Here is a 113,013-nt window from a genome sequence, read left to right as displayed (position 1 = left end):
TCGATGTCTGAGACACCGACCATCCACGATGTGATCATCATCGGTTCCGGCCCGGCCGGGTACACCGCGGCGATCTATGCTGCTCGGGCGCAGCTGGCGCCGCTGGTGTTCGAGGGGACCTCGTTCGGCGGGGCGCTGATGACCACCACCGAGGTGGAGAACTTCCCCGGCTTCCGCAACGGCATCATGGGCCCGGAACTCATGGACGAGATGCGCGAGCAGGCGCTGCGCTTCGGCGCCGACCTGCGCATGGAAGACGTCGAGTCGGTGGCCCTCGACGGCTCGGTCAAGTCCGTCGTCACCGCCGAGGGCGAAACCCATCGGGCACGCGCGGTCATCCTGGCCATGGGTGCCGCCGCCCGCTACCTCAACATCCCCGGCGAGCAGGAACTTCTGGGCCGCGGCGTCAGCTCGTGCGCCACCTGCGACGGCTTCTTCTTCCGCGACCAGGACATCGCGGTGATCGGCGGCGGCGACTCGGCGATGGAGGAAGCCACCTTCTTGACCCGGTTCGCCCGCAGCGTGACCGTGGTCCACCGCCGGGAGGAGTTCCGCGCGTCGAAGATCATGCTCAATCGGGCTCGCGAGAACGACAAGATCCGGTTCCTCACCAATGCGGTGCCGGTCGCCGTCGATGGCGCGGACACCGTGACCGGGCTGCAGGTGCGCGACACCGTGACCGGCGTGGAAACCACCCTGCCGGTGACCGGGGTGTTCGTCGCGATCGGCCACGATCCTCGCTCGGAGATGGTGCGGGACGCGGTGCAGGTCGACGCGGACGGCTACGTGCTGGTGCAGCAGCCGAGCTCGCGCACCTCGTTGCCCGGGGTGTTCGCCGCCGGTGACCTGGTGGACCGTACCTACCGGCAGGCGATCACCGCGGCCGGAACCGGCTGTGTCGCCGCCATCGACGCCGAGCGCTGGCTGGCCGAGGCAGCCGACGCCGCCGACCTGCAGGACCCCGCCACCGAAACCTTGATGGGAGCACCACAGTGACCGACAACCACCACACGGTGACCGTCTCCGACGCCACCTTCGCCACCGACGTGCTGGCCAGCGGAAAGCCGGTGCTGGTCGACTTCTGGGCGACCTGGTGCGGACCTTGCAAGATGGTCGCCCCGGTCCTCGAGGAGATCGCCGCCGAGCAGGCCGATCAGCTCACCGTCGCCAAGCTCGACGTCGACGCGAATCCGGAAACGGCACGGGAATTCAGTGTGGTGTCGATTCCCACGCTGATCCTGTTCAAAGACGGTCAGCCGGTCAAGCGGATCGTCGGCGCCAAGGGCAAGGCCGCCCTGCTGCGCGAGCTCGCAGACATCGGCTGACCCCGATCTGAGCCGTCGGGGATCCCGCCCGGATCCCGCACCTTTCTGGCCTCGCCGTTTTCAATAAATCGGCCAGCATCTGAGACAATGCTGCCTAACCTGCTGGCAACCGTCAGCGACGTTTCCGCTGCCAACAGCGACGACTGGAGGGCTCAGTAATGTCGGGTCGGCATCGCAGCGCAGCCGACGCGCTGCGCCGGGGCGACCGCAGCGGCGCTGTCGTCGAGATCCGCGCAACACTGGCCGCATTGGGCCTGGTGGACAGCCCCGACGCGGACCTGACCACCGGCAAACACGTCGCGCTGGACGTGTTCGACGACGACCTCGACCAGGCGGTACGCGCCTTCCAGCAGCAGCGCGGACTGCTGGTCGACGGCATCATCGGCGAGGCCACCTATCGGGCACTCAAAGAGGCGTCCTACCGGCTGGGTGCACGAATCCTCAATCACCAGTTCGGGGCGCCGATGTACGGCGACGACGTGGCCACGCTGCAGGCCCGCCTGCAGGATCTGGGTTTCTACACCGGCATGGTCGACGGCTACTTCGGTATCCAGACCCACAATGCGCTGATGTCCTATCAGCGCGAATACGGCCTGTACGCAGACGGCATCTGCGGCCCGGAAACGTTGCGCTCCTTGAACTTTTTGGCCTCTCGGGTGACTGGCGGTTCACCGCACGCGATCCGCGAGGAAGAGTTGGTGCGGCGCTCGGGGCCGCGGCTGTCCGGCAAGCGAATCGTCATCGACCCGGGCCGCGGCGGCAGCGACCACGGACTAATCACCCAGACGCCGACGGGTCCGATCAGTGAAGCGGATATCTTGTGGGACTTGGCAAGTCGCTTGGAAGGTCGGATGACCGCCATCGGGATGGAGACGTTCCTGTCCCGTCCCAACGGCCGCAGTCCGTCGGATGCCGAACGGGCAGCCACCGCGAACGCCGTCGGCGCCGACCTGATGATCAGTCTGCGCTGCGCCACCCACGTCAGTCCGGCGGCCAACGGTGTGGCCTCCTTCCACTTCGGCAACTCCCACGGGTCGGTGTCCACCATCGGCCGTAGCCTCGCGGACTTCATTCAGCGAGAAATCGTGGCGCGCACCGGTTTACAGGACTGCCGGGCGCACGGCCGGACGTGGGACCTGCTGCGGCTGACCCGGATGCCCACCGTCGAGGTCGACGTCGGCTACATCACCAGCCCGCGTGACCGCGGGGTGCTGGTCTCGCCCGCGACGCGCGACGCCATCGCCGAGGGGATGCTGGCCGCGGTCAAACGGCTGTACCTGCTGGGCAAGAACGACCGGCCCACCGGCACGTTCACGTTCGCCGAATTACTGGCCCATGAGCTGTCGGTCGAGCGGACCGGCCGGCTCGGCGGCGGTTAGCGGGACCCGACCGCAGCAGAGGCGAGGCTGGGCCGCCGGTTCAACCGCGGCACCTGACCTGGCTGGACACCGATCCCGCCGGGGCGCTGGCCCCGACCGGCGCCTGCAGCTGCGCGGTTTCCAGCAGCCGCTCCAGCGCCGCCTCCACCTCCGCCTTCCAGCCCAGCCCCTTGTCGAGCTCCAGCCGCAGCCGGGGGAAGTACCGGTGCGGCGCCACCACGGTGAACCCGACATCGGTCAAGAAGTCGGCTTCGATGATGCAGTGCTCCACCGTGCAGTCACCGACGGCCTCGAGCACCGGTGCGACATCCGGCGGCACATTGCGTGGATCCAGCAAGTCGCGGACAGCTGCCGTGCGGCCGAATGCCTCCAGGGCGCGGACGCCCCGGCGGATCAGTTCCTCGACCGCTCCGGCGATCAGTTCCCGCGGCAGGCCGTCGGCCATCGGCGCCGGCTCGACCCCGATGGACGTCAACAGCACCGCGTCGGCTGACACCGGTGCCGTCGGGAACCGGTGCGCCCGCGGCACCGCGCGTGGCGGGGCGTACAGCACATAGCCCAGGCACGGCGAATCGTCTGCTCCCCCGGCCGGAGCCGAGGGCGTGGCGACCTGCCCGCAGCATCCCCACTCCAGCATCACCATCGACAGCCAGGCTTCCTTCTCGAACTCCGGATCCGAGAGGTGGTCGTCGCGGCCGAGGGTGGCCGGATCCACTTCCCAGAACACACACCGGCGTGCGTGCTTGGGAAGCTGCTCGAAGCCCTCGAGCCTCAGCGGTGCGATTCGGACAGACACTGAACTCCCGGTCTCAACCCGTGCTGCCACCGACGGCAACCCCTTAAGGATAGGAGCGTTGAGCCGCCGGATGCCACCATCGGCGCCAACCGGCCCCGCGGTACCCCGAAAATACGAAAGTCCTTGCCGTTCAGCATAATTCGTCCGCCACCTTGCCGCCGCACCGCCTTACCGTCACAGTGACGTAATTGCCGTGTGCCATCGGACCTGGCCCGCCACCGGGTTCAATCGGCCGAGGAGCTCATCAGCGCGACGATGCGCTGCAAGTCGTCGACGGACCCGAATTCCACCACGATCTTGCCTTTGCGCTTGCCGAGGCTGACCGTCACGCGGGTGTCGAAGGCGCTCGACAGCCGTTCGGCGACGTCCTGGAGACCGGGCATGTGGATCGGCTTACGGCGCGGCGCCACCGGTGTGGAGGTGTCGCCGCGGTTGGCCAGCGTGACTGCCTCCTCGGTCGCCCGCACCGACAGCCCCTCGGCGACGATCCGGGCCGCCAGCTGCTCCTGCGCCTCCGAACCGCCCTCCAGCGACAACAGGGCACGGGCGTGGCCGGCCGACAACACCCCGGCGGCCACCCTGCGCTGGACGGCGATCGGCAGCCGCAGCAGCCGGATCATGTTGGTCACCAACGGCCGCGACCGGCCGAGGCGGGCCGCGAGTTCATCGTGGGTTACCCCGAACTCGTCGAGCAGCTGTTGGTAGGCCGCCGCCTCTTCCAGCGGATTCAGCTGCACCCGGTGGATGTTCTCCAGCAGGGCGTCGCGCAGCAGATTGTCGTCGTCGGTCTCTCGCACGATCGCCGGGATCGCGTCCAGGCCGGCCTGCTGGGAAGCACGCCAGCGCCGCTCCCCCATCACCAACTGGTAGCGCGCCGCGCCGGGTGCCGCCCCCGGTAGTGCCCGCACCACGATCGGCTGCATCAGCCCGAACTCGCGGATCGAGTGCACCAGTTCGGCCAGCGCCTCGTCGTCGAAGACCTGCCGCGGCTGGCGGGGGTTGGGCTCGATGTCGGCCGGACTGATCTCGCGGTAGACCGCGCCCACTTCAGCGGCCTTCGCCGGGGCGGCCCCGCCTAGGACCACGTCCGCCGCGGCGTCACCCATCCGGGGCCCCATACCGGCGCCGGCGCCCCGGTCGGCCGCGGCGTCCGCCCCGTCAGCGGGGCCGGTGGGGATGAGCGATGCCAGGCCGCGGCCCAAGCCGCCCTTCTTACGCGACGGTCCGGTCATTTGCGTTGTTCCTTCTTGCTGAAAGTGGTTCCTTCTTGCCGACGACGGTCATCAACGCCGTCCCTCGGGGCCATCGGCCAGATCGCGTTCGACGAGTTCCCGGCTGGCGTCCAGATAGCTCATCGCGCCGCGCGAGCCGGGGTCGTAATCGATGATCGTCATGCTGTAGCCGGGTGCTTCCGACACCTTGACGCTGCGGGGGATCACCGTCCGGAGCACCCGGTCGCCGAAGTACCGTCGGACCTCATCCGCGACCTGGTCCGCGAGCTTGGTGCGCCCGTCGTACATCGTCAGCAGCACGGTCGTCACCTCCAGCCGCGGATTGAGATGCGCCTTGACCATCTCGATATTGCGCATCAGCTGGGACACACCCTCCAGGGCGTAGTACTCGCACTGGATCGGGATCATCACCTCCGGCGCCGCGACCAACGCATTCACGGTGAGCAAGCCCAGCGACGGGGGGCAGTCGATGAAGACGTAGTCGAAGTCGGAGTCTTCCAGTTCGCGCAACGCGTTCCGCAGCCGGTTCTCCCGCGCCACCATGCTCACCAGTTCGATCTCGGCGCCGGCCAAGTCGATGGTGGCCGGGATGCAGAACAGTCGCTCGTTGTGGGGACTCTGGCGCAGCGCGGCGTGCACCGGCATCTCCCCGATCAGGACTTCGTATGACGACGGGGTGCCCGATTGGCGGTCGGCGATGCCCAGCGCGGTGCTGGCGTTGCCCTGGGGGTCGAGGTCGATCACCAGGGTCTTGATTCCCTGGACGGCCAGCGCGGCCGCGAGGTTCACGGCGGTCGTCGTCTTGCCGACCCCGCCCTTCTGGTTGGCGACAGTGAACACCCGGCGGCGCTTGGGGCGGGGCAGGCGGTTGTGGGTGTGCAGTACCTGCATGGCGCGTTCGGCGGCAGCGCCGATCGGGGTGTCGTAATCCGGTGATGTTTCACGTGAAACCGGACCGCGCGATGTTTCACGTGAAACCGCGCCGCGCGAGGGACCGGCGTCCCGGGCCGCCGGGCGGCCGGCCGGTGTGCTCATGTTGCTCTCCTGGTGGTCCGTCGCGTCGGTCCCCCCCGGGCTCGGCCGGGCTCCACCCGCCGCGCCGTCACCACGGTCGCGGGCGGAGTTAAATAGTTCACGCCACATCTCACCACCCTTATGTCGTTCGCGCCTAGTCCGATCATCACACGGCGGTGCTCGTCGACCTCGGCCTGCGCGCGCTCGCCCTTCATCGCCAGCATTCGCCCGCCGTTGCGAAGCAGCGGCAGGCTCCACCGGCTGATCTTGTCGAGGCTGGCGACCGCCCGCGAGACGACCGCGTCACGCTCCCCAACGGACTCACGCACCATCCGATCTTCGGCACGGCCCCGCACCACGTCCACGTTCTCCAGGCGCAGTTCGTCGACCACCTCGCGGAGAAAGTCGCTGCGGCGGAGCAACGGCTCCACGAGTACCAGCTGCAGATCCGGCCGGACGATAGCCAAGACGATCCCCGGCAGGCCGGCGCCGCTGCCGATGTCGGCGACCCGCTCGCCCGGCTCGAGCAACTCGGCCACCGCCGCACAGTTGAGCAGGTGGCGCTCCCAGATTCGATCGACTTCCCGCGGACCCAGCAGGCCCCACTCCACACCGGGCCCCGCCAGCAACTCGGCGTAGCGCCTGGCCGTCGGGAACCCCTCGCCGAAGACGTCGGCCGCCGCTGGCGGAGCCGCGGGCGCCGGCGCTCCCCCGACATGTTTCACGTGAAACATTCCTCCGGCTTCCCGGGCGCGCGTGAAGAATTACTCGGATGTAATTCCCGGCGGTACCTACCCGCTAGTCCCGCCGAACGACGACCCGGCGTGACGGCTCCACACCCTGGCTCTCGCTGTGTACGCCTGCGACGGCAGCCACCGCATCGTGGACGATCTTACGTTCGAACGGGCTCATCGGGGCCAGTTCCTCGTCGTCGCCGCTTTCCAGCACCCGCCGAGCGACCTCGTCGCCCAACGCGGTCAGGTCATCGCGGCGCCGCCGGCGCCAGCCGGCGATATCAAGCATCAGCCGGCTGCGCTCGCCGGTCTTCTGGTGCACCGCCAGCCGGGTCAGCTCCTGCAGCGCGTCGAGCACCTCGCCCTTGCGGCCCACCAGCTTGGTGAGGTCGGTCCCGCCGTCGATACTCACGATCGCCCGGCGGCCCTCCACGTCGAGATCGATGTCGCCATCGAAGTCCAACAGGTCCAGCAATTCCTCCAGGTAATCGCCGGCGATCTCTCCCTCGGCCACCAACCGGTCTTCGAGATCAACGGCGGGCGTCGCCGGGGCCGCCCCGCCGTCCTCGGTCTCCGGCTCGCCCGCAGCCTCCACAGCGTTCTGCCCCGTGGTTTCCGCGTCGTTCGTGTCGGTCATGTCAGTCATGTCGTCTCCCTCTGTGCCCGGCTGCTCACGCGCCGGTTGGCTCGGTGGCGGTGCGGTCACCGCTTGCGTTTCTTCGGCTTCGCGCCGGCGCCCGGGCGGCTACCGCGCGCGGCGGGCCGGGCCGGGTTTCGTTTGACCGCATCGGCTTTGGTGGGCTCACCGCCGGCGGCCTCGGTCACGGCATCGGCGGCCGTCGGCTGCTCGGATTCGGTAGCACTGTCGGCATCCGCGGCCGCGGTGCGACCGGCTCGCTTGGGCTTGGCCCCGGGTGCCGGCGCGTTCGCAGCGCGTCGCCGCAGCGCTTCCTCCTTCTTCTGCTCCTCCTCCTTGGCGATCAAGCCGAACACGTAATGCTGCTGGGCGAACGTCCAGATGTTGTTGGAGAACCAGTACAAGATGATGGCCAGCGGCAAGAACGGCCCGCCGACCACCACGCCGAGCGGGAACACGTACAGCGCGAGTTTGTTCATCATCGCGGTCTGCGGGTTCGCGGCCGCTTCCGGGGTCTGTCGTGCGACCGACGCCCGGCTGTTGAAGTAGGTCGCGATGCCGGCCGCGATCATGATCGGCGCGCCCACCGCGATCACCGAGACACGGTTGAACTCGGCGAAGGCGTCCAACCCGGTGCGCTGGATCATCGTCGCACCCAGCGGCGCTCCGAACAGGTTCGCGTCCAGGAAGTTGCCCACGTCGGCGGCGCTGAAGAAGTAGTTGCCCAGCTGCCGGTTCAGGTCCGGTGACAGGCCCAGCTGGCCGATCCCGGAGCTGGTGCGGTTGAACGAGCGCAACACATGGAACAGGCCCAGGAACACCGGCAGCTGCGCCAGCATCGGCAGACAGCCCAAGATCGGGTTGAAGCCGTGCTCCCGCTGCAGCTTCTGCATCTCCATCGCCATCTTCTGGCGATCTTTGCCGTACTTCTTCTGCAACGCCTTGATCTGCGGCTGCAGCTCCTGCATCTGCCGCGTGGTGCGGATCTGCTTGACGAACGGCTTGTAGAGCAGCGCCCGCAACGTGAAGACCAGGAACGTCACCGACAGTGCCCAGGTGAAGAAGTTCGCCGGACCGAGCACCAGGCCAAAAGCCTTGTACCACAACCACATAATCCCCGACACCGGGTAGTACACGTAGTCCATACTCTGGGGATCAAAGGACACTGCGTTCACTCTCCGCTCGGTTGTCCGAGGCGTTCCCGAACGGGCAGCCGCAGCCGGCGCCATCCTGGGACCGCTCCGGTATCGGATCCCAGCCACCTTGATGCCACGGACCACACTTTGCCAGGCGCACCGCTGCCAACCAGCTGCCCCGGATCAGCCCATACTCTCCCAAGGCGTCCACTGCGTACTGGCTGCACGTCGGCATGAAGCGACAACTCGGTAGCCGCAACGGGGAGATCAAGTGCCGGTAGAGCTGGATGACGAAGATCAGTCCGCGGACCGGAGCCGCTGCGACACCGTGCTTCACCGTGCCCCACCCCCCGACCGGTGCACCGCCTGCAACCCGGCACGCAATTGCGTACGGAGTGCCGTCGATTTCGCCCCGCTGCTGGAGGGCAACGCCCGGATCACCAGCCGTTCGCCCGGGTGCAGCTCGCCCAGCATCTCGCGGGCCACATGACGCAACCGGCGGGCCACCCGGTGTCGATCGACGGCGGAGCCCACCGACTTGGCGATGATCAACCCGACCTGCGGGGACGCCTCGGCCACGTCGGGGGTGTCGATCTGCCGGTCGTCGGCCACTCGGCTGTAGACGATGACATCCGGCTGCACCGCTCTGCGGCCCTGCTTGACGGTCGTACCGAAATCAGCCGACCGTCTCATCCGGTAGTGAGACGGGAGCACCGCCGCGCTACCCGTCTCAAGCAGTCAGCGAGCGCCGGCCCTTGCGACGCCGACCCGTGACGATCGCGCGGCCGGCGCGCGTCCGCATCCGCAGGCGAAACCCGTGCACCCGGGCCCGGCGTCGGTTGTTCGGCTGGAAGGTCCGCTTGCCCTTGGCCACGGCACATTCTCCTTGTTGCGTCTTGCGCCGCATCGGCCCGACACACCGGAAGCCCGTTGTGCCTGCCGCACGCGACGCACTCGGTAAGCTCGGTGAACTTCTGCGTCTTGCTGGTAACCGGCGCGGTCTCCGGCCAAGAGCCGGTCGCTGCCGTATCGCCGACGTTCGGGCGACTGTTCGAGGGTACTGACGCAGGTTCGCCGGGTCAAACCCGCCACCGCCTCCCTCCGCAGCGGGCCGCCCAGCCCGTGGCGAGCGGATGAACTGAAGCCCATTATTAACAGTGGTCACACCCGCCACGGACGTCGTGGGTGGGCTCGTTTTCCGCCCGTTCATCTCGCAGAAACGAGTGGTCACCAGCCCGGAAACCTGTTAGCTTGCTTGCCAGCACCGTTTCGCAACTGAAGCGGTCTCGGCCGTAATCGAAGAGCACCAACCGGCCGGCGCTTCAGGTGTCGCCTGACAATCTGGGGTGGCCGTTGCCGAGCAACTGGCCTGGAGGGCTTCAACGGGGTATGCGCATCTCATCCACACCTGTGGATAACTGTGTGGATAGCATGTCACCGCACGGGATCCGTGCACCACGACTTCGAGCCAGGGGGATGGGGCATTGACCGATGACCCCGGGACGGCGTTCCTCACCCTGTGGGACGAGGTCGTTGCGGAACTCAACGGTGAAGCCAACGCGCCCGACGGTGCAGCGCCGCTGCTGACACCCCAGCAGAAGGCCTGGCTCAACCTCGTCCACCCGTTGGCGATCGTCGAGGGCTTCGCGCTGCTCGCGGTGCCCAGCAGCTTCGTCCAGAACGAGATCGAACGACACCTGCGCACCCAGATCACCGCCGCCTTGAGCCGTCGTCTCGGCCACGACATCGAACTCGGCGTCCGCATCGCCCCTGCCCCGGCCGACGACACCACCGCCTCGTCGGGCCCAGATGGTGCTGTCCCATCTCGCGTCAGCGACGATGACGAAGACGACGACACCACCGACGTCGAATACGACTGGCCGAACTACTTCACCGAGCGCCCCAGTGATGATTCGGCCACCGCCGACGGTGCCAGCCTCAACCGGCGCTACACCTTCGACACGTTCGTCATCGGTACCTCCAACCGGTTCGCGCACGCCGCTGCCCTGGCCATCGCCGAGGCGCCCGCGCGTGCCTACAACCCGTTGTTCATCTGGGGTGAGTCCGGTCTGGGCAAGACCCACCTGCTGCACGCGGCCGGCAACTACACCCAGCGGCTGTTTCCCGGGATGCGCGTCAAGTACGTCTCGACCGAAGAGTTCACCAACGACTTCATCAACTCGCTGCGCGACGATCGCAAGGTCGCGTTCAAGCGCAGCTACCGCGACATCGACGTCCTGCTCGTGGACGACATCCAATTCATCGAGGGCAAAGAAGGTATCCAGGAGGAGTTCTTCCATACCTTCAACACGCTGCACAACGCCAACAAGCAGATCGTGATCACCTCCGACCGCGCGCCCAAACAGCTTGCCACCCTGGAAGATCGGCTGCGCACCCGGTTCGAGTGGGGGCTGATCACCGATGTCCAGCCACCCGACCTGGAGACCCGGATCGCGATTCTGCGCAAGAAGGCGCAGATGGAGCGGCTGGACGTTCCCGGAGACGTGCTGGAGCTGATCGCCACCAGCATCGAACGCAACATCCGCGAACTTGAGGGGGCGCTGATCCGCGTCACCGCATTCGCCTCACTGAACAAGACGCCGATCGACCGGGCGCTGGCCGAGATCGTGCTGCGTGACCTGATCGCCGATGCCAGCACCATGCAGATCAGTGCCGCGATCATCATGGCGGTGATCGCCGAGTACTTCGACACCAGCATCGAGGAGCTGCGCGGCCCCGGCAAGACCCGCCCGCTGGCCCAGTCTCGGCAGATCGCCATGTATCTGTGCCGAGAGCTCACCGACCTGTCGCTGCCCAAGATCGGTCAGGCCTTCGGCCGCGACCACACCACCGTGATGTACGCCGAACGCAAGATCCGCGGCGAGATGGCCGAGCGTCGCGAGGTCTTCGATCAGGTCAAGGAGCTGACCACCCGCATCCGGCAGCGCGCCAAGCGCTGAAATCCCCGGGCCGGCCCCCGACTTCCCGGGACTTCTTGCAAAAAACTTCCGACCCATTCGCACCACCCGTTACGGCCGCTGGCTGTGGATACCGCTGCGGACAACCTGTCCACCATCCGGTGACGAACCGGCCGAGGATGCACAGCCGCTGTTCCATCCACAGCCGGCCCGCTGCCGCTCGGCGTGTTACTCACCGTTGGTCCCCAGCCCGATCGCCCTGTTCAGCAGCGACGATGCCGGGTTGTACCCAGCATGCACAGGCCTTACTACTAATACTCAGTTCTCTTCATCGGTTTCCTTTCAAAAACAGCTGTTGGGGATTCGCGCCCAGGCGGCCTGTTCACAACCAGCCACCACCCACCCCGACCGGAACGCCGGGGCAACCACGGGTGTCCTCGATTAACTTTCACGAAGGGCTTCTAGGCTCTACGGTTGGTGACCTACCGCCCTTGCGCTTTTGTCGAGGGCGTTGCACGGCCGCAGGTGGGATGTTCACCGGTCGCCGCGGGGTAGAGCTCGATAACGGGGTGACGAGAGGACGCTATGGACGCGGCGACCACAAACGCGGGTCTGACCGACTTGAGATTCCGCCTGGACCGGGATGACTTCGCGGATGCGGTGGCGTGGGTGGCGAAATCCCTGCCGGCCCGGCCCACCGTGCCGTTGTTGGCCGGCGTGCTGCTGACCGGGTCGGACAACGGTTTGACGGTTTCCGGGTTCGATTACGAGGTCTCCGCAGAGGTCCAACTTGCGGCCGAGATCGCTTCGCCGGGAAGCGTTTTGGTATCCGGACGGCTGCTGTCGGATATCACCAGGGCGCTGCCGGCCAAGCCGGTCGAGGTGCAGGTCGAAGCGACCCGGGTGTCGTTGAGGTGCGGCAACGCCCGGTTCTCGCTGCCGACCATGACCGTCGAGGATTACCCCACGCTGCCGACGTTGCCCGAGGAGACCGGGACGTTGCCCGCGGACCTGTTCGCCGAGGCGATCGGCCAGGTGGCGGTGGCGGCCGGGCGGGATGACACGCTGCCGATGTTGACCGGTATCCGTGTCGAGATTTCGGGAAACACAGTGGTTTTGGCCGCCACGGACCGGTTCCGTCTGGCGGTCCGCGAACTGACCTGGTCGGCGCCACCCGGTACCGAAGCGGCGGTGCTGGTCCCGGCCAAGACGCTCGCCGAAGCGGCCAAGGCCAGCGGTGACGGCACCGAGGTGCATCTGGCCCTGGGTGCGGGCCCGTCGGTGGGCAGCGAGGGTCTGCTGGGCATCAGCAGTGCCGGCAAGCGCAGCACCACCCGCTTGCTGGACGCCGAATTCCCGAAATTCCGCCAGCTGCTGCCCAGCGAACACCTTGCGGTCGCCACCATCGGGGTGGCGGAGCTGACCGAGGCGATCAAGCGTGTCGCCCTGGTCGCCGACCGCGGAGCGCAGGTCCGCATGGAGTTGTCCGAGGGAACGCTGCGGTTGTCCGCCGGCGCGGACGATGTCGGGCGCGCCGAGGAGGACCTGCCGGTCGACTTCGCCGGCGAGCCGCTGACCATCGCCTTCAACCCGACCTATCTGACCGATGGGCTGGGCTCGCTGCACAGTGCGAAGGTCTCGATGGGATTCACCGATCCCAAGAAGCCGGCCGTGCTGCGACCGGCCGGTGACGACGAACCTGCGCTGAGCGGCGCGGGTCCGTTCCCGGCGGTACCGTCGGACTACGTCTACCTGTTGATGCCGGTTCGCCTGCCGGGCTGACCGGCGCGGCCGCCACGACTGGAGGGGTGGTTTCGCGGTGTATGTCCGCCACCTGGGCCTGCGAGATTTCCGGTCCTGGGCGCACGTCGACCTCGAACTGGAGCCGGGCGCGACGGTACTGGTCGGCGCGAACGGGTATGGCAAAACCAATCTTGTTGAAGCGCTGTGGTATTCGGCGACCCTCGGGTCACATCGGGTGGCCACCGACGCCCCACTGATCAGATCCGGCGCCGAGCGCGCAGTGGTGTCGACCATCGTCGTCAACGAAGGTCGCGAGCTGGCGGTGGATCTGGAGATCGCCGCCGGGCGTGCCAACAAGGTCCGGCTCAACCGGGCCCCGGTGCGCCACCCCCGCGAGGTCGTCGGCGTGCTGCGAGCGGTGTTGTTCGCCCCGGAAGACCTGGCGCTGGTGCGAGGGGATCCCGGTGAGCGACGCCGCTACCTCGACGAACTGGCCAGTGTGCGCCGGCCGCGGATCGCCGCGGTGCGTGCCGACTATGACAAGGCGCTGCGTCAGCGCACCGCGCTGCTCAAGAGCGCCTCGGGTGCGCTGCACCGCGGTGACCGGTCGGTGCTGGACACCCTCGACGCCTGGGATGCTCAGTTGGCAGCGCACGGCGCAGAGCTGATGGCCGCCCGGATCGAGCTGGTCGACCAGTTGGCTCCGGAAGTCGAAAAGGCCTATCAACTGCTTGCCCCGGGGACCAGGACCGCAGCGGTTGCCTATCGCCCCAAATTGGAGGTTCCCCCCGAGGCAGCGAGTGCAGGCCCGGCCGAGCTACAAGAGCTGCTGCTGGCGGAACTGGCGCAGCGGCGCCGTGCGGAATTGGAACGCGGTGTGTGTCTGGTCGGTCCCCACCGCGACGAGCTGGAACTGCGACTGGGCGACCGGCCCGTGAAAGGCTTTGCCAGCCACGGGGAATCGTGGTCGATGGCGCTGTCGCTGCGGTTGGCGGCTTATCAACTGCTGCGCAGCGAAGGGGCCGAGCCGGTGTTGCTGCTCGACGACGTGTTCGCTGAGCTGGACACGGCTCGCCGCCGCGCACTCGCCGACGTCGCCGCCGCCGCCGAACAGGTGCTGATCACCGCCGCCGTGGCCGACGACGTGCCGGCGGGCTGGCAGGCCCGCCAGATCCGGATCGCGGTGGCCGAGGACGATACCGGCAGGGTGTCGGAACTGATCGGGGCTGAGTCATGAATGATTCCGAGTTGCCGGAGCTGCAACCACCGGCGCATCTGGCCGGGCTCACCGGCATGGATCTGGTCCGGCGGACATTGGCCGAAGCGCGCGAAGCGGCGCGCAGCCAGGGCAAGGATGTCGGACAGGGGCGCCGGGCGCCGTTACGCCGGCGTGCACCGGGCGGTGGCGGTGGCCGCCGCCGGTGGTCGGGGCCGGGACCGGATGCCCGCGACCCGCAGACCTTGGGCGCTGCCACCCGCGATCTCGCGCAGTCACGCGGCTGGTCGGCGCAGGTCGCCGAGGGTACGGTCCTGGGTCGATGGCGCTCGGTGGTCGGCGAGGACATCGCTTCACACGCGACGCCGACCAGGCTGTCGCAGGGGGTGCTGAGCGTGTCGGCCGAATCGACTGCCTGGGCGACGCAGCTGCGGCTGGTACAGCGTCAGCTGTTGGCCAAGATCGCCGCCGCCGTCGGTGAAGGGGTGGTGACAACGCTGAAGATCACCGGCCCCACCGCGCCCTCGTGGCGTAAGGGACCGCTGCACATTTCGGGCCGCGGGCCGCGCGACACCTACGGATAACCCGGGCCGGCCGATACCCGCCCGGGCCGCGTCTCAGAAGCCCTACGAGCACAAAAATCGCTCTGGCCACCGGCCGGACACATGGTCGACCGCGATATCGGCGCCACGGCGCAACCAGATGGGTGGAAACGCCCTGAGAAAATACCCGCCGCGGCCGCTTCACGGTAGACTGTCCGGGTATCCCCCCGCGCATCCGGTGATGTGGTGCGCCGAATGCTTGCTCTAGACCTTGAGGAGAGCTCCCCGACCGTGGCTGCCCAAAACAAATATGGTGCCGATTCGATCAAGGTTCTCGAAGGCCTCGAAGCCGTCCGCAAACGACCCGGTATGTACATCGGCTCCACGGGTGAACGCGGCCTGCATCACCTGATCTGGGAGGTCGTCGACAACGCCGTCGATGAGGCGATGGCCGGCTACGCCAGCAAGGTCGCGGTGCGCATCCTCGAAGACGGTGGCGTCGAGGTCACCGATGACGGCCGCGGCATCCCGGTGGCCATGCACGCGACCGGAATTCCGACCGTCGACGTCGTGATGACCGTCCTGCACGCCGGCGGGAAGTTCGAAGAGGGCGCCTACAGCGTCTCCGGTGGGCTGCACGGCGTCGGCGTCTCGGTGGTCAACGCGCTGTCGACCCGGCTGGAAGCCGATATCTGCGTCGACGGTCACGAGTGGTTCCAGACCTATGACAAGTCGCTCCCCGGAACGCTGAAGAAGGGCGACAAGACCACGAAGTCCGGCACCACCATCCGGTTCTGGGCGGACCCGGACGTCTTCGAGACCACAAACTACGACTTCGAGACCGTAGCGCGGCGGTTGCAGGAGATGGCGTTCCTCAACAAGGGCCTGACCATCGAGCTCACCGATGAGCGGGTGCGGACCGAAGAAGTCGTCGACGAGGTCGTCAGCGACACCGCCGAAGCGCCGAAGTCCGCCGAGGACAAGGCCGCCGAAGCCGAGGCGCCGCACAAGGTCAAGCACCGCGTCTTCCACTATCCCGGTGGCCTGCGTGACTTCGTCGCGCACATCAACCGCACCAAGACCGCCATCCACCCGACCATCATCGACTTCGACGGCAAGGGAACCGGACACGAAGTCGAGATTGCCATGCAGTGGAACGGCGGCTACTCCGAATCGGTGCATACCTTCGCCAACACCATCAACACCGCCGAGGGTGGCACCCACGAAGAGGGGTTCCGCTCGGCACTGACCAGCGTGGTCAACAAATACGCCAAAGACAAGAAGCTGCTCAAGGACAAGGATCCCAACCTCACCGGGGAGGACATCCGCGAAGGCCTGGCAGCGGTCATCTCGGTCAAGGTGTCCCAGCCGCAGTTCGAGGGCCAGACCAAGACGAAACTGGGCAACACCGAGGTGAAGTCGTTCGTCCAGAAGGTCTGCAATGAGGAGCTCAGCCACTGGTTCGAGGCCAACCCGGCCGAAGCCAAGGTGGTCATCAACAAAGCGGTGTCCTCGGCTCAGGCGCGCGAGGCCGCGCGCAAAGCCCGGGCGTTGGTGCGCCGCAAGAGCGCCACGGATCTGGGCGGGTTGCCCGGCAAGCTGGCCGACTGCCGATCGAACGACCCCACCAAGTGCGAACTGTATGTGGTGGAAGGGGATTCGGCGGGCGGCTCGGCCAAGAGCGGCCGCGACTCGATGTTCCAGGCGATTCTGCCGTTGCGCGGCAAGATCATCAACGTCGAGAAGGCCCGAATCGACCGGGTGCTCAAGAACAACGAAGTCCAGGCGATCATCACCGCGCTGGGCACCGGTATCCACGACGAGTTCGACATCTCCAAACTGCGCTACCACAAGATCGTGCTGATGGCCGACGCCGACGTCGACGGCCAGCACATCGCGACCCTGCTGTTGACGCTGCTGTTCCGGTTCATGCGGCCGCTCATCGAGAACGGCCACGTCTTCTTGGCACAGCCGCCGCTGTACAAACTCAAGTGGCAGCGCGGCTCCGAGCCCGAATTCGCTTACTCCGACCGGGAACGCGACGGCCTGCTCGAGGCGGGCAAGGCCGCCGGCAAGAAGATCAACACCGAAGACGGCATTCAGCGGTACAAGGGCCTGGGTGAGATGGACGCCAAGGAGTTGTGGGAGACCACGATGGATCCGACGGTGCGGGTGCTGCGCCAGGTCACCCTCGACGACGCCGCCGCGGCCGACGAACTCTTCTCGATCCTGATGGGCGAGGACGTCGAGGCTCGGCGCAGCTTTATCACACGCAACGCCAAAGACGTTCGCTTCCTGGACGTTTAGGGATGTGTCGCGATGCCGGCGCCATCCGACCTGCCTGACCGCTGACTGAACGAGGAACAGATGACAGACACCACGCTGCCACCCGGGGACGACTCGGTGGAGCGGATCGAACCGGTCGACATCCAGCAGGAGATGCAGCGCAGCTACATCGACTACGCGATGAGCGTGATCGTGGGCCGTGCGCTGCCCGAGGTCCGCGATGGCCTCAAGCCGGTGCACCGGCGGGTGCTCTACGCGATGTTCGACTCCGGGTTCCGGCCGGATCGCGGCCACGCCAAGTCGGCGCGCTCGGTCGCCGAGACGATGGGTAACTACCACCCGCACGGTGACTCGTCGATCTACGACACCCTGGTGCGGATGGCCCAGCCGTGGTCGCTGCGCTACCCGCTGGTCGACGGCCAGGGCAACTTCGGCTCGCCGGGCAACGACCCGCCGGCCGCGATGCGTTACTGCGTCACCGCGGATGCTGTGGTGCGGTTGCCTTTTGGGCAGGCCGTACGGATCGGTGATGTCGTCGGTGACGCCCGACCCAACTCCGACAACGTCGTTGAGTTGAAGGTCGTGGACCGGCACGGCAACCCGGTGGTCGCCGACCGACTGTTTCACTCCGGTGAGCATCAGACCTACACGGTGCGGACCGCCGAGGGTTACGAAGTAACCGGTACGGCGAACCACCCGTTGTTGTGCCTGGTGGACGTCGCGGGCGTTCCGACCCTGCTGTGGAAGTTGGTCGAGGAAATACGGCCGGGTGATCGCGTTGCGCTGCAACGGACCCCGCCGGCCGAGTTCGGGTCCGCCGACTGGCAGCCGACTATGGAAGCGCTGCTGGCCGGCGCCTTCCTCAGCGAGGGCGTCGTCTCCGAGGGCCGTGCCGGCTTGAACAACCTCGACGCTGATTACTTCGAGATGGTGGTGACGGCCTACGACGCGGTCGTGGGCGGCCCGCGGTATGTATCGCATCGCCCGATCAAGTCGGGGTCGCTGCTGCATGAACTCGATGTCCACGATCTTTCCGACTTGAAGGAGTCACGGCTGGCAGAACTCGTCGGGCAGCGGTCGGCGGGGAAGTCGATACCGGAATGGATCTGGCGTTCGCCGGCGGCTGTCAAGCGGGTGTTCCTGCGGGCGCTATTCGAAGGAGACGGTTCCTGCTCGTCCCTACCGCGTAACGGGATCCAGGTGTCGTACTCCACCCGCAGCCAACCCCTTGCCAAGGACGTGCAGCAGATGCTGCTCGAGTTGGGGGTGATCTCCAAGCGGTACCGGCACGCCAGCGGCGAACACAAGGTTGTCATTACCAACCGCGGGCAGGCTGAGTTGTTCGCGAGCCAGGTCGGCTTCGGCGGCGCCAAACAGCAGAAGCTGGTCGGCATGCTGTCGTCGCTGCCGCCATGCGCCGGTATGGACGATGATCACGTTCCGGGCCTGGGTGCATTCATCCGCACGCAAGGCGGTGGCCGCTGGGTCGACAAGGACTGGCTGAACCGCCACAACATCGACCGGCTCGCTCGATGGCGGCGCGATAGCGCCGAGATCCTTTCGCGTATCGCCGACCCGGACGTCCGCGCGATCGCTTCCGAGCTCACCGACGGGCGGTTCTACTACGCCGAGGTCGCCTCGGTCACCGATGCCGGCGTCCAGCCCGTCTACAGCCTGCGGGTGGACACCGAGGACCACGCCTTCATCACCAACGGGTTCGTCAGCCACAACACCGAGGCTCGCCTGACCCCGCTGGCCATGGAGATGCTGCGCGAAATTGACGAGGAGACAGTCAATTTCGTCCCGAACTACGACGGTCGGGTGCAAGAGCCGACCGTGCTGCCCAGCCGGTTCCCGAACCTGCTGGCCAACGGGTCCGGCGGCATCGCGGTCGGCATGGCGACCAACATCCCGCCGCACAACCTGCGTGAACTGGCCGAAGCGGTGTTCTGGTGCCTGGACAACCACGACGCCGACGAAGAGACCACCCTGGAAGCGGTGATGGAGCGGGTCAAGGGCCCGGACTTCCCCACCTCGGGGCTGATCGTCGGATCGCAAGGCATCGGCGACGCCTACCGGACCGGGCGCGGATCCATCCGGATGCGCGGGGTGGTCGAGATCGAGGAGGATGCCCGCGGGCGGGCACTGCTGGTCATCACCGAACTGCCCTACCAGGTGAACCACGACAACTTCATCACGTCGATCGCCGACCAGGTGCGCGACGGGAAACTCGTCGGTATCGCCAACATCGAGGACCAGAGCAGCGACCGGGTGGGGCTGCGCATCGTCGTCGAGGTCAAGCGCGACGCCGTGGCCAAGGTGGTGCTGAACAACCTCTACAAGCACACCCAGCTGCAGACGAGCTTCGGCGCCAACATGCTCTCGATCGTCGACGGGGTGCCGCGCACGCTGCGACTGGATCAGATGATCCGCCACTACGTCGCCCACCAACTCGACGTGATCGTGCGCCGCACCACCTACCGGCTGCGCAAGGCCAACGAACGCGCGCACATCCTGCGCGGCCTGGTCAAGGCGCTCGACGCCCTCGACGAGGTGATCGCACTGATCCGGGCGTCCGAGACCGTCGACGTGGCACGTCAGGGCCTGATCAGCCTCCTCGACATCGATGAGATCCAGGCGCAAGCGATCCTGGACATGCAGCTGCGGCGGCTGGCCGCGCTGGAGCGCCAGAAGATCATCGACGACCTGGCCAAGATCGAGGCCGAGATCGCCGACCTGGAAGACATCCTCGCCAAGCCCGAACGGCAGCGCGCGATCGTGCAGCAGGAACTCGGCGAGCTCGTCGAAAAGTACGGTGACGACCGTCGTACCCGGATCATCGCCGCCGACGGCGATGTCGCCGACGAGGATCTGATCGCCCGCGAGGACGTCGTCGTCACGATCACCGAAACCGGCTACGCCAAGCGCACCAAGACCGACCTTTACCGCAGCCAGAAGCGCGGCGGCAAGGGCGTGCAGGGCGCCGGGCTCAAGCAGGACGACATCGTGGCGCACTTCTTCGTCTGCTCGACCCACGACTGGATCCTGTTCTTCACCACGCAGGGCCGGGTGTACCGCGCCAAGGCCTACGACCTGCCGGAGGCGCTGCGCACCGCTCGCGGCCAGCACGTCGCCAACCTGTTGGCCTTCCAGCCCGAGGAGCGCATCGCCCAGGTCATCCAGATCAAGAGCTACGAGGACGCGCCGTACCTGGTGCTGGCCACCCGCAACGGCCTGGTCAAGAAGTCCAAGTTGACCGACTTCGATTCGAACCGGTCCGGCGGGATCGTCGCGATCAACCTGCGCGAGGGCGACGAGCTGGTCGGCGCGGTGTTGTGCTCCGCCGAGGATGATCTGCTGCTGGTCTCGGCCAATGGGCAGTCCATCCGGTTCTCGGCGACCGACGAGGCGCTGCGCCCGATGGGCCGAGCCACCTCCGGCGTGCAGGGCATGCGGTTCAACGCCGATGACCGGCTGCTGTCGCTCAATGTGGTCCGCGATGACACCTACCTGCTGGTGGCCACCGCCGGCGGCTACGCCAAGCGAACCGCGATCGAGGAGTACACCGCCCAGGGTCGCGGCGGCAAGGGCATCCTGACCATTCAGTACGATCCCAAGCGGGGCCGGCTGGTCGGGGCGTTGATTGTCGACGATGACAGTGAGCTTTACGCAATCACCTCCGGGGGCGGGGTGATCCGGACCGCGGCGCGGCAGGTTCGCAAGGCCGGGCGCCAGACCAAGGGCGTTCGGTTGATGAACCTGGGTGAGGGCGACACACTGATAGCGATCGCACGAAACGCCGACATAGAAGCGGTCGACGAGGACTCGGATAGCTGAACGACAAAATCCGGACCGCGGGGCGGCTCGGGGAGGTAAGGAGCGTCAGTGAGCGCACCGAATGAGCCGGGGCACCCGGGCAGCGGTCCGGGCCAAGCGGAAGCCGCCGGCAGCGGGCCGGCCGACGCCGCGGGTCAGCGGCCGGTGAGTCGGCCCGGCCGGATCGCCGATACCGGCGAGCCGCCACCGTGGCAGCGCGGCGGGCAGAACCGGCCGCCGGCGGCTGTCAGACCGGCTGATCCGGCCCGACCGGCCGAGCCGGCCCGATCGGCCGAGCCGAACGCGGCGGGCCACTCCCCCGGTGTAGACGAGCGGCTGCGCCGGTTCGTTTCCGGCACCGCAGCCCCGGGTGCGCCGCAGCCGGCCAAACCGGCCAAACCGGCCAAGCCCGCCAAGCAGACCGCCAAGCCGATCCAGCCGCCGGCGGCGCCGGCCGCGCACGCCGCTACCGACGACGCCTACGGCAGCGAGCTGCCGGATCTGTCCGAACCGGCTCAGCGTCGACCCCCCGCCCGGCGCACGCAGGTGTCGGCCGGGCCGCGCGGTCCGGTTCGGGCCAGCATGCAGATCCGGCGGATCGACCCGTGGAGCGCGCTCAAGGTGTCGCTGCTGTTGTCCACGGCGCTGTTCTTCGTCTGGATGATCGCCGTCGCGGTGCTCTACGTCATGCTGGGAGCGATGGGCGTCTGGAGCAAGCTGAACAGCAACGTAGGCGATCTGTTGACGAACAACAGTGCCGCAGAACTGGTTTCGGGTAGTTCGATCTTCGGCGGTGCCGCCTTGATCGGACTGGTCAACGTGGTCGTGCTGACCGCGATGGCCACCCTGGGTGTGGTGATCTACAACTTGAGCACCGACGTCGTCGGCGGCGTCGAGGTGACGCTGGCCGATCGGGACTGACCGGCATTTTGGCCGGGGGGCGTCGGGTGCGGTAATCTCGGCGCTCGGTCGTAGTCGACTACGGGCCTATAGCTCAGGCGGTTAGAGCGCTTCGCTGATAACGAAGAGGTCGGAGGTTCGAGTCCTCCTAGGCCCACGAGTCCCATCCGGGGCCTTAGCTCAGTTGGTAGAGCGCTGCCTTTGCAAGGCAGATGTCAGGAGTTCGAATCTCCTAGGCTCCACAGCGCCGCTTTCAACGGCATCCAGTCACCCGGCAGACGGCGGTGGCCGGGCTGTGCCCGCCGAACACCTACACCTTGGGGTGCGCGTCCACGCTCGGTGGGCGCGGCGAGGGTTCCTCTGGCCGGCTCGAACGGCTGATCGCAACCGCCACAGCACCGCCCACCAGTAGCGCTGCGCCGACCGCCCCGGTGATCACCCAGGACCGGCGGAGCCGGCGTCGGGGCGACCGGCCCTCGAGCACGTCGGGCAGCCCGGAGACCACCTCCTGGGCGGCCGCCAACTCCCGCGCGGCGGCATCGGCGGCGTCGGCCACGTGGTCGGCCAACCGGCTGTCCCGGTAGCGCTGGCGCAGTTGCACCGCGCCACGGTGAACGGCGGCCCCGCCGAGGCCGACAGCGCCGCGTGCCACGTCGACGGGCCCGCCCGCAGTGTGCGCCAGGCCCCGGGTCAGGCGCTCTCGGTGGGTCAGCTGGGTCTCCTTGGACAGACGCATGATCCAACGCTACCCGTGACGCAGCCCACGCCGCCGGGAATGGCACACTGTGATGCCATGACCACCAGCCCTATCGCCACCGCAACCGCCACGATGCACACCAACCGCGGCGACATCAAGATCGCGCTGTTCGGCAACCACGCCCCCAAGACCGTCGCCAACTTCGTCGGCCTGGCGCAGGGGACCAAGGAGTACTCCACCACCAACGCCTCCGGCGGCTCGTCGGGCCCGTTCTACGACGGCGCGGTGTTCCACCGGGTGATCGGCGGCTTCATGATCCAGGGCGGAGACCCGACCGGCACCGGCCGCGGCGGACCCGGGTACAAGTTCGAGGACGAGTTCCACCCCGAGCTGGTGTTCGACAGGCCTTATCTGCTGGCGATGGCCAACGCCGGTCCCGGCACCAACGGCTCGCAGTTCTTCATCACCGTGGGCCAGACCCCGCACCTGAACCGCAAGCACACCATCTTCGGCGAGGTCGTCGATCCGGACTCGCGCGGCGTCGTCGACGCCATCGCCAACACGGCGACCGACCGGGGCGACCGGCCCACCGAGCCGGTGGTGATCGAGTCGGTCACGGTCTCCTAGCGCGGTTGTTCGGACGCTGTCAGGGGCCGGTGTAGCCGGCCGCCGACAGGACAGCGAACACGTCGCGGGGATCGGTGCCCAGATCCCAGCGGGACAGGATGAGCAGATCGTCGTCAGCCGTCTCGATCTCCAGCAGGTGTTGCGTCCGCCCGATCCGCTGGAAGTCGGTGACGCGGACCCGGGTGAGGTCGCCGGGGGTCAGCAGCCGGGTGCGCCACCAGCCGCGCAGGGCCAATCCCTGACCGGTTAGCGCCAGCCGTGGCCGCGACCGCCAGGAGAAACCGGCAAACACCAGCATTCCGATTCCGGCGAGGCCGGCCAGCAGCCGCCCCGGCAAGTCTGTGGCGAGCGTCACAGCACTGATAGCTAACACCGCGCCGGCAAGCGCGCAACCAGCGATTCCGCGGGCGGGCGGCGCCCACTGGGTTTGCTGGCGGCGTTCGTCAGTCAATGCGACCTGCGGTTTTGAGGTTATCTACAGGGGTTGTCCACAATGGGGATGAATCACATCGTTGTGATTGGGCAACCGCTTGGTTACCCAGCTGGCATCGCCGACGACATGACATAACCGAAATCCCAGGCCGGATCGGCTCAACGCCACCGCATGGTGAGCAACAGCCCGGTGATCATGAAAGCAAACGCGATCGCGTAATTCCACGGGCCCAGCTCGGCCATCCAGTTCAGCGCCGCCGGGGTGTCCAACCCGGTGGCGGCCAACTGATACACCATCAGCCACACCAGCCCGAAGAGCATCAGCCCTAGAAACAGCGCGACGAACCAGACGCTCGACGGCCCGCCCTTGACCTTGACCGGGGTGCGGCTCACCGACGAGGGGGTGAAGCTGGTCTTCTTGCGAACCTTCGACTTGGGCATCGGTACCTCGGGACAGTGCGGCGGTGAAGCTGCGAGTATGGGTCGCGTACGAGATTAACCCAGCCGGGCACCCACCCGAGAATTGGAGAGCCGATGAACGGCGCGTCCCCGGGCCGCAGTTCCGCATGGCGGATCGGCGTCCCGCTGGTGTGTCTGTCGGCCGGACTGCTGTTGGCCGCCACCCACGGGGTCTCGGGGGGCAAGGAGATCCGCCGCGGTGACGCGCCCCGCCTGGTCGATTTGGTCCGTGCCACCCAGTCCACGGTCGAAGAGCTCACCGACAACCGGGACACGCTGGCCGAGGCCGTGGGCTCGGTGCACGGCCGGGGCGCCGGTGCGGCGCTGTCAGCGATGCGCAACCGGACCGATCAACTGGCCGAGGCCGCCGGGTTGGGGGCCGTCTACGGGCCCGGCCTGGTGGTGACACTCACCGATGCCCAGCGCGACGCCAACGGTCGCTTCCCCCGAGACGCCTCCCCCGACGACCTCGTGGTCCACCAACAGGACATCTCGGCCGTGCTCAACGCGATGTGGAGCGCCGGCGCGGAAGCCATCCAGATGCAGGATCAGCGGATCACCGCGGAGTCGGCGCCGCGGTGCGTCGGCAACACCCTGCTGCTGGGCGGCCGGACCTACAGCCCGCCCTATGTGATGACGGCGATCGGCGACCCCGACGCGATGCAGGCCGCGTTGGCCGCCGCTCCCCTGGTCACGCTCTACAAGCAGTACGTGATCCGGTTCGGCCTGGGCTACAGCGAGCAGGTCAGCACGGATCTGCAGGTGGTCGAGACGCCGAGACCCGCCCGGATGCGCTACGCCGTCCCGGCCGGCCCGATCGACTACTGAGCCCTGCGGGCCGGCAACGCGACGGTAGCCTGTCAGCGTGCGGATCCTGGTCGTCGACAACTACGACAGCTTTGTGTTCAACCTGGTGCAGTACCTGGGCCAGTTGGGTGTGCAGGCTGCCGTCTGGCGCAACGACGACGCCCGGCTGGCCGGCCCGGCCGCGCGGGACCAGGTGGTGGCCGACTTCGACGGCGTATTGCTGAGCCCCGGACCGGGCACCCCGGAGCGCGCCGGGGCGTCGATCCCGGTGGTCGAGGCGTGCGCCGCGGCCCGGATCCCGGTGCTGGGGGTCTGTCTGGGCCATCAGGCGATCGGTGTCGCGTTCGGCGCCACGGTGGGGCGTGCGCCGGAATTGTTGCACGGCAAGACCAGTACCGTCTTCCACTCCGACACCGGGGTGCTCAAGGGTCTGCCGGACCCGTTCACCGCCACCCGTTACCACTCATTGACGATCCTCCCCGAGACGTTGCCCGCCGCGCTGGAGGTCACCGCCCGCACCCGCGGCGGGGTGATCATGGGGGTGCGGCACACCGGGCTGCCCATCCACGGCGTGCAGTTCCACCCGGAGTCCATCCTCACCGAGGGCGGTCACCGGATGCTGGCCAACTGGCTGGAGGCCTGCGGCTATCCGTGCGACGAGGCGTTGGTGCAGCGGCTGGAGGACGAGGTCGCCGCCACCGTGCAGAGCGCCCGCAGCCCCGCCGGTGGGGCGCAGCCGATCGCAAGCGCGACGTAGTCGGGCGCAGCGGGTCGGCTATTGGCCGAAGCGCAGCGTGATGTTGCCGTCGGTGTTGACGCCCTGGCCGGCCGCGGGACTCTGGTAGACCACCCGGTTGTGGCCGGAGCCGCCGGCGTCGACGTCGGCGCCCTTGATCAACATCCCGGTCCAGCCCAGCGCCCGTAGCTGCGGTTCGGCATCGGTCCAGAACATCCCGGCCAGATCCGGCATGACGAACTGGTTGCCGCGCGACACCTGCAGCTCGATCACGCCGTCGACGGGTGCGGTCTCACCGCTCGGCGGGCTGGTGCCGATCACCACACCGGCCGGGCGCGGACTGTCCACCGCCACCTCGGTGATCTTGGTGAAGCCATAGACGGTCAGGTTCTTCTGCGCGAGCTCCACCGTCTGGCCGGTGACGTCCGGGACGGGTTTGGTGGCCGGGCCGGAGCCCATCACGATCACGATCTCATTGGTGATCGCGGTCGTCTGGTTGGCCGGCGGGTTGGTGCCGACGACCTTGTCCTTGAGTTCGGGTGTGGAAGGCGAGTCGACCTGCTTGAACTTGCCGAAGCCGGCGGCGGTGAGCTTCTTGACCGCGTCGGCGTAGCTCAGCGAGGCCACGTCGGGCACCTGCCGCTGCTCGGGGCCGTAGGACACGTTGACGGTGATCTTGTCGCCCTTGTTCGCCGGGGCGCCGGCGGGCGGCTCGGTGCTGATCACGTGATCGGGCGGCACGTCGGAGTCGGCGCGCTGCTCGGTGCGGGTCTTGAAGCCCTTGTTCTGTAGTTCGGCGATCGCGTCGACCGACGCCCGGCCGCTGACGTCGGGCACCTGAATCTGGTGGGTGCGGCCGCCGAAACTGTTGATCGACACCGTGACGATGACCGTCAGCACCGCCAGCACGATCGCCGCTATCAGCCACCGGCCCACCGAACCCGGCCGCTCCTGGCCGAAGTCGAGTTCCTGGCGCGGCAGCGGATCGGTGTGAGCCCCGGAGCCGGCCCCCGCCCGGGAGGCCAGCATGGAGGCGCGATCGGCCTCGGTGAGCACCCGCGGAGCTTCCGGCTTCTCCCCGTTGTGCACCCGCACCAGGTCGGCGCGCATCTCGGCGGCCGTCTGGTAGCGGTTGTCGGGATTCTTCGCCAGCGCCTTGAGCACCACCGCATCCAGGTCGGCCGATAACCCTGGCTGCCGCTGCGACGGCGGCACCGGATCTTCGCGGACGTGCTGATAGGCGACCGCCACCGGTGAATCACCGATGAAAGGTGCGTCGCCGGTGAGGATTTCGTACAGCACGCAGCCCAGCGAGTACACGTCCGAGCGAGCGTCGACGGGTTCACCGCGGGCCTGCTCGGGCGACAGGTACTGGGCGGTGCCGATCACCGCCGCCGTCTGGGTGACGCTGTTGCCGGCGTCGGCGATCGCGCGGGCGATGCCGAAGTCCATCACCTTCACCGCGTTGTGCTTGTCGATCATGATGTTGGCCGGCTTGACGTCGCGGTGGATGATGCCGTGCTGGTGGCTGAAGTTCAGCGCCTGGCAGGCGTCGGCGATCACCTCGATGGCGCGGATGGGCGGCATCGGGCCGTCGTTCTGCACGATGTCGCGCAGCGTCACACCTTCGACGAGTTCCATCACGATGTAGGGCAGCGGACCGGCCGGGGTGTCGGCTTCCCCGGTGTCGTAGACGGCGACGATCGCCGGGTGGTTCAGCGCGGCGGCATTCTGCGCCTCGCGGCGGAACCGCAGATAAAAGCTCGGGTCGCGGGCCAGGTCGGCACGCAATACTTTGACCGCCACATCGCGGTGCAGCCGGGTGTCGACCGCGCGGTGCACCTCCGACATGCCGCCGAAGCCGAGGATCTCACCGAGTTCATAGCGGTCGGAGAGCCGCTGCGGGGTGGTCATCGTGCAACCTTCGACCAGGTCCAGCCCGAGGAATGCGCGGGCGGAGCCGCCGGTTGCGACTCGACGTTGGACGACTCGACCGGCGGACCGCCGGTGTCGGTGACGGTCGCCGGGGCCAGCGAGCCGCCCGGACTCTTGGCGTTGACCACGATCAGCACCGCGATGATGATCGCCAGCGTGCCCAGCACTCCGGCCGCCCACAGCAGGGCGCGCTGCCCGGCGGTGAAGGTGCGCCGGGGCGCCGGCGGACGGTGGTTACCGGTACCGGTGCGGGCCCGCCGCGCCGCGGTGGCGCGCGCCGACACCGGTGGGGCGACCCGGGTTGCCGCCGTCGACGGGATCGCCGAGGGCGCGGCACGTCCGGCGGGCAGGGATTGGCTCGGCCGCGGCGGCCGCCGGCCGGACCGCACCGCGGCGACCGCATCGGCGAACGGGCCGCCGCTGCGGTAGCGCATGGCGGGGTTCTTGGCCAGCGTGATCTCGATGAGCTCCCGCACGTTGGGTGGCAGTTCGGCCGGCAGCGGCGGGGGCGGCTCCTTGATGTGTTTCATGGCCACGGTCAGCGCGCCGTCGCCGGTGAAGGGGCGGCGCCCGCACAGCACTTCGTAGCCGACGACACCGAGGGAGTACACGTCGCTGGCCGCGGTGGCGTCCTGCCCGAGCGCCTGTTCCGGCGCGATGTATTGGGCGGTGCCCATCACCATGCCGGTCTGGGTGACCGGGGCGGCGTCGACGGCCTTGGCGATACCGAAGTCGGTGATCTTCACCTGGCCGGTGGGCGTGATCATGATGTTGCCGGGCTTGACGTCGCGGTGCACCAGCCCGGAGCTGTGCGCGACCTGTAGTGCCCGACCGGTCTGCTCGAGCATGTCCAGCGCGTGCCGCAGCGACAGCCGCCCGGTGCGCTTGAGCACCGAATTAAGCGGCTCGCCGTTGACCAGCTCCATCACCAAAAACGCGGTGCGGCCTTCGCCGTCCAGGTCGGTCTCGCCGTAGTCGTGCACGCTGGCGATGCCGGGATGGTTGAGCATGGCGGTGTTGCGCGCCTCGGCGCGGAACCGCTCGATGAACTCCGGGTCGGAGGAGAACTCGGGTTTGAGGACCTTGACCGCGACGCGTCGGCCCAGTCGGTTGTCCACGGCTTCCCACACCTGGCCCATGCCGCCGGTGGCGATGAGCCGCTGCAACCGGTAGCGCCCGGCCAGCGCCGCCCCGACCGCCGGACTCATGATCGCCCCTGTAGTGCGGCTTCGATGACGGCGCGCCCGATCGGCGCGGCCACCGCCCCGCCGGTGGCGGCCAAGCGGTCGCCGCCGTCCTCCACGACAACGGCGACGGCCACCTTGGGGGCGCTGGCCGGGGCGAAAGCGATGTACCACGCGTGCGGCGGAGTGTTCCGCGGATCGGTGCCGTGCTCGGCTGTTCCGGTCTTCGACGCGATCTGTACGCCCGGGATGGCCCCCTCCTGCTGGGTCACTTTCTCGGCGTCGATCATCAGTTCAGTTAGCTTAGCCGCGACCTGCGAAGACACCGCACGGCGTTGTTCGCGCGGTTGCGTCGTCGCGATGCCGGCCAGATCCGGCCCTTCCAACCCCGCGACCAGGTAGGGCTGCATCGTCAACCCGCCGTTGGCGATGGTCGCGGCGATCACCGCGTTCTTCAGCGGCGTCACCGCGACATCCTTCTGGCCGATGCTGGTCATCCCCAGCGCGGCGGCGTCGCGGATCGGCCCGATAGTGGACTCGGCCACCTGCAGCGGGATGGGTTCGGGCGTGATGTCGAACCCGAACCCCTGGGCGGTGTTCCGCAGGGCGTCGGAGCCGGTGCGGATACCCAACTGGACGAAGGCGGTGTTGCAGGATCGGGCGAACGCCACCCGCAGCGGCACGGTCTGTTCATTGCCCTCGCAGGTGTTGCCGCCGAAGTTCTCCAGCTTGACGGTGCTGTCGGGCAGGGCGATGCGCGCGGCGTTGGTCAGCTGCTCGTTCTCGCTGATGCCGGCCTGCAGCGCGGCCGCGGTGGTGATCACCTTGAACGTCGACCCGGGTGGGTAGGTCTCGCTGATGGCGCGGTTGGTCAGCGGCGAGTCGGGGTTGTCGCGCAGCCGCTGCCAGGCCTGGCCCTGCTGAACCGAGTCATGCGAGGACAACAGGTTGGGGTCGTAGGACGGTGTGGACACCAGCGCCAGGATCTTGCCGGTGGACGGCTCCAGCGCCACCACGGCTCCTCGGCAGCCGCCGTCGCAGCCGCTGCGCATCGCTTCCCAGCCCGCCTGCTGCACCCGCGGGCGGATGGTGGTCTCGACGGTGCCGCCGCGGGGGCTGCGGCCGGTGAAGAAGTCCGCCAACCGCAGCCCGAACAGCCGCGGGTCTGATCCGTTGAGCACGGTGTCCTCGGCGCGTTCGAGCCCGCTGCTGGAGTAGCGCAGCGAATAGAACCCGGTGATCGGCGCGTACACCTCCGGGTCGGGGTAGACGCGCTGGTATTTGATCCGGCCGCCGGTGGCGATCGAGTAGGCCAGCAGTTGCCCGGAGGCGGTGATCTGGCCCCGCTGGCGGGAGTATTCGTCGAGCAGCACCCGCTGATTTCGCGGGTCGGTGCGCAACCCGTCGGCGGCGAAGACCTGGGTCAGGGTGGCGTTGCCCAACAGCAGCACTATCAGCGCCATCAGGGTCATCGTGACGCGGCGCAGCGAGGTGTTCATACGCGCTCGATCACCGCCGTGCCGGTATCGCCGATCGGGGTGGTGCGCTGCGGCTGGGTGCTCAGCGGGCGACGCGCGGCGTGCGAGACGCGCAGCAGGATCGCCAGTAGCACGTAGTTGGCCAGCAACGACGACCCGCCGTAGGACAGCCACGGCGTGGTCAGCCCGGTCAGCGGAATCAGTTTGGTCACTCCCCCGACCACGATGAACAGCTGGATGCCCAAGGTGGCGGCCAGGCCGGCGGCCAGCAGCTTGCCGAAGCTGTCTCGGACGGCGATTGCGGTCCGCATGCCGCGCACGATCACGATCGTGTACAGGATCAGCACACCGGCGAGCCCGACCAGACCCAGTTCCTCACCGAACGCGGCGATGATGAAGTCCGTCGACGCCGCGGGCACGTATCCGGGCTGACCGTTGCCCAGTCCGGTGCCGAAGATGCCGCCGGTGGCGAAGCTGAACAACGACTGCACCATCTGATAGCCGGCGCCCTCGGGGTCGGCAAAGGGGTCCATCCAGGTCTGTACCCGCACCCGGACATGGCTGAACAGGAAGTACGCCGCGACGCTGCCGGCAGCGAACAACAGCAGCCCGATCACCATCCAGCTGAACCGTCGGGTGGCCAGGTACACCACCACCAGAAACGACGCGTACAACAGCAGCGAGGTGCCGAGGTCCTTTTCGAAAGCCATCACGGCCACGGAGATCACCCAGGCGGCCAGCAGCGGCGCCAGGTCGCGCGGCCGCGGCAGGTTCATGCCCAGGACGTGTTTGCCGGCGCTGGTGAACAGCCGGCGCTTGGAGACCAGCACCGCGGCGAAGAAGATCAGCAGCAAGATCTTGGAGAACTCGGCGGGCTGAATAGAGAAGCCGGGCAAGCGGATCCAGATCTTGGCGCCTTGTCGCTCCGACAGCGAGGCCGGCAACAGGGCGGGGATCACCAGCAGCACCAGGCCGACCACGCCGCAGATGTAGCCGTTGCCGGCGAGCAGGCGGTGGTCTTTGAGCAGCTCGAGCACCAGGGCGAAGACGATGACGGCGACCAGCGTCCACAGCATCTGGGCGCCGGCGCCCGGGCGGCCGTCAGCGGCGTCGGCCCCGACGCCGAGATCGATGCGGTGGATCATCACCAGTCCGAGCCCGTTGAGCAGGGCCACCACCGGCAGCAGCAGCGGATCGGCGTAACGTGCCGAGCGCCGAATGACCAGGTGCGCGAAGCTGAACAGCACCAGAAACGCCGTCCCGTAGCCGACCAGATCCCAGCGCAGCCCCTGTTCGTGGCCGGCCTCGACGATCAGCATCGCCACCGCGATGATCACGGTCGCGAAGCACAGCAGCAGGAATTCGGCGTTGCGTCGATCCGGCAGCGCCGGGATCAGCGTCACCGCGGGCTGCGGCTCTGTGCTTGATGCGCGCCCCCCCTTCTCATCGCTGGGTGCCCCTTGCCGCTGCGCGCCGGGGGGTGCCCCCACGGGATCGTCGCCGGCGCGGCTCATGAGGCCGCCCGGCAGTCGGTCCCCGGTTCTGGCGGGGCCGGCGGCAGGTTGGTCAGCGTCGGCAGGTGCGGCACCCCCGAGGTCGGCGTGCGTTGCGCGGGGCCGGGCCGCGGACCGGTCGGCGCCGGGCCGGGATCCGGTGCGCGCGAGGGCGCCGAACCACCGTCGCCGGTCTTCCCGGTGGCGCTCCGCGACGGACACGGCGGCAACAGCGAGTCCCGGGCCAGGTTGCGCAGCTGGGTGATCGCGTCGTCGAGCGTGCCGGCCGGCAGGCCGTTGCTGACCTGCTGGCGCGCCGGCGGACGCAGATCCTGCAACGTCATCAGCCGGCAGGACAGCTTGTCACCGGATTGGCTGAAGCTGATCTGCACCAGGTCCCCGCGGCTATCGAGGCAACCCAGCAGGTAGGGCTCCTGCAACGGCAGACCGAGAATCGAACCCTGCACACCGCGCATGATCGCCACGGTGTTGCCGTAGGCGGTGACGTAATAGTTGGTGCGGACGATCGCCCGCCCGATCATCAGGGCAGCGGCCAGCAGGATCAGCAGCAGCATCGCGATGACGAATTTGCGGCGCCGGGAGCGTGGCGGCCGCGACAGGGTTTCGATCCGCGGCAGCACCCGTTTGGCGACGGTCTTGCGCGGGGAGATCGCCGATGCCCGGCCGGCGGCGGTGTTGAGGGCGGTCAGGTGATCATCGTCGCTGTCGGAGACCGCCCCGGCCAAGATCGGCTGGGTCTGGCCGTAGTCGACGTCGACGACGTCGGCCACCACCACGGTCACGTTGTCGGGCCCACCGCCGCGCAGCGCCAGCTCGATCAGCCGCAGCGCGCTCTCATTGACGTCGGGGATCTCCAGCGCCTCGTGGATGGTCTCGGTGCTCACCGGATCGCTCAATCCGTCCGAGCACAGCAGGTAGCGGTCGCCGGCCTTGGCCTCGCGCATGGTCAGCGTCGGCTCCACCTCGTGGCCGGTCAACGCCCGCATGATCAGGGAACGCTGCGGATGGCTGTGGGCTTCTTCTGCGGTGATGCGGCCCTCGTCGACCAGGGTCTGAACGAAGGTGTCGTCCTTGGTGATCTGGGTGAGTTCGCCGTCGCGCAGCAGATACCCGCGCGAGTCGCCGATATGGGCCAGCCCCAGCCGGGGGGCCGCGAACAGGATCGCGGTCAAGGTGGTGCCCATGCCCTCGAGCTCGGGATGTTCCTCGACGTATGCCGCGATCGCCGAGTTCCCCTCCTGCACCGCAGCTTCCAGTTTCGCCAGCAGGTCGCCACCCGGCTCGTCGTCGTCGAGGTGGGCCAGCGCGGCGATAACGAGCTGGGAAGCGACCTCACCGGCCGCGTGCCCGCCCATGCCGTCGGCCAGCGCCAGCAGCCGGGCACCGGCGTACACCGAATCCTCGTTGTTGGAGCGCACCAGGCCGCGGTCACTGCGGGCGGCGTAGCGCAGCACCAGGCTCACCGGCGGAGCTCGATCGCGGTCTTGCCGATTCGTATCGGCGTCCCGACGGGAACCCGTACCGCTGTGGTGACCTTCACCCTGTCAAGGTAGGTGCCGTTGGTCGAGCCGAGGTCTTCGACATACCATTCCGATCCTCGTTGAGACAGGCGGGCGTGCCGCGCGGAGGCGTAGTCGTCGTTGATCACCAGGGTGGAGTCGTCGGCGCGGCCGACCAGAACCGGCTGGTCGCTCAGCGCGATCCGGGCCCCGGTGAGGGGCCCCTCCGTCACCACCAGGTGGCGTGCGCCGGCGCGATGCTGCCGCGAGGGCAGCAGCACGCCCCGGATCGACAGGCCGCGGCGAACCATCACCGCACCGGTCGGCGCGTAGATGTCGGTCCGCAATATGCGCAGCACCGACCAGATGAACAGCCACAGCAACGTCAAAAAACCGGCTCGCGTCAGCTGCAGCACCAGTCCCTGCATCCGGCGTCCTCTCCGTCCTTGCGCCGTCCATGTCGTGCTCCCATGGCGGAGCACTTCGGCAAAGTCACGATACTTGGACGTCAGTGACCGTAGGGCAAAGCGGCAGGGCTTTGCCCGTTCCGGGCCGGTTCGGCGTGGCCCTCGGTCGCCGCTAGTGGACCCGAACGATGATTTCGGAGTGACCCAGCCTGATCACGTCGCCGTCGGCCAGCTGCCACTCCTGGACCGGAGCGTTGTTCACTGTGGTGCCGTTGGTGGAGTTCAGGTCAGACAGCAGCGCCACCCGGCCATCCCAGCGAATCTCCAGGTGACGCCGCGACACCCCGGTGTCCGGGAGCCGGAACTGGGCGTCTTGGCCGCGGCCGACCACGTTGGTGCCCTCGTGCAGCTGGTAGGTCCGGCCGCTGCCGTCGTCGAGATGCAGCGTGACCGTGGCCGGAGCCGAGTAGGCGCGCTGGCCGTAGCCGCTGCCCGGAGCGTCGTAGCCACCCGCGGGCTGCTGGCCGTAGTCCTGGCCATAGTCGTAGCCGCCGCCCTGCGCGTCGCCGTAGCCGCCGGGAGCCTGCTGGCCGTAGTCGGGACCGTAGTCATAGCCGCTCGGGGCGCCCTGGGACTCGCCGTAGCGGTAGTCGGGCTGGCCGTATTCCTGGCGGCCGTAGGACGGCGAACCCTGGTCGGGGTAGCCGGGGCCGCCCTGGTCGGGGTAGCCGGGCCGTTGGTCGGGCTGCGCCTCGGGGTATCCGCCGAGCTGGGAGTAGTCGTCGTGGCGGGCCGGGGGGCGCTCGTAGTCGCCGTACCCGGGCTGTCCTCCCCCGCCCGGGTAGCCCGGCGCCGGTGGCTGCTGGTGCTGCGGGTAGCCCGGCTCGTAGCCGGCGGGGGCGCCGTAGCCGCTCGGCGGCCGCTGCTCGTAGGACTGGGGCTCGTAGGACTGCGGGTAGCCAGCCTGGCCGCCGGCGTAGCCGCCCTGCTCCGGGTAGCCGCCCTGCTCGGGGTAGCCGCCCTGCTCGGGGTAGCCACCGTGCTCGGGGTAGCCGCTGTGCTCGGGCCGGCGGGGCGGGGCATAGCCGCCCGGACCGCCCTGGCCGCCCGGACCCTGGTCGGGGTAGCCGCCACCGCGTTGGTCCGGCTGGTACGGCTCGGGTCCCGAGGCATGCTGGCCGCGGGGCTCTTGGCCGCCGCGGGGGTCATCGGCGGGCCGACTGTAGCGCGGGTCGTAATAGTCGTCGCCGGGACGGTCCTGCTGCCCATGGGCGCCGCGGTAGCTCGGGTTATCGGTCATCGGTGGCACTCCTGATTCTGCGAAAAACGCATGATCTGATTGTGGCGGGCGGGGTTTATTGACCGTGTGGCTGGGGCGGGCATCCGGATTGACAGCGCCCCGCGTGCGGACCTGGCCGGTACGCAGACTCGGCGACTGCTCGAACCGGACAACCACATCACCATACGTTTGCCACCCCTGTTCGCCGATGTATCCCGCTAAATGCCGGGCGAAGGCCTTCGACGTCCAATCCTGGTCGGCGCCCACATTCTCGTAGTCGTCCACACCGAGGGTAATGACGTATTCGTTGGGTGCCAAAAGCTGGTTTCCGGCCAATGCCCGCACCCCCGCGGCGGCCTCGCGGCGCAACGCCGCCTCGACCTCCTCGGGGACGACCTCCCCGCCGAAGACCCTGGCCATCGCATCCTCCACGGCGGATTCGAGCTTGCGCTCGATGCGCTGAACCAGCCCGCGCTGGCTGTTCATCCGCTGCCCGCCTCACCCGCCGCCGCCAATTCGTCGCCTATTCAGCCGGGGACGCGTCGCCGCGGCGTGTCGCTGCGCTGCATCCGCCTGGACATGGTATCGACCCGGAGTGTCACCGCGGCACCCTTGTACGGCGGAGAATCGGATAAGAGCAGGTCACGGTGGGGTCACGAGGGTCTGCGCTACGGTGGTCTGCGGGCGCCGAACCGTGTCGAAAGCGCCCTTCGGCAACCGTGATAGGCTCCCTCGGTCGCTCGGGCGAGTGGCGGAATGGCAGACGCGCTGGCTTCAGGTGCCAGTGTCCTTCGGGACGTGGGGGTTCAAGTCCCCCTTCGCCCACACTGTTGATGAGTCGCGTCATAGGTGACACCTGAGTCGCGTCATCGGGTACAGATTGCCCCGGCCTCGGCCGGGGTTTTTCTGTACTCCACACGTGTGGCTGCGCCGGAAGCGTCCCGGCCGTGCCGGTCGAGACCGCCGCCGAAGGGGCGCGGGTCCGATTCGCCGGTTACGACGCCGGCGTCACGCCATCACCCGAACCCTTGATCGAGGCCTTCGCCCGCGGCTCGGCGCGCACCGCCCGCTTGCCGCGCACGAACCCGGTCGCCGAGACCGACGCGGAGAACAGCGCCTCCTCACCCTTGACGAACGGGTGGAATCCGACGCCGGCGCCGCCGCGCTTCTTGACCGGAATATCGGCGGCTTCGGTCACTTTCCAGCCCTTTTCGGACCTCGACAGGATGGCTTCGCCGTTTCCGCAGCTGAGCGGCAGCGCGGCGATGACTTCATCGCCCTCGCCGGCGAGCTTGACCCCGGCCACCCCGTTGCCCGCCGCGCCCTGCGGATTCACCGTGGCCGGGTCGATGCGCAGCACCTTTCCGAGACGGGTCACCAAGGCCAGGTGGTGACCGTCAGCCAGCACACCCGAGCACAGCAGCCCGGTGATGTCCGGCGCGACGGGGATGTCGCGGATCTTGTACGGCAGCCCGGCGCCGGTGGTGAATTTGATCCGCCCGTCAGTCCACACCGCCCACCCCAGGCCTGCGGTGAGCAGTTCGCCGTGGCTGTCGGAGAACACGCCGCGCTCATCGAGGCGCCAGGCGGCGTTGACCTTCCGCTCGCGCGGCCCATCCTCGTCGACGCTGGGCGTCACGGGTGTGGCCTCGGGGTCCAGCACGGTGCGACGGTCGAACTCGGGGCCTTTGAACAGTTTCGCGGTCTCGACCAGCTCCCGGTCGATCACCTTGCGGCGGGCCTCGGGGTTGGCCACCAGCTCGGTCAGCTCGGCGAACTCGGCGTCCAACTTTTCGGCTTCGGCCCGCAGCTCGATGACGTCGAGCTTGGTCAGCCGGCGAAGCTGCAGCGCCAGGACGTAATCGGCCTGCTCGGCATCGATCTCGAACCGCTGCTGTAGCCCCTGGCGGGCCTCGTCGACGGTGTCGGACCCACGGATCACCGCGACCGCGGCGTCGATGTCCAGGTGGATGACCATCAGACCGGCCACCAGGTGGCGGCGCGCGGCGACCTTCTCCAGCCGGTACTCGCTGCGGTGCAGCACCACTGAATCGCGCAGCGATAAGAACGCGCGGATCAGCTCGCGCACCGACCACCAGCGCGGCACCCGGTTCTCGTCGAGTGCCACCAGGCTGGCGGCGAACGTCGACTCCAGCGGGGTCAGGGCCAACAGTTGGTCGCGGATCTGTTCGGCACTGTGTCCGCGTTTGGCGGTGACCACGATCCGAAGCCCGTTGCGCCGGTCGGTCAGATCCGACATGTCGGAGACGCCGGACAGCTCCCCGGACTCGATCAACGACCGAATCCGTTCCTGCACGGTGTTACTCGCCACTCCGGGCGGCAACTCGGTGACGATCACGTCCTTGCCCTCGACCGAAACCGTGCCCCGCACCGTGAACGCGCCGCGGCCGGTGGTCAGGTATTCACGGAGACCGGCCGTGCCGACCACCGTGGCGCCGCACCCCCAGTCCGGCCCGGGGATGAGCTTGACCAGCCTGTCGTCGGTCATATTCGGCGTGGCCAGCAGCGCCCGGCAGGCGGCCATGATCTCGCGCGGGTTGTGGGCGGGGACCTTGGTCGCCCAGCCTTCGGCGATGCCGACAGCACCGTTGCAGAGCAGCACCGGCCACCGTGCCGGCAGCACCGTGGGTTCGGTCCACTCGCCGTCGAACGTGGACATCATCGGCACCGCGTGATCGTCGAGTTCGGCGGTCAGCGCTGCGCCCGGTGCCGACAGCCGCATCTCGGTGTAGCGGTCGGCGGCGGGGATGTCGCCCTGAATGCGCGGGAAGGCACCGTGGCCGTCAATGACTTTCACCCGCTGGAAGTCCGCCGCCAGCAGTGCCGCGGCCCCGTACATCGAGGCGCCACCGTGCGGGTGCAGGTTGCCGGTGACGGCCGAGCAGACCTTCGAGGACTTCTGCGGCTTATTGCCGGGCAGCAGTTTCGAATCGTGCATCTGATAGAGCAGCCGCCGCTGGCCGGGCTTGAGACCGTCGAACGCGGACGGGATGGCGCGGTCGCTGACACTGTAGAGCGCGAACGTCAGCTGGTAGTGGTTCCAGTAGTCATCGGCACTCTGGTCGAGTACCAGGTCGGGGTTCTGCTCGGGAATATCGAGGGTGGCGGTCACGGTGTCTCTCCTAGCGGTCCGCTACGTCAGGTCCAGCGCGGCGGTGTCGACCCGGGCGGCGACATCGGCCATCCAGGTGCGCCGGCCCTCGGGCGGTCCGCCGAACAGCGTGTGGTGCAGCCGGCTCTCACCGTCATCGAGGTGTACCCGAATGACGGTGCGCCGCTGTGGATCCAGCACGGTGTTCCAGAAGTCATCGGCGTCCATCTCGCCGAGGCCCTTGTTGCGCTGCACTTCGATCTTGCGTTTCGAGGAGGCTTTGAGCTGTGCCACCGCGGCGTCGCGTTCGGACTCGTCCTGGCAGTAGATCCGCTGCGTGCCGTCCTTGACGACGAACAGCGGCGGCAGGGTGACGTAGACCATCCCGGCCTCGACGAGCGGGCGATAGAAGTCGAGGAACATCGAGATCAGGCTGGAGTTGATGTTCCCGCCGTCGGGGTCGGCGTCGGAGGCGAACAGGATCCGGTCGTAGCGGCACAGTTCCGGGTCACAGTGGTCGCGCACCCCGCAGCCCAGAATGCGTTCGATCGAATCGAACTCGTCCTTGGCCCGCGCCTTGCTCAAGGCGAAGCCGTAGACGTTGGGCGGCTTGCCCTTGAGCGGGAAGGCAGCCTGGAACGTGGCATCGCGGGCTGCTTTGATCGTGCCGAGCGCCGAATCGCCTTCACACAGGAACAGTTCGGCACCCGATCCGCGGCCGGTTTCCTTGCTGGGCAGCAGTTTCGGTGGCAGCGACAGGTTGGTTCCCAGGCCTTTGGCCTTGGACGCCGCGCGGGATCGGGCCTTGGCGCCCTCGGCGCTGCGCCGGGCCCGGGCCGACTCCAGTGCCAGCTTCGTCCACAGCGTCACGGTGTCGGCGTTGGCGGGGTTGGCCGCCCAGATGGTGACGCTGCGCGCCACATCGGGGGCCATCGCCAGGTTCAGCGACCGCGACGACACCGCGGTCTTGGCTTGGGAGTCCCAGGCCACGTCCGGCGCGCGGGTGTCGACGGCCAGCGCCGTGACGGCGGCGAAATCCTGTGGCTCCGGGCCTTCTTCGCCCTTGGCCAGCCCCAGGTCGCGGATCCGGGAGGCGCGGTCGGCCAGCGCTTCGGTTAGCCCTTTGACCGCGGCGGTCAGGTGCGATCCGCCGCCGGGGGTGCGCACGGTATTGCAGAACGCGGCCACTGTCGCCGGCTCGGCCGGGCCCGCGGTCAACGACCAGCGGAACGGGGTCGGGCCCCGGCCGGTGGTGTACTCGCCGCGGCCCTCCACGACGGCGCGGACCTCGGGGCTGGGAGTGCCCGCGGCGGTGCACATCAGGTCCAGCAGGGTGTCGGTACCCCAGGGGCCGCTGAACGGTGCGGTCAATGCCGGGGGAATCTCCTCGCCGGGCCAGCCTTCGTCGACGACGACCAGGTGCACACCGGGCGACATCCGAGACGAGGCGTGGGCCCGCAGCAGCACCTCGCCGATATCCACGGTCGAATCGGGCACCACGGCCGGGTCGAACAGGATGCGAACGGTGGTGCCGTGTGCGTTGGGCTTGCGGTTGGCAGTGCCGCGCAGCTTCTGGGTGTCGGCGCGGGTGAACGGGGCGTCCGGGTCGAAATCGTCGCCCTCGAACACCCCGGGGTAGCCGCGGCCGAAACTCTGCAGGTAGGTCTTGCCGGCTCGGCGCACCGTGACATCGGTACGTGCGGAGATGAAGACCGCTGCGGCGGCGCCGATTCCGTTCAGACCGGCGCCGGTGCTAGCAGCGTCGGCGTGGACCGAGAATTTGCCGCCGGCCCGCGCGGTGCCCAGGGTTTTGACGATGCCGTTCTTGCCGTTCACCGGGTCGGAGTCGATGGGCAGGCCCCGGCCGTCGTCGGCGACGCTGACCGACCCGTCGGCGTGCAAGGTGATCGTCACGCAGGAGCCGCCGTGGCTGGGATCAGCCACCTCTTCGATGGCGTTGTCCACCAGCTCCCGCATAGCGGTGTTGAGCACGTCCAGGCCGAGGTTGACCGCCGGTCGCAGGCGGGTGTGCTGGACATCGTCGAGCTCGGTGATGTCGGCCGCGGTGTAGCTCACTGCTCGTGTTCTCCATCAGTGCCGGGTGAGGTGCCGCAGGAATGGTAGACGGCGCAGCTGACATCTCAGTGGATTCCGGTCGGCGATTGCAGCAGGCGCTGACCGGCGCTGTGGCCGACCTGGCCGGCTCAGATACCGAGCACGGCTCGCGCCCGAATCATATGGTCGGGGTCGGCGGTCGTCGGGATGAGCCGGAGTTCGTCGAGACCGGCGTCGCGCGCGCCGTTCACGGCGGCCAGCAGCCCGGCTACCTCGCAGTTCAGCGTCCGCGCGGCCGGGGCGCCTAGCGGTTGTCCCGTCCAGCGGGCACCCCAGGCCGGCCCGGCCGCTGACCACGGCGTCCGTTAGACCGCTGAACCCCCGCCGTCGACGTACAGCGTCGATCCGGTCACATAACTGGCGCGCGGCGAGGCCAGAAACAACACCGCCTCGGCGATCTCGGCCGGGTGGGCGGTGCGCTGCAGCGGCAGGGCCGCCGCGACGTCATCGATGAACTCCCCCATTGCCGCGGTGCCCGGTGTTCGCGTGGGTCCGGGCGAAACACTGTTGACGCGGACACCGTTGGCGCCGAACTCCGCTGCCCAGGTGCGTGTCAGCGCTGCCAGCGCAGCTTTGGTGGCGCTGTAGACCGACGTGCCCGGGAATCCCTTGTCGGCGGCGGTGGAGGTGATGTTGATGATGCTGCCCCGACCGCGTTCGACCATGCCCCTTGCCACTTCGGCCACCAGGAAATAGCTGCCGCGCACATTCGTGTCGAACATCTGCTGAAACGAACCGAGGTCTTGCTCGAGTGTCGGCGCGACCGGGAACACCGCGGCGTTGTTGACCAAGATGTCGACCTCGCCGGCCTGCCCGACCAACCGCGTCACTGCGGCCAGATCGCTCAGATCGGCCTGTACGAAGGTCGCCTTGCCGCCGATCTCGGCGACCGCCTGCGCGCCGCGCTCGGCATCGCGACCCGAGATCACCACCGTGGCACCTTCGGCCGCCAGCAGACGTGCTGATTCGAGACCGATGCCGGCAGTGCCGCCGGTGACCACGGCGACCTGATCGAGTAGTTCCATGCATCGGTGCAACGCCCCGGCGAGGAGATTAATCCCGCGTCCCACGATCCGTATTAGTCGACCGCGCAGCTTCGGCTCGGTGACAGCTGCAGTGCGGGCAGCACGTAGCGCCGTAGATGTCGCCGCAGTGAGGCGGGGTCATCGGGATCGATGTGGCTGCCCGGCACGCTGCCCAGGCTGATCATCACCCGGGCGATCCACTCGCTGGCCTCGCCGATGTCGGTGTCGGGATGGATGTCCCCGGCCGCGGCGGCGGCCTCGACGAAGGGGTGCCAGAACGCCGCAAGGTCCGGGACCAGGCCGCGGACGCCCGCCCCGGCGCAGGCGGTGAACTCGTCGGGTTCGGAGGTACGCAGCCGCATCAACAGCGTGCCCGGGTCGTCGTAGGCCCGCCGGCCGATCTGCACCCCGGCCACCAGCTGGTCTTCGAAGCTGGACAGCGTCGACAGCTCGGCGCGGGTTCGCGCCCAGCTGGTCTCGACCAGCCGGATGATCGCCGTGCCCACCAGCGTCGGCTTGTCCGGAAAATTCCGGTACAGCCAGGCCCGCGACACCCCGGCGCGCTCGGCGACGTCGATCATCGTGGTGGCGCGGATGCCCTTGTCGGCCAGCAGCTGCTCGGTCGCGTCCAGCAGCCGGTCGGTTGTCGACGACGCGACTGCCGGCTTTGCGTTCACGGACCACCTCCTGGCCGGCAAGCCTAACAAGACGGTAGACAGATTCGAAGATCTGTGTACTATTGCGACTCATTGCGTAGACACTCCCGCCAAACCTGTCTACTCCCCCGACGCCGGAGGTTCACCCATGCCCGCACCCCGCACCGCGATCATCGGGGCCGGCATCAGCGGGCTGACGGCCGGAAAAATGTTGTCCGACTACGCGGTCGACTACACCTGCTTCGAATCCTCCGACCGGATCGGCGGCAACTGGGCCTTCGGCAACCCCAACGGGCACTCCAGCGCCTACCGGTCGCTGCACATCGACACCTCGAAACATCAGTTGTCCTTCAAGGACTTCCCGATGCCGGCCCACTACCCCGACTTCTTGCACCACACGTTGGTCAAGGAGTACCTGGAGGCCTACGTGGCCGCCTTCGAACTCAGGCGCAACATCGAGTTCGAGACCGAGGTCGTCCACGCGCAGCGGCTGCCCGGCGGCGGCTGGGAGTTGCAGTTGGCCGGGGGTGCGCGCCGCCGCTTCGACCTGCTGGTGGTCGGCAACGGCCACCATTGGGACCCGCGCTACCCGGACTTTCCGGGTGAGTTCAGCGGCGAGACGCTGCACGCGCATCACTACATCGACCCGAAGACGCCGCTGGAGTTCAGCGGCAAGCGCATCCTGGTCGTCGGCCTGGGCAACAGCGCCGCCGACATCGCCGTCGAACTGTCGTCGAAGGCCCTGGACAACGAGCTGACGTTGTCGACGCGCTCCGGCGCCTGGATCGTGCCGAAGTACCTGGCCGGCAAGCCCGCCGACAAGTACTACCGGACCAGCCCGTATCTGCCGTTCTCCTGGCAACGCAAGTTTCTGCAGTGGACCCAGCCGCTGATCGCCGGGCAGCCCGAGGATGTCGGGCTGCCGACGCCCAACCACAAGTTCTTCGAGGCGCACCCCACCCAGTCGGTGGAACTGCCGCTGCGACTCGGCTCCGGTGACGTCATCCCCAAGCCCAATATCAGCCGATTCGACGGCGCCACCGTGCATTTCACCGACGGCACCAGCAGCGACTTCGACATCATCATCTACGCCACCGGCTACAACATCACATTCCCGTTCTTCGATCCGGAGTTCATCAGCGCACCGGACAACCGGATCGACCTGTACAAGCGGATGTTCTATCCCGGCATCGACGACCTGGTGTTCGCCGGCTTCGCCCAGCCCACCCCCACGCTGTTCCCGTTCGTCGAGGCGCAGGCCCGGCTGATCGGCGCCTATGCGGTCGGGCGCTACCGGCCGCCGTCGGTGGCCGAGATGCGCCGGGTGATCGACGCCGACATGCGCAAGTTCACCGGCCATATGCTCGACACCCCGCGCCACACCCAGCAGCTCGACTACTTCCTCTACGAGCACGACCTGCGCACCGCCGAGATCCCGTGCGGCGCAAGGCGGGCCGCCGAACTCGGTGCCCCCCGTTGGGCCGGGGTGACGGCGGGCGAGGAAGGGGTCTCGGCGTGAACCGGATCCGGTTCGACAGTGACGGCACCAGCTGCGTCGGGCAGTTTTTTCCCGCCGCCGGCGACGACGACAGCGCACCGGTCGTGGTCCTCGGGCACGGGTTCGGCGGCACCGTCGACTCCGGTCTGGTTCCCTTCGCGCAGCGGTTGAGTGCGGCCGGATTCGCCGCGCTAGCCTTCGACTACCGCTACTTCGGGGAGTCCGGTGGCCAACCACGGCAACGGATTTCGGTCAAGGAGCAGGTGGCCGACTTCCGCGCCGCGTGTCGGGCCGCGGCACGTCAACCCGGCGTCGATCCGCGGCGGGTCGTGGTGTGGGGCGTCTCGCTGGCCGGTGGCCATGTCTTCGAGGTGGCCGCCACCACGCCCGGTGTGGCCGCCGCCGTCGCGTTGACCCCGTTGGTCAGTGGACCGGCGGCCGCGGTGGCGGCGTTGCCGCACCACCGTCCGGCGACGCTGTTGCGCTCCACGGTGACCGGCTGGCGCAGTGCGCTGGCCCAGCGCCTGGGCCGCGAACCCGCGACGATCCCGCTGGTGGGCCGGCCCGGAGAGCTGGCCACGCTGACCGCCGACGGCTACTACGATGCCTACACCGCGATGGCGGGACCGACCTGGCGCAACGAGGTCGACGCGCAGGTCGGCCTCCAATTGGGCAGCTACCGGCCGGCAGCCAAACACGCCGCGGCGATCACCTGCCCGATGCTGGTGCAGATAGCCGACTTCGACCGGGGCACTCCCCCGCAGGCCGCGGCCAAGGCGGCGTTCACCGCACGCGCCGAAGTGCGCCACTACCCGTGCGACCACTTCGACGTCTTCTCCGGCGGCAACTGGTTCGATCACGTTGTCGAGCACCAGATCGCGTTCTTGACCCGGCACCTGACCGCGCCGACCGCTACCGTCACGGATTAGGAGGGCGGATGGCCGAGACGATGCAACAACTGCTTGCCGAACGCGCGGACGCCGACGGGCCGGCAGTGCTCTACCACGATGCCCATGGGCGGCAGACCCGCTGGAGCTGGCGGCAGTATCTGGATCGGGCGGCCCGCCATGGCGCCGCGGTACTCGCGCGCGCCGACACCGGCCGCCCGATGCACGTCGGCGCCCTATTGGGCAACACCCCCGCGATGCTCACCGCGATCGCCGGCGCCGGGCTCGGCGGCTACGTGCTCTGCGGTGTCAACGACACCCGGCGGGGATCGGCCCTGGCCGGTGACCTTCGCACCGCCGACGTGCAGATCCTGCTCGTCGACGCCGCGCACCGCGGCTTGTTGAACGGGGTGGACCTGACCGGCGTCACCGTCATCGACGTCGACGATCCGGCCTGGGAGCAACAGTGCGCCGGTGCCGGTGAACTGCAACCGCACCGGCAGGCCGAGCCGTTGGACCCGTTCATGCTGATCTTCACCTCCGGCACCAGCGGCGACCCGAAAGCCGTTCTGGTCAGCCACTTCATGGTGCTGGTCGCCGGGCAGCGCCTGACCGAACAGTTCGACCTGGGCGCCGACGACGTCGTCTACCTGTCGATGCCGCTGTTCCACTCGAACGCGATCGCCGCCGGCTTCGGGCCCGCGGTCGCTGCCGGGGCGGCGATGGCACCGGCGAAGTTCTCAGCGTCGCGGTTCCTGGCCGACATCCGCGGCTACGGCGCCACGTATATGAACTACGTCGGCAAGCCGTTCGCCTATCTGCTGGCCCATCCCGAACAGTCCGATGACGCCGACAACCCGCTGCGCGTCGCGTTCGGCAACGAGGCCTCCGAACGCGACATCGCCGAATTCGCCCGCCGGTTCGGCGCCCATGTGGTCGATGCGTTCGGGTCCACCGAGAACGCCGTCACCATCACCCGTGACGAAGGCACCCCGCCCGGGTCGGTGGGCCGCGGCTTTCCCGGCGTGGCCATCTACAAAAGCGATTCGGTGACCGAATGCCCGGCCGCGGTGTTCGACGAGCACGGTGCGCTGACCAACGCCGAGGAGGCGATCGGTGAGCTGGTCAACACCGCCGGTTCGGGGTTCTTCACCGGCTACTACAACAACGCCGAAGCCACCTCCGAGCGGCTGCGTGACGGCATCTACTGGTCGGGCGACTTGGCCTACAAGGATGCCGACGGCTGGATCTACCTGGCCGGGCGCACCGCCGACTGGATGCGGGTCGACGGCGAGAACCTGGCCGCCGCCCCGATCGAGCGCATCCTGATGCGCCACCCCAAGATCAACCAGGCTGCGGTGTACGCGGTGCCCGACGGCAACGTCGGCGACCAGGTGATGGCCGCACTGGTGCTGCGCGATGACACCGATTTGAACCGGGACGAATTCACCGAATTCCTCGCCGCCCAAGAGGACTTGTCGCCCAAGGCGTGGCCGCGCTACGTCCGGATCATGGCGCAACTGCCCGCGACGGCCACCAATAAGGTCCTCAAACGCGTGCTGGTGGCCGAGGGCTGCGATGTCGGCGCGGACCCGTTGTGGGTGCGGCCGGAACGTGAAAACCACTACGGCACAACGGCGGGAGCACACCGATGACACAAGCTGTGGCGCTGATCGTCGGCGGTGCTTCCGGCATCGGGCTGGCCACCGCGCATGTGCTGGCCGGCCGCGGCGACCACGTGGTGATCGCCGATATCAACACCGAGGCGGCGCAGCAGCGGGCCGCCGAACTCGGCGCCGGGGCCAGCGCGGTGACCGCCGACGTGACCGATGAGGACAGCATCGCCGCGGCATTCGCGACCGCGGCACAGCGCGGACCGGTGCGCAGCGTGGTCAGCTGCGCCGGGCTGTCGGTGATCGGCGCCATCCCCGACATCGACCTGGCCGGCTGGCAGACCACCATCGACGTCTGCCTGACCGGCACCATGTTGGTGATCAAGCACGCGGCCCGCACTCTTGCGGACGGCGGCAGCATCGTTGCGGTGTCGTCGCTGAACGGCCGCCAGCCCGGGACCGCGATGGCCGCCTACTGCAGTGCCAAAGCCGGTGTGCTGATGCTGATCCAGGTGGCCGCCTTGGAGTTGGCCGCCCGCGGCATCCGGGTCAACGCCGTCTCCCCCGGCCTGGTCGACACGCCCCTGGTGGCCGGGCTGACCATGGTGCCCGGCCTCACCGACGAATACATCGAGAACACTCCGCTGGGCCGGGCCGGCACCCCGAACGACATCGCCGACGCCGTGGAGTTCTTGACCTCGCAGCGCGCCTCGTGGATCACCGGGTCCGCCTTCGACATCAACGGCGGCGCCCACATGATGCGCTACCCCGACCTGCTCGGCAAGATCCAAGCCCTACAAGAAGGATGACCAGATGCGCAGTGTCGTAATCGATGCCCCCGGATCGGTCCGTGTCGACACCTGCCCCGATCCCGGCCTGCCCGGCGCCGACGGTGCCGTGGTCGCGGTGACGGCGGCCGCGATCTGCGGCTCGGATATGCACATTTATGAGGGCGACTTCCCCGTCGTCGAACCGGTGGCCGTCGGACACGAGGCGATCGGCACCGTCGTCGAGGTCGGCCCCGAGGTGACCTCGGTCAAGGCCGGCGACCGGGTGATGGTGTCCTCGGTCGCCGGGTGCGGGCGTTGCGCCGGCTGCGCCACCCGCGACCCGATCCGATGCCACTCGGGCCCGCTGATCTTCGGGTCGGGCGCACTGGGCGGGGCCCAGTCGGAACTGCTCGCCGTGCCCGGCGCGGACTTTCAGCTCGCCCCCATCCCCGACGGGCTCTGTGATGAGGAAGCCCTGCTGCTCACCGACAACCTCGCCACCGGCTGGGCGGCCGCGTTGCGCGCCGACATCCCGGTGGGCGGCACCGTAGCCGTGATCGGACTGGGAGCGGTGGGCCTGTGTGCGGCACAAAGCGCGCTGTTTCTCGGCGCGGCAACGGTTCTCGGCATCGACCCGGTTCCGCAGCGGCGAGAGCGTGCGGCAGCGATGGGCGCGACACCCGCACCGCCGTCGGCGACGGTCGCGGCGATGGAACACACCGGCGGGCGCGGCGTCGACGCGGTGATCGACGCCGTCGGCTCGGACACCACGCTGGCCGACGCCCTGACCGCGGTGCGAGCCGGAGGCACGGTGTCGGTGGTCGGCGTGCATGACCTGCAGCCCTTTCCCTTCCCCGCGCTGGCCGCCCTGGTGCGCAGCATCACGCTGCGCATGACGACCGCGCCGGTACAGCAGACCTGGCCGCAACTGGTGCCGTTGCTGCAATCCGGCCGGCTGTCGGTGGCCGGCATCTTCACCACCGAGATGCCGTTGGACGCCGCGCCCGACGCCTACCGCGCGGTCGCCGCGCGATCCGGGGATGTGGTGAAAGTGCTGCTCACGCCGTAGCCGATCTACCGGTACCATAAGACTTGCTTGCGGCAATAGCTTCAGGAAGTGAACCCGGCAGCCTTCCGGACGGTGGGCGGGCCGGGTTTCGCGCATTCAGACCCTGACGACATCGATGACCGCCGGTCTAATTCGCTCCCTCCAAAGGCCACCGCGTGCCCAGCACCAAGCGATCGCGTCAGGAATGCTGAGGACGAGGTCGGCGCTGGCCCGGCGATGCGTGTAGGTCACGGTATGCTCGCGGCCGGCGGACCGAAGTACGTTGTAGAGGAACCTCTTATCCCAGCGAATGATGGAATCGTCTTGCTCGATGACGAGCAGTGCCTGCTGATTGGCCGGAAGGCCACGGACGATGCTCAGCAGGCATTCCGCGCGAGCATCTAGATCGTCCGAATAGCGCCTTCCGGCGTCGTAAACAACGGCAGCAACGTTCGACTGGCAGATCAGGTCGGCGATCTTCCTGCGACGGCGATCGCTTTCCTTTGCCATATGTATCCTGCTTTGTCCCGGCAGAACATAGTCGCCGCGGAGCATCTTGCGGATCGCGGCGGCGGCCTCCGGCGTGCAAAAGCTGGCAACGATGACATATCCGCGTTCTTTCGTTTCGTCGACGTGGATGTGAGTAGTGGTCATGCCCCCGGATGTCCTGCGGCCGGCTTAGCCACGGCCGGCCCGGCGGGACCGCAGCCGCACCGGCGGCAGCGGCGGCGCAGGCAGTCGCTCCAGCCGGCCCCGGTAGCCGCTGACCGCACCGAACCGATCGTCGCCGTCCTGCCACCGCCGCCGGTACTCGACCACCTCGTCGTGGCTACGGCCGATGAAGTTCCACCACAGCACCAGCTCCTCGCCGAACGGCACCCCGCCCAGCAGCAGCACCCGGGCGGGGGAGTCGCCGGTGTTGGTCAGCGCCAGTACCGGGCGGCCCGGGCCTTGGTAACCCAGCTCCCCGATCCCCAGCGCCGTCCCGGCCAGCGCAACCGCGCCCCGATCACAGAGCACGCCGTGCTCGAACGCCGGATTGACCTCCAGCGCAAGTTCGCTTCGCGGGTGCAGATCGACTTGGGCGCCCAGCAGCGGAGTGAAGGACGGAACGGGGGAGCGGTGACCGGCCAGTTCCCCGAGGAACACCAGCGCGGTGGCGCCGGGCAGCGCCGTCGGCTCGGGTGCGAAGTGGTGGAAGGCTCGGGTGGTGTGGCGGGCAAAGTCCGGCAGCGCCACCCACAGCTGCACGCCGTGCAGCATCGGCGCGGCGGCGGAGTCCACCGAGACCTCCGAGTGGCAGATACCGGCGCCCGCGGTCATCAGGTTCAACTCGCCCGGGCGCACCAGGGCATGCACGCCGCCGCTGTCGCGGTGCTCGACGCGGCCGTGAAATAGCCACGTCGCGGTCTGCAGTCCGGTGTGCGGATGTGGCGGGACGTCCATGCCCCCGTCGCGGCCGATGTCATGCGGCCCGTAGTGGTCGACGAAGCACCACGCGCCGATCAGCGAGCGTGCCCGCTGCGGCAGGGTGCGGCGAACCAGCATGGCGCGCGGCCCGCCCAGCGGAACCTCCCGCGGCTGTAGCACCTCAATGCCGTCGGCTGGTGCTGCGGCACAGGCGAACTCAGCTGATGTGGTCTCCAGGTTGCTCAACCGCCCACCTCCGTGCCGTGCGCCGAGCCGCGCCGGTGACACTACCGGTCACGCTGCTGAAGGGGAACCGACCCGGTCGCTGGGCAGGTGAAAAACCGTCACGGCCACCGGCAGCTGCCGCCGTTCGTGGTTGGCCAGCAACACCTGGTTATCGGGTAGCTCGCGGGAATTGATGTTGCCGGCGGCGATCTCGCGCAGCACCGCGTGGGCTTGCGCGAGCTCGGCGCGTTTGCGGTACTGACCGCCAGGCAGCTTGACCCCGGCCCACACGCCGTACTCCTCGCCGCGCTCCACCGCCAGCGCGGCGCAGCGACGCTGCTGCGCCAGCGGGCAGCGGCGCAGGCATAGCAGCCGCGCCTCGGTGGCGGACTGCTCATAGGCCCGAGCCTTGGCGGCACCGTCGGTTCCGTCGGCGTCGGGGTAACCGAACCACAGTTCGGGGTTGGCGGAGCAGGGGGGTGCCATCGGGACCTCCTCTTGAAAGCGGATCAGATAACGTAGATAGAAACGTATACAAACGAATAGCGCGGGCGCAAGAGAAGTGGATAAAAACATATATGTAAGTCGTGAAGGCCGAGGCTGTGTACTATCCGGTCATGGTCGGGGCGCAACGGTGAGCCGCGAGTCGGCGGGCGCGGCCATCAGGGCCCTGCGCGAGGCGCGAGACTGGTCGCTGGCGGAACTGGCCGCAGTCACCGGAGTAAGCATCATGGGCTTGAGCTACTTGGAGCGCGGCGCCCGCAAACCACACAAAAGCACAGTTCAGAAGGTGGAGAACGGCCTCGGCCTACCGCCGGGAACCTACTCCCGGCTGCTGGTCGCCGACGATCCCGACGCCGAGCTGGCGCAGTTGCTGGCCGTGCCGCGTACGTCGCCCGCGCGGCCGGCCGGGGCCGTCGTCGTCGACCGTCACAGCGATACCGAAGTCTTGGAGGGATACGCCGAGGCGCAGCTCGAGGCGCTGCGTTCGGTGATCGCGCGGCTTCCGGCGGAAGCATCAGACGAATACGAGACATATATTCTTTCCGTGATCACGCAGTGCGTGAAGGCGGAGATGCTGGCCGCCAACTCCTGGCGGGTGGCGGTCAACGCCGGCGCGGAGCACGCCGCCAACCTCATGGCGCATCTGCGGTCCCTGGAGGCGATTCGGAGCGACCTGCTGCAACGCATGCCCAGCAGCCTTCCCGCCCGGTTCGACGATGCATGCGCACGGTCGGCGCTGCCCGAGCCGGTGATCGCAGCGTTGCTCGGTGTCAGCGCGGATGAGATGTGGGATATCCGCAACAGGGGAGTGATCCCACCGGGCGCGCTGGCCCGGGTCCGCGCATTCGCCGACGGCGCCGCGGATAGGCCCGAGCGAGCCGACGAAGGAGACAAACCGTGAGCGATGGTGATCTGGAACTGCTGAACCGCGCCCACCGACTGTTCGCGGGACGCCCGCAGCCGGTGTCACTGGACGCCCGGCTGGAACGCTATATCGACTTGCTCGAACAAACCGCCGCCCTATCGACCGGCCCCGGGCACGGTCGTTACCGGCAGGCCGTGCTCGCCCAACGGGAGATGCTGTCGCGGAACGCCCGTACCGATGCCGCCGCCACCGCCGTACTCGCCGCCGCGGTTGCCGACCACGCCCGGGCGGGGCAGCAGACCAACGGCGTGGTCGCGGCTGCCCGCACCGACGCGGCCGTCGTCCCCGACACCCCACTGGCACAGCGAGAGGCGATGCGCCGACGAGCGGCGCGATTGCGGGCCCAGCGCGCCCACGTCATGACGGCCCGGCACCGCGCGCAGGCACATCGGCGGCGGCTGCGGCGATTGCGCTATCGCGGCGCGCGCCGCCGGACAGCCGGTCTTGATCGGTTGCGGCTTCCCAACACTCGCGCCGGAGCGGCGGTCCGTGCCGCGTTGTCCAGGCTCGGTAAGCCCTACGTCTGGGGCGCCACCGGCCCGGACCGATTCGACTGTTCGGGGCTGACGCAGTGGGCCTACACCCAGGCCGGAGTGCCACTGTCTCGCACCACCTACACCCAGATCCACGACGGGATTCCGGTGCCGCGCTCCCAGGTCCGGCCCGGCGATCTGGTGTTCCCCAGCAGCGGCCACGTCCAGCTGGCGATCGGCAACAATATGGTGGTCGAGGCGCCACACGCCGGGGCAACGGTCCAGATCAGCCCGCTCGGCGCCAACATCGCGATCCGGCGCCCGGTGCCATGACCGGGCTGTCCCCACCGGGCCGGCAGGTGAATTGTCGGCGCCGCGCGCCATCGGTACAGTCACCGGCCATGGAGCGGTCAGCGGACGAACGCCGGACCGGCGCAACGATGTTGGGCTGAAGGAATGGCGACCCGCGACGAGGTGCTGGATGCGATCCGACGTATCGAAAAGACCGGTGGTGCGGGCGAAGCGACCCGCGCCGCGCAGGCGGCACTGACCCTTCCGCTGCCCCCGGACGGCTATGACCGGGTGCTGCACCGGCTGGCGCCGGCCGATGCAGAGCAGGGCCGCGCCGTGCAGGCCATGAGGATCGCTGAATCGGCGCTGGCGCAACAGTTGTCGGCGACGGCGGAATTCGACCGACAGATCATCGCCGCACTGCGGCACGCGCACAAGACCACCCTGGAGGGCCGTCGGCGCCTCGACAACGTGCAGACCGAGATCGTCGGCGCCGCACAGCACTGGGATCTGAGCTCCGCCGCCGGCGCGCGGGAGTTCCAGCGATTCCTGATCATCAAACTCGGCGAGATCATCGGCGTCGTCGAAGAGGCCAACGACGACGACGCCTCCAAGCAGGAACTGACCGCCGCGTTGACCGCGCTATATTCGGCACCCCCAGCGCAGCGCGAGGATCCCCCACCGGTCGAACGGCATCCGGAACCCGACGGCGGTCCGTCCCCGACACCCGCTGCTCCGAACCCTGCCCAGGCAGCCCCCAGCGTTGCCGAGGACGATTATCTCGATGCGCTGCCGGACGAGGAACCGGAGGACGATTACCGGATCTCCGCTCAGCGGCCGTTAGCGGCACCATCAATGCCGGCGTTCCCAGGTCTCGGGGGCGAGGGCCCCGGATTCGGTGCGATGCCTTCCGCCACGCCGGCCGGGCTGCCGTCGCCCGGAGCGCTGTCGGTGCCCGGCGACGGCGCCGAACCCGTCGCCGACGACGGCCTTCCGGATATGGGGTCACCGGCCGACGACGACACCGACCCGGCCGGGGACGACCGCGACGCTGACCGCGATGACGCCGCAGCGAAGCCCCCGCCCGACGGTCCCGTCACCGTGACACTGCCCGACGGTGCGACCACCACCGTCGCTGATCCCCGGTTGGCCGCCGCAATGCAGGCGGCCGCGCAGGGAACGCCCGTGGCAGAGGCGTTCCGCCGCCAGGGGATTGATATCCCGCCCCCCGGAACACCGGTGCTGTCACCGGTCGACCAGGCACAGCTGCGGCCCGGCGACATCGGGGTGCTCACCGACCGCCATGCCCTGTCGGTCGGGAACGGCAAAGCGCTGCTCGACGGGCAACTCCACCTCGCCGCCAACCTGCGCGGGCCGGGCTTCCTGGGCTGGCAGCATCCGCCGGTGCGCATCGCGGCGCCCACCACGGCCGGCGAACCGGCCCCCACCAGGCCCGCGATGTCGGTTCGGGGCCCGTGAGCTTGAAAATCCGCGTTCCAACCGTCATCGTCGACTAGCCAGGGAGGTACCAGATGCCAGAGAACATCCACGTCGATCAGGGCGTTCTGACCAACGCCGCCGGGAACCACCGGGAAGCGTCGGACTACCTCGCCACCGTCCCGGCATCTCACGAGGGGATCCGGACCACCCTGAGTGCACTCGGGCCGATCTACGGCGACTTCCGTCAGGCGGCCGGCGCCTTGCTCGACGCCCGGAAGAGCTGTTACGACGACCAGTCGAACGAACATGGCGAGATGTCGGACAACCTGAACCGGGCCGTGACAACGTGGAACCAGCATGAAGACGACGCCGCCACGTCCTTCCGGCATCTCACTGACGGGCGCTGATGACTGAGCCGAACCCCGCGTTCGACACCACCCACCCCAGCGGTGATGTGCTGTTCCGGTCTTGCCGCGGCGGCTATCTGCACAGTGTGGCGCTCAGCGAGGCGGCCATGACAGCCGATGCCGACCGGCTGGCGGAGGCCATCGTGCTGGCCGCGGACGTGTCGTATCTCAAGGCCGCGTTGGAGATCCGCGGCGAGATCGTCAGCACGGGCCACTCCCCGTCGGCGGCGGTGCCGACCACCGAGGATCTTCGGGTGGCCACCGAGCGGCTGCTGAACCACCGATTGCACGCCGGCCACCGGGCCGAGGACGGCACCGGACGTTAAACCACCCAGCGGCCGGCGGCGTCGGTCCGCGGCGCGATGTCGGCTGGCGGATCAACGACCATGTCGCCGAAGAGGTTTCGTGCTCGCTCGAGCAGCGCGAGCACTTCGCGGAGCTGCGCTGCACACCCCGTTGCGGGGGACCCGGCGTCGGCCATGGTTTGCACGCTACCGACCTGCTGTGGGGCTGACAATTCACGACGCAACGAGGTTGTTGATGAGCGCCGCGCGGTGTTGCGCGGCGGGTTCGACGCGCGCCAAATTCCGGCAGGGCGGTTGGGCGGGCAACGGTAGGCTTGCGCGGTGGCTATCTTCGGTCGGCGGTCGGCGCGTCAGCGCCTCCGGAACGCGGCTCGGGAAGCACTGGCGATCCCGGCCTTCAGCGCTCCGGTCGACTGTAGTGCTTGGGTACTCGGGGGGCTGTGGCCGGCCGAATTGGCGACGATCACCCCGGAGACGGCCCCGCTCGCCGATTACCTGAGCGCGGATCTGCAGCGCATCGCGAATTCGGCGAACGAGAAACTGCACGCGATCGGTCGATCCGACCTTGTCGGGCAGGCACGACAGACCGCGGAGGCCAGGGTCATCAACGTCGCCCGGGCGTTCGCGGTCCTTCGGGTGGAGTCGACCGTTCGGCAACTTCACAAGGAAGCCCTGGAGTTCGGCACTGAGTACGTCAGCCTGAACGCGGCACCGGTGGCCGCCGAGGCGCCCGAGCGGGTTCCGGCGAAGCCCGAGCAGTCCCGCTCCGCCGAGCCGCCCCGCTCCGCCGAGCCGCCCCGCGACATCGCGGGCAAACGCGGCGGACGGGCACGCCATCGAATGCCCGAGCCGGTCGTCGTGGACGCGCCGACCGACGTGACACCGCCGACCCCGGAAGTGCTGCCGCCCGCACCGCCGCCACCGCCTCCAACTCCACCTCCACCATCGCCGTCAGTTCCCGAGTCCGCTGGGGTGTTCGACACGGTCGAGCCGGAGCGGCCCGCAACTTCGTTTCGGCCCGCTGCGCTGGGCGTCGGCGGTGGCGAGCAGGAATCGTCGAGCATCACCGGGTTCGCGGCGGAACCGGCTGTCCCGGCTGAGCCTGTCGTCGTCTCGCCGGTTGAACCCGGCGTCGTACCGCTGGCCGAGGTGGACGCCGTGACCGCCGCCGTTCCTGCGGCCCCCGAACCGGCCACTGCGGCGCCGTCTCCGGAACCCGTCCCCGCCGAACCCATTCCGGCGACACCCGCTCCGCCGGCGGTAACCGAGTCCAGCGAGCAGCGGTTGCAGCGCCTGCTGGCCTTCGTCGCCCGTCAGGAACCCGGCCTGCGCTGGGCCATCGGCACCTTCGCCGACGGAAGAACGCTTCTGGTCACCGATGTCGCCAACGGCTGGATCCCGTCCGGGATCGAGGTACCGGCCGGGGTGCACCTGCTGGAGCCCGGCCGCCGGAGCGGGACCGCCACCGCGATGCTGGGCGCCCCGGCGGAGTCGGCCTCCTATAGCCCCGGCGACCGACTGGGCTGGGCCAGCGACTTCGGTGCGACGGACGCTTCGGTACAGCCTCGCGAGTTGGAGCCCATCGACGACCTCGGCTGGCAGCTCAGCGAGGCCACGCACTGGCGTGACGGGCTGCCGCGGATGGCCAACACCCTGGCCAAGGCCGGATCCGCCGGAACCGGCGTGCTCGACGCCGAGGTAGACCTGCTCCGGGTTCATCTGGACACGTTGCGTTACCAGTTGCTGGCGCAGTACCCCGACACCGACCTCACGTTGGTGCTGAACTGCATGCTGTTGGCTGCCACCGAAGGCGTCGCGACCGGCGACACGGTATCGGCCAACTACCACTACAGCTGGTTCCGGGCGCTCAGCGCGCCGCCGGCCAGCCAATGGGATCCGCAGGCCTAACGGGCGATGATGAATTGACGCTGCTCACACCGGCTCGACATACTTAGCCAATGTCGGGGCCGGATAGCCGCGCGGAACTCAGCGACAAGGACCTCGTTGAGTCCGTCCTGCGGGATCTGCGTGAGGCCGCCGAGAAATGGGAAGCGCTGGTCGCCGAGGCCGAGAACACCACCTACAGCGTCGATCTCGGAGACGTCCGGGCCGTCGCGAATTCGGACGGCCGACTGCTCGAGCTGACATTGCATCCGTGCGTGGTCAGCGACTACACCTACAGCGAACTGTCGGAGCGGCTCAACGTCGTCTTCACCGCGCTGCGCGAAGAGGCCGAGTCCGACTTCGAGGCCAGATACGGCAGCAGTCACCGCTGAGGCGACCTACCAGCTGATGGCGGCCATCTCGCGCTTGGTGTCGCACACCGCACGCACCGCGGCGTCGATGTCGACGGCGGTGATGGTCTTTAGGTCGTCGATCGTCACCGGGTGACCGGCGCGCTTCTGGGCAGCCACCCGGGTGTCGCGGGCCAATTCGGCTTCCTCGATCACGTTCCGCGCGAACCGGCCGTTGTGCATGATGTTGATGCCGTGCTCGCCGCGCGGACTGAAATAGTTTCTGATGGCGGTCGCCATCTCTAGGAAGCGTTGCCGCGCTTCAGGGTTCAGCTCGGTGGCGCGGCTGGAGCCGTAGCGCTCACCGATCTCGACGATCTCTTCCGGCGAGTAGGACTCGAACCGGATCTTGCGGTTGAAACGGCTCGCCAGGCCGGGGTTGACGGTGAGGAACTCATCGACCTGGTCCTCGTAACCGGCGGCGAGGAAACAGAAGTCGAAGCGGTGTTTCTCCAGCGCGATCAGCAGCTGGTTGACGGCCTCCATGCCGATCATGTCGGGTGTCCCGTCCTGGTGGCGTTCCACGAGTGAATAGAACTCGTCCATGAACAGAATTCCGCCCAAGGCCTTTTCGATCAGCTCATTGGTTTTCGGCCCGGACGAACCGATGTGTTCACCGCAGAAGTCAGAACGCCGCACCTCGGTGATCTCCGGATTGCGGACGATGCCCATTCCCGCGTAGATCTTTCCCAGCGCCTCGGCGGTGGTGGTCTTACCGGTGCCGGGCGGACCGACCAGCAGCATGTGGTTGGTCTGTCCCTCCACCGGCAAGCCGTGCTCCAGCCGCATGGCCCGGATCTCGAGCTGATCCTCCAGGGCCTTGACCGCACGTTTCACCTCGGCCAGCCCGACCTGTCTCTCCAACTCGGCACGGCCCTGCTCCAGCAACTCCGCGCGGCGGTCGGCCGCGTTGTACTCGTCGAGTTCGGCACGGCTCTTCGCCGATTCGGCGTCCCAGCGGTCGGTGCGGCTCTCGATGATCTGTTCCTCGGTGACCACCAAACGCAGATTCGGTTCGGCCAGTGCAGCTTTCGCCGGCTCGGTCAGCACGCCGTTGATGGCCGCCTTGGACAGCCACACCTGCGCCTTGTCCTCCTCGCCGAGCTGGCGGTGCACCATGCCGCGCACGTAGGCCAAATCCGCGGCCAGTAGCGGGATCTCGCTCGGGTTGATCGACGCGGTCAACACGCCTGCCTGAAACCGTTCCGAGGACCGGGCCTGCCCGGCGATGTCGACGCGATCCAGCCAGTCCAGCGCCACCCGGCCCTGGCCCAGATGCGCGGCCGCGTAGGCGGCGAGCGCACAGACCGAAGCGGTCACCGCGGGCATGACGATCGCCCGGTCGGGCAGCTCCTCGGCGGCGACGGTCAGCAGATCCGGCCACCGCTGAGTGACGAACATCAGGTAGGCGCGTGCCAGTTGGTGCCACTGGTGGTTGATCCAGCTGTCCAACAGCCCGTTGTCGGCGAGCAGGGCGTCGGCGCGCTCGTACTCACCGGCCACGGTCAGCGCCGACGCCAGCGCCAACCCCACGTGGGAGGCGTCGGTGACCGTGATCGACAGGTACGGGCCCAGCGGGATCTGGGCCGCCAACTGCCGGCCCAGCCGGGTGGTCTCCTTGTGCAGCCAGTCACTGTTGGCGTAGAGCCGCTTGAGTGTGTCGAGGGTGGTGTCGCCGCAGGCGACACGACCCAGCCAAGCGTCGGCCATGGAGGGGTCGGCTTCGGTCGCCGCCTGGAATTCGGCCCTCGCTTCCGGGGAGCCGTACCGGCCGTCCATGCTCACCATGGCCCGGTCGAAGTGCCGACGGGCCGCCAGCAAGTCACTCAATGTCCGTCGTCCTCTGTCGCAGGTACGGGTTGTCCAGCTGCGTCTCGATCCGGCGGCGGCGTCATCGCGTGGACATCGGCGCCAGCGCCTCCGGGCTGCAGTACCGGTTCTCCGCCCGGAACAACTCCACCGTAGCCAGCCACGATTTTCCGCCGGCGGTGACCCGCACCGCGGTCCGGTCGATCTGGGAGATGCTCACCTCGACGGTGTCCGGCGGCGGCGGAGGCGTACCGGGCGGTGCCACGGTGATGACGGTGGCCGGCCGTGGCGAGGGGGCGATCGGGCCGTCCACCACGCTGACCGTCGAACGCGGCGTGGGCCTCGACTCGCCGACTATCGACACTTCCGGCATCCGGACGCTGGCCCAGCGGGCCTTGTCGCGGGTGTGCACACATACCCGCTCCCCGGCCCCGGCGGCACGGATGATGATCCGCTTCGCGATCAGGTCCTCGGCGGCGATGAACACCCGGCTCAGCTCACCGGAGTCGGTCAGCGGAACCATCAGCCGGTCACCGTTGGCCAGCTTTCCGATCAGCACGCCCGATGGGCCGATCTCGACGGACAGGGTGGCCGGCAGGCGCCCGGGCCGCAGTCCCCGCAGTCGCGGCCGGGGAGCGCACATGTTGGCCGCTACGGCGGCGGCCTGCTCCCCGTTGAGCCGTTGTAAGACCACTGCCGGCGGAGTGGGTGCGGGTTGCGGAGTCTGCAGTGTGACGGTGGCCGTGCACGTGCCGTCCGGGAACACGGTGATGTTCTGGACCACCTCGTCGACGGGCAGGGTCCACACCTGGGCCAGCAGTTGCGCGTTGATGGCGCGGGCCGGATAGGCGTAGGTCGTCACCCAGCCGCCCTCGGTTCGCAGCGTCTTCCAGCGTTCGGCGCCGGCCAGCAGCAGGGCGCCACCGAGTCGCCGGTCCAGTTCGACCAGGTCGCTGGCAGTGGCGACCCGGGCGCGCAGCCCTTCGCAGCGCAGCAAGCCCGCGATCTGCTGGGCGACGGCGACCGCGGTGGCGCCCAGGGTGGTGCGCCAGCGCAACGCGGCGGTGTTGTCGATGACGCGCAACCGCAGCAGCAGCCAGGTCTCGCGTTGGCCGGCGTAGGGCGGGGTGCCGATCTCGGTGTCGTAGACCCGGGGATAGTCGCCGGTGGTGGCGCGGCGCGCGCCGATGCTGATCACACTCATCGACTCCAGCACCAGCCCGAGCGCATGCCGCAGCATCGGCAGTAGGGCGCTGACGTCGATGACGTTGTCGGTCTCGACGTTGACCGATCCGGTGGCGACGGTGGCGGCGTGCGCCCTGCCCAGCAGGTGCACCGCCACGACGGCCACACCGTCCTGGATACGCACGCCGCCCCCGGCGCGGTTGTTGGCCACCGTGATCGGCTCGGCCCAGTCGGTCGCCTTCCGCCGCCGCAATCGCAGCAGCGCCCACGACCACGCCGGTTGGCCCCACCACGGCACCAGCACCAGCAGCACCGCGAGCGACAACGCCACGGCGAGCCCGATCAGACCGCCCAACGCCCAGCCGGCCAGACCGACCAGCGCCACGGTCACGGCGGATAACAGCCGCCGGTTACTGGAGGCGCTGAACCCGGTCAGGTGGACCGAACTCACTTGACCGACCTCCGAATCCGCGCGGTGATGGCGGCCACCAGCACCGCCGCGGCGATCGCGCCGAGGAATGCGAGGGCTACGGTCCGAGCCCGATGGTCAGGCGGCGGTGGCGGCGCCGCCGGGGTGATGACGCGGGCCTGCGAGCCGGGCGCCACCGGCTCGCCCGGGGGCACGTTGAACGTCAGTGCCGCAACCGGGTCGACCAACCCGTAACCCACCCGGTTGTCCACGCCGGCGGGCGGATTGTGCGCCGTCTGCACGATCCGGTTGATCACCTGGTGTGCGGTGAGCTGGGGATATTTCGCCCGAACCAGGGCCGCGACGCCACTGACATAGGCCGCCGAGAAACTGGTTCCCCAGAACGGCATGTTCTTCTCACCGACCCGGACCGGCGGGTAGGCGTTGACCGGACCGCCGCCCTGCGGGGACAAGCCCATGACGTGGGTGGCCGGCGCGGCGACCCTCACCCAGGGCCCGGACATGCTCTTGTCGATCGGTGCACCGGTGGCGTCCACCCCGCCGACGGACAAGACGTAGTCGGAGAACCACGACGGGCTGGAGATCACCTTGACCTGGTTCCAGTCCCGGGGGTCGTTGGGGTTCAGCGGGTCATACATCGGATTGTTGGCGCAGCCGGCCTCGCCGACGTTGCCGGCGGCCGTGACGATCACCGCGTCCTTGACGATCGATGCGTACCACAGCGCCGCCCCCAGCGCGCGCTGATCGAGCGCGGCCGCCACCTGAACACACGAGGTCACCGAGATGTTGATCACCTTGGCGCCCATGTCGGCGGCATGGACGACGGCGCGGGCCAGCGTGGCCAGGGTGCCGGCTTTGATCCGCTCGTCGTCGAAGCCGAACCGTTGCGGGTTGACCGGCTCGAAGGCCCGGGACGACTGGCGGATCGCGATGATCGTGGCGTGCGGGGCCACGCCGACGACGCCGTCCGGGGCGCCCGGCGGGGGCGGCGGGACGGCCGGTTCGTCCTCGGACTGTGGATCCGGGGGACCCGAGGCCGGTGCCATACCGCCCTCTTCCGGCGGGGGCGGAGGCGGGGGCGGCGGGGGCGGCGCGGGCTGGGTGATCGTCACCGGAGCCGGTGGCGGGGGAGGAGCGGGCGGGCCGGGAATGTCAGCGGGCGGCGGTGGTGCGCCGAAGCTGGGCGGCGGGCCGGCCGGTAGCGGGAAGGCGGGAACCTCTGGCATCGGGCGGGGCATCGGCAGCACGCCGAGCGGGGCCGCGGCGATGATCGACGCGGCGATCGTGCCGTGAGCGTCGCAGTCCTGCAGCCCGCCCAGGCCCTCGGCTCCGCCCATGATGTAGTCGCCGCCGGCGACCGCCGGCAGTCGTGGATTCGGCGTGACCCCGGTGTCGATGACCGCCACCGGAACCCCGTTGCCGGTGGAGTACTGCCAGGCGGTGGCGATGCCGAGCATGTCGAACCCGGGCGCGAGCTGCGCCACGTCGGGATTGCTGACCGTGATCGGGACACTGCAGGAGTTCGAGCGGCGCATCGGCTGATCCGGGCCGGGCGGCCCGTCGGCCGGCGCCAGCGCGGGGTCCACCGAGGGCGGTTCGATCGCCCGGGCCATCGGCGGGATGTCCGCCAGGCCCGCCAGCAGCACCACGCCCGCCAGCGCGACGGCTCGGGTGCGCAGCCGCCTCAGTTGCGCACCCACACGAAAAGTCCTCCCAGCCAGGCGCCGAGCACTCCCACCACGATGAACGCCAGCACCTCCAACCATTCGACGGCCAGCCGGATCCAGGGCACGAACTTCGTCGCCGGGACCAGCAGCCCGGCGGCCAGGCCGAGTCCGGCGAAGACCGCGACTGCCGCGGCCGGCCAGAGGAAGCCGCCGGCGGTGTAGCCGGGCGCCGCCAAGGCGTACTTGGTGATCCCGACCAGCACCGCGGCGCACGCACCGCCGACCAGGGCGATGGCCTGCACCCGGCCGGCGAACCCGCGGCCCTGGGTGATGAACAGTCCCGCCACCAGCCCGCACAATGCCACCGCGCCGCGCTGCCGGGCCGAACCCGGCGCCAGCACCATCCACACCGCGATCGGCAGCGCGGCCGCGATTGCCACGCACATGCCGACCTGTACCGCGTTGATCAGCCGCGCGGACGCCGCGATCGCCGCCCCCCGCGCCGAGATGTCGACCAGGTCGTCCTCGTCGTCCTCGCTGTCGTCGGGGGCTACCGGCGAGACGGTGTCGATCGGCATGTTGGCGCGGCGGGCGAACAGATCGCGCCCGGTGATCGACCCGAAGTACGGCGGCCGAACCCGCGCCACCCACAGCGCGATCGTCGGCGACATGCGCACCAGCATCAGCAGGCCCAACAGCATGCAGATGCCGATCACCTGGGGGGAGACCGGATGCCACATCCGCACGGCCGCCACCGTCCCGCCGATTCCGCTTGCGGTGACCACCGCGGTGGCGACCGCGGTCTGCGACCGCAGCAGGACACTGAGCGCGATCGCCCCCATCGCGAAGACCGTCACGCCGATCAGCAGGTGCGGGGCGCCCAACGGCCCGGGGGCCGCACACAGCGCCGCGCCGGAAAGCGCGATCACCGCCAGCCAACCGAATCCGCTGAACAAGTCGGCACGGGCGGGCCAGTTGCGCCGGATCACCGCGGCGCCGACCGTCAGCAGCCCGCCGAGACCGGCCAGAACCACTGCGGGCGGCCAACTGTCGCTGAACGTGCGGGCACGTATCGCCAGCGCGGAGATCACCAAGACGCCCATCGCCAGCAGGCCTATCGCGGTGTGCGCCGCGGTCACCGCCGTGACCGGTGCGAACATCCGATCAACTTTGACATTGAGTAACCGGGTGACGGTCTGCTCGTCGGCCTTGTGCCCGCACTCGGAGCACTGAATCTCGGGTTGGGTACCGAGCCGGCGGGCCGTTGCGGCCAGCGCACTCGAAAGCGACTCGTATTGCGGTTCGAACGAGTCACCGCCGACCACCGGCACCAGCACCAGAGTGTCGCCGTCTTGCACGCCGAGGTCATCGAGGCTGCGGGTGATGTCCAGTCGCACTCCGTTGACTTTATGGAGTTCGTAACTGCCGGGTGGAAGTGCGACGCCGTCGAAACCGTGGTGCTTCAAATCCTCGTCGAGTAGTTCGACCATTCCCTCAAAGAATTCCTCGACCGGAATTCCGGCCGGGAAGACTTGCGACACGAGGTGTTTATCGTAGGCGAGGCTCACCGCGCAACGTGCTGGAAATGCAACTTTAGCCGGTGTCGTAGGGGTAGTCACTGCGACTACCTTTCAGTGTCCGGCACGAATTTATCGGCCAAACCGGCGGTTATTTCAAATAGCCGCAGCCGCGTCTTTTTCTTGACTTCATGGTGGACATCGATGATGCCGCCCTTGGCCAGGTGGGCGTCGTAGGGCATTACCTCCACGGTGGCGCCGGTTTTGCTGAACCGCTCGGTCAGGTAGGCGACCGCGGCGCCGTCCTCGACCGGAGAGGAGTGGTTCAGGATCACCGTCGCTCGCGACACCAGCTCGTGATAGCCCTGGGCGGCCAGATAATCGACCGCTCGCAGCACCGGCCGGGACTTATCGGCGGTGATGCCGGAGACGAAGACCAGCGTGTCGGTGTTCTCCAACACCGGCTTCATCACCGGGTGCTCCAAGTCGGCCGCGGTGTCAACGATGATCACGTTGTGGGTTCGGCGGAGCCGTGACAACACGCCACTGAACATGGCAGGGACGAGCGGGCGGAGCTGGTCCGAAGTGCGGTTACCGGCCAGCACGTCCAAGCCGACGGCGTTTTGCCCGAGGTGTTCGCGGATGTCGGAATAACCCTGTACATCGGTGTCACTCAGAACCGCCGAGTAGTCACCGGGCGGGTGCTCATCGATGCGATCCGACAGCGTCCCGAAGCCCGGAACGGCGTCAATGGCGATCACATTTTCCGGCCGGCATTCCCGGAAGACGCTGCCGATGGACGCGGCCATGGTGGTCACACCGGTGCCGCCTTTTCCGGACACCAGTGTGATCACGTACTGCCGGCGGATGTGGCGCCGAATTCTGTTCCGCAAATCGCGGTAATGACGCTCGCGCGGGGATTCGCCCGGATTGATCACCTTCGCCGACACTAAATACACCAGTTTGCGCCAACCCGAACCGGGCGGAATCTTGCGCGGTGTCGCCAGGTCGGAAATACGCATCGAGTCCGACACGGAATCCCGGTAGCGGTGACCGGATGCCGGATCCCGCCGCCCGGACGCGCCGTCGTCAGGCATATTGTGGCTATTCCATGGGCTCGTCACGTGCGTGATGTTAACACGGTTGCAGATACCTCGTTTACAGCGTTTCTAACGACGGGTGCTAATAGGTGATAATGGTGTCCAGGTGAATTCACCGCTACACAACCCGCCGGTGTGAATGCCAGTCCGCGCCGGCAGGTAGCCGACGGATGAGCCGCAGGATCGCATTGGCGACGTCGGCGCGTGACCCGGGGGAGACGATCTGATAGCGGCGACCGCCGTTGTCGATGTTCTCCACGCAGACGCGGCCGGCCGGGGTATCGGAGATCAGTACCGAGGTGTCGCCGATGGCCATTCGGGCCAGTTCGTCGGGTCCGGCACCAGGCTGCAGCGCCACGATGTTGGCCTGCCCTGACACCTCCGGGTCGGAGGCCATCAGCAGCGTCTGCTGCTGGTCGATGTCGAGCCGTTGAGCTGCCAGGTAGTTGCGGAGGCCGTCCCGGTCCCGCACCTGTTCGAGCAGTTCCTTGGTGTCCAGGGTGACCGGGCGCAGCGGGGCGGCCTCGGTGACACCGCACAGCCGTTCGATCTGGCCGACGACCAGGTCTGCGGCGGCCGCCTGGTCGGTGGCGGTGCCGGCCGGATAGAGCCGGATCTCCTGGTCGTGCCGTTCCAGCACCACCCACCAGGAGGCGAACCGGTTGATCGACACTCGCGTCATGTGTTGCGGGTCGCCGTACGGTCGGCCGGGAAAGTTCAGTTGCAGCAGCAGCGCGACGTCGCGGCGCATGATCACGGTCAGCCATTCGCGGATCATCGGATCCGCCTCGCCCTGGCCGTCGAGTGCACCGATCTCGGTCAGTTCCTCGGCGATCGGGTGCTGCACGGCGCGTTCGGCGGTGTCCAGCCGGGGCAGCAGCGGGCGCAGACCCAGTTCGGGGCAGAGTGTTTCGATACCGGTCACCGCCTGCAGCACCCACAGCCCGTCGAGGGTTGTCGTCAACATGTCACTGCCGCCTCACCCGTGAGTCCTCAGTCTGAAACAAGCCCAGACGGGAAGCGGGGCATCTGCGCCTGTCGCGCGCAGACACCCCACTTCTCATCGCTGCTCGGTCACCGCCCCGCGATGGGCACCGTGGTCGTGGGCGCCCCCGGTGGTGGTCAGAAAAGGCTGCTGATCGTCTGGTCGGTCTGAATGGCCCCCTCCAGCACGGAGCCGATGGTCGAGCCGTGCTGGCCGATGGTCTCGATCAGGCCCTGCAGGCCGGAGAGCATCTGCGCCTGGGCTTCGAAGAAGCCGGTGGCACCGTGACCGGCGAAGTACTCGGTCAGCATCTGGGTGAGCTGGTGGGCGTCGGCGTGGATCTGGTCGAGCGTGCCGGCGCTGGTGATCACGCTGTGGGCTTGATCGGCCACAGGGCCGGGGTTGTAGGTAATGCCGTCAGCCATTGGGATCGGTGTCCTTTCGAGTACGGGGTGGGAGGTTAGGCGGATTGTCCGCCGAAGAGCGAATGGAAGGCGTGCTCGGAGTGGGACTCGTGGGACTCCATCAAGGCAGCGGCCTGGTTGAGGCCCTCGGTCAGGCGGGTGCCGCCGATGAGGACTTTCTGCATGTCTTCGTGAATCTGGCCGGCCGTGACGAACGACGCCTTGGACCCCGCGCCGTCCCAGGTGCCGGCACCCAAGATGTTCTCGTGGTCAGCGAGGTACTGGTTGGCGATCGCCTGGGCGTGTTCGATGTGCTGTGCCAGCTTCGATGCGGTGTTCCGCATCAACTCGGGCGTGACGACAATGGCTGCCATCGTTTCCTCCTCGGTTGTAGAGCAACCCCCCGGGTTCGGCGGGATGTACCTTGCGGTAGTGTAAAAGCTCTTTTTCGATGTGTCGATTCACCCTGCGCACAGCGAATGCCCAGCTCACAGCCGGTCATCAACCACTCGCACCGTGTTGGCCCGGTCGGAGGGCCGTCCGCTTTGGCCTCGACCGGCCGCGCTGGCGGCGTGCCCGATCGGCATACCGCCCATCCCAGCGCCGCTGGTGGTCGTCACCCGCTGCTGCGACTCGACCGAGCCCAGCGCACCGCTGGGGCGAAGCCCGACGGGCCGGCCACCCCCTGATTCGAACGCGCTGACCGGCCGGGTGAACGCCGATACCGGCGCACCGGCGCCCCCGACCCCGCCACCGCCGACGCCCCCGCCCGGGGTTGCTGTCGCGTTGGCCAGCATCGCGGTGGCCGGAGCACCCCCGGCCCCCGCGGCATTGAGCGCGCCGCCGAACATGCTCGGATTCATGAACATGCCCATCATCGACTGCATCGGGCTCATCATCGACTGCGGCATCTGCATCAGTGATTGCGGCGCCTGCATCAGCGACGACCCGATCGACTGCACCGGGCCGAGCAGCGAACTCATCTCGCCCCCCATGCCCTGGGCTGCGGAGGCGCCCTGCCCGGCGGTGTTGCTCGCCGCGGAAGTCCCGGTGTAGGCGGCCCGCATCGCGCCGCCCGCCGCGGTCTGCGCGGCCGCGTCACCGACGGCGCTGGCCGCCGCCGCTGGAGCGGCAGGTGAGGCGCCCATTCCTGCCACCGGCGCCGGAACGGTCAGGCTAGAGGTGAGGGCGGTCAGCGTCGCCCCGTAGGAGGCACCGACCGCGGCATTGTTGGGCCAGAACATGCCGAAGTACTCGTATTCGAGGGAGGTGATCCGCGGCCACAAGGCCCCCAGCACGATCGGGTTGATCCCGTAGTCGGTGGCGGTCTCGATCCGGTTCGCTTCGCACTCCTGGGTGGTGCGCATACTCCCGTAGGCCAACTGGTAGGCCTCGACCGCCGCGGCGACGATCGGCGCCTTCATATCCACCCAGCCGGCCAGGCCGTGCAGGGCGACGTTGAGCAGGGTTGCGTTGAGCGCCGAACTGGCCGATCCCGCGCCGATCCAGCCGACGGAGGTCAACGCGGTATTGACAGCCGAGGCGATTCCCGAGGCGTGGTGTGCCGCGCCCAGTGTCGTCCAGGCGGTGCCGTTGGCCAGCATGGTGGCCACGCCCATGCCGGACTTGATCAACGTGTCATTGACCTCCGGCGGGCGTGCGGCCCATCCCGGATCGGCCATCTGCTAGCCGCTGAGCGCGGCGGTGGCGGCCCGCAACGCCTCGGTGGCGCTGTAGACGCCGGCCGCGGTCGACTGCGCGCCGGAGTACAGCCCCCGCTGGGCCGAATGCTCGGCGACGATGCCGAGGTATTCGCTCCCGGAGGCCAGCAAGGCCGCTTGGAAGGCGATGGAGTCGGGGTCATTGCCCATCGGCAGCACACCGAGCAGGGCCGGGCTGGCCGAGGACGCGGCCGCCGCGGTCTCGGCGGTGATCGCGGCTTCAACGCCGGACGATGCCAGGACAGCTTCCGGTTCCACAGAGAACATGTTTTCCTCCCGATGCCTCATCGCAGGTATGCCGACGGTGGCAGGCCGGGGTAAATCCTAAACCGAAGGTGCGGCACGCGTCACTTCACCGACGGAATAAAAGGCTACTGCTGCTCGAAATTGTGGATCATCGACGACGGCACGCCGACCAGCACGCCCTCCACCCGGGAGTCGTCGAGAACCAGCAGACCGCGGCCGGCCGGCAGGGCCTGGGCGCGCACCGTCCGGCTGACCTTGTTCTGCGGGTCGTTGTCCATGAACAGCGTCGGTGCCTTGGCGCTGCGCTGCGTCTTCACCCAGGGATCCATCTCCAGCTGGCCGAAGTTCGACGAGTTCCGGGTGGCGAACACGTGCAGGCCGATCTGGCGCCCGCGCTCCATCAGTTTCCACAGCGCGGCGCCCACCGGTGGCTTGGCCGGGTGGATCTGTGCCGGCCGCAGGTCCTGGACGTCGTCGACGAGGATGAAATGACGCGGGCCCTCCCAGGGCTTGAGCGCCCGCAACTCTTCCTGGCTGAGGCCCTTGGCGGGCAGTCGGGGCAGCAGCACCTGCTGTGCCAGCGTGGTCAGCACCTCGTCGATCTCGTCCTGGTCGTAGGCGTAGGCGTTGACGTAGCCGGGTCCCTGCAGGTCCCGCAGCGGCCCGGTCTTGGGGTCGATGATGGTGATCTGCGCCTGCTCGGGGCTGAATCGCGCCATCACGGCCTCGCCGATCGCGGCCAGGGTTGCGCTCTTTCCACACAACGCACGGCCCAGGATCATCATGCCGGGGTGCTCGCCCAACTCGAGCGGGACCGGCAGCAGGTCGTGCTGCTCGCCGATCATGAACGCGATCGACGGCGCGGTCTGGGCGGGCGGGCGCTGCGCCACGTCGTAGGCCAGCACCTCCGACAGTGCCACTGCCGGGGGCAGTCGCTTGAGGGTGGCGTGCTTGGTCACGCCGGCGACCTCGGCCACCCGGGTCCCCAGGTCGCGGGTGCCGATCCGGCTGCCGTCGCGCGCGGTCAGCTCCGGCATCCCGATGAGCATCTCGTGCAGGGATTCGGTGAGCCCGAAGCCGGGCCGGTTCACGGTTCGTTTGGCGGCGTCGCGCGCGTCGAGCGAGGCGGTGCCCATCTCGTTCTCGCCCGGGTTCTGCAGCCGCAGCTGGATGCGTACGTCGGAGTTCTGCAGCAATGTCTGGCGTTGGCCGTGAATCCAGCCCGACGCGCTGGTCATCAGGTGCACACCGTATTCCGGACCGACGCCGCTGAGCGCGATGATCCGGTCGCCGAGCACGGTGTCGGCGGCGTAGAGGTCGGAGAAGTCATCGATGACCAGGAACACGTCTCCGTATGGATCGCCGGGGTCGGTGCCGCCCAGGCCGTCGCTGCCGGCTCCGAAACGCCGCTCCCGGAACTCGTTGATGTCGATCTTGTCCCGCCGGAAGGTGTCCTGGCGGGCACTGATCAGCGCGGCCATGGTCGCGACGGTGCGTTCCACCCCCTCACGGTCGGCCGGCGAGACGATGTCGGCCACATGCGGCAGGGTCTCCGCGTAGCCGAGGGTGGCGCCGCCGACGCAGAAGAACGTCAGCCGGGCCGGGGTGTACATCAGCGCCGCCGAACACATCAGCGTCATCAGCGCCGTGGTCTTACCGCGGCTCTTGGCGCCGACCACCATCACGTTGCTGCGCAGCACATCGACGCAGTGCACGAGCTGCTGGGCGTCCTCGGGGATGTCCTTAACGGCCAGTGGCCACACCAGACCCGGATTGCGCCCGTAGTCGACGTCCCACGGCTTGCCCCGGTACAGCGCGACCAGCGAGTCGGCCGACTCCGAGACCTCCAGCGGGGGCAACCACGGCAGGTGGGGCGCCTTGCGATCCGCGGAGATCAGCGACTCGCGCAGCACGTCGACGATCTTCTTCTTCTTGAACCCGTCAGCGTGCAACAAGTACTCGTCGGGTTCGGCGTCGGTGGCCGACATGTCCTGCAACGCTTGGGCGTCCGCCTCGTCCAGTGGTTGGTACTGCCAGGTGTAGAGGCGGGGCTTCGTCAGTGTCATGTCGAGGGTCTTGGCCGTCGACGCCTTGCGTTTCGGCACGATGAACGGTGCCGACAGGTAGAAGCAACGGAAGGGGTCCAGATCCCGCGGGCCGACTTTGAGCAGCCCGAAGCCGTTCTCCTTGGACGGCAGGTGGTAGGCGGCGTCCGAGCCGATCACCTCACGGCTGTCGTCACCGGATTCGGCACGCAGTGCGACCCGGAAGGCGATGTTGGACTTGACTTTCTGCAACGACGACAGGTCCAGGCGCTGACCGCCGAGCATGAAGAAGACGTTGGCGCCGCGGCCTTCTTGGCCGATGTGGATGATGAGGTCGATCCACTTGCCGTGGTTGGCGAAGAGCTCGAGGTATTCGTCGATCACCACCAGCAGGATCGGCACGGGTTCCAGGTCGCGTCCGGCCAGCCGGATCTCCTCGTAGTCGTTGGCGTCGCGCGCCCCGACGGAGTTGAACAGCCGGTAACGCCGGGCGATCTCGCCGTCGATCGCCCGGCGCATTCGCTCGGCGAGGTGCCGGTCGTCCTTACCGAGGTTGGACAGCGCCGCCGAGACGTGCGGGATGCCGAGGATGTCCTGGGCGGCGGACTCGAACTTCATGTCGATGAAGATCACGTTGAAGGTTTCCGGCGAGTGGGTCAGCGCGATCCCGTAGACCAGTGACAGGAAGAACTCCGACTTGCCCGAGCCGCTGGTGCCGATCACCACCGAGTGGAAGCCGAAGCCGCCGAAATCCTTGGCGCGCAGCACGATGTTCTGCAGTTCGCCGTTGGGCTTGGCTCCCACCGGGATCTCGGCCCACCGCTCGTCGCCGCGGCTGCGCCGTTCGGCCCAGAGCCGGTCCACGTTCAGCTCCCGGGCATCGTCGATTCCCAGCGCGCGCAGCAGTTCGAGGGCGCCACTGCCGGAGTCGGTGACGTCCACGCTGGCCGTCGGTGTCCAGCGCGCCATTGCCCGCGCGTAGCGGTAGGCGCGCGGCACCGACAGTTGATCGGCGTGCGCGAAGAACTTGCCGCCCGCCCGCAACATCGGTGGCAGGGACGGATCAGCGCCCCGGCCGTTCCGGCGATGGGTCGACGCCGGGCCGTCGGTGCGGTTGTGTCGGGCGGGGTGGTCGACGACCTCGAAGATCTCGTCGCGCGCGAACCCGACGCCGGTGCCGAGCCGGGAGGCCACCCGCAACACGGTGATGCCCTCCTTCCCGACCCGTCCGACCACGCTCTCCCACGCCTCGGGACTGCCGGTGTTGTCGTCGACGATCACCCAGTGCGGGCCGAGGTCGTGCCCGTCGCTACCGGACTCCAGCGCCGAACCCATGGTCGTCGGACTCGGCGCCGACGGGGGCCGCCATGCGCCGCGCTTGCCCTTCATGTGCAGGTCGGCGCCGAGCGTCGACTCCAGTTCGGTGGGGCTGGTGAAGACCAGCCGGCGCCACCCGCAGGCGTCGAACAACTCGTCGTGCTGGTTGTGCGGCAACCAGACCATCCAGGACCACAGTTCGGGGTGCCGGGTCACCACCATCAGCTTGACGTCGAGCGGGTTGTGGAACACCGCCAGCGCGCTGAGCACCGATCGCAGCAGTGAGCGGACCTTGTCGAGGTCGTCGCCGACGAAGCTGAACCCCGGACGCGAGCGCAGGTTGACCACCTTGGCGATGTCGCGGATCTTGCGTTGTTCGAGGATGAAGTCGCGCAGCGCCTGGCCGGTGACCGGTTCGAGCTCCTCGTCGACCGGGATCTCGGGCCACTGCACCGACAACACCGAGTCGGGGGCGTGTTGCACACCGACGCCCACTCGGACGTCGAGGAAGTCCGCGTCGGAGCGCCGCCGCTCCCACATCTGCGGTCCGCCGATGACCGCGCCGAGCCCCTGCGGGTTGGAGTGCACCGTTTCCTGGGCGCTGCGCTGGGCACAGACCGCCTTCTGGATCTCGTCGCGTTCGCCGTCGAGCGATCGCAGATAGCTGCGCCGGTTTTTCTCCTGCTCGCCCCAGCTGATCTTGCGTGCCCGCCCGAACCGACCGGAGAACATCAGCATTCCCAGGCCGGCCATGCCCATCATCGGGAACATGCCCGACCCCAGGCTGCGCACCCCGGAGACGTACAGCATCACGATCGTGCCGATCAGCGCGACCACCAGCGCGGGAAGCCCGATCATCACCCACAGGTTGCGTGGTTCCCGTTCGGGTAGCGCGTCGGGCGCGCGCGGGGCGACTCGCACCGGCTTGGGTTCGGGAACTTGCAGGCGCACCGGAACGAACGCGCGTTTCGACATCGTCTCAGTGCCCCCCCGGGATGGCCTGCTGATTATTGGGTGCTACCGGCATCACTTCGCCGGTCGACGGCAAGGTGTCGCGGGCCAGCAGAGCGGCATGCCGCGACAGTTCCGGGCCGGCCGCGAAGGTGCGCAGCAGCGGCCACGGTGCCTGCTGCGCCGAGGCCGGGTCCAGGCCGAGGCCGCGCAGCGTTTCGTCCTCGGCGGCGATCCCGAACCGAACGCCGTTGGGGGACACCCAGAACAGCGTCTCGCGCGAGTCGGACTCGAGCAGGGCGCTGGTCGACGTCACGAGATTCGTCGCGCCCGGCAGCACCAGCACCTGGTTGGCCACCACTGATCCGGGCGTGCGGTCGTCGCGCACCAGCCGGACGATCCGATTGTCCATGGCCGGCGATACCGGCAGGCCGCGGCCGTTGAACACGGTGATCCGCGCTTGGCGGTCGGTGGGGGCCTTCTCCCAGCTCACGCAGGTGGTCGGGTCGGCGGCGGTGTCGACGAACTTCAGCCGGCTGTTGGGGTAGTACTCGACCGGGAGGGTGCCCACTTCGGGGATGTTGACCAGTTTGTCGGGGCTGATCACCAGCGGCGCAACGGATCCGAACGAGTTGGCGCTGCGGATCAAGTCGGCGACGAAGCTGGTGATCTTCTGCACCCCGTCGGGCAGCAGCACGTAGAACTGCGAGCCGCCGCCGGCCGTCCGGGTCTCCAGTACCGTGCCCACCTGGGAGCCGGGAACCCACTGCGACGGTGTGCCCGCCAGCGGGATCGCCGGAACGCGCAGCGGTTCGGTGCTGGGCAGGGCGTCGAACAGCGCCCGTGACATCTCCACCGGGACCGTCGTGCCCGGATCGATCCCCAGGCTCAGGGTGATCGCGCGATCCGCCGGGTCCACTTGGGAACGCTTGCCGCCCCAGATGACATAGGTGGCGTCTTGGAACCGGGTCAGCACCGCGGCGTCCGAGGCCAGCGGCGCGGCGCGGCCCGCCGGGCTCAGCGTTCCCGCGATGGCGGTGACGACGGGCGGTTCAACTCGGCGCGGTGAGCCCGCGGTGTCGCAGACCGCCCAGGCCGACGGCGCGCCGGTGTTGGCGATCAGCGAGGCCGGTGCGCCGGGGATCCCGATCATCGGGCCGGTCGGGTATTTAGCGATCTCGGGGGGTTTGACCCAGGTGGGAAGCTCGGCGTTGCCGACCGCGAGACGCGCCGAGGTCATGTTGAGCGCCGGATACAGCCGGCCGTTGATGCGGGCGTAAATCGCGCCGGAGTCGCGGTCACCGACGATCGCCGATGTTCGCACGATTCCGGCGGGGCGCAGGACGTTCAGCAGCAGCATCCAGCCCATGCCGATGAAGATCAACACGACCGACAGCACGATCGCGGCGGTCTGTTTGCGGTCGTCGTGCTTCATTCGCACCGAGAACTTGGTGGTGGCCGCACGCAACCGGCGGTTGTAGAACAGGTGCCCGGAGTTCTGGTCCCGGTTCGACAGACTCAGCGGCATGAGCTGGCTGCTCCTTTGATCGACAACCGCACCCGACGACAATACTGGCGCCGGCCTGCGGGAACCAGTCACCAGCGGTGACGTGATGACGCCGGTGCGCGTAGCTTTTGGGCTATGCCGGAGGTGATGGGGGTATTCGCGAACGCGGCGCGGGCGCGGGAAGCGGAATTGACGCGGCGGTTGGCGACGTCGGTGGAACTCGACCGGTCTTTCCAGGAGATCTTGCGCGGCGCCCACCAGTTCAACGCGCAGTCGCGGCAGCGACTGGATGCGCTTGAAGCCGAGATCCGCCAGGCCGCCGCCGCTTGGCCGGCCCTGAACACCCCGGTCGGCGCGCGACAGTTCCAGGCGTACCTGACCGGCAAGACCCGCGAGATTCACAAGGTCGTCGCCGATGCCGCCGCCGACAGTCAGCAGCGGGCGGCGCAGGTGCAGGCACTGACCGGGCGGTATCCGCTTCGTGGGGACCGAACCATCCAATCAGTCGATTTCCCGCAACAGGGCCCGCCGCCCGTCGACCCGCTTGAACAGATCTTGAAGACATACCAGGTATCGGAGGATCCCGATGGCGAACTCGATTGGGAGCCGCCGTGGCCGCTCAGCTTGGCCACCGACCCAGTACACGTGACCGCGGGCGAGGCGCGCATGCTCGAAGACCTATCACCGTTTGCGCTGCGGGATCTGAACCAAATCAAAGAAGCCGCCGCAACCGAAGCCAAGGTGCGTTTTCCGCCCCAGAATGGTCCCAACGACACAGCCGACAACCACACCGACGCCTTCCGGCACGCATACTGGAATGCCCTTATGACGCAACGATTCGGCGAGAACTGGACCCGCGACTTTGCGACCGCGCACGAACGGCTGCCCAACAACCACGCCACCGCCGAGGCGATGGATCTGTACAACAACGAACTTGGCCGAGAAATCGCAACAGCTAACCCACGCGCCACTCCGGCGCAGCTAGCGGACCTGGTGCAACAGGCCGTCGACAGTGGCGACACCGTCGTGGTCGCGCCCGGCGGCGAGAAGCTGGCCTGGAGCAACAGCATCGCCTGGGGCGAGGCAGGCACGACGACGAATGCGACGCTACCGGGCCAGACGCCAACGCCAACCGGTGCGGGGCCCGGTGGGGTCTACGACCCCGGTCAACCCGGCGGCTACGGAACGTCGGCAGGAGGGTACTGAACGTGGTGAGCAGAGCAGCGCCGATACGCAGTGCGCTTAGTGTCCTATTGCTGTGCATGTTGGTGACGAGCTGCGGGCTAATGAGGCAATCGATGGACATCGACTACAACGATCAACGACTCAACGAGGGCTTGGCAAACCTTCTGCATCAAGGCAAGTCGGGCAGACTGAGTGACTTCACCTCGTGGCCCTGGGATGAGGTGCATCTGTTTCATGAATACACCGAGCGGGAGTTCATCGAGAAAACCGTCGGCGCGCCGGTGATCCGGTCGAATTTCTTTGAATCCAAAGCCAGTCTGTTGGTCTTCGAGGACCACGGGAAGCCCGTCAAGGCCGTCGGTATTGCCGCCGACTACCTACGTGGGCAGGACCATCGCGTGAGTTGGCCCGCCGACGTGATGCTGCAACCGTGTTGTGGCGGGTATCTGCAGCTGACGTTGCCATCGGCGGGAGCGTAGCTCCCCGCAAGGGTTCCAGGCCACGAACTTGGTCACCGCACGGTTCGTCGGTGCGGTGGTGCCGCGCCGGGTGGTCGACGACGTTGGCCAGCGGGAACCAGTCGGTGTGGAATACGTGATGACGCCGGTGCGCGTAGCTTTTGGGCTATGCCGGAGGTGCTGGGGGCGTTCGCCGACGCGGCGCGGGCGCGGGAAGCGGAAAACCTCTGGAGCTACGGCGCCGCGTGGGCATCCGAGGTCAGCGGCGGGAGCGTCGTCACGGCGCCCAACGGGATGTTGATGGGTCTCGGGGGCAAGGTTCAGGACACGTTGAGCTGCCAGGGCGGCACCACCTATGGCGACGTCTTCATGGTCAACATCGATCGATCCGCCGATCCGGCCGAGCAACTTCGCAAAATCGTCCACTCCGGTGTGGCCTGGGGTCCCGACAGCAACGGTGATCCCGTCCAAAACGCGCAACTAGATCTTGATCGGTTGCTTCACCACGAGGAGCGGCATTCTCAGCAATACGCAAAACTCGGGCCAGTTCGCATGGGCGTCGCCTACGGTGAGGAAGCGATCCGGACGCGGATTTTCGGCGGAGACAACTGGTTTGAGAAGAACGCGGGCCTACACGACGGCGGATACGAATGATTCGCCGGCTTGGCGCACTGGGCACGTTGGTCGTAGCCCTGTTGGCCGGATGCCCGGCCAAAGCCCCGTGGGCCCCGTCGCTGCCGCCGGCCTTCGGCGCCCGGGTAACCAACGGAAAGCTACAGATCTGGACGGGCTCACCCTGCGTCGGCGTCACTCGTATTGCGCTCTACTTCGGCCCCGGTACGGCCGAGTTGACACTGACCTCGCCGGAAGGCGTCGATATCGAGCGCCTCACGCGCGGCGGACCGTACCCGGTGGGCATGACCGAGTCCCAGCCCTTGCCCGCCGACTTTGAATGGCGCAACGAGAAGACCATGGGCTTCTCCACCTACGGCGGATCTAGCCGCTGGGGCACGAGCACGGATCTGACCGAAGTCATCGAGGGATCCGGGACCCACCCCGAGGACACCTTTTGGTTCCAGGATGTCGGCTGGCTCAACCCCGCGCAGGTGGCTGCGCAGGACGGCAGAACCTTCTTGGCGACGTGTACCGCCGATCCGGCCAAGAAGAGTTGAGGCTCGGTAATCAGCCGATGGCGTCGGCCGCGGGCCAGGCACGCGCGAGCCGCTGGTCGGTGGTGATCAACACCAGGTTCGCGGTGTCGGCGAGTTCCACGTAGAGGGCATCGGTGAGGCGCAGAACATCGTGGCGGGCCCAGGCTCCAGCAAGCAACGGAGAGAGCGCGTGTCGAGTCACCGGTGCCCGCCCAAGCTCATCCAACGCCGCCTCCACCTCCGCAGCGGTGAGGACACCGCCACGATGCATGCGCCCGAGTGCTGACAACACCTCGGCGTCAAAGTGTGCCGGCGTGTGCATCACCGTGCCGATCAGTCGCGCACGCACCGCCGGGAACCGATCGGTGCGGGCAAGTAAGTCCACCATGGCACTGGCGTCGAGGACTACCTGATCGGCCGGTGAAGCGGCGGAGCTCCTCACCCTCCGAACTCATCGCGGGCAGCGTCGAGCGCATCCAGCACGGCGTCGTGGTGAGCGCCGGTGGTCCTGGTCGCCAAGCCGCCAAGCCAGGTATCAGTTGCAGAATTCTCCAACTCGGCGGTGATGGCAGCCTGGGTCAGCGCCGATACGTTCAGCCCGCGCGCCCTGGCTCGCTCCGCCAAGTCGTCCGGGACGTACACGTTCAGCCGAGCCATACACACAAATATACACACATGCGTCCGGGGCGGTGCTACGGCGCTACTTCGACGAGTCGTCCTTGTCCACGATGCGTCTCAGCGGTGTCAGCCCGGTCGGGCCGGTGTCCTTCGTGACGGACTTCGTCACGGGCACGTTCGGCGGGGCTGTGGTGCGGCCCTTGACGGGCTGGCCGTTGGGAACGCCGGGGGCGGCGATCCGCTTCTCGCCGGCCTTGTCGTCCTTGCCGTCCTTGCCGCCGGCACCGGCGCCGCCCGGCATCATCGGCATCATCCCGCCGCCGCCCGCACCGCCGGTGGCGGGCGTGCCACCGCTGGGACCGGCGGCGCCGGTGTTCGCCAGCGAACTGGCGGGAGTCGTCGGTGTCGAGGTGCCCGGCACCGGGGGCGGCCCGAGGTTACTGGCGGGGGTGGTGCCCATACCCAGGCCGCCGCCGCCGGCGCCGCCGGAGCCGAAGTCACTGCCCTCCAAGCCGGAGACGGGATTGATGTCCGAGGCGAGGGTGGCGCCGCCGAGACCCCCCTTGGCCAGGGATTGCGCCGCGCCCATCAGCGGTGACAATGCGCCTTGGCCCGCTTGCATCAGTCCCTGCGGCAGCCTGCTCGCCGCGCCGAGCGCACCGCTGAGTGCTCCGGTGATGCCCTGCATCGCGCCGGTCATGCCCTGCATCGCTCCGCCCATCGCTTCCTGCGATCCCTGCTGCGCCATGGTGGCGTCGCCTTCGCCGGCGACGCCCTCGAACTTCGATACCGCGTCGGCTTCGTGGGTGGCGAACTTGCGCGCGGCGTCGCTAGCACCAGCTTTGCGTTCGGTGGTGTCAGTGGCGATTTGAGTGTTGGTTTCGGGCAGGTCCGTATTAGTCGTGAAACCGAACGCGGCGGCGGTCAAGTCGACCGGGCTTTGTCCACCCAAGTGCGCCGGACCTGTCGGGATCGGTTCAGGGGGCAGGCCACGCAGAATGTCCCAATAGTCCATGGGGTTGACTTCGATTTTGTCGCCCGTCATCGCAGTACACCTCCATGCCGCACCGCCACCGTTTCATGCCACGCCAGGTGATAGCGGGCCAGTTCCTCGCTCCCGTCGATGAGGGCGTCGACGGCGGCCAGCAGCATCCAGTCGGCGACATCTCTGGGGGCGTGCTCGGGATAGGCCGACAGTACCCGCGCAGCGGTGTCGGCGACTACCTGCCGGAACAGGTCGACCTCGTTGTCGGCGACGCCGGATCTACGGGCCATCGCTTGCGCGACGGTCTGCACGATGCGCGGCAACCGGGTACTGGACCCGGCGACATCGATCAAGGTCGGGCCCAGTTCGTCGACATGCTGGCCGTAGCGGGCACGTTCCCCGGTCCCGGGAACCGGCGGATCGTGCGGATCGGCCTCGGTGATGTAGGTATTCGGCTCATGAGTCGCCGCTGCAATCACTGCCCCGAGTAGATCGACCGCGCTCGTGCCACTGCGGCGGTGCGCCGGCTCAAGCAGAGTGACCCCGGGCGGAAGCGTGACGGTGGGGGGAATCCAGCCGCCGGCCAAATCGGTCACCACCACCGTCGTGGTCTCGTCATCACGTAATCCGGCTGCCCACGCGAGGTTCGGTGCCTGGCGGGCGACGGCGTCAACCTTGCGCTGCAGATCCTGGTGTTCGGCCAAACGCTTGGCGGCGGTGCCGGCCCCGGCGCCGGCGGTAGCCCCGGCAGCCATACCGCCGGCCATCGCCGCGCCCGACTGCCCGGCGGGACCGGGAGATGGTCTCCCCGGGGTCGAGCGATCGCTTGAGGAAGCCACCGTCGTTCCACCAGAAGCCGGGGTGGTGGGGCCACCCGGCGGCGGCGACGTCGGCGCCGCCGGCGCACCAGCAGTCGCTGCGGGAACTCCCGGGGCTGTGCCGGTCGCCGGGCGTAGATCCGCTCCGTAGCCGGGCAACGGCCCCGAGGGTGCAGCAGGAGCGGCGCTGATCGGCGCCGATGGCGCCGCGGCCGGCCCGGTGGTCACGGATGGTGGCGCTGGAGTGGGCGTCGCGCCCGTGGTCGGGGCCGTTGGGGCCACTTCTTGGCTTGAGCCGGCCAAGTGACCCAGGTTGCCGAGTAGGCCGCCTGCCATCGGCGTCGACGACGGGGACGGCGGAACTTGCGGAGCAGAGGACTGGGAGAGCCCGGAGCCATCCATCCCGCTGTGTGACAACGGTGATTGCGGTCCGCCCAGCGCGCCCGGCCCAGACGGGCCGCCTGGCATGCCGGAGCCGAAAGGCTGGCTCAGGCCACCGCCTTGGAGTCCGGGCGGCATGGAGCCACCGCTTCCCCCGCCGAGGCCAGGCATGGATGACAGAGCTGACGATCCGCCGCCTCCCCCTGAAGGCGTGGAGGGAACTCCGAAGCCCGTGTTGCTTCCGGCGGTTGTTGCCGCACCGTTGAGCGGCCCACCACCTCCGCCGTTGCTGCCGCCGGCGAGGACGTGGGCTCCGCCGTTTCCGCCACCCCCGACAGTGGCGCCTGAGCCACCGTTAGCACCGCCGCTCGGGCCGCCGTTTCCGCCGCTGCCGACTGTGGCGCCTGAGCCACCGTTAGCGCCGCCGCTCGGGCCGCCGTTACCTCCGCCGTTTCCGCCGCTGCCGACTGTGGCGCCCGGGTCGCCGCTGCCGGTGCTTCCGCCGCTGGCAGTCGCTGTGCCACCGGTTGGGGCGCCTCCGGCGGGTGTAGTGGTGCCACCGGGTGTGGCGCCTGCTGGGCCGACCGTGCCGCCGCCGGGTGCGGTTTTGGAGCCGGCGGGCGTGGCGGCTGCTGGGCCGACTCCGCTGGGTGTGGCGCCTGCTGGGCCGACCGTGCCGCCGCCGGGTGGGGTTTTGGAGCCGGCGGGCGTGGGGGCTGCTGGGCCGACTCCGCTGGGTGTGGCGCCTGCTGGGCCGACCGTGCCGCCGCCGGGTGCGGTTTTGGAGTCGGCGGGTGCGGTGCCGGTCGGGCCGACTCCCCCAGGAGAGCCGGTCTCGCCTGTTCTGTCGCCGGTGGTTCCTGCTGCGCCTGCTCCGCCGTCGGAACCGCCGCCCTTACGCCGTGTCCGGTTCACGTCGTCCGCGCTGATGTGCGGTGTCGGCGGTGTGCCAAAGCTTGCGCCGTGCTTCTCAAGCCACTCCTGGGCGTCTTCGTCGACGTCCATACCGTTGAACATCGCCTGGGTTGCGCTGACGATCGCACCATTGGCGTCAATGCTGGCACTCGTCGCCAAGGCGTTGGCTTCGGCGACCACCCGGTTAATCTCAGGCAGTTTGGATTCCACCGAGCCTTGGCGGGAGAGTATATTATTGATCTCTTGGTTGCCTTGACGGGCAATCTCGGTCAGGCGGTCACGGAGATTATTCACAGCGTCGGCAACTCTGCTGTTGGCGGCGCTTTTGGCGCGGCAGTCGTCACGAACTTTCCTTAGCCGCTTTATGCCCGTCCGCAGCTTGGCAATCATGTCATCAGCGGTATGGCCGCTGTTGTTTTGCCCAAAGAATGTGAGGACTTTGTCTAACTCGCTAGCTTCTTGTTCTTTGACGTCGGCATGGCCGGACCAGAAGCCGATTCCGAACGTCGGTTGAGTCGGCGGCGCGGGCCACGCTGCACCCACCAGCCAGGCTGACCATTTCCCGGGCGGAAGGTCACTCACCGCAGAGCTCTTCCATCTTTCCAACCTTGGCGTTCGTTGCGTCGATAGCGACTTGGTATTTTGCGGGATCCGCCAAGCTTCCCGTAGCTGCCATGTTCTGATAAGCGGCCGCTAAAGCGCGCGCAGCATCGCGATACTCCCCAGCTAGCGCCGGGTCTCGGGCCGCGGTTTCGAGCATGAGTGCCCCGTTGATCATTGAGATTCTTGCCAGTGCAGTGTCGCCGTCCGGCGCAGTCTCGATGTGAGCAGCGCGTGATGCGAGCTTGTAGTTGTCGCACAGTTGTGCCTGGGCAGCGGCTTTCTCAGCAGCCGTATAGTCGGGTCGGGGCGACGGGCGGACGAGCGCAACGATCGCCACAATCAAGGCAGCCAGAGCCAGCAAGCCAGTTACTGCCGCGGGTGTTATCGCGGTCCGACGGTGCGGCTGAACAGGCGGCGGTATTGGCCAGGGCTGTGTCATGGTCACCTTGCGGATGGTAGACCCGTGGGGCAGTTCTTCGCTTACACTGCTGCTTCATCGGCTGAGCTGCGGCAGGCGTGATGCCGCTGGGTCTTGTTCATAACGCCTCCACCATGTCGGGGCCGGTCCGCGCGGATAATCGGATTGCGGGTGTGGAGTGCCGCACCCGGTACTAGGTGCCAGCGGGCGAGCGGCAGGTTCGACGTCAAGATCAGGGAGGTCCATCTGACCGCCGACAAGCTACGGGTAGCCCGTCCCGAGGCCTTTCCGACTCGATCTTGACCCCCAACGCGCCAACGGTTTTCAGAATCCCAGTCGTAGACTGTGTGAGCGGTGGGTTGCCGTCCTAGTGAACAACAAAATCATAGAACCCCACCTGAAGAGCCCGGGCTGAACCGCGCAGGAGCGTTATCGCACGCAGATCTTCCAGCCGTCGCCACGCTCCAGTCGCAGTGTGGGAGCGAGGTTTCCGGACGCTTCGTTCTGCGAATCGAGGGTCACCGTGGCGACGTCACCGTCGATGTCGACCGCGCTGACCGTGGCGCGGGTCAGCCCACCATCGGCTCGGGTCTTCTTCAGCAGGTCCATGACCGGGCCATCGGTGAATTGGTCACGCATCGCCGGACACATCTGCTCTTTGTAGGCATCCCAATTCTGCGTGTTGTAGGCGTCTTGAAACGCCTGCACGGTCTGGCGGATCTGGTCGTCATCGGAGGGCGGTGGAGGCGGTTCCGGAGCCGGTGGGGAAGGCGGTGCGACGGCCGATGGTGCGGGGGAGGCGGAGTGCTCGGTAACAGGGGTTCCCGCGGTCAGCGATGAGCTGCACGACGTCACCAGCACGCTGGTGACCAGCAACGAACCGATGCCCGCATACCAGCGCCTGGATGCGATCACTGGACCTCCTGGTGGTAGTAGCAATTCAGGCTATTCCCGGCGGAGCTATCGGCTGGGCACGCGATCGCCGGTGGCGTTGACCAGCGCGGATACGTCATTGCCGCCGCGCGGAAGGCACTGTCGGATATCGATGAGCACATTGCCGCGCACGTTGATCCCGTGCTGGCAGACCGCGGTGCCGTCGCGCAGCCTGGCGGCCGAGGTGACGGTGCCGGCGAATGTCTGCGATTGGTCGAAGTCCCACGTCTGCGGCCCGCTGCCGGGGGCGGCGACGGTGATCGACTGGCCGGCGCAGCCCTGCCATTGCCGCTGCTGTTGCTGCAGTGATTGCACCGCGGCCATGTGCGTCGGGTAGGACACCACGGCCTGCACCACGCCTTCCTCGGTGGCCTTGCGGTTCATCGCGCGAAGGACCTGCACGGCGACTCCGGTCTGTCCGTGACCGCCCATAGCGCGCTCTTGCACGGGAGCCCAGGTGCCGACGCAGTCCGGGGCAGAGACGGCAGCAGCGTCATCGAGCAGGGTGCTGATGTCTTCTTCGAGAACCAACTCGTGTTCGGTGCTGCGGAGTTGGCCGGCCGGCAACAGAATCGGACGCAACGCTTCCGGTTGCACGTCGTCGGACGCCGCTCCCTGCGGGGCGCCGGGTTCGGCCCCGGCAAGGGGAATTGTGGAGTGCGCCGGTGTATTCGACGTGACGACGGTGGTCGGCTCAGGGGGGCGCTCTCGGCCCGCCATCGTGGCGGCGGCTATCGATCCGGCCACCATCAGGACTGCCGCGGCGCCGCCGGCCAGCACCCACGTACGCCGCCGCGGCGAGGACGGCCGCTCAGGTTGGCGCACCGGAGTCGACTGCGGGGTGGCGTAATGCAACCCGGCCGGCAACTGGTTGGACAGTGCGGCCCGCGCCGCCTGGGCGAGCGCGCTTGCCGAGGGGAACCGAGCAGCAGGGTCCTTGGCCATGGCCGTGGCAATGACGACGTCGAGTGCCGGCGGCAGACTGGGGACAAAATCAGTGGGCCGCGGCGGCGGCTGATGGAGGTGGGCCATCATCACCGCGGCCATCCCGTTGGCCGATGAGAACGGCGCGTAGCCGGTCAGCAGGGAAAACAGCGTGCAGCCCAGCGAGTAGATGTCGGCACGGCCGTCGAGGTGGGTGCCGGACAGGACTTCCGGTGCCGCGTAGGCGATGGTCGCCAGCACGGATCCGGTCGCGGTCAGGCCGACGTCGTCGAGGGCCCGCGCGATACCGAAATCGGCCAGCAGGGCGCGCTCGTCTGCGCCGGGTGTGCCCGTCAACAAGAAGTTGGCGGGCTTGACGTCGCGGTGGATGACGTTGCGGGCGTGGGCGTAGTCGAGGGCTTTGGCGACGTCGCTGACGATGTGCACAGCACGCTGCGGTGTCATGGTGCCGCTTCGTTGGGCCGCGTCGGCGTCGGTGCCGTCGACGAACTGCATGGCGATCCACAACTGGCCGTCCGCGGTCTGCCCGCGGTTGTAGACCGAAACGATGTGGGGATGGTCCAGGCCGGCGGCTACTTCGGCTTCGCGAATGAAGCGGGCGCGGAAGTCAGAATTGCGGGACAGCTCGGCGGAAAGGATCTTCAGCGCCTCGCGGCGGGGAAGTGTCGGATTGGCGGCGAGATACACCGTTCCCATGCCGCCGGTACCGAGTACCCACTCGATGCGGTACCCGTCGACTACCTGCCCGGCGGTAAACATCGGTACCCCCGTCGGTCATCGGCGTCGCCCGTGTACCGCCGCATAGCGGAAAAGGCTACCGAGTCCGTGTCGCCGGCCAGGCGAGATCCCCGCGGTGCCGGACGCTGACCCCTACCGCGCCAGCGGCTTATAGAACACCAGCCCGTTGCCCTTGTTGTCATAGACCACGGCGCGACGCTCGTGTGCGTCGTCGTAGGGGCCCTTGACGATCCCACCGCCACTGGCTTCGATGGCCTTGGCGGCGCCATCGACGTCGTCGGTTTTGATGCCGACGACGACCTGGCCGTGGATGGGATGATCCACCGCGGTGGCCAACGCCAGCGTCACCGACCCGCCGTCGAGCGCGGCGAAGTGGGTGCCGTCGCGAAACTTCAACGGCATGCCCAGCGTCTCGCTGTAGAACTTGATCGATTCATCCAGGTCGTCGGTGGACAAGACGATCATCCGAATGCCGTGGTCGCTCATGGTTACCTCCTGCCGACGGAACGTCCTTGCAGCCTAAGCCGAAGCGGCGCGCCGCCACCGGATCATCACGATCAAACAGCGCGCCAGGCCTCCCGGGCCACCCGGTGGAAGTTGCCGCCGAGTACTGCGGCGATGTCGGCGTCGGACCAGCCGTGTGCGGCAAGGTGCTCGCGCAGACCCAGCCAGGTCTCCGGCGGCATCCACTGGATCGGCCCCCAACGGGTGTAGCTGTCGTCGAACAACTGGGGGTTGGCGGCCATCTCCTGGGTGAGTTCGGTCTGAGCGAACGAGTAATCGGTGCTGTCTCGTGGGCGAGACCATGGTGTCGGCGAAGCGTTGCGTGAATAGCCCGCGTTGACCGAGAGCAATCCTGCCGTTGCGGGCGGCACTAATCTGGCCAGATGGCGATTGACGTACGGCCCGCGAACAAGCCCGACATCGCACCGCTGGCGCACACGTTGGGGCGGGCGTTCTATGACGACCCGGTGTCGATGTGGATGCTGCCCGACGACGCCTCTCGCACCGCGCAGCTGACGGCGTTCTTCGGTACCTCGACCCGGGTGCACCATCTGTCCGGCGGTGGGGTCGAGGTGGCCTATGAAGGTGCAACCGTGGGGGCTGCGGCACTGTGGGATCCGCCCGACCGCTGGAAACAGTCCACGTGGTCACAGCTGCGGATGGTGCCCTCGCTGATCCGGTCCTTCGGCTTCCGTCTCTCGCAGGGCCGGGCGCTGTCGGATCTGTTGGATGCCAACCACCCTGAGGAGCCGCACTGGTATCTGGCGGTGATCGGCAGTGACCCGTCGGTGCGGGGGCGCGGCTTCAGGCAGGCCGTCATGCAGCCGCGGCTGGAGCGCTGCGACGCCGAGTCCTGCCCGGCGTATCTGGAGTCCAGCAAGGAAGAGAACGTGCCGTATTACGAGCGGTTCGGCTTCCGGGTGATCGGGGAGATCAGCTTGCCCAACGGCGGGCCGACGCTGTGGAAGATGTGGCGCGAGCCCCAGAACCCGTAGTAGTCACTCCCCGACCGAGTCGCCGAGCCGCTCGGCGGCCGCGAGGTAGTCCTGCGCGAACTCGAACACCACCTCGCGCGCGGGTTTGACCTTGTTCATCAGGCCGACACCCTGGCCGACGAAATACGTGGCCAGGGCTTGCGCGCCGGGGTGCCCGGCGGCGGCGAGGGCGTCGACGCGGCGAAGCGCGGGCTCGGCCAGCATGGATTGCAGCGGCAGCGGCAGTGTCGGGTGGCCGGCTTCGTTGGGTCGCCAGGCATCGGTCCACTCCGAGACCAGCTGCCGGGCAGGCTTGCCGGTGCGCCCGGTGGAGCGGATGGTGTCGCGCGAGGTCGCCGCGAGCATCTTCTGCTTGGTGTGCGGGGCGGTTTCGGCTTCCTCGGTGGTCAGCCACACCGACCCCGTCCAGGCTCCGGCAGCGCCGAGGGCCACACACGCGGCCATCTGCCGGCCGGTGACGATCCCGCCGGCGGCGAGCACGGGGACGGCGTCGTCGATGGCGTCGATGACTTCGGGCACCAGCACCAACGTGGAGACCTCGCCGCAGTGGCCGCCGGCCTCGGTGCCCTGGGCGACGATGAGGTCGACACCGTGGGTCACCTGCTTGAGGGCGTGTTCCTTGGCACCGACGAGGGCAGCGACCGGGATGCCGTGGTCCTGACCGGACTTGATCATGTAGTCCGGCGGCACGCCGAGTGCGTTGGCCATCAGCCTGATGGGATGAGCGACGGCGACCTCGAGCAGCTGCTCTCCGGCACTGCCGGCGAGCATGGCCGGCCCCAAACGTGGCTTGTCATCGGGTTCGATGTCGTGCTCGGCCAACAGGTTTGCGATGAACGTCTGGTACTCAGCCGGGATCCGGTCAGACAGTTGACGGCCGGACAAGCTTTCGCCCTTACCTTCGAATTTGGCGGGCACGATGATGTCGATGCCGTAAGGCTTGCCCTTCACCTGCTCGTCGATCCAGCTCAACTCCTGATCGAGTTGTTCAGGGGTGTAGGCGGCACCGCCGAGGACGCCGAAACCGCCAGCATTCGTCACGGCGGCCACCACGTCGCGGCAGTGGCTGAAGGCGAACAGCGGGAAGTCGATGCCGTACTGCTCGCAAATGGGAGTCTTCACGGGTCCGCCGCTCGTTCACTGGAATGGGCTTCCAGGACGGTATCGCAGCGAAGGCGGATCAGCCCACCAGTGCGTCGATGTCGACCAGCAGGGGCAGGTCGGCGTCGACAAGGTCGGGGACCGCGACCGTGTGGCCGGCCAACAGCGCCGCCACCGAATCGGAGAACTCGGCGCTGCCCGGCAGCGGCAGCGGTGCGTCCTCCGGCGGGATGACGCCGGCCCCGGTCAGGTAGGCCACCGCTCTGCCCAAGTCCGTCGCGACGTCTGCGACCACACCTCCGACGGTGTTGAGCAGCCACTGGGCGCCCTGAGCCAGCCCGCTGATCAGGAAGATGTCCTGGTCGATGATCGTCTGCAGGAAGTTGCTGATGGGCGGAAGCAGGTAGCTGCCGATGAAGAAACCGGCTCCGCCGGCCAGCGCACGGATGCTCAACATGATGTTGGTGCCGATGTCGGGGTAGCCGTAGCTGTTGATCGCATCGGTGAGGGATTGCTTGAGATCGACCGGCATGATGAAGCCGTTCAGAATCTCCGGGTCGGTTTGCATCGGGACGCCGTCGAAGTCCGAGCGCATCTGGATTCCGAAGGCCTGCAGGATCGTGGGCGTGATGTCGACGGTCTGGTAACTGAGGTTCTGGCCTCCGGCCTGGTCGTCATTTCCGGCCAGCGAGAACATGACGAAACTCGACGTCTCGTTGGGCGTCTGGAAGCCGTGGCCGAGGCTGAAACCCGGCAGGGTCACCGTCTGCTGGTGGCCGTGGTCGGTCACGGCGATGATCGTCCAGCGGTCACCGGTGGCCGCCTCGGCCTGGGCGACCGCCTCCAGGATCTGTTTGAAGTTGGCGCCGACGTTGATGACGGCTTCCTTGTACTCCTCCGACCCGCCGCTGTAGGAGTGTCCGGCGTGGTCGACCTGGGACTGGTAGGAGAACATGAACGTCGAGGTGTCCGGGTTCTCCGTGGTCGCCAGAATCCTGGCGACGGTCTCGTCGGTGACCAGCGCGTCCATCTCCGCCGAGGTGGAACCACCGGTGATGCCGATGATGTTGTCGGCGGGATAGCCGCCCGTGGAGGCCATCTCGGTGAACAGGCCCCGACCGGAGATGACCGTGGTGTCGACCTCCGGCTTGTGGTACTCGATCAGGTTGAACACCGACGGCCAGGTGGTGTAGGGCTCGGGCCGGTAGACGTTGCTGACCACCCCGTGCTTGTCGTCCCAGACCCCGGTGAGGATCGTCGACCACGACGGCGTCGACATCGTTTGATGGCCGGCGATGGTCGTGGCGGCGGTGACGCCCCGATCCATCAGCATCTTGAATCCGCTGTCGTCGTTGTAGGCGTACTCGAGGATCTTGTCGAGGTTGGTGCCATCGGTGCCCAGCAGCAGCACATGTTCGGCGGCAAGCAGCCAATCGGCGGTCACGGTCGACAAGCCCACCTGCGTCCCCACCGCCGCGCCGGCTCCGGCTACCAGGCCGGCGACGGCGGTACCACACAGGATCTGCTTGAGCGTTGTCATGGTGTGTCAGCCCAGCAGCGCGTCGACGTCGAGCAGCAGCGACAGGTCGAGGTCCCCGATGTCGGGGGCGGTAAAGGTGTCGCCGGCCAGCAGCGACTCCAACGATCCGGTGAACTCGGCGGCCCCCGGCAGCGGCAGCGGCGCGTCGGTCGGGGCGATCACGCCCGACCCGAGCAGATACGCGAATCCGTGTGCCACCGTGTTGGTCACGTTCACCGTCAGACCGCCGAAGAACTCGTTGATCTGCTGGGCGACCTCGGCCAGCCCGCTGATCAGGAAGATGTCCTGGTCGACGATCGACTGTAGGAAGGTGTCGATCTCGGTCACAAACTTGTCGAGGAAGTACGGCACGGACCCGATCACCGTCCGGATGGCCAGCGTGATGTCGTTGCCGATGTTCGGGTAGCCGTACATCGCGAGAGCGTCGAGCAGCGACTGCTTGAGATCGGTGGGCTCGACGATGCCGTCCAACACGGCCGGGTCGTTCACAAGCGAGACCCCGTCGAAGTCTGAGCGCAGCGGGATGCCGAACAGCGACAGGATCGTCGGGGTGATGTCCACCGTGGAGTACCCCAAGCTTTGGCTGCCGTCGTTCGCGTCATCGCCGGCCTGGTCGAAGATGACGAACGACGATGTCTCATTGGGCGATTGGAAGCCGTGGCCGATGCTGAGGCCGGGCAGGGTCACCGTCTGCTGATGGCCGTGGTCGGTGGTGAGGATGATCGACCAGTCGTCGCCGGTGATCGACTGCACGTGGGCGATCGCGGCCAGGATCTGTTGGATATTGGCCCCGAGGTTGATGATGGATTGCATGTATTCTTCCGACCCGCCGGCGAACGAGTGTCCCGCGTGGTCGGCCTGCGACTGGTAGGAGAACAGGAAACTCGAGATGTCATCCGGATTGTCCTCCGTGCCCAGGATCTGAGCAATGGTGAGCGCGGTGACCAGCGCGTCAGAGTCGGCCGGGCTGTCCCCCGCCGGGACGAAGATGTTGTTGTCGACCGAGTAGCCGCCCGCGCCGGCCAATTGGTTGAGGTACTCCCAGTTGCTGATGATCGTGGTGTCGACCTCCGGCTTGTTGTACTCGATGAGGTTGAACACCGTCGGCCACTGGTTGTACGGCTCGGGCCGGAACAGGTTGTTGAAGACACCGTGCTTGTCGTCCCACACGCCGGTGAGGACCGTCGACCATGACGGCCCGGATAGCGTCGTGTGATTGGTCAGGCTCGCCGCTCCGGTGATGCCCTGGTCCATCGCCGTCTTGAAGCCGCTGTCGTCGTCGTAGGCGTACTCCAGGACCTTGGAGAGGTTGACGCCGTCGAGGCCGATCAGCAGCACGTGCTCGGCGGCGAGCAGCCAGTCGGCGGTCACCGCGGACAACCCGGCCGGCGCGCCGACGGCCGCTCCGGTCGCGGCGACCATGCCGGCGACGGTTGCACCACACAGGAACTGCTTGATTGTCGTCACGTTCGGTGTCCCTCGTCGAAGTTGCGCAGGTCAGTTGCGCGAGACACTAGCAGAAGCCCAGGAAAAACTCAGATTTCCGGTTCGTTCACTTATTTACCCAGGATGTTACTGAGTATTCTGTGGAGTCGCTGCGGGTTAAAGCGCCGAACCGGCCGTCTGGGACTAGCGAATCTCCTCGCCACTGGCCAACGTCGCCCGGAACTGCATCACCCGGTAGGGCCAGCCCGCCGCGGTGTTCCACTGCGACACCAGCAGGCCCACCCCGCCGGTGCGGTCCACCCGTGAACCCGGTAGGACATAGCCGCCGTAGAGCTGGGCGACCCGGGAGCCGGCGTGGTCCTCGCGGTCCCAGCTGCAACCGATCACCGGCAGTTGCAATGGCACAGAAGCTAATTCGGAGGCGGGGGAGTCCAGCACCCGGTAACCCAGCGCATAGCGCGAGGACACGAACCCGCCGAGCACCCAGGTTCCGGCCGCCAGCCGCCGCAACGACAGCTCGCCCCAGGTCTCGCCGGGCGGGGTGATCGGCACCGGGGTGCTGCCCCAGGCCCGCCGGCCGCCTCGGTATCCCCAGCCGGAGTACTTGGCGGGGTTGCCGATGTCGGCGGGGCGCACCCGCCGCAAGATGACGCCCTTGTTGCGCTGAAACCCGGTTGAGACCACATACACCCAGCCGTCGTCGGGGTCGTAGTCCCAGGACCAGCACTGCGCGTGCCCGCGGTGTCGCCGCGCCGGAAACCGCGTCCCGATGTTGTGCCAGGTGGTCCCGCTGTCGGCGGACTGCCAGATCTCGGTCCAGGCGACGTTGCCGAAGCCGCGGTTGACGATCGCGTGCAAGTAGAGCAGCTGGTCCACCCGCAACAGATCGGAGGGGATCACCGTGCTGATCGAGCTGCGGTCCAGTCGCGAAACCGGCTCGCGGTGCCGGTAGTGCCACAGCTGCCGGGCGTAGTCGCCGTCGGGGCCGCCCGCGCGCCGGTAGCGAATCCGGTGGCCGGCGTCGCCGGTGCCGATAAGGATCACCGGGGAGCGCCAATCACCTCGGCCGACTTTGTCGCCGGCGAAGGTGTCGCCGAACACCGATACCAGCGAGCCGTCGGGTGCCAGCACCGAGGCGCCCAGGTCTGCACACGTCACGCCCCACTGGTCGGTGATGCCCGGACCGGTGACGTCGGCCAGCTTGCCGGGAACGTGGCGTGCTGCGAGGCTCACCGCTCAGGGCTTGCTGCGCCAGCCGCCGACAGCCAGCGCGATCATCCGGAGTTGTTTGACGGCGACTTGTTTGATCTCGGCGAGGGTCTCCTCGTCCGGGGCCTCCTCGATGGCCTCGGCGGTGACGGTCATCGCGTTGACGAACAGCCCCGCCAGGATGTTCAGATCCTCGGTGCTCCACGCGCTCAACGCCGGGAAGCGCGCCAGGTCGGTGGCCAGCTCAGCGGTGATCAAGCGGATCTCGGTGCGGATCGCGTAGCGCAGCACTGTCATGCCGCTGAACCGCTCCCGGTTGATGAACCGCCAGTGCTCGCGGCGCGACGCGACGCTGTCGGCCAGTACCTCCACGGAGGACTCGATGACCCGGTTGGGGTCGACCCCGCCGGTGCGGGCGTCGCGCAGCGTATCGCGCAGCGCCCCGAAGGACTCGTCGATGAGCACCAGCCCCAGCGCGTCCATCGACTCGAAATGGCGGTAGAACGCCGCGGGCACGATGTGGGCCGCCCGGGTCACCTCGCGCAGGCTCAGCGCGCTGAAGCTGCGTTCCTCCAGCAGCGTCAGCGCCGCGCTGATGATGGCGCGGCGGGTGGCCTCTTTGCGCTCCTCGCGTGACACCCGCTCCGGTCGTTCGGGCCGGGCTGGACGCTCGGGACGGGGCGGCCGCGGTGGCCTGGTTCGTCCCGAGCGTGAATTGGGCGTACGACTGTTCACTGGATGTGAAGCGTAACACAGCCGGTCGATAGCACTTGACGCATCGTAAACAAGTGTTCACTGTGTACATATGTTCACTCAAACGTTGACGCGGCGGGTACTGGGCTCCAGCCTGGTCGACCTGCTCACCGGTCCCCACGGGGTCGACCGCTACACCGAACTGGTGTCTCCGACCTGGACCCGCAACGACGCCCGCGCCCGGGTCGTCGCCGTGCGGCGCGCCACCCCACGCAGCGTGACCCTGCTGCTGGAACCCAACGACGCGTTCGGCGGTTTCAAGGCGGGCCAGCACATCAACCTGTCCGTCGAGATCGACGGGCGCCGGCGCACCCGGTGTTACTCGCCGGCCAGCCCCGAAGGGCAGCGGCTCATCGAGCTCACCATCGGGCGCCACGAGGGCGGGCTGGTCTCCGAGTACCTCTACCGCAACGCCCGGCCCGGCATGGTCGTCGGCCTGGACAACGTCGGCGGCGACTTCGTGCTGCCGGCGATCCGCCCGCGGCGCATCCTGTTGGTCTCCGGCGGCAGCGGCATCACGCCGGTGATGTCGATGCTGCGCACCCTGCTCGCCGAACGCTATGCGGGCCGGGTGACGTTCATCCATTACGCGCGCACTCCCGAGGAGGCCTGCTACCGCGACGAACTCGCCCGGATGCCGCGGGTGCAGGTGCTGCACGGCTACACCCGCGCACCGGACGCCGGCGATCTGCGGGGCTACTTCGACGGCGAGCATCTGCGGGCGGCCGGACCGGAGCCGGATGCGGTGTACGTGTGCGGCCCGCCGGCACTCGTGGCCGCGGTGCGCGAGCAGCGGACCGACGCGATCTCGGAGAGCTTCGTGCCGCCGCAATTCACCGCCGACCCGTCCGGTGGCCGGGTCACCTTCCTCGGCAGCACCATCGCGGTGGTCGACGACGGGCGGTCACTGCTGGAGCAGGCCGAATCGGCCGGACTGCAACCGGCCAGCGGATGCCGGATGGGCATCTGTCACAGCTGCACCTGCCGCAAAGCCGGTGGCACGGTGCGAAACCTGATCACCGGGGCGCTCTCGACCGCCGAGAGCGAAGACATCCAGATCTGCGTGTCGGTGCCCGTCGGCGACGTCGAAATCGATCTGTAGGACCAATGACCATCCGTGAGTGGGAATCACACGACGCCACCACCGAGTGTTGCGTCGGGAGATTCCGAGTCGCGGGAAACGACCAGTAAAGGAGCCAACCATGACGCAGTCAGTCCTCGAGCGGCCGCAGACCGAACAGCCGCAGGCCGGCGATCGCCCAGGCCTCCCGGCCAACCTCGACGCCTTCGGCGCCGAACTCGACGCCATCCGCCAGGGTGTGCTCGACGACCTCGGCGAACGCGACGCCGACTACATCCACCAGATCATCAAGGCGCAGCGCACGCTGGAGGTCGGCGGGCGCGCGCTGCTGTTCTTCAGCATCATCCCGCCGGCCTGGCTGGCCGGCACGGTGATGCTGGGGCTGTCGAAGATCCTCGACAACATGGAGATCGGCCACAACGTCATGCACGGCCAGTACGACTGGATGGGTGAACCGGCGTTGTACGGCAAGCACTTCGAGTGGGACACCGCCTGCCCCGCCGACCAGTGGCGGCACTCGCACAACTACATGCACCACACCTACACCAACATCGTCGGGATGGACCGCGACGTCGGCTACGGGATCCTGCGAATGAGCGAGAAGCAGCCTTGGGAGCCCTACTTCCTGGGCAACCCGCTCTACGCCTTCCTGCTGATGGTGCTGTTCCAGTACGGGGTGGCGGTGCATGAGTTGGAGACCGAGCGCATCCGCGCCGGGGAGATCGGATTGGCCGACAAACGCGAAATGCTGCGGGAGACCTGGCAGAAGGTGCGTCGCCAGACCCTCAAGGACTACGTCGCGTTCCCGCTGCTGGCCGGCCCGTTCGCCCCGCTGGTGTTCGCCGGCAACCTGACCGCCAACCTGATGCGCAACGTGTGGGCCTACACCATCATCTTCTGCGGTCACTTCCCCGACGGCACACAGGAATTCACCGTCGAGGAGGCCGAGAACGAGTCACGCGGCATGTGGTACTACCGTCAGATCCTGGGTTCGGCGAACCTGACCGGCGGCAAGTGGTTCCACATCCTGACCGGCAACCTGTCGTTCCAGGTGGAGCACCACCTGTTCCCCGACCTGCCGGCGCACCGCTACGCCGAGATCGCACCGCAGGTGCGCGAGATCTGCGAGCGTTACGGCGTCCCGTACAACACCGGGCCGCTGCTCAAGCAGTTCGGCAGTGTGGTCCGCAAGATCTGCAAACTGGCGCTGCCCTGGACGTGACCGGCTACTCGACGCCGACGGTGACCTCGGTCGACTTGATGAACACCGTCGCCGGCTGACCGACCTTGAGGTCGAGTTCCAGGGCGGCATCGCGGGTGACCGACGAGGTGATCACCTGCTCGCCGCCGTCGAGGCGGATCTTGACCACCGCCATGACCGACCCGACATCCAAGTCGGCGATGGTTCCGGTGAGCTGGTTACGCGTTGAGAGTCGCATGGCGGTCCTCCGGATTCTGCGATGCGCCTGACGGGTCAACGGTAGATCAGCGCCGAGGGCCGAGCAGGGCAATCGACGCATCGACCGCCGGCTCGATGATCGCGCCGATGTCGGAGCCGTCCTCGACGGCCAGCGCGGTCAGCTCTCGCAGCCCGCCCAGCAGGATCACCGCCAGCGCCGGGCTCAACGGCGGCAGGTCCGCACGGCGAAACCCCGGGCTGCCACTGAGCTCGACGAGCAGATTCGACATCAGGTCCAGGCCGCGCCGCTGGGCCGGTCGCGCCACCTCACCCAGCGACGGCAGTTCCCGGATCCAGCTCAACGTGATGGCGGGTCGGGCTTGGATCTGGGCGACGTAGGCGCCCACCGCCTGCCGGATCTGCTCCTGCCAGTCGGCCTGCGGATCGACCGCGGCGCGGATCCGCTGGGCCAGTGCCTCATTGTCGGCGCGCAACAACTCCAGGAAGCACTCCTCCTTGCTGGCGAAGCGGTCATAGAAGGTCCGTTTGGAGGTGCGGGCGGCGCGCACGATATCGGCGACGGTGCTGGCCCGGTAGCCACGCTCGGCGATCGCGTCGGCAAGTCCCTCGAGCAGCCGGCGGCGAAACGGGTCGGCGGTTTCCGTCACTTCGCCCTCGGTTGCCAGCGTCATCATCGCCGCACCTTTCCCGTCAAGCCTTGCCAGTCCTTGGTACTAGAGAGTACCGTGTTCGACAAGCGTTTGGTACGCGTCGGTACCACGGATCGCCTCGGGAGGCATCGCATGACCCAGACGGTTACCAGCCAGACCACGCAGCGACTCGACGCCGCGGATTCACCGGCGATCAAGCTTCCGCCGAAGCCGCGGATTCCCAAGGTGGTGAGCGGCTTGCTGTTCACCCTGGACCGGCGCCGGCTGATGGGCGCCCTGACGCGTCGCTATGGAGCCGCCTTCACCATCGACAGCCCGGTGTTCGGGCCGACGGTCTTCGTGACCGAACCGGATCTGGCCAAGCAGGTGTTCCTGGCCAACCCCGAGGACCTCGGCAACATCCAGCCCAACCTGTCCCGGATCCTCGGGCCCGGCTCGGTGTTCGCGCTCGACGGTGCCGAGCACCGCCGCCGTCGCAATCTGTTGAGCCCGCCGTTCCACGGCAAGAGCATTCGGGCCTACGAGCAGATCGTCGTCGAGGAGACGCTGCGGGAGATCGCCGACTGGCCGATCGGCAAACCCTTCGAAACGCTGTCGCCGATGAACCGGATCACCCTGAACGTGATTCTGCGGGCGATCTTCGGGGCCGAAGGCGCTGAACTGGACCAGTTGCGGGTAGGCCTGCCCAAGTGGGTGACGCTCGGCTCCCGGCTGGTGGCACTGCCCCTGCCGGTCCGCAACTACGGGCGGTTCACCCCGTGGGGCCGATTGGCGGCGTGGCGTGAGCAGTACGAAGCGATTCTGGACAAGCTGATCGCCGACGTGCGCGCCGACCCGGACTTCGAGAACCGCACCGACGTGCTGACCCTGCTCCTGAGCAGCAGCTACGACGACGGTACGGCAATGACCCGCCAGGAGATCGGCGACGAACTGCTGACCTTCCTGGCGGCCGGCCATGAGACCACGGCGTCGACGATGGCCTGGGTGTTCGAGCGGCTGAGCCGCCACCCGCGGCTGCTCGACGAGCTCACCGCCGAGGCCGACACCGACGAGAACAGGTTGCGCCGCGCCACGATCCGCGAGGTCCAGCGGGTGCGCACCGTGATCGACTTCGCCGGCCGGCACGTCTATGCGCCCAGCGTCCAGATCGGCGACTGGGTCATTCCCCGCGGGTACGGGGTGATTGTGGGGATCAACCAGATCCACCAGAATCCCGCCGTGTTCGCCGAGCCGGACCGCTTCGATCCGCGGCGCTACCTCGACGGCAGCCCGTCGGCATTCGAATGGCTGCCCTACGGCGGCGGCAGCCGGCGTTGCCCGGGCTCGGCGTTCGCCAACCTGGAGATGGATCTGGTGCTGCGAACCGTGTTGCGGCACTTCACTATCGAGCCGACCGCGGCGGCTGGGGAGAAGTACCACTCCCGGGGAGTGGCGTTCACACCGAAGAACGGCGGGCGAATCACCGTACGACGCCGCGGCTAAGATGCGCTGATGAGCGACCAGGCCGAGCAACGTGTCGAGATGTTCAACGCCGCGATCGAGCACACCATCCCGGCCGCGCATCGGATGGGGGTGCAGGTCGTCGAGGTCGGCGATGGCTACGCTGCGGCCACCGTCCCGTTCGAGGGCAACGGCAACCACTTCGGGGTGGTCTATGCCGGCGTGCAGTTCACCGTGGCCGAGGTCCTCGGCGGCATCATCGCGTTGAGCAGTTTCGACACCGCCAAATACTTCCCGCTGGTGAAGAACATCGACATCTCGTTCGTCGGGATGGCCCGTTCGCAGCTGCGCGCCGAGGCCCGCCTCGACGCCGGCGAGATCGCCCGGATCGGCGCCGAGGCCGCCGAACGCGGCAAGGCCGACTACACGCTGGAGGCCGTGGTCACCGACGCCGACGGCAACACCGTCGCCACCACCCGCGGGCTGTATCAGCTGCGGACCCACGGCCAGTAGCGGCCGTTAGGACTGGCGCTGCAGCTGCCAGTCCGGCCGGATGTAGTGGCAGGTGTAGCCGCCGGGGAACCGTTCCAGGTAGTCCTGGTGCTCGGGTTCGGCCTCCCAGAAATCACCGGCCGGGCTGACCTCGGTCACCACCTTGCCCGGCCAGCGCCCGGACGCGTCCACCTCGGCGATGGTGTCCAGCGCGGTCTGTCGCTGCTCGTCGTCGAGGTAGAAGATCGCCGAACGGTAGCTGGTTCCGACGTCGTTGCCCTGCCGGTTGCGGGTGGTCGGGTCGTGGATGGCGAAGAAGAACTCCAGCAGGCTGCGGTAGTCGGTCGCCGAAGGGTCGTAGCTGATCTCGATGGCCTCGGCATGGGTGCCGTGGTTGCGGTAGGTGGCGTTCGCTACGTCGCCGCCGGTGTAGCCGACTCGGGTGGCCACCACGCCGGTTTGCTTGCGGATCAGGTCCTGCATGCCCCAGAAGCAGCCGCCGGCCAGGATCGCTCTCTGGTAATCAGTCATGTCCCCGATTATCCCGGCTCAGGCAGCGCCCGCCAGGGGATAGGACCGATAGCTGGTCAACACCGCGCTCGGCTCCCGGCGCGGCGGCGCCTGCGCCGTCAAGTCGGCGAACCGGTCGAACAGCGCGAGCAGTCCCAGGCGGATCTGCATCCGGGCCAGCGGGGCGCCCAGGCAGACGTGCGGGCCGAACCCGAAGCCCAGGTGGCCGGTCTGCGGCCGGGCCAGGTCGAGGCGGTCGGGGTCGGGAAACACGGCCGGATCCCGGTTGGCGGCGGCCAGCCCGAGCAGGACCGGGGCGCCGGGGTCGATGACGGCCCCGCCCTTCCCGCGGCCGAGCTCGATGGGCGCCTCGGCAACCCGGGAGATCATCATGGCCGGGCTGATGAGCCGGACCAGTTCGTCGACGGCGTGCGGGGCGGCCCCGGCGTCGGCCAGCAGGCGCCGTTGCCCGGGATTCTCGATCAGCAACGCGGTCGCCCCGGTGAGTACCGCCGTGGTGGTGTCGTGCCCGGCCGACAACAAGAAGATGGCGTTGTGCAGCAGTTCGTCGTCGGACAGTGGCAGCCCGCTGGCGGCCACCACCGACAGCAGGTCGTGGCCCGGGTCGGCGCGGCGCAGCGCCAGCAGGTCGGCGAGCAGGTCCTTCATCCCGGCCGCGGCGTCGTCGGCGGCGGTGAACACCGACCGGGGTGCCGCCGGTTCCAGCGCCGCGATCAACGCCATCGACCAGTCCTGCAGGTTGTCCAGTTCGCTGTCGGGCACCCCCAGCAGGGTGGCGATGGCCCCCAGCGGTAACGGCTTGGCGAACTCGGCCACCAGGTCGAAGCCGGCCGGGTCGAGCGCGGCCGCCAACGACCGGGCGCGGGCGGCGACCTCGGATTCGAAGGAGGCCAGTGCGCGCGGGGTGAACGCCCGCGACAGCGGTGCCCGCAGCCGGCGGTGGTCGTCGCCGGACCGGTAGAACAGGTTGTGCTCGACGTGGGTCAGATAGGGCCGGCCGGGATCGAGCTTGCTGCGGTACAGGTTTCGCCGGTCGGTGCCGGCGCGTTCATCGCGCAGTATCGCCAGCACGTCGGCATGACGAGTCAGTACCCACAGCCCCTGGCTGTTGCGGTGTACCGGGTCGGCATCGGCGAACCGCCGCTGATACGTCAGCGGGTCGGCATGCAGGTCCGGGTCGCGGAAATCGAAGTCGAGCGCGGCCATCAGGTTCGTTCGGCGATCCAGGACGCCACCAGATCGGCGCAGACCGTTCGGCTGTCGGTGGGCTGCTCGAAGTAGTGGTCGCCGGCGATGAGATGCAGTTGCTTGTCGGTGCTGGCCAACGAGTCGTGGATGTGGTGGGCGTCGCTGGGGAAGACACCGGTGTCCGCGGTGCCCTGAATCACCAAGGCGGGCAACGTGATCCGTCCCAGGTGCGGGGCGCCCTGACAGAACGAGGTCTGTAGGCTCCACATCGACAGCCAGGTCCGCAGCGTGCAGTGCGCGGCGATGTTGTACGGCGCCCGGTTGGCGCGCCGCGGATCGCCCAGGTAGCACCGGTTCAGTGGACGGTCCGACGGGTCGATCGAGGCATCCAGGTAGCGCGGGTCGGCCCACACTCGATGCACCGAGAACGAGCGATCGTAGGTTCCGGCGGCGTTGAGTCGCTGCAACTCCGCCTGCGCCCACGAGGTGATCCGGTCGTTGCGGTCCCGCTGCGCCTGGCGGTAGCGGGCGAGGAACTCCGGTGTGTACGGCGGCGCGTTCTGCTCGGCGTACATGTCCAGGGCCGGGTCGCACGACAGCGGGTCGGACTCGTCGGTCACCGACGGGTCCATCCAGGCCGTCAGCACCTCCGGACGGCCGGCGTGGGCCTGGGTGGAGACGTACAGGTCGCCGGGCGGCAGACTGTTGACCGCATCGGGTACCGGACCGCCGCCGACCGCCGTGATGTGCGGGTCGACGGCTTGCGACTGGTAGGCGGCCATCAACGACCCGCCCCCGGAGTTGCCGAGCAACACCACCACCTCGACGCCGGCTTGCTCGCGCAGCCACTGCACCCCGGCCGCGATGTCCAGCAGCGCGTGTTCGAGCAGGAAGATCGATTCACCGCTGCGGAACCGGGTGTTCCAGCCCAGGAAGCCGTAACCGCGTTCGGCGATCAGCGGCGCCAGGTAGTGCTCGGCGAAGTCCACGTTGTAGTGGCTGGCGATCACGGCCACCTTCGGCTTGGCCCCGGCCGGAGTCCAGTACAGCCCCTGGGCGGGGTGATACCCGGCCGGGTTCACCGCCCCGGTTGCCGATGTCAGCGAAACGAATTCGCGCGTTACCGCCACTGCACCACTCCTTATTGTCATGAACCTTGTTCGCGCCAGCTCACCGAGCGATACCAGGTGTCGGTGAGCGTTTTGATCGCCGCTTCGTCGTCGAGCTCGCGGCCCGCCACGTCACCGCCGGCCACCAGCCAGACATAGGTGAAGTGGTTGAGCATGGCGACGATGGCCGAGCCGACCAGCTCCGGGTCCGCGTCGGTCCCGTAGCCCTTGCGCTGGGCCATCCGCACCGTCTGCGCCACCCAGTCGATCGCGTCGGCGCACATGTCCCGCCAGCGCTGGGCGAACTCGTCGTTGATCATCGCCAGCTGGAACACCCCGACCATCACCCCGAGGTGGTCGCGGTAGGTCTCCCAGTGCGCGCGCACCGATTCCTCGATGATGTCCCGCAGATCCTGGCCGGGGTGCAACGCCTGCACCGCACGGCTTTTGGCCAAGGCCCGGAAGTCCTCGGCCAGCGATGCCAGCAGGTCTTCCTTGGATTCGAAGTAGTGGTAGAACGACGCCGGCGAGCGCTTGGCGGCCGAGGTGATGTCGGTGATGGTCGTCTTGAAGAAACCCTTGCGGGCGATCACCTCGCGGGCGGCCTGTTCCAGCCGTGCTTGGGTGTCGCGGCCCCGGACGGTGGGACGGCTGTCGGCGGGCGCCCCGGCCCGGGCCGTCACGTCGGTTCCGTCGCGTCGAGGCCGGCCACCAGCTCGGCCAGCCGGCGTTCACCGGCCGGGGTCTGGCCGCCGGCGGCCAGGAATCGCTGCATCTTGGCCAGCGCCTCGCCTCGGCCGAGCACCTCGGCGAACGCCGAACGCTCCACCGCCAGACCGGTGTGGATGTCCGGAGCGGCCAGGGTGGCCTTGATGGCGGCGATGTCGGCCAGCGGCACCGTGGCGATGCGCCCCACCAGCCGGTCGACGAACGCCGCGGCGCCGCCCGCATCCAGCGCCCGGTTGACCAGCCCGTAGCGTTCGGCGAGTTCGGCGTCGAGGTCGTCATGGGCCAGCATCACCTCCAACGCCCGGCCCCGCCCCAGCAGCCGGTGCAGGTGTTGCGGGCCCGAGCCGGCGGGGATGACCCCGATCCCGGTCTCGATCTGGTTGAACACCGCCCGGCCGGTGACCGCGAACCGCAGATCCAGGTTGACCAGCAGTTCCATTCCGCCGCCGGCCACCCGCCCGGCGACCACCCCGACGGTGACCTGGTCGAGCGCCCGAAACGCGCCGACCAGGTCCTGGAACGAGCCGACCGCGGCCTCGGGATCGTCGGCCGAGGCCTGCAGCAGCGCCAGGTCGACGTGAGCGATGAAGAAATCGGGGTTGGCGCTTTGCAGCACCACCACCCGCACGTCGCTGCCGGCCGCGCTGCGCAACCAGTTCACCAGCCGCCACAGGTCGCCCATCATCGCGGCGTCCATCAGATTGAGCTCGCCGTGGTCGATGAGTACCCGGGCCACCGGCCCATCGTGGGCGACGGCGAGCGTCGTCAGCGAGTCGAGACCCATGCGAGCCGGTTCAACCGAGCCGGGTGGTGTTCGAGCGGGACGTGACCACCTTGGGGTCGGCCGCCCGTTCGGTGCTGGTCAGCAGCGCATGCGCCTGCTCCGGGTCGCGCTCGAAACCCGGTGTGTCCCGGCATAACTCGACCATGATGCCGTTGGGGTCCAGGTAGTACAACGAGTGGCACCAGCCGTGGTCGACGTCCATCAGCGCTTTGATGCCGGCGGCGTCCATCCGGGCGCGGACTTCGTTCTGCTTCTCCTCGGTGGCCCGGAACGCCACGTGATTCACCCACACCGGCAAGCCGTTCGGGCGCGACAACGAACTCGACCAGTCGGGTTTCTCACCGACGCCATGCAGGTCGAAGAACGCGATGCACGAGCCGTCGCCGAGGTCGTAGAACACGTGCCGGAAGAAGCCGTCCTGCAGTTGCTCGACCTCGGTGTGGACCAGCGGAAACCCCAGCAGGTCTTGGTAGAAGCGGTGCGTCGCCTCCAAGTCGGCGCAGGCGTAGGCCGCGTGATGCAGCCCGACGGCCGGTTTGCTGGACGTCACGGCGATCTCCTTCTGACCGGTGGGTCGACGACGTCACCGTAACACCGATCCGAATATAAACCCAGATTCGAATCCGCCCGCTCTCGACAACTCCGATAGAACGTGTTCTAGTTCTTCGCATGACGAATCCGCAGTTCAGCCGCGCCGAGCTCGCGGCCGCGTTCGAGATCTTCGAGCAGACCGTCGCCCGCGCCGCCGAGACCAAGGACTGGGACGCCTGGGTGAGCCACTACACCCCCGACGTCGAGTACGTCGAGCACGCGATGGGCACCATGCACGGCCGCGACGAGGTGCGGCCCTGGATCCGCCAGACGATGTCGACGTTCCCGGGCAGCTACATGACCGAGTTCCCGGCGCTGTGGTCGGTCATCGACGAGGCCGGCGGGCGGATCATCTGCGAACTGGATAACCCGATGCGTGATCCCGGCGACGGCACCATCATCAGCGCCACCAACATCTCGATCATCACCTACGCCGGCGACGGCCTGTGGCGCCGTCAGGAGGACATCTACAACCCGCTGCGCTTCGTCGCCGCGACCATGAAGTGGTGCCGCAAGGCCCAAGAGCTCGGCACCCTGGACGACGAGGCGGCGGCCTGGATGAAGCAATTCGGAGGGAATGCGTGAAGGCCCACCCCAAGCTGGTCATCGGCGCCAACGGCTTCCTCGGCTCGCACGTCACCCGCCAACTCGTCGATGCCGGGGAAGACGTCCGGGTCATGGTGCGCCCGAGCGCCAACACCATCGGAATCGACGACCTCGACGTCACCCGGTACCACGGCGATGTGTTCGACACCGCCACGCTGCGCGAGGCGATGACCGGCTGCGACGACATCTACTACTGCGTCGTCGACACCCGCGCCTGGCTGCGCGATCCGGCCCCGCTGTTCCGCACCAACGTCGAAGGACTGCGCAACGTCCTCGACGTGGCGGTCGAGGAGCCGATCGCGGCCGGCCTGCGCCGGTTCGTGTTCACCAGCAGCTACGTCACCGTCGGCCGCCGGCGCGGGCACCTCGCCACCGAGACCGACCAGATCGACCGCCGCCGGCTGACCCCCTACGTGCAGTCCCGGGTGCAGGCCGAAGACCTGGTGCTGCGTTACGCGGCCGACGCCGGGCTGCCGGCGGTGGCGATGTGCGTGTCGAGCACCTACGGCGACGGCGACTGGGGCCGCACCCCGCACGGCGCGTTCATCGCCGGCGCCGTCTACGGCAAGCTGCCGTTCGTGATGGACGGCATCCGGCTGGAGGCCGTCGGGGTCGACGACGCCGCGCGGGCGCTGATCCTGGCCGCCGAGCACGGCCGCAACGGGGAGCGGTACCTGATCTCCGAGCGCATGATCACCAACGCCGAGATCATCGCGATCGCGGCCGACGAGGCCGGGGTGCCGCCGCCGGCGCGGTCGATCTCGGTGCCGATGCTCTATGCCCTGGGGGCGCTGGGCGCGCTGAAGGCCCGGCTGGGCGGCAAGGACGCCGAGTTGTCACTGAAATCGGTCCGGATGATGCGCGCGGAGTCCGAGGTCGACCACTCCAAGGCGGTGCGCGAGCTGGGCTGGCAGCCCCGGCCGGTGGAGGAATCGATCCGCGAGGCTGCGCGTTTCTGGATGAAACTGCGTGATGCCAAGAAGCGAGGGACCGCCGCATGACCCAGCACGACTCGGGCAGCCGACCTGTCCACATCCCGACCGCCGAGTACCCGATCACCGTGACCCCGACCGGCCGGCACGTCACGGTGCGTATCGGCGGCGAAGTCGTCGCCGACACCGACGACGCGTTGACGCTGCAGGAATCGACCCGCCCTGCGGTGCAGTACATTCCGCTGGCCGACGTCAATGGTGAGCTGTTGAGCCGCACCACGACGTCCAGCTACTGCCCGTTCAAGGGCGACGCGGCCTACTACACCGTGACCACCGCGGCCGGCCAGACCGTCGCCGATGCGATCTGGACCTACGAACAACCGTTTCCCGCGGTCGCCGCGATCGCCGGGCATGTCGCCTTCTATCCGGACAAGGCCGACATCAGCGTCGGCCAGGACTAGATCGGCCTAGATTCCCAGCACCTCCCCGGCGAACCGGGTCTCGGTGTACTCGCGCACCGACACGATCTGGCCGTCGTGGCAGTCGACGATGAACACCAGCGGGCTGTCGTAGTGGCCGCCGTCGGCGGTGACACAGTCGCCGTGCGCCTCGATCACCACGGTCTCGCCCTCGTTGATGCAGCGGGTCAGATGCAGCGTGATCTGCAGGCCGTGGCGGCGCTCCTCCACCTGCTGGCGCAGGGCGCTCGCGTCGATCGCCTGGCGGGTCAGGATGCTCCAGTAGCTGAAGTCGTCGCTGACCAGGGTGAAGATCTCGTCCAGGTCGTCATCGCCACAGATGCCCTGCAGGAACATCCACGCCAATTCCGCCTGCGGATCGTCGAACGGGGTGGCCACGTCTTCATCGTGGCGTGGCGACGCGAAGCGGTCAACGTGGAAACGGCGTCCCTATGATGACGTCATCTACAGTTCGCTTCGCCGTACCGTCACCTTTCCCGGGCCCGCGAGTCCCGCGCTGACGCTGTCCCCGCTGCGCCGGGGCCCCGGCGACCCCTGCTTGCAGATCATCGACGGCGCCATCTGGCGGACGAGCCTGCTCGCCAGTGGCCCGGTGTCGGCGCGGATCACCCGGGCGGCACCCGAGTCGGTGGACTGCACAGCGTGGGGCGACGGCGCCGCGGAGTTCCTCGACGGACTGCCGGGACTGCTGGGCGCCGACGACGACGCATCGGACTTCGCGCCGACCGAGCCGACGGTGGCCGCCGCACACCGTCGGCTGCCGCACCTTCGGCTGGGCCGCACCGGACGGGTGCTTGAAGCGCTCATCCCGGCGATACTCGAACAGCGGGTGCCCGGCGCCGATGCGTTTCGGGCCTGGCGGGTGCTGGTCACCGAGTTCGGCGGCCCGGCACCCGGACCGGCGCCGCCGCGGATGCGGGTGCCCCCGCCGGCCGAGGTGTGGCGGAGCATCCCGTCGTGGAAGTTTCACCGCGCCAATGTCGACGGCGGCCGAGCCCGCACCGTGGTCGGCTGCGCGCAGCGGGCGGCATCGCTGGAGCGGCTGGTGGGCAGGCCCGCCGCGGCGGCTCAGGTGGCCCTGATGTCGCTGCCCGGTGTCGGGGTGTGGACCGCGGCCGAGACCGCCCAGCGTGCCTTCGGCGACGCCGATGCGCTGTCGGTCGGCGACTATCACATCGCGAAGATGATCGGCTGGACGCTACTCGGCCGTCCGATCGACGACGACACCATGATCGACCTGCTGGCGCCGATGCGACCGCACCGCCACCGGGTGGTGCGATTGCTGATCGAGAGCGGGCTGGCCGTCGAACCGCGGCGCGGGCCACGGCTGCCGGTGCAGCGCATCAGTTCGCTGTGAAGGGCTGCCCGGGGGTTTCGGCGGCCGCGGCGCTGGCGAATCGTCCCGAGTCCAGTGCGTCGAGCAACTGGGCGGCGATCCAGGCGATCGCGGCACTGTCGCGGGGCAGTAGCGCCTGCTCGTAACCGATCAGCATGTACATCCCCCAGCTGGCGAACAAGTGCGCCTGACGTTCGTCGTGCAGGACCTCCAGCGCCGACTCATACATGATGTCGAAGCGCTGCCGATCCACCTGGGTCTGCACGGCACGCACCTGCGGATCCGCCGAACTCCAGGAGCGGATCGCGGCCTCCGCGCCGTGCGGCAGCGACAAGCCGATCTGGATCAGGCTGTCGAGACGCTCGCGTGGGTCGGGCAGGGCCCGCGCGAACTCCACGTGCTGGACGGTGCGGTCGTCCAGCCAGTGCTGAACCAGGTCGCGGGTGTAGACCGGCCAGCTGGTGAAGTAGTGGTAGAACGAGCCCGTCGTCACCCCGAGGCGGTTGCAGACTTCGGCCAGCTTGAGGCCGCCGTAGCCCAATTCCGACAGTACTTCGAGACCCGTCTCGAAGTACGCCTGTCGGGAGAGCACCGCGGCCATAAGTTGACTTTAGTTCGCCGGAGGCGCTGGCGGGACGCATCCGGGGATGCAGAAGTGAATGATCGTAATGCGGAATTTACCGACGGGTCACGGTGGCGGTGCCAGAATTCATCTCATGCAGGAAGTTGCGTTCCACCGGCTCGGGCGTCCCCGCGGCGCACGGTCCAGCCTGACCCGGGAACGCATCGTTGTCGCTGCCAGCGGCGTGTTCGGCGAGTTCGGCTACCACGCGACGACGTTTCAGGCCATCGCCGCCCGCGCGCATCTGACGCGGCCGGCGATCAACCACTACTTCTCGAACAAGCAACTGCTCTACCAGGCGGTGCTCAACCGCAACGAATCGATTCTCGACAACGCCGTCGAACGGGCGCGCGCCGAGAACGGCCTGATCGCACGGCTGTCGTCGGTCATCTACGCGTTCGCCCAGCTCGGGGAGGCGGACCGCACGGCCGCGGCGTTCGCGGTCACCGCGGTGCTGGACGCCCAGCGGGACCCGGAACTGCGGGCACTGGTCGGGGATCTGCAGGGGCCGACCCGGCGGTTCCTCACCGACGCGCTCACCGATGCCATCGATCGGGGCGAGCTGGTCACCGCGACCTCGGTCGGCGACCTGACCGAGACGTTGCTGGCCGTGCTGTGGGGGATCGGGTTCTACATCGCCGCGCTCGGCGACCACGACGAGTCGGCCGCGGTGATCGCCAGCGTGCAGGCGATGCTGGCGAACCGGCTCTGGCAGCTGCGGCAGCCGGCCGCGCCGGCCGCCGAAAGCAGTGAATAGCTCGCCTAACTTCTTTCGGTAGCATGGCTTGCGACACCGATGGCAAGCGAGCGAGGTAACCGATGAGCACACTGCGCACCCATGACGACAGCTGGGACATCGCCACCAGCGTCGGCTCGACGGCGGTGATGGTGGCCGCTGCCCGCGCGGTCGAGACCGACAGTTCCGATCCGCTGATCTCCGATCCCTACGCCAAACTGCTGGTCGCCAACGCCGGCACCGGGGTGTGGGAGACGCTGCTCAACGAGTCACTGATCGACAAGCTGGAGTCCGTCGACCCCGAGATCGCCGCGGTGTATCACCACATGCGCAGCTACCAGGCGGTCCGGACCCACTTCTTCGACGCCTACTTCGCCGAGGCGGTCGAGTCGGGGATCCGCCAGGTGGTGATCCTGGCCTCCGGGCTGGACTCGCGGGCCTACCGGCTGGACTGGCCGGCCGGGACCGCGGTCTACGAGATCGATCAGCCGAAGGTGCTGGGCTACAAGGAGACCACACTGGCGGCCCACGACGTGAGGGCGCCGGTGCAGCACCGCGCGGTGGCCATCGATCTGCGGCAGGACTGGCCGGCCGCGTTGACCGCCGTCGGCTTCGACCCGGCGGCCCCGACGGCGTGGCTGGCCGAGGGCCTGTTGATGTATCTGCCCGCCGACGCCCAGGACCGGCTGTTCGAGCAGATCACGGCGCTCAGCGCCCCCGGGAGCCGGATCGCGGTCGAGACCGCGGCCAGCCACGCCGATCAGCGGCGCGAGGAGATGTCGGAACGCTTCAAGAAGGTCGCCGAGCAGATCGGCCTGGAGCAGACGGTGGACATCCAGGACCTGATCTACCACGACGAGGACCGCGCGGCGGTGCCGGACTGGCTCAACGGGCATGGCTGGCGGGCTACCGCGCAGCACTCCACCGACGAGATGCGCCGGCTGGGTCGCTGGGTGGACGTGCCGATGGGCGACGACACCGACGCGTTTTCGGAATTCGTCACCGCGGTGCGCGACTGACCGGTTCAGCGGCGGCCCTTGTTGCGCCGATCGTGCGGCATCACCGGCCGCGCAGCGGTAGGAAGGGATCATGACCACCACTACCGATGTCGGCGATGTCGTCGCCGCCCTGCGCGGCACCTTCGCGACCGGGCGGACGCGCGATGTGCGCTGGCGGCGCACCCAGCTACGCCGTCTCGAGCAGATGATGAACGAGAACGAGGCACAGATCGCCGAGGCGCTCGCGGCCGACCTCGACCGCAAGCCGTTCGAGGCGTGGCTGGCCGATATCGCCGGCACCGCCGCCGAGGCCCGGTATGCGGCCAAGCACGTCAAGAAGTGGATGCGGCGCAGGCACCGGCTGCTCGAGTTGGCCCAGCTGCCCGGCCGCGGCTGGGTGGAGTACGAGCCCTATGGCACGGTGCTGATCATCGGTGCCTGGAACTTCCCGTTCTATTTGACACTGGGACCGCTGGTGGGCGCGATCGCGGCGGGAAACACCGTGGTGCTCAAGCCATCCGAGATAGCCCCCGCATCGTCGCGGCTGATGGCCGAGTTGGTGCCGCGCTACCTGGACACCGACGCGATCGTGGTGGTCGAGGGCGACGGCGCGGTCAGTCAGGCGTTGATCGCCCAGGGCTTCGACCGGGTGATGTTCACCGGCGGTACCGAGATCGGCCGCAAGATCATGGCGGGTGCGGCCGAACATCTGACACCGGTAACGCTGGAACTGGGCGGCAAGAGCCCGTGCATCGTGGCCGCCGACGCCGACATCGACGTCGCGGCCAAGCGGATCGCCTGGACGAAACTGCTGAACTCCGGCCAGACCTGCGTCGCCCCGGACTATGTGTTGGCCGACACCGCTATCCGCGACGAGCTGGTCGCCAGGATCGGCGCGGCCATCACCGACTTCCGTGGGCAAGAGACGCACGGCATGCGTATCGTCAACGAACGCCAATTTAACCGCCTCACAAAGTATTTGGCCGACACTCGCGGCAGCGTGGCGCTCGGTGGCGGCTCGGATCCCGCGACCCTGCGGATCGAACCGACCGTGGTCGTCGACCCCGATCCCGCCGAGCCGTTGATGACCAACGAGATCTTCGGGCCCATCCTGCCGGTGATCTCCGTCGATTCGGTCGACGACGCGATCGACTTCGTCAATGCCCGGCCCAAGCCGCTGGCGGCCTACCTGTTCACCAAGACCCGCGCGGTGCGCGAGAAGGTGATCAGCCGGGTGCCCGCGGGCGGCATGCTGGTCAACCACCTGGTGTTCCAGGTGTCCACCGCCAAGCTGCCCTTCGGCGGCGTCGGCCCGTCCGGGATGGGGGCCTACCACGGCCGGTGGGGCTTCGAGGAGTTCAGCCACCGCAAGACGGTGCTGACCAAGCCGACCCGACCCGATGTCAGCGCGATGATCTACCCGCCGTATACAGAGAAGGCCTGGAAGTTGGCGCGTCGGCTGTTCTAGCGTGACGATCGAATCGAGGAAGGAAGCTCATGCCCGGAGTGCAGGATCGTGTTGTCGTGGTCACCGGAGCCGGTGGCGGGCTTGGCCGTGAATACGCCCTGACCCTGGCCCGCGAGGGTGCCGCAGTGGTGGTCAACGATCTCGGCGGTGCTCGCGACGGCACTGGAGCCGGCCACAACATGGCCGATCAGGTGGTCGCCGAGATCAAAGAGGCCGGTGGGCGGGCCGCCGCCAACTACGACAGCGTCGCCGACCCCGATGGCGCGGCCAACATCATCAAGACCGCGATCGACGAGTTCGGCAAGGTCGACGGCGTGGTCAGCAATGCCGGCATCCTGCGGGACGGCACCTTCCACAAGATGACCTTCGACAACTGGGATGCCGTGCTGCAGGTGCACCTCTACGGCGGGTACAACGTGGTGCGCGCCGCCTGGACGCACTTCCGCGAGCAGGGCTACGGCCGGGTGGTGGTGGCCACCTCCACCAGCGGACTGTTCGGCAACTTCGGGCAGGCCAACTACGGGGCCGCCAAGCTCGGCCTGGTCGGCATGATCAACACGCTGGCCATCGAGGGCGCCAAGTACAACATCAAGGCCAACGCGATCGCCCCGATCGCCGCCACCCGCATGACCGAGGACATCCTGCCGCCGGAGGTGCTGGCCAAGCTCAAGCCCGAGTACGTCGCACCGGTGGTCGCCTACCTGTGCACCGAAGAGCTCGCCGAGACGGGCTCGGTGTTCATCGCCGGCGGCGGCAAGGTGCAGCGGGCGGCGCTGTTCGAGAACGCCGGCGCCAACTTCGAGAATCCGCCGTCGGTCGATGACGTCGCGGCGCAGTGGTCCACAATCGCCGACATGTCGGCGGCCAAGGCGGCCAGCTTCTCGCTGCAGTAGCGCGGTCGGCCCGGGGGCGTCGCGGCCGCACGGTGTCAGTCGACCAGTGCGGCGCGCAGCCCGTCCCGGTCGGCGTCGGTGACCCCGGAGGCGTGCAGGAACGCGTCCAGCGAGCCGAAGTTCTGCTCGATCGAGCGGTGGGCGGCCTCCAGGTAGTCCGCGCGCACGCCGAGCACCTCGTCGGAGAGCCGGGCCTCGCTGAAGGTCAGCACCTCGGGGGTGATCTCGTCCTCGGGCCGGGACCGGATCATGTCCATGATCCGGTCCCGCAATACCGGCACCGCGGTGTTGCTGCGCAGGTAGTCCGCCATCACCGCATCCCGGTCGACGCCGGCCGCCTGCAGCACCACCGCAACGACGAACCCGGTGCGGTCCTTGCCGGCGAAGCAGTGCGCCAGCACCGGGCGGCCCGCCGCCAGCAGCGACACCACCCGCTGCACCGCCCGGCGGGAGCCGCCCAGGGTCGGGAAGCGTTGATACTCCTCGAGCATGTAGCGGGCCGCGACGTCGGCGGCGGTGTCCGCATCGGGCTTCTCGGCCATCATCTTGCGGAACGCGTCCTCGTGCGGCGAGGAGCTCTCGGGTGCCTGGTCGGCGGCCAGATCCGGGAAGGGCAGCAGATGGATGTCGACACCGTCGGGCACCAGGCCCGGCCCGCGCCGCGTCACCTCCCGCGGGGACCGCAGGTCGGCGACGTCGGCCACCCCGATACGCAGCAGCTGTTCGCGGCCCCGGTCATCGAGGCGACTCAGTTCACTGGACCGGAACAGCCGGCCCGGGCGCAGCGCGCCGGTCGTCGCTGATACGTCGCGAAAATTCCACGCCCCGGGCAGATCCGGCTGGGAGGTCACCTCGCCACGATAGGACACCGCGTGGACAGCTCCGTTGCGGTAGTCCCCGGTAAGCGGGTGGGCTCCCGGCAAAAAGCCCCCGATCCGGTGATGGATCGGGGGCCGTGACGCCTGCTCGCCGGGATTAGATCGGCGGGTAGTTCTGCGGCGGGTAGCCGCCGCCGCCGTCGACGCCGCGCAGGCCCCAGGTCAGGTACTTGAAGAAGAACTCGGCCTCGTCGCTCATGTCGTAATCCGGATTCGGATCGTAACCGTAACCAGGACCCATGTCATCAACCCCTCAGCTTGGATTCCCCAAGTTTAGTCGGCCCGTCAACAGTGCGGTGCCGGACTGCATAGAATCCTTCCAACCAGTTGATTGACCGGGTGATGCCGGCGGCCGAATAGTGAGTGCACATGCCCAACGACAAGGGGAGCTCCGCCCAGGGGCCCTCCCGCCGCGAGGAGCTGCTCGCGGTCGCCACCAAGTTGTTCGCCGCCCGCGGCTACCACGGCACCCGCATGGACGACGTCGCCGATGTGGTCGGCCTGAACAAGGCGACCGTCTACCACTATTACGCAAGCAAGTCGCTGATCCTCTACGACATCTACCAGCAGGCCGCCGAACGGACGCTGGCCGCCGTGCACGATGACCCGACCTGGACCGCGCGCGAGGCGCTGTACCAGTACACGGTGCGGCTGCTCGACCAGATCGCCGTCAACCCGGAGGGGGCGGCGGTCTACTTCCAGGAGCAGCCCTACATCACCGAGTGGTTCACAGAGGAACAGGTCGCCGAGGTCCGGGAGAAGGAAGCCCAGGTCTACGAGCACGTGCACGGCCTGATCGACCGGGGTATCGCCAGCGGCGAGTTCTACGAGTGCGATTCGCACGTGCTGGCGCTCGGCTACATCGGCATGACGCTGGGGGCCTATCGCTGGTTGCGGCCCAGCGGTCGGCGCAGCGCCAAGGAGATCGCCGCCGAGTTCAGCACCGCCCTGCTGCGCGGTCTGATCCGCGACGAGACGGTCCGCGTCGAGTCACCGCTGGGCGTGTAGCAGGCCCCCGCTACGGGGGAGGCCTCTCGAGTTGGGCCAGATTGAGGGCGCGTTCGGTGTTGATGCATCGGAGGCGGTCTTGGGCGCGGGTGGTTCTTCTGGTGGGCATCATGAGGTCGCGCTGGTGGCCGACCGGTGGTGTGGTGGCCGGTGGTGTGGCGGTGGGCAGCCTGAGGCGGGGGAACAGCAGGCGGCTGGCCGGCCGGGTGGTGTAGGTGTGGCCTGTGGGGGAGGTCCAGTCGATGCTGCCGTCGGGGTGCTGACGGTCGCTCCAGCCGCCGGGACCAATCCAGAAAGTCTTGAGCAAGTGGTGCTTTCGGCATAGACAGCGCAGGTTGCCCGGGTGGGTCGGACCCCAGGGGTGGGGGACGGCGTGGTCGATGTCGCAGGCTGTCGCGGGCCGGTCGCAGCCAGGGAATCGGCAAGTCATGTCGCGGGCGCGGACGAATGCGGCCAGGGCGGGTGAAGGCCGGTAGCCGGTTTCGGTGGTCAGCTCGGCCGGGGGCCGTAGCTTCTTCACGGTGGCGCCGCTGGCGATGAGTTGCGCCAGCAGGCCCGAGGGCACGCTGCCGCCGCCGACGATGCGTGCCGAGGGCGGGCGGGATTGAGCCGGCGCCGGGTTCGGCCGGGATGGTGCGGGCTCGGGTTCGCCGGACAGTTGCGGGTCGGGGGCGGCGTCGGCGGTGGCGGGTTCGGCGAGCACGTGGACGACGACGTTGGCGGCGCGGGCGTCGGTACCGGTGGCGGCGGGACAGTCGGGGTGGCCGCAGGCACACGCCAGGGTTTCGGCGCCGGCGGCCAGGGCGCCGAGCGCGTCGGCCCGGCGCTGGGCCACGGTGCGGGGGTCGTCGTCGCAGACGCTGTGTGCCAGTTGCATCAGGCGTTGATCCAGGGCGGCGGCATCCACGGCGAACAACCGGCCCCACAGCCCGGTAGTTCCGGCTTCGGAGTGAGTCGTGTCGATGACCAGTTCGCGGCCGCGGGCCTGGTCGCGCAGGCGGCGTACCGCGGCGGGATCGTGACGTTCGATCAGGGCGTCGATGGCTTCGGCGGCTTTGGTGACCGACAGCGGTCCCAGGGTGGTGGCTATGTCAGCCAGCTCACCGTCGACGAGTGTCAGTACGCCGGGGTCGGTGATCAAGGTGGTGTGCCAGGCGATCGCCGAGGCCAGCCGGGCGCTGATCCGGCCGGAGCGTAGCAGGGCGGCCACCTGCGGGATGCGGTACCGCAGGGCGCCGGCCAAGTACATCTGCGAGGAGGCCATGCGGTGGCTGATGTGTTCGGCGGCGGCCACCTCGGCGGCGGCGGCGTCCCAGTTGTCGCAGGTCCAGCGGGACCGGTCGAAACCGTCGCCGCTGATGCGCCGGGCCACCAACTCGCCGATGGCGGCCAGCCGGTGGGCGGCGGCAGCCGCTTCCACCCGCGCCCAGCCCGCGATCGTCGCGATCAGGGCGCCGTCATCGGCGGCATCCAGCTCTTCCGGCTGCGCCAACGACGTGTCGAACATATGTTCGATAATACACGAGTTCACCGGCGCGCGCCGCCGCCCGTTCGGGCGGGCGGCTCAGGCTCCGGCCGTCTTGAGATTGCGGTCCAGGAACTCCAGTTGATCGGCGATGACCCGTTCGAAGGCGTCGCCGACGTAGATGTCGAAATGACCCTCGGGATATCTCTTGACGGTGCCGAGGGGCGCCTTCGCCGCGTAGCGCAGCGTCGGTCCCGCCGGGGCGACCGAGTCGGTGTCGCAGACGCAGAACAGGATCGGGCAGCGCACCTTGGCCGCCGCCCGGCCCGGGCGGTAGCCGAGGATCTTCATCCCGATCCGCGCCGCGACCTCGTTGCGGATGGTCTGCCCCTCCGGGACGAGCTTCAGGTAGCCCGGGTAGGCATCGGGCGTGCTCATCAGCGCGACCTCGCCGGGCCGGCCGGCCGTGGCCACCATCACCGGCGGGTTTCCGAGCCGGGCCGCGGCCAGATCACGCATTGCCAACAGGCTGACCCGGGCGATCGTCGCCGGTGGGATGGTGCGCGCCGAGGCGATCCCGTCGGTGAACGGGCACTGCGCCACTACCGCCGCGACCGGAAGCCGTGCCGCGGTGGCGATCACGTGGCCGCCGGCGAACGAGGTGCCCCACAACCCGATCCGGGCCGGGTCGACACCGGCCAGGGTGTGGGCGAAGTCCACCGCGGCCGCCCAGTCCGCCAACTGCATCTTCACATCGAGCAGCTGCCGCGGCGCGCCGCCGCTCTCCCCGAAGTTGCGGTAGTCGAACACCAGGCAGGCGTAGCCGGCTGCGGCGAACCGCTCGGCATAGGCATCCAGGCGCATGGTGCGCACCGCGCCCAGCCCGTGCGCCATGACCAGCAACGGTGCGCCGTCCGGACCGGTGTCGTCGGGCCGGTAGAGCCAGGCGCTGATTCGGTCGGTGCCGGATCGGAAGGAGACGTCTTCGCGGGCAGGCATGGTGAGAACGGTAGCGCGCCATGTGGTAAACCGGGGCGGTGACAGCGAGCCTGCTGCAGAGCCTGGCCGATGTGGTGGGTCCCGCCCACGTCACCGACGACCCGGATGTGCTGGCCGGTCACAGTGTCGACTACACCGGCCGCTACCGGGGCCGGGCCAGTGCACTGGTGCGGCCGGGTTCGGCCGAGGAGGTCGCCGCGGTGCTGCGGGCCTGCCGGGACGGCGGCGCATACGTCACCGTCCAGGGCGGCCGCACCTCGCTGGTGGCCGGC

General features: G+C 68.3%; 113 protein-coding genes and 3 tRNA genes (1 of these 116 cut by a window edge). 49 read left to right on the top strand and 67 right to left on the bottom strand.

Going from position 1 to position 113,013, the window contains the following annotated elements; translation table 11 throughout:
- The first annotated feature begins 3 nt into the window (after positions 1-3).
- The 3 genes from trxB (at position 4) to ACAG20_RS08730 (ending at position 2,704) form a co-directional block, all read left to right on the top strand.
- Positions 4-996 carry a thioredoxin-disulfide reductase gene (gene trxB / locus ACAG20_RS08740; RefSeq protein WP_370492257.1) on the top strand — a complete coding sequence of 331 codons (993 nt, stop codon included), beginning with the start codon at positions 4-6 and terminating at the stop codon, positions 994-996.
- Complete coding sequence (gene trxA, locus ACAG20_RS08735; protein ID WP_112686560.1) at positions 993-1,325, top strand: thioredoxin; 333 nt, start codon at positions 993-995, stop codon at positions 1,323-1,325. Before trxB ends, trxA begins: the two co-directional genes overlap by 4 nt.
- 158 nt (positions 1,326-1,483) lie before the next feature.
- Positions 1,484-2,704 carry an N-acetylmuramoyl-L-alanine amidase gene (locus ACAG20_RS08730; protein WP_370492256.1) on the top strand — a complete coding sequence of 407 codons (1,221 nt, stop codon included), beginning with the start codon at positions 1,484-1,486 and terminating at the stop codon, positions 2,702-2,704.
- Positions 2,705-2,744: 40 nt separating this feature from the next.
- Here ACAG20_RS08730 and ACAG20_RS08725 read toward each other — a convergent pair whose 3' ends face one another.
- The 9 genes from ACAG20_RS08725 to rpmH all read right to left on the bottom strand — a co-directional run bounded on the left by ACAG20_RS08725 (position 2,745) and on the right by rpmH (position 9,127).
- The gene (locus ACAG20_RS08725; protein ID WP_370492255.1) at positions 2,745-3,500 is read right to left on the bottom strand and encodes an acetyltransferase; all 756 of its coding nucleotides are present in this window, start codon (positions 3,498-3,500) and stop codon (positions 2,745-2,747) included.
- A gap of 224 nt (positions 3,501-3,724) precedes the next feature.
- Positions 3,725-4,732, bottom strand: a complete 1,008-nt coding sequence (locus ACAG20_RS08720) for a ParB/RepB/Spo0J family partition protein (RefSeq protein ID WP_370492254.1) — start codon at positions 4,730-4,732, stop codon at positions 3,725-3,727.
- Positions 4,733-4,783: 51 nt separating this feature from the next.
- Positions 4,784-5,767: a ParA family protein gene (locus tag ACAG20_RS08715; RefSeq protein ID WP_370492253.1), complete on the bottom strand. Its 984-nt coding sequence runs from the start codon at positions 5,765-5,767 to the stop codon at positions 4,784-4,786.
- The gene (gene rsmG / locus ACAG20_RS08710) at positions 5,764-6,480 is read right to left on the bottom strand and encodes a 16S rRNA (guanine(527)-N(7))-methyltransferase RsmG (protein WP_370492251.1); all 717 of its coding nucleotides are present in this window, start codon (positions 6,478-6,480) and stop codon (positions 5,764-5,766) included. Before rsmG ends, ACAG20_RS08715 begins: the two co-directional genes overlap by 4 nt.
- A gap of 64 nt (positions 6,481-6,544) precedes the next feature.
- Complete coding sequence (locus ACAG20_RS08705; protein ID WP_370492337.1) at positions 6,545-7,117, bottom strand: protein jag; 573 nt, start codon at positions 7,115-7,117, stop codon at positions 6,545-6,547.
- Between the two features lie 65 nt (positions 7,118-7,182).
- Positions 7,183-8,262 (bottom strand): membrane protein insertase YidC, encoded by a 1,080-nt coding sequence (gene yidC / locus ACAG20_RS08700; RefSeq protein ID WP_370492336.1) that lies wholly within the window; start codon positions 8,260-8,262, stop codon positions 7,183-7,185.
- A 10-nt stretch (positions 8,263-8,272) separates the two neighbouring features.
- Positions 8,273-8,590, bottom strand: a complete 318-nt coding sequence (gene yidD, locus ACAG20_RS08695; RefSeq protein ID WP_370492250.1) for a membrane protein insertion efficiency factor YidD — start codon at positions 8,588-8,590, stop codon at positions 8,273-8,275.
- Complete coding sequence (gene rnpA, locus ACAG20_RS08690) at positions 8,587-8,967, bottom strand: ribonuclease P protein component (protein WP_370492249.1); 381 nt, start codon at positions 8,965-8,967, stop codon at positions 8,587-8,589. The genes yidD and rnpA overlap by 4 nt, the downstream gene beginning before the upstream one ends.
- 16 nt (positions 8,968-8,983) lie before the next feature.
- The gene (gene rpmH, locus ACAG20_RS08685) at positions 8,984-9,127 is read right to left on the bottom strand and encodes a 50S ribosomal protein L34 (protein ID WP_005142265.1); all 144 of its coding nucleotides are present in this window, start codon (positions 9,125-9,127) and stop codon (positions 8,984-8,986) included.
- Between the two features lie 610 nt (positions 9,128-9,737).
- On the opposite strand from rpmH, the gene dnaA reads away from it, so the two are divergent.
- The 9 genes from dnaA (at position 9,738) to ACAG20_RS08640 (ending at position 21,916) form a co-directional block, all read left to right on the top strand.
- A complete protein-coding gene (dnaA, locus tag ACAG20_RS08680; RefSeq protein ID WP_370492248.1) occupies positions 9,738-11,213 on the top strand; it encodes a chromosomal replication initiator protein DnaA in 1,476 nt (491 codons plus the stop codon).
- Between the two features lie 543 nt (positions 11,214-11,756).
- Positions 11,757-12,953 carry a DNA polymerase III subunit beta gene (dnaN, locus tag ACAG20_RS08675; RefSeq protein WP_370492247.1) on the top strand — a complete coding sequence of 399 codons (1,197 nt, stop codon included), beginning with the start codon at positions 11,757-11,759 and terminating at the stop codon, positions 12,951-12,953.
- Positions 12,954-12,990: 37 nt separating this feature from the next.
- The gene (gene recF, locus ACAG20_RS08670; protein WP_370492246.1) at positions 12,991-14,151 is read left to right on the top strand and encodes a DNA replication/repair protein RecF; all 1,161 of its coding nucleotides are present in this window, start codon (positions 12,991-12,993) and stop codon (positions 14,149-14,151) included.
- Positions 14,148-14,714 carry a DUF721 family protein gene (locus ACAG20_RS08665; protein WP_370492245.1) on the top strand — a complete coding sequence of 189 codons (567 nt, stop codon included), beginning with the start codon at positions 14,148-14,150 and terminating at the stop codon, positions 14,712-14,714. The genes recF and ACAG20_RS08665 overlap by 4 nt, the downstream gene beginning before the upstream one ends.
- Positions 14,715-14,963: 249 nt before the next feature.
- Positions 14,964-16,979, top strand: coding sequence for a DNA topoisomerase (ATP-hydrolyzing) subunit B (gene gyrB, locus ACAG20_RS08660; RefSeq protein WP_370492243.1), 2,016 nt, complete (start codon positions 14,964-14,966; stop codon positions 16,977-16,979).
- A 60-nt stretch (positions 16,980-17,039) separates the two neighbouring features.
- Positions 17,040-20,795 carry an intein-containing DNA gyrase subunit A gene (gene gyrA, locus ACAG20_RS08655; RefSeq protein ID WP_370492242.1) on the top strand — a complete coding sequence of 1,252 codons (3,756 nt, stop codon included), beginning with the start codon at positions 17,040-17,042 and terminating at the stop codon, positions 20,793-20,795.
- A gap of 48 nt (positions 20,796-20,843) precedes the next feature.
- Positions 20,844-21,695, top strand: coding sequence for a DUF3566 domain-containing protein (locus tag ACAG20_RS08650; RefSeq protein WP_370492241.1), 852 nt, complete (start codon positions 20,844-20,846; stop codon positions 21,693-21,695).
- 62 nt (positions 21,696-21,757) lie between these two features.
- Positions 21,758-21,831: transfer RNA gene (locus tag ACAG20_RS08645), tRNA-Ile, on the top strand.
- Between the two features lie 12 nt (positions 21,832-21,843).
- Positions 21,844-21,916: transfer RNA gene (locus tag ACAG20_RS08640), tRNA-Ala, on the top strand.
- A gap of 68 nt (positions 21,917-21,984) precedes the next feature.
- Here ACAG20_RS08640 and cwsA read toward each other — a convergent pair.
- Positions 21,985-22,410 (bottom strand): cell wall synthesis protein CwsA, encoded by a 426-nt coding sequence (gene cwsA / locus ACAG20_RS08635; RefSeq protein WP_370492240.1) that lies wholly within the window; start codon positions 22,408-22,410, stop codon positions 21,985-21,987.
- A gap of 39 nt (positions 22,411-22,449) precedes the next feature.
- Between cwsA and ACAG20_RS08630 the strand changes: the two genes are divergently transcribed.
- A complete protein-coding gene (locus ACAG20_RS08630) occupies positions 22,450-22,998 on the top strand; it encodes a peptidylprolyl isomerase (RefSeq protein WP_112689178.1) in 549 nt (182 codons plus the stop codon).
- 19 nt (positions 22,999-23,017) lie between these two features.
- Here ACAG20_RS08630 and ACAG20_RS08625 read toward each other — a convergent pair whose 3' ends face one another.
- The gene (locus ACAG20_RS08625) at positions 23,018-23,353 is read right to left on the bottom strand and encodes a PH domain-containing protein (RefSeq protein ID WP_370492239.1); all 336 of its coding nucleotides are present in this window, start codon (positions 23,351-23,353) and stop codon (positions 23,018-23,020) included.
- Positions 23,354-23,589: 236 nt separating this feature from the next.
- Positions 23,590-23,871: a cell division protein CrgA gene (crgA, locus tag ACAG20_RS08620; protein ID WP_013826956.1), complete on the bottom strand. Its 282-nt coding sequence runs from the start codon at positions 23,869-23,871 to the stop codon at positions 23,590-23,592.
- 93 nt (positions 23,872-23,964) lie between these two features.
- Between crgA and ACAG20_RS08615 the strand changes: the two genes are divergently transcribed.
- Complete coding sequence (locus tag ACAG20_RS08615; protein ID WP_112689174.1) at positions 23,965-24,717, top strand: DUF881 domain-containing protein; 753 nt, start codon at positions 23,965-23,967, stop codon at positions 24,715-24,717.
- Positions 24,718-24,754: 37 nt separating this feature from the next.
- Positions 24,755-25,453, top strand: a complete 699-nt coding sequence (locus tag ACAG20_RS08610) for an aminodeoxychorismate/anthranilate synthase component II (protein ID WP_370492238.1) — start codon at positions 24,755-24,757, stop codon at positions 25,451-25,453.
- Between the two features lie 18 nt (positions 25,454-25,471).
- On the opposite strand, the gene pknB is transcribed toward ACAG20_RS08610, so the two are convergent.
- The 7 genes from pknB to ACAG20_RS08575 form a co-directional block, all read right to left on the bottom strand.
- Positions 25,472-27,346 carry a Stk1 family PASTA domain-containing Ser/Thr kinase gene (pknB, locus tag ACAG20_RS08605; RefSeq protein WP_370492237.1) on the bottom strand — a complete coding sequence of 625 codons (1,875 nt, stop codon included), beginning with the start codon at positions 27,344-27,346 and terminating at the stop codon, positions 25,472-25,474.
- Positions 27,343-28,575, bottom strand: a complete 1,233-nt coding sequence (locus ACAG20_RS08600; protein WP_370492236.1) for a protein kinase — start codon at positions 28,573-28,575, stop codon at positions 27,343-27,345. The genes pknB and ACAG20_RS08600 overlap by 4 nt, the downstream gene beginning before the upstream one ends.
- Complete coding sequence (gene pbpA, locus ACAG20_RS08595) at positions 28,572-30,050, bottom strand: D,D-transpeptidase PbpA (RefSeq protein WP_370492235.1); 1,479 nt, start codon at positions 30,048-30,050, stop codon at positions 28,572-28,574. The genes ACAG20_RS08600 and pbpA overlap by 4 nt, the downstream gene beginning before the upstream one ends.
- Positions 30,047-31,543, bottom strand: coding sequence for an FtsW/RodA/SpoVE family cell cycle protein (locus tag ACAG20_RS08590; RefSeq protein ID WP_370492234.1), 1,497 nt, complete (start codon positions 31,541-31,543; stop codon positions 30,047-30,049). Before ACAG20_RS08590 ends, pbpA begins: the two co-directional genes overlap by 4 nt.
- Complete coding sequence (locus tag ACAG20_RS08585) at positions 31,540-33,006, bottom strand: protein phosphatase 2C domain-containing protein (RefSeq protein ID WP_370492232.1); 1,467 nt, start codon at positions 33,004-33,006, stop codon at positions 31,540-31,542. The genes ACAG20_RS08590 and ACAG20_RS08585 overlap by 4 nt, the downstream gene beginning before the upstream one ends.
- A complete protein-coding gene (locus ACAG20_RS08580; protein WP_112688905.1) occupies positions 33,003-33,470 on the bottom strand; it encodes an FHA domain-containing protein in 468 nt (155 codons plus the stop codon). Before ACAG20_RS08580 ends, ACAG20_RS08585 begins: the two co-directional genes overlap by 4 nt.
- Before the next feature lie 151 nt (positions 33,471-33,621).
- Entirely contained in the window at positions 33,622-35,214 is a 1,593-nt protein-coding gene (locus tag ACAG20_RS08575) for an FhaA domain-containing protein (protein ID WP_370492230.1), read from the bottom strand.
- A 256-nt stretch (positions 35,215-35,470) separates the two neighbouring features.
- Here ACAG20_RS08575 and ACAG20_RS08570 point away from each other — a divergent pair.
- Positions 35,471-35,553: transfer RNA gene (locus tag ACAG20_RS08570), tRNA-Leu, on the top strand.
- A gap of 169 nt (positions 35,554-35,722) precedes the next feature.
- Here ACAG20_RS08570 and ACAG20_RS08565 read toward each other — a convergent pair.
- Together ACAG20_RS08565 and ACAG20_RS08560 are read right to left on the bottom strand one after the other, a co-directional pair.
- Positions 35,723-37,861 carry a DNA gyrase subunit A gene (locus ACAG20_RS08565; RefSeq protein ID WP_370492229.1) on the bottom strand — a complete coding sequence of 713 codons (2,139 nt, stop codon included), beginning with the start codon at positions 37,859-37,861 and terminating at the stop codon, positions 35,723-35,725.
- Between the two features lie 21 nt (positions 37,862-37,882).
- Entirely contained in the window at positions 37,883-39,916 is a 2,034-nt protein-coding gene (locus tag ACAG20_RS08560) for a toprim domain-containing protein (protein WP_370492228.1), read from the bottom strand.
- Positions 39,917-39,957: 41 nt separating this feature from the next.
- On the opposite strand from ACAG20_RS08560, the gene ACAG20_RS08555 reads away from it, so the two are divergent.
- The gene (locus tag ACAG20_RS08555) at positions 39,958-40,203 is read left to right on the top strand and encodes a hypothetical protein (RefSeq protein WP_370492227.1); all 246 of its coding nucleotides are present in this window, start codon (positions 39,958-39,960) and stop codon (positions 40,201-40,203) included.
- 57 nt (positions 40,204-40,260) lie between these two features.
- Here ACAG20_RS08555 and ACAG20_RS08550 read toward each other — a convergent pair whose 3' ends face one another.
- Both ACAG20_RS08550 and ACAG20_RS08545 read right to left on the bottom strand, forming a co-directional pair.
- On the bottom strand, positions 40,261-40,980 hold the full coding sequence (locus ACAG20_RS08550; RefSeq protein WP_112685700.1) for an SDR family NAD(P)-dependent oxidoreductase: 720 nt from the start codon (positions 40,978-40,980) through the stop codon (positions 40,261-40,263).
- A 53-nt stretch (positions 40,981-41,033) separates the two neighbouring features.
- Positions 41,034-41,657, bottom strand: coding sequence for a TetR/AcrR family transcriptional regulator (locus ACAG20_RS08545; protein WP_165824998.1), 624 nt, complete (start codon positions 41,655-41,657; stop codon positions 41,034-41,036).
- A 127-nt stretch (positions 41,658-41,784) separates the two neighbouring features.
- Here ACAG20_RS08545 and ACAG20_RS08540 point away from each other — a divergent pair, with 127 nt between their 5' ends.
- Genes ACAG20_RS08540 through ACAG20_RS08520 form a run of 5 tightly spaced genes read left to right on the top strand, consistent with a single transcriptional unit; the run spans position 41,785 to position 47,473 of the window.
- Entirely contained in the window at positions 41,785-43,155 is a 1,371-nt protein-coding gene (locus ACAG20_RS08540; RefSeq protein WP_370492226.1) for a flavin-containing monooxygenase, read from the top strand.
- Entirely contained in the window at positions 43,152-44,063 is a 912-nt protein-coding gene (locus ACAG20_RS08535; protein WP_112685694.1) for an alpha/beta hydrolase, read from the top strand. Before ACAG20_RS08540 ends, ACAG20_RS08535 begins: the two co-directional genes overlap by 4 nt.
- Positions 44,064-44,071: 8 nt before the next feature.
- Positions 44,072-45,676 carry a fatty-acid--CoA ligase FadD1 gene (gene fadD1 / locus ACAG20_RS08530; RefSeq protein WP_370492225.1) on the top strand — a complete coding sequence of 535 codons (1,605 nt, stop codon included), beginning with the start codon at positions 44,072-44,074 and terminating at the stop codon, positions 45,674-45,676.
- Positions 45,673-46,443: an SDR family NAD(P)-dependent oxidoreductase gene (locus ACAG20_RS08525; protein WP_370492224.1), complete on the top strand. Its 771-nt coding sequence runs from the start codon at positions 45,673-45,675 to the stop codon at positions 46,441-46,443. Before fadD1 ends, ACAG20_RS08525 begins: the two co-directional genes overlap by 4 nt.
- Before the next feature lie 4 nt (positions 46,444-46,447).
- The gene (locus ACAG20_RS08520) at positions 46,448-47,473 is read left to right on the top strand and encodes an alcohol dehydrogenase catalytic domain-containing protein (protein ID WP_112685690.1); all 1,026 of its coding nucleotides are present in this window, start codon (positions 46,448-46,450) and stop codon (positions 47,471-47,473) included.
- Positions 47,474-47,569: 96 nt separating this feature from the next.
- Here ACAG20_RS08520 and ACAG20_RS08515 read toward each other — a convergent pair whose 3' ends face one another.
- Genes ACAG20_RS08515 through ACAG20_RS08505 form a run of 3 tightly spaced genes read right to left on the bottom strand, consistent with a single transcriptional unit; the run spans position 47,570 to position 49,573 of the window.
- On the bottom strand, positions 47,570-48,106 hold the full coding sequence (locus ACAG20_RS08515) for a hypothetical protein (RefSeq protein ID WP_112685688.1): 537 nt from the start codon (positions 48,104-48,106) through the stop codon (positions 47,570-47,572).
- Between the two features lie 24 nt (positions 48,107-48,130).
- Complete coding sequence (locus ACAG20_RS08510; protein WP_370492223.1) at positions 48,131-49,108, bottom strand: pirin family protein; 978 nt, start codon at positions 49,106-49,108, stop codon at positions 48,131-48,133.
- 48 nt (positions 49,109-49,156) lie between these two features.
- Entirely contained in the window at positions 49,157-49,573 is a 417-nt protein-coding gene (locus ACAG20_RS08505) for a WhiB family transcriptional regulator (protein WP_370492222.1), read from the bottom strand.
- Positions 49,574-49,721: 148 nt separating this feature from the next.
- On the opposite strand from ACAG20_RS08505, the gene ACAG20_RS08500 reads away from it, so the two are divergent.
- From ACAG20_RS08500 to ACAG20_RS08480, 5 genes are all read left to right on the top strand, one after another.
- On the top strand, positions 49,722-50,492 hold the full coding sequence (locus ACAG20_RS08500; protein ID WP_370492221.1) for a helix-turn-helix domain-containing protein: 771 nt from the start codon (positions 49,722-49,724) through the stop codon (positions 50,490-50,492).
- Positions 50,489-51,322 carry a C40 family peptidase gene (locus ACAG20_RS08495; protein WP_370492220.1) on the top strand — a complete coding sequence of 278 codons (834 nt, stop codon included), beginning with the start codon at positions 50,489-50,491 and terminating at the stop codon, positions 51,320-51,322. Before ACAG20_RS08500 ends, ACAG20_RS08495 begins: the two co-directional genes overlap by 4 nt.
- A gap of 123 nt (positions 51,323-51,445) precedes the next feature.
- Positions 51,446-52,759, top strand: coding sequence for a DUF4226 domain-containing protein (locus tag ACAG20_RS08490; protein ID WP_370492219.1), 1,314 nt, complete (start codon positions 51,446-51,448; stop codon positions 52,757-52,759).
- Positions 52,760-52,812: 53 nt separating this feature from the next.
- Positions 52,813-53,127 (top strand): type VII secretion target, encoded by a 315-nt coding sequence (locus tag ACAG20_RS08485; RefSeq protein ID WP_370492217.1) that lies wholly within the window; start codon positions 52,813-52,815, stop codon positions 53,125-53,127.
- Positions 53,127-53,453: a DUF2694 family protein gene (locus ACAG20_RS08480; protein WP_370492216.1), complete on the top strand. Its 327-nt coding sequence runs from the start codon at positions 53,127-53,129 to the stop codon at positions 53,451-53,453. Before ACAG20_RS08485 ends, ACAG20_RS08480 begins: the two co-directional genes overlap by 1 nt.
- Here the strand turns inward: ACAG20_RS08480 and ACAG20_RS08475 are convergent.
- A complete protein-coding gene (locus tag ACAG20_RS08475; protein WP_013826988.1) occupies positions 53,450-53,608 on the bottom strand; it encodes a hypothetical protein in 159 nt (52 codons plus the stop codon). The two genes, ACAG20_RS08480 and ACAG20_RS08475, sit on opposite strands and share 4 nt — an antisense overlap.
- A 145-nt stretch (positions 53,609-53,753) precedes the next feature.
- On the opposite strand from ACAG20_RS08475, the gene ACAG20_RS08470 reads away from it, so the two are divergent.
- Positions 53,754-55,340 carry a DUF5631 domain-containing protein gene (locus ACAG20_RS08470; RefSeq protein WP_370492215.1) on the top strand — a complete coding sequence of 529 codons (1,587 nt, stop codon included), beginning with the start codon at positions 53,754-53,756 and terminating at the stop codon, positions 55,338-55,340.
- A gap of 50 nt (positions 55,341-55,390) precedes the next feature.
- On the top strand, positions 55,391-55,708 hold the full coding sequence (locus tag ACAG20_RS08465) for a DUF2710 domain-containing protein (RefSeq protein ID WP_013826990.1): 318 nt from the start codon (positions 55,391-55,393) through the stop codon (positions 55,706-55,708).
- 6 nt (positions 55,709-55,714) lie between these two features.
- On the opposite strand, the gene eccA is transcribed toward ACAG20_RS08465, so the two are convergent.
- The 12 genes from eccA to eccB form a co-directional block, all read right to left on the bottom strand.
- Positions 55,715-57,514 (bottom strand): type VII secretion AAA-ATPase EccA, encoded by a 1,800-nt coding sequence (gene eccA / locus ACAG20_RS08460; RefSeq protein ID WP_370492335.1) that lies wholly within the window; start codon positions 57,512-57,514, stop codon positions 55,715-55,717.
- A 103-nt stretch (positions 57,515-57,617) separates the two neighbouring features.
- The gene (gene eccE, locus ACAG20_RS08455; RefSeq protein ID WP_013826992.1) at positions 57,618-59,171 is read right to left on the bottom strand and encodes a type VII secretion protein EccE; all 1,554 of its coding nucleotides are present in this window, start codon (positions 59,169-59,171) and stop codon (positions 57,618-57,620) included.
- Positions 59,168-60,850 carry a type VII secretion-associated serine protease mycosin gene (mycP, locus tag ACAG20_RS08450; RefSeq protein WP_193466157.1) on the bottom strand — a complete coding sequence of 561 codons (1,683 nt, stop codon included), beginning with the start codon at positions 60,848-60,850 and terminating at the stop codon, positions 59,168-59,170. Before mycP ends, eccE begins: the two co-directional genes overlap by 4 nt.
- On the bottom strand, positions 60,835-62,436 hold the full coding sequence (eccD, locus tag ACAG20_RS08445) for a type VII secretion integral membrane protein EccD (protein WP_193466156.1): 1,602 nt from the start codon (positions 62,434-62,436) through the stop codon (positions 60,835-60,837). Before eccD ends, mycP begins: the two co-directional genes overlap by 16 nt.
- Before the next feature lie 5 nt (positions 62,437-62,441).
- Positions 62,442-63,458, bottom strand: a complete 1,017-nt coding sequence (locus tag ACAG20_RS08440) for a MinD/ParA family protein (RefSeq protein WP_370492214.1) — start codon at positions 63,456-63,458, stop codon at positions 62,442-62,444.
- Between the two features lie 94 nt (positions 63,459-63,552).
- Positions 63,553-64,401, bottom strand: coding sequence for an ESX secretion-associated protein EspG (locus ACAG20_RS08435; RefSeq protein WP_370492213.1), 849 nt, complete (start codon positions 64,399-64,401; stop codon positions 63,553-63,555).
- A gap of 155 nt (positions 64,402-64,556) precedes the next feature.
- On the bottom strand, positions 64,557-64,844 hold the full coding sequence (locus ACAG20_RS08430) for a WXG100 family type VII secretion target (protein ID WP_013826997.1): 288 nt from the start codon (positions 64,842-64,844) through the stop codon (positions 64,557-64,559).
- Between the two features lie 35 nt (positions 64,845-64,879).
- A complete protein-coding gene (locus ACAG20_RS08425) occupies positions 64,880-65,197 on the bottom strand; it encodes a WXG100 family type VII secretion target (RefSeq protein WP_013826998.1) in 318 nt (105 codons plus the stop codon).
- A gap of 114 nt (positions 65,198-65,311) precedes the next feature.
- On the bottom strand, positions 65,312-66,505 hold the full coding sequence (locus tag ACAG20_RS08420; RefSeq protein ID WP_370492212.1) for a PPE family protein: 1,194 nt from the start codon (positions 66,503-66,505) through the stop codon (positions 65,312-65,314).
- A gap of 3 nt (positions 66,506-66,508) precedes the next feature.
- Positions 66,509-66,811 carry a PE domain-containing protein gene (locus tag ACAG20_RS08415; RefSeq protein WP_041316640.1) on the bottom strand — a complete coding sequence of 101 codons (303 nt, stop codon included), beginning with the start codon at positions 66,809-66,811 and terminating at the stop codon, positions 66,509-66,511.
- Positions 66,812-66,915: 104 nt separating this feature from the next.
- On the bottom strand, positions 66,916-71,127 hold the full coding sequence (gene eccCa, locus ACAG20_RS08410) for a type VII secretion protein EccCa (protein WP_370492211.1): 4,212 nt from the start codon (positions 71,125-71,127) through the stop codon (positions 66,916-66,918).
- A gap of 4 nt (positions 71,128-71,131) precedes the next feature.
- Complete coding sequence (gene eccB, locus ACAG20_RS08405; RefSeq protein ID WP_013827002.1) at positions 71,132-72,631, bottom strand: type VII secretion protein EccB; 1,500 nt, start codon at positions 72,629-72,631, stop codon at positions 71,132-71,134.
- A gap of 114 nt (positions 72,632-72,745) precedes the next feature.
- Between eccB and ACAG20_RS08400 the strand changes: the two genes are divergently transcribed.
- The 4 genes from ACAG20_RS08400 (at position 72,746) to ACAG20_RS08385 (ending at position 75,425) form a co-directional block, all read left to right on the top strand.
- Positions 72,746-73,816 carry a DUF4226 domain-containing protein gene (locus ACAG20_RS08400; protein ID WP_370492210.1) on the top strand — a complete coding sequence of 357 codons (1,071 nt, stop codon included), beginning with the start codon at positions 72,746-72,748 and terminating at the stop codon, positions 73,814-73,816.
- Between the two features lie 92 nt (positions 73,817-73,908).
- Entirely contained in the window at positions 73,909-74,274 is a 366-nt protein-coding gene (locus ACAG20_RS08395) for a hypothetical protein (protein ID WP_013827004.1), read from the top strand.
- 147 nt (positions 74,275-74,421) lie between these two features.
- Positions 74,422-74,907 carry a hypothetical protein gene (locus ACAG20_RS08390; RefSeq protein WP_370492209.1) on the top strand — a complete coding sequence of 162 codons (486 nt, stop codon included), beginning with the start codon at positions 74,422-74,424 and terminating at the stop codon, positions 74,905-74,907.
- Positions 74,904-75,425, top strand: coding sequence for a hypothetical protein (locus tag ACAG20_RS08385; protein WP_370492208.1), 522 nt, complete (start codon positions 74,904-74,906; stop codon positions 75,423-75,425). The genes ACAG20_RS08390 and ACAG20_RS08385 overlap by 4 nt, the downstream gene beginning before the upstream one ends.
- A 10-nt stretch (positions 75,426-75,435) precedes the next feature.
- Here the strand turns inward: ACAG20_RS08385 and ACAG20_RS08380 are convergent, their stop codons facing one another.
- The 4 genes from ACAG20_RS08380 to ACAG20_RS08365 are packed head-to-tail and all read right to left on the bottom strand — an operon-like array spanning position 75,436 to position 77,774.
- Positions 75,436-75,846 (bottom strand): type II toxin-antitoxin system VapC family toxin, encoded by a 411-nt coding sequence (locus ACAG20_RS08380; protein WP_083037053.1) that lies wholly within the window; start codon positions 75,844-75,846, stop codon positions 75,436-75,438.
- Positions 75,843-76,061, bottom strand: coding sequence for a type II toxin-antitoxin system CcdA family antitoxin (locus ACAG20_RS08375; protein WP_370492207.1), 219 nt, complete (start codon positions 76,059-76,061; stop codon positions 75,843-75,845). The genes ACAG20_RS08380 and ACAG20_RS08375 overlap by 4 nt, the downstream gene beginning before the upstream one ends.
- Positions 76,062-76,104: 43 nt before the next feature.
- Positions 76,105-77,067: a hypothetical protein gene (locus ACAG20_RS08370; protein ID WP_370492206.1), complete on the bottom strand. Its 963-nt coding sequence runs from the start codon at positions 77,065-77,067 to the stop codon at positions 76,105-76,107.
- The gene (locus ACAG20_RS08365) at positions 77,064-77,774 is read right to left on the bottom strand and encodes a DUF5631 domain-containing protein (protein ID WP_041316645.1); all 711 of its coding nucleotides are present in this window, start codon (positions 77,772-77,774) and stop codon (positions 77,064-77,066) included. The genes ACAG20_RS08370 and ACAG20_RS08365 overlap by 4 nt, the downstream gene beginning before the upstream one ends.
- Before the next feature lie 1,395 nt (positions 77,775-79,169).
- On the opposite strand from ACAG20_RS08365, the gene ACAG20_RS08360 reads away from it, so the two are divergent.
- Positions 79,170-79,478: a hypothetical protein gene (locus tag ACAG20_RS08360; RefSeq protein WP_133054407.1), complete on the top strand. Its 309-nt coding sequence runs from the start codon at positions 79,170-79,172 to the stop codon at positions 79,476-79,478.
- A 217-nt stretch (positions 79,479-79,695) separates the two neighbouring features.
- On the opposite strand, the gene ACAG20_RS08355 is transcribed toward ACAG20_RS08360, so the two are convergent.
- The 5 genes from ACAG20_RS08355 to ACAG20_RS08335 all read right to left on the bottom strand — a co-directional run bounded on the left by ACAG20_RS08355 (position 79,696) and on the right by ACAG20_RS08335 (position 83,504).
- A complete protein-coding gene (locus tag ACAG20_RS08355) occupies positions 79,696-80,163 on the bottom strand; it encodes a hypothetical protein (protein WP_083037159.1) in 468 nt (155 codons plus the stop codon).
- Positions 80,164-80,571: 408 nt separating this feature from the next.
- Positions 80,572-81,057 (bottom strand): nuclear transport factor 2 family protein, encoded by a 486-nt coding sequence (locus tag ACAG20_RS08350; protein ID WP_013827009.1) that lies wholly within the window; start codon positions 81,055-81,057, stop codon positions 80,572-80,574.
- 45 nt (positions 81,058-81,102) lie between these two features.
- The gene (locus ACAG20_RS08345; RefSeq protein WP_370492205.1) at positions 81,103-82,779 is read right to left on the bottom strand and encodes a sensor domain-containing protein; all 1,677 of its coding nucleotides are present in this window, start codon (positions 82,777-82,779) and stop codon (positions 81,103-81,105) included.
- Positions 82,780-82,890: 111 nt separating this feature from the next.
- Positions 82,891-83,244: a VOC family protein gene (locus ACAG20_RS08340; protein ID WP_370492204.1), complete on the bottom strand. Its 354-nt coding sequence runs from the start codon at positions 83,242-83,244 to the stop codon at positions 82,891-82,893.
- Between the two features lie 71 nt (positions 83,245-83,315).
- A complete protein-coding gene (locus ACAG20_RS08335; RefSeq protein WP_370492203.1) occupies positions 83,316-83,504 on the bottom strand; it encodes a hypothetical protein in 189 nt (62 codons plus the stop codon).
- 141 nt (positions 83,505-83,645) lie between these two features.
- On the opposite strand from ACAG20_RS08335, the gene ACAG20_RS08330 reads away from it, so the two are divergent.
- On the top strand, positions 83,646-84,257 hold the full coding sequence (locus tag ACAG20_RS08330; RefSeq protein ID WP_370492202.1) for a GNAT family N-acetyltransferase: 612 nt from the start codon (positions 83,646-83,648) through the stop codon (positions 84,255-84,257).
- A gap of 3 nt (positions 84,258-84,260) precedes the next feature.
- Here ACAG20_RS08330 and ACAG20_RS08325 read toward each other — a convergent pair whose 3' ends face one another.
- The 5 genes from ACAG20_RS08325 to ACAG20_RS08305 all read right to left on the bottom strand — a co-directional run bounded on the left by ACAG20_RS08325 (position 84,261) and on the right by ACAG20_RS08305 (position 90,288).
- Complete coding sequence (locus ACAG20_RS08325) at positions 84,261-85,379, bottom strand: nitronate monooxygenase family protein (protein ID WP_013827014.1); 1,119 nt, start codon at positions 85,377-85,379, stop codon at positions 84,261-84,263.
- Positions 85,380-85,437: 58 nt separating this feature from the next.
- Positions 85,438-86,898, bottom strand: coding sequence for an alkaline phosphatase family protein (locus ACAG20_RS08320; protein ID WP_083037078.1), 1,461 nt, complete (start codon positions 86,896-86,898; stop codon positions 85,438-85,440).
- A 6-nt stretch (positions 86,899-86,904) separates the two neighbouring features.
- A complete protein-coding gene (locus ACAG20_RS08315) occupies positions 86,905-88,365 on the bottom strand; it encodes an alkaline phosphatase family protein (protein ID WP_083037080.1) in 1,461 nt (486 codons plus the stop codon).
- Between the two features lie 162 nt (positions 88,366-88,527).
- On the bottom strand, positions 88,528-89,577 hold the full coding sequence (locus ACAG20_RS08310) for a DUF4185 domain-containing protein (RefSeq protein WP_370492201.1): 1,050 nt from the start codon (positions 89,575-89,577) through the stop codon (positions 88,528-88,530).
- A 3-nt stretch (positions 89,578-89,580) separates the two neighbouring features.
- Positions 89,581-90,288: a TetR family transcriptional regulator gene (locus ACAG20_RS08305; RefSeq protein ID WP_370492200.1), complete on the bottom strand. Its 708-nt coding sequence runs from the start codon at positions 90,286-90,288 to the stop codon at positions 89,581-89,583.
- A gap of 70 nt (positions 90,289-90,358) precedes the next feature.
- Between ACAG20_RS08305 and ACAG20_RS08300 the strand changes: the two genes are divergently transcribed.
- Complete coding sequence (locus ACAG20_RS08300) at positions 90,359-91,408, top strand: flavin reductase family protein (RefSeq protein WP_370492199.1); 1,050 nt, start codon at positions 90,359-90,361, stop codon at positions 91,406-91,408.
- A gap of 100 nt (positions 91,409-91,508) precedes the next feature.
- Complete coding sequence (locus tag ACAG20_RS08295) at positions 91,509-92,609, top strand: acyl-CoA desaturase (protein WP_083037090.1); 1,101 nt, start codon at positions 91,509-91,511, stop codon at positions 92,607-92,609.
- A 4-nt stretch (positions 92,610-92,613) separates the two neighbouring features.
- On the opposite strand, the gene ACAG20_RS08290 is transcribed toward ACAG20_RS08295, so the two are convergent.
- Positions 92,614-92,826 (bottom strand): molybdopterin-binding protein, encoded by a 213-nt coding sequence (locus ACAG20_RS08290; RefSeq protein WP_013827021.1) that lies wholly within the window; start codon positions 92,824-92,826, stop codon positions 92,614-92,616.
- A gap of 46 nt (positions 92,827-92,872) precedes the next feature.
- Positions 92,873-93,478 (bottom strand): TetR/AcrR family transcriptional regulator, encoded by a 606-nt coding sequence (locus tag ACAG20_RS08285; protein WP_083037160.1) that lies wholly within the window; start codon positions 93,476-93,478, stop codon positions 92,873-92,875.
- A 111-nt stretch (positions 93,479-93,589) separates the two neighbouring features.
- Here ACAG20_RS08285 and ACAG20_RS08280 point away from each other — a divergent pair, with 111 nt between their 5' ends.
- Both ACAG20_RS08280 and ACAG20_RS08275 read left to right on the top strand, forming a co-directional pair.
- Positions 93,590-94,939: a cytochrome P450 gene (locus ACAG20_RS08280; protein WP_013827023.1), complete on the top strand. Its 1,350-nt coding sequence runs from the start codon at positions 93,590-93,592 to the stop codon at positions 94,937-94,939.
- A gap of 9 nt (positions 94,940-94,948) precedes the next feature.
- Positions 94,949-95,410: a PaaI family thioesterase gene (locus ACAG20_RS08275; protein ID WP_013827024.1), complete on the top strand. Its 462-nt coding sequence runs from the start codon at positions 94,949-94,951 to the stop codon at positions 95,408-95,410.
- A 6-nt stretch (positions 95,411-95,416) separates the two neighbouring features.
- Here ACAG20_RS08275 and msrA read toward each other — a convergent pair whose 3' ends face one another.
- The 6 genes from msrA to ACAG20_RS08245 are packed head-to-tail and all read right to left on the bottom strand — an operon-like array spanning position 95,417 to position 100,280.
- Entirely contained in the window at positions 95,417-95,920 is a 504-nt protein-coding gene (gene msrA / locus ACAG20_RS08270) for a peptide-methionine (S)-S-oxide reductase MsrA (RefSeq protein WP_013827025.1), read from the bottom strand.
- 18 nt (positions 95,921-95,938) lie between these two features.
- The gene (locus ACAG20_RS08265) at positions 95,939-97,126 is read right to left on the bottom strand and encodes a cytochrome P450 (protein ID WP_370492198.1); all 1,188 of its coding nucleotides are present in this window, start codon (positions 97,124-97,126) and stop codon (positions 95,939-95,941) included.
- A complete protein-coding gene (locus ACAG20_RS08260; protein ID WP_041316654.1) occupies positions 97,126-98,259 on the bottom strand; it encodes an alpha/beta hydrolase in 1,134 nt (377 codons plus the stop codon). The genes ACAG20_RS08265 and ACAG20_RS08260 overlap by 1 nt, the downstream gene beginning before the upstream one ends.
- Positions 98,256-98,900 (bottom strand): TetR/AcrR family transcriptional regulator, encoded by a 645-nt coding sequence (locus ACAG20_RS08255; protein ID WP_013827028.1) that lies wholly within the window; start codon positions 98,898-98,900, stop codon positions 98,256-98,258. The genes ACAG20_RS08260 and ACAG20_RS08255 overlap by 4 nt, the downstream gene beginning before the upstream one ends.
- Complete coding sequence (locus ACAG20_RS08250; RefSeq protein WP_370492197.1) at positions 98,897-99,730, bottom strand: enoyl-CoA hydratase/isomerase family protein; 834 nt, start codon at positions 99,728-99,730, stop codon at positions 98,897-98,899. Before ACAG20_RS08250 ends, ACAG20_RS08255 begins: the two co-directional genes overlap by 4 nt.
- A gap of 10 nt (positions 99,731-99,740) precedes the next feature.
- Positions 99,741-100,280 carry a VOC family protein gene (locus ACAG20_RS08245; RefSeq protein WP_163762395.1) on the bottom strand — a complete coding sequence of 180 codons (540 nt, stop codon included), beginning with the start codon at positions 100,278-100,280 and terminating at the stop codon, positions 99,741-99,743.
- A gap of 119 nt (positions 100,281-100,399) precedes the next feature.
- On the opposite strand from ACAG20_RS08245, the gene ACAG20_RS08240 reads away from it, so the two are divergent.
- Genes ACAG20_RS08240 through ACAG20_RS08230 form a run of 3 tightly spaced genes read left to right on the top strand, consistent with a single transcriptional unit; the run spans position 100,400 to position 102,320 of the window.
- A complete protein-coding gene (locus ACAG20_RS08240) occupies positions 100,400-100,906 on the top strand; it encodes a nuclear transport factor 2 family protein (RefSeq protein ID WP_083037100.1) in 507 nt (168 codons plus the stop codon).
- Positions 100,903-101,928 (top strand): NAD-dependent epimerase/dehydratase family protein, encoded by a 1,026-nt coding sequence (locus ACAG20_RS08235; protein ID WP_083037101.1) that lies wholly within the window; start codon positions 100,903-100,905, stop codon positions 101,926-101,928. The genes ACAG20_RS08240 and ACAG20_RS08235 overlap by 4 nt, the downstream gene beginning before the upstream one ends.
- Positions 101,925-102,320: a DUF427 domain-containing protein gene (locus ACAG20_RS08230; protein ID WP_083037102.1), complete on the top strand. Its 396-nt coding sequence runs from the start codon at positions 101,925-101,927 to the stop codon at positions 102,318-102,320. The genes ACAG20_RS08235 and ACAG20_RS08230 overlap by 4 nt, the downstream gene beginning before the upstream one ends.
- 6 nt (positions 102,321-102,326) lie before the next feature.
- On the opposite strand, the gene ACAG20_RS08225 is transcribed toward ACAG20_RS08230, so the two are convergent.
- Positions 102,327-102,716 carry a nuclear transport factor 2 family protein gene (locus ACAG20_RS08225; protein ID WP_083037161.1) on the bottom strand — a complete coding sequence of 130 codons (390 nt, stop codon included), beginning with the start codon at positions 102,714-102,716 and terminating at the stop codon, positions 102,327-102,329.
- Between the two features lie 64 nt (positions 102,717-102,780).
- On the opposite strand from ACAG20_RS08225, the gene ACAG20_RS08220 reads away from it, so the two are divergent.
- On the top strand, positions 102,781-103,695 hold the full coding sequence (locus ACAG20_RS08220) for a DNA-3-methyladenine glycosylase (protein WP_083037162.1): 915 nt from the start codon (positions 102,781-102,783) through the stop codon (positions 103,693-103,695).
- Here the strand turns inward: ACAG20_RS08220 and ACAG20_RS08215 are convergent.
- Positions 103,682-104,275, bottom strand: a complete 594-nt coding sequence (locus tag ACAG20_RS08215; RefSeq protein WP_083037103.1) for a TetR/AcrR family transcriptional regulator — start codon at positions 104,273-104,275, stop codon at positions 103,682-103,684. The two genes, ACAG20_RS08220 and ACAG20_RS08215, sit on opposite strands and share 14 nt — an antisense overlap.
- A 115-nt stretch (positions 104,276-104,390) precedes the next feature.
- On the opposite strand from ACAG20_RS08215, the gene ACAG20_RS08210 reads away from it, so the two are divergent.
- The 4 genes from ACAG20_RS08210 (at position 104,391) to ACAG20_RS08195 (ending at position 108,391) form a co-directional block, all read left to right on the top strand.
- Positions 104,391-105,053, top strand: coding sequence for a TetR/AcrR family transcriptional regulator (locus ACAG20_RS08210; protein ID WP_370492196.1), 663 nt, complete (start codon positions 104,391-104,393; stop codon positions 105,051-105,053).
- Positions 105,054-105,115: 62 nt separating this feature from the next.
- Complete coding sequence (locus ACAG20_RS08205) at positions 105,116-106,051, top strand: class I SAM-dependent methyltransferase (RefSeq protein ID WP_370492195.1); 936 nt, start codon at positions 105,116-105,118, stop codon at positions 106,049-106,051.
- A 70-nt stretch (positions 106,052-106,121) separates the two neighbouring features.
- Positions 106,122-107,498 carry an aldehyde dehydrogenase family protein gene (locus ACAG20_RS08200; RefSeq protein ID WP_370492194.1) on the top strand — a complete coding sequence of 459 codons (1,377 nt, stop codon included), beginning with the start codon at positions 106,122-106,124 and terminating at the stop codon, positions 107,496-107,498.
- 29 nt (positions 107,499-107,527) lie between these two features.
- The gene (locus ACAG20_RS08195; RefSeq protein ID WP_112688744.1) at positions 107,528-108,391 is read left to right on the top strand and encodes an SDR family NAD(P)-dependent oxidoreductase; all 864 of its coding nucleotides are present in this window, start codon (positions 107,528-107,530) and stop codon (positions 108,389-108,391) included.
- Positions 108,392-108,426: 35 nt separating this feature from the next.
- On the opposite strand, the gene ACAG20_RS08190 is transcribed toward ACAG20_RS08195, so the two are convergent.
- The gene (locus tag ACAG20_RS08190) at positions 108,427-109,242 is read right to left on the bottom strand and encodes a tyrosine-protein phosphatase (RefSeq protein ID WP_370492193.1); all 816 of its coding nucleotides are present in this window, start codon (positions 109,240-109,242) and stop codon (positions 108,427-108,429) included.
- A gap of 124 nt (positions 109,243-109,366) precedes the next feature.
- Complete coding sequence (locus ACAG20_RS08185) at positions 109,367-109,510, bottom strand: hypothetical protein (RefSeq protein WP_013827042.1); 144 nt, start codon at positions 109,508-109,510, stop codon at positions 109,367-109,369.
- A 128-nt stretch (positions 109,511-109,638) separates the two neighbouring features.
- Here ACAG20_RS08185 and ACAG20_RS08180 point away from each other — a divergent pair, with 128 nt between their 5' ends.
- Complete coding sequence (locus ACAG20_RS08180; protein ID WP_112688740.1) at positions 109,639-110,277, top strand: TetR/AcrR family transcriptional regulator; 639 nt, start codon at positions 109,639-109,641, stop codon at positions 110,275-110,277.
- 10 nt (positions 110,278-110,287) lie between these two features.
- Here ACAG20_RS08180 and ACAG20_RS08175 read toward each other — a convergent pair whose 3' ends face one another.
- Together ACAG20_RS08175 and ACAG20_RS08170 are read right to left on the bottom strand one after the other, a co-directional pair.
- Positions 110,288-111,784, bottom strand: a complete 1,497-nt coding sequence (locus ACAG20_RS08175; protein ID WP_370492192.1) for a DUF222 domain-containing protein — start codon at positions 111,782-111,784, stop codon at positions 110,288-110,290.
- A 57-nt stretch (positions 111,785-111,841) separates the two neighbouring features.
- Positions 111,842-112,741 carry an alpha/beta hydrolase gene (locus ACAG20_RS08170; protein WP_370492191.1) on the bottom strand — a complete coding sequence of 300 codons (900 nt, stop codon included), beginning with the start codon at positions 112,739-112,741 and terminating at the stop codon, positions 111,842-111,844.
- 50 nt (positions 112,742-112,791) lie between these two features.
- On the opposite strand from ACAG20_RS08170, the gene ACAG20_RS08165 reads away from it, so the two are divergent.
- On the top strand, positions 112,792-113,013 hold the 5' end (the start) of the coding sequence (locus ACAG20_RS08165) for an FAD-binding oxidoreductase (protein WP_370492334.1). It continues 1,119 nt past the right edge of the window; only the first 222 of its 1,341 coding nucleotides appear in the window; the start codon lies at positions 112,792-112,794; the stop codon falls past the right edge of the window.

This window comes from Mycobacterium sp. pW045 (assembly GCF_041287085.1).
Classification (GTDB): Bacteria; Actinomycetota; Actinomycetes; order Mycobacteriales; family Mycobacteriaceae; genus Mycobacterium; species Mycobacterium algericum_A.
Note: the sequence above shows the minus strand (reverse complement) of the source record. Positions and strands in the feature narration are given on the sequence as shown.

Coding starts and splice junctions, on each gene's coding strand:
- trxB (WP_370492257.1), top strand. CDS start 4: ATGTCTGAGACACCGACCATCCACGATGTGATCATCATCGGTTCCGGC.
- ACAG20_RS08730 (WP_370492256.1), top strand. CDS start 1,484: ATGTCGGGTCGGCATCGCAGCGCAGCCGACGCGCTGCGCCGGGGCGAC.
- ACAG20_RS08720 (WP_370492254.1), bottom strand. CDS start 4,732: ATGACCGGACCGTCGCGTAAGAAGGGCGGCTTGGGCCGCGGCCTGGCA.
- ACAG20_RS08715 (WP_370492253.1), bottom strand. CDS start 5,767: ATGAGCACACCGGCCGGCCGCCCGGCGGCCCGGGACGCCGGTCCCTCG.
- rsmG (WP_370492251.1), bottom strand. CDS start 6,480: ATGTTTCACGTGAAACATGTCGGGGGAGCGCCGGCGCCCGCGGCTCCG.
- ACAG20_RS08705 (WP_370492337.1), bottom strand. CDS start 7,117: ATGACCGACACGAACGACGCGGAAACCACGGGGCAGAACGCTGTGGAG.
- yidC (WP_370492336.1), bottom strand. CDS start 8,262: ATGGACTACGTGTACTACCCGGTGTCGGGGATTATGTGGTTGTGGTAC.
- dnaN (WP_370492247.1), top strand. CDS start 11,757: ATGGACGCGGCGACCACAAACGCGGGTCTGACCGACTTGAGATTCCGC.
- ACAG20_RS08665 (WP_370492245.1), top strand. CDS start 14,148: ATGAATGATTCCGAGTTGCCGGAGCTGCAACCACCGGCGCATCTGGCC.
- gyrA (WP_370492242.1), top strand. CDS start 17,040: ATGACAGACACCACGCTGCCACCCGGGGACGACTCGGTGGAGCGGATC.
- cwsA (WP_370492240.1), bottom strand. CDS start 22,410: ATGCGTCTGTCCAAGGAGACCCAGCTGACCCACCGAGAGCGCCTGACC.
- ACAG20_RS08630 (WP_112689178.1), top strand. CDS start 22,450: ATGGCACACTGTGATGCCATGACCACCAGCCCTATCGCCACCGCAACC.
- crgA (WP_013826956.1), bottom strand. CDS start 23,871: ATGCCCAAGTCGAAGGTTCGCAAGAAGACCAGCTTCACCCCCTCGTCG.
- ACAG20_RS08615 (WP_112689174.1), top strand. CDS start 23,965: ATGAACGGCGCGTCCCCGGGCCGCAGTTCCGCATGGCGGATCGGCGTC.
- pknB (WP_370492237.1), bottom strand. CDS start 27,346: ATGACCACCCCGCAGCGGCTCTCCGACCGCTATGAACTCGGTGAGATC.
- ACAG20_RS08600 (WP_370492236.1), bottom strand. CDS start 28,575: ATGAGTCCGGCGGTCGGGGCGGCGCTGGCCGGGCGCTACCGGTTGCAG.
- pbpA (WP_370492235.1), bottom strand. CDS start 30,050: ATGAACACCTCGCTGCGCCGCGTCACGATGACCCTGATGGCGCTGATA.
- ACAG20_RS08590 (WP_370492234.1), bottom strand. CDS start 31,543: ATGAGCCGCGCCGGCGACGATCCCGTGGGGGCACCCCCCGGCGCGCAG.
- ACAG20_RS08580 (WP_112688905.1), bottom strand. CDS start 33,470: ATGCAGGGACTGGTGCTGCAGCTGACGCGAGCCGGTTTTTTGACGTTG.
- ACAG20_RS08575 (WP_370492230.1), bottom strand. CDS start 35,214: ATGAACAGCCAGCGCGGGCTGGTTCAGCGCATCGAGCGCAAGCTCGAA.
- ACAG20_RS08555 (WP_370492227.1), top strand. CDS start 39,958: ATGGTAGACGGCGCAGCTGACATCTCAGTGGATTCCGGTCGGCGATTG.
- ACAG20_RS08550 (WP_112685700.1), bottom strand. CDS start 40,980: ATGGAACTACTCGATCAGGTCGCCGTGGTCACCGGCGGCACTGCCGGC.
- ACAG20_RS08540 (WP_370492226.1), top strand. CDS start 41,785: ATGCCCGCACCCCGCACCGCGATCATCGGGGCCGGCATCAGCGGGCTG.
- fadD1 (WP_370492225.1), top strand. CDS start 44,072: ATGGCCGAGACGATGCAACAACTGCTTGCCGAACGCGCGGACGCCGAC.
- ACAG20_RS08525 (WP_370492224.1), top strand. CDS start 45,673: ATGACACAAGCTGTGGCGCTGATCGTCGGCGGTGCTTCCGGCATCGGG.
- ACAG20_RS08520 (WP_112685690.1), top strand. CDS start 46,448: ATGCGCAGTGTCGTAATCGATGCCCCCGGATCGGTCCGTGTCGACACC.
- ACAG20_RS08515 (WP_112685688.1), bottom strand. CDS start 48,106: ATGACCACTACTCACATCCACGTCGACGAAACGAAAGAACGCGGATAT.
- ACAG20_RS08505 (WP_370492222.1), bottom strand. CDS start 49,573: ATGGCACCCCCCTGCTCCGCCAACCCCGAACTGTGGTTCGGTTACCCC.
- ACAG20_RS08490 (WP_370492219.1), top strand. CDS start 51,446: ATGGCGACCCGCGACGAGGTGCTGGATGCGATCCGACGTATCGAAAAG.
- ACAG20_RS08485 (WP_370492217.1), top strand. CDS start 52,813: ATGCCAGAGAACATCCACGTCGATCAGGGCGTTCTGACCAACGCCGCC.
- ACAG20_RS08480 (WP_370492216.1), top strand. CDS start 53,127: ATGACTGAGCCGAACCCCGCGTTCGACACCACCCACCCCAGCGGTGAT.
- ACAG20_RS08475 (WP_013826988.1), bottom strand. CDS start 53,608: ATGGCCGACGCCGGGTCCCCCGCAACGGGGTGTGCAGCGCAGCTCCGC.
- ACAG20_RS08465 (WP_013826990.1), top strand. CDS start 55,391: ATGTCGGGGCCGGATAGCCGCGCGGAACTCAGCGACAAGGACCTCGTT.
- eccA (WP_370492335.1), bottom strand. CDS start 57,514: ATGGTGAGCATGGACGGCCGGTACGGCTCCCCGGAAGCGAGGGCCGAA.
- ACAG20_RS08435 (WP_370492213.1), bottom strand. CDS start 64,401: ATGTTGACGACAACCCTCGACGGGCTGTGGGTGCTGCAGGCGGTGACC.
- ACAG20_RS08430 (WP_013826997.1), bottom strand. CDS start 64,844: ATGGCTGACGGCATTACCTACAACCCCGGCCCTGTGGCCGATCAAGCC.
- ACAG20_RS08425 (WP_013826998.1), bottom strand. CDS start 65,197: ATGGCAGCCATTGTCGTCACGCCCGAGTTGATGCGGAACACCGCATCG.
- ACAG20_RS08420 (WP_370492212.1), bottom strand. CDS start 66,505: ATGGCCGATCCGGGATGGGCCGCACGCCCGCCGGAGGTCAATGACACG.
- ACAG20_RS08415 (WP_041316640.1), bottom strand. CDS start 66,811: ATGTTCTCTGTGGAACCGGAAGCTGTCCTGGCATCGTCCGGCGTTGAA.
- eccCa (WP_370492211.1), bottom strand. CDS start 71,127: ATGTCGAAACGCGCGTTCGTTCCGGTGCGCCTGCAAGTTCCCGAACCC.
- eccB (WP_013827002.1), bottom strand. CDS start 72,631: ATGCCGCTGAGTCTGTCGAACCGGGACCAGAACTCCGGGCACCTGTTC.
- ACAG20_RS08400 (WP_370492210.1), top strand. CDS start 72,746: ATGCCGGAGGTGATGGGGGTATTCGCGAACGCGGCGCGGGCGCGGGAA.
- ACAG20_RS08395 (WP_013827004.1), top strand. CDS start 73,909: ATGGACATCGACTACAACGATCAACGACTCAACGAGGGCTTGGCAAAC.
- ACAG20_RS08390 (WP_370492209.1), top strand. CDS start 74,422: ATGCCGGAGGTGCTGGGGGCGTTCGCCGACGCGGCGCGGGCGCGGGAA.
- ACAG20_RS08385 (WP_370492208.1), top strand. CDS start 74,904: ATGATTCGCCGGCTTGGCGCACTGGGCACGTTGGTCGTAGCCCTGTTG.
- ACAG20_RS08375 (WP_370492207.1), bottom strand. CDS start 76,061: ATGGCTCGGCTGAACGTGTACGTCCCGGACGACTTGGCGGAGCGAGCC.
- ACAG20_RS08370 (WP_370492206.1), bottom strand. CDS start 77,067: ATGACGGGCGACAAAATCGAAGTCAACCCCATGGACTATTGGGACATT.
- ACAG20_RS08365 (WP_041316645.1), bottom strand. CDS start 77,774: ATGGCCGGCGGTATGGCTGCCGGGGCTACCGCCGGCGCCGGGGCCGGC.
- ACAG20_RS08355 (WP_083037159.1), bottom strand. CDS start 80,163: ATGACACAGCCCTGGCCAATACCGCCGCCTGTTCAGCCGCACCGTCGG.
- ACAG20_RS08345 (WP_370492205.1), bottom strand. CDS start 82,779: ATGTTTACCGCCGGGCAGGTAGTCGACGGGTACCGCATCGAGTGGGTA.
- ACAG20_RS08340 (WP_370492204.1), bottom strand. CDS start 83,244: ATGAGCGACCACGGCATTCGGATGATCGTCTTGTCCACCGACGACCTG.
- ACAG20_RS08335 (WP_370492203.1), bottom strand. CDS start 83,504: ATGGCCGCCAACCCCCAGTTGTTCGACGACAGCTACACCCGTTGGGGG.
- ACAG20_RS08330 (WP_370492202.1), top strand. CDS start 83,646: ATGGCGATTGACGTACGGCCCGCGAACAAGCCCGACATCGCACCGCTG.
- ACAG20_RS08320 (WP_083037078.1), bottom strand. CDS start 86,898: ATGACAACGCTCAAGCAGATCCTGTGTGGTACCGCCGTCGCCGGCCTG.
- ACAG20_RS08300 (WP_370492199.1), top strand. CDS start 90,359: ATGTTCACTCAAACGTTGACGCGGCGGGTACTGGGCTCCAGCCTGGTC.
- ACAG20_RS08295 (WP_083037090.1), top strand. CDS start 91,509: ATGACGCAGTCAGTCCTCGAGCGGCCGCAGACCGAACAGCCGCAGGCC.
- ACAG20_RS08290 (WP_013827021.1), bottom strand. CDS start 92,826: ATGCGACTCTCAACGCGTAACCAGCTCACCGGAACCATCGCCGACTTG.
- ACAG20_RS08285 (WP_083037160.1), bottom strand. CDS start 93,478: ATGACGCTGGCAACCGAGGGCGAAGTGACGGAAACCGCCGACCCGTTT.
- ACAG20_RS08280 (WP_013827023.1), top strand. CDS start 93,590: ATGACCCAGACGGTTACCAGCCAGACCACGCAGCGACTCGACGCCGCG.
- ACAG20_RS08275 (WP_013827024.1), top strand. CDS start 94,949: ATGAGCGACCAGGCCGAGCAACGTGTCGAGATGTTCAACGCCGCGATC.
- msrA (WP_013827025.1), bottom strand. CDS start 95,920: ATGACTGATTACCAGAGAGCGATCCTGGCCGGCGGCTGCTTCTGGGGC.
- ACAG20_RS08265 (WP_370492198.1), bottom strand. CDS start 97,126: ATGGCCGCGCTCGACTTCGATTTCCGCGACCCGGACCTGCATGCCGAC.
- ACAG20_RS08260 (WP_041316654.1), bottom strand. CDS start 98,259: ATGACAATAAGGAGTGGTGCAGTGGCGGTAACGCGCGAATTCGTTTCG.
- ACAG20_RS08250 (WP_370492197.1), bottom strand. CDS start 99,730: ATGGGTCTCGACTCGCTGACGACGCTCGCCGTCGCCCACGATGGGCCG.
- ACAG20_RS08240 (WP_083037100.1), top strand. CDS start 100,400: ATGACGAATCCGCAGTTCAGCCGCGCCGAGCTCGCGGCCGCGTTCGAG.
- ACAG20_RS08230 (WP_083037102.1), top strand. CDS start 101,925: ATGACCCAGCACGACTCGGGCAGCCGACCTGTCCACATCCCGACCGCC.
- ACAG20_RS08215 (WP_083037103.1), bottom strand. CDS start 104,275: ATGGCCGCGGTGCTCTCCCGACAGGCGTACTTCGAGACGGGTCTCGAA.
- ACAG20_RS08210 (WP_370492196.1), top strand. CDS start 104,391: ATGCAGGAAGTTGCGTTCCACCGGCTCGGGCGTCCCCGCGGCGCACGG.
- ACAG20_RS08205 (WP_370492195.1), top strand. CDS start 105,116: ATGAGCACACTGCGCACCCATGACGACAGCTGGGACATCGCCACCAGC.
- ACAG20_RS08200 (WP_370492194.1), top strand. CDS start 106,122: ATGACCACCACTACCGATGTCGGCGATGTCGTCGCCGCCCTGCGCGGC.
- ACAG20_RS08195 (WP_112688744.1), top strand. CDS start 107,528: ATGCCCGGAGTGCAGGATCGTGTTGTCGTGGTCACCGGAGCCGGTGGC.
- ACAG20_RS08185 (WP_013827042.1), bottom strand. CDS start 109,510: ATGGGTCCTGGTTACGGTTACGATCCGAATCCGGATTACGACATGAGC.
- ACAG20_RS08180 (WP_112688740.1), top strand. CDS start 109,639: ATGCCCAACGACAAGGGGAGCTCCGCCCAGGGGCCCTCCCGCCGCGAG.
- ACAG20_RS08175 (WP_370492192.1), bottom strand. CDS start 111,784: ATGTTCGACACGTCGTTGGCGCAGCCGGAAGAGCTGGATGCCGCCGAT.
- ACAG20_RS08170 (WP_370492191.1), bottom strand. CDS start 112,741: ATGCCTGCCCGCGAAGACGTCTCCTTCCGATCCGGCACCGACCGAATC.